Origin of the sequence: Pseudomonas sp. CCNWLW23, from assembly GCF_037095675.1 — a bacterium.
GTDB classification, from domain to species: domain Bacteria; phylum Pseudomonadota; class Gammaproteobacteria; order Pseudomonadales; family Pseudomonadaceae; genus Aquipseudomonas; species Aquipseudomonas atacamensis.
In genome coordinates, this window is record NZ_JBAWKM010000006.1 from 1 (window position 1) to 113,501 (window position 113,501).

The window sequence follows — 113,501 nt, forward strand, 5'->3', positions numbered from 1 at the left end:
GGCGGCACATTCAACATCTTCATTGCCTGACCCAATGCATTCGCGAGCAGGCTCGCTCCCACAGGTTTTCGCGGCGCCTGCAAAATCCCGGCGACATGCAAAATCCAGTGTGGGAGCGAGCCTGCTCGCGAAGACGGCGGCACATTCAACATCTTCATCGCCTGACCCAACGCCTTCGCGAGCAGGCTCGCTCCCACAGGAGATCTGTGTTGATTGGTGGGATTGGAGATCATCAGGCCATTCGAAACTCAGGCAGGACTGCTGTCCTTATCAGGCAGTTGGGCAAACCACTGCGCATACGGTGTATTGCTCACTTTGAATCGGTTGTAATCCGGGCTGCCGTCATCCCACCACACCGGCCCGCGCTCACCCAGCGCGACTTTGGCGACGTTGACGCGAGCTCTCGCTGACTTCAACGCCTGTGCATCGTCGCCACGCTTTGCCTCTTTGACCGCACGCCGCGCTGACATGAGTTCGGCTACAAATGCCTCACGCTCGGCGGCTGGCAGCGCTGGATTGCTGCAACGCCAGAGTTGCTGCTTGACCACAAAATAGCGGCCATCGGGGGTGGTGGGGTACATGGGCGATATCCTGCGTGATCCAGTCTCAGACCGGGTAGGACAACTCGCCGATGAGTTTATCCAGCGTAATCGGATAATCGCGCACCCGCACGCCGCAAGCGTTATAGATCGCATTGGCGATGGCCGCCGCGGCGCCGCTGATACCCAGCTCGCCAACGCCTTTGGCCTTCAGCGGGGTGGCATACGGGTCGACTTCATCAAGAAAGATCACTTCCTGATGGGGAATGTCGGCGTGCACCGGCACCTCGTATCCGGCCAGATCGTGATTGACGAAAAAGCCGATTCGATGATCCACCGCCAGCTCTTCCATCAATGCCGCACCAGCGCCCATGGTCATGCCGCCGATGATCTGGCTGCGCGCGGTTTTCGGGTTGAGGATGCGCCCGGCGGCGCACACGGCCAGTTGCCGACGCAGGCGAATTTCGCCGGTCGCCGCATTGACCGCGACCTCGGCGAAATGCGCGCCGAAGGTCTGCTGGGCGAAGCGCTGGGCAAGGTCACTGTATTCCATGCGGTCCTCGCCCGTCAGCTCGCCATTGGCTGCGGCCTGAGCCAAGCCAACCTGCTGCGAGCCTGCGCGAATTTGCCCGTCGACAAACTCCGCTTGCTGCGGGTCAATCCCGACGGCGCGAGCGGCGGCCTCACGCAGTTTCACGCACGCGGCGTACACGCCGGCAGTGGAGGAGGCGGCGCCCCACTGGCCGCCGGAGCCCGACGATTCCGGAAACCGCGAATCGCCCAAGTGCACCACGACACGGTCCAGCGGCACGCCCATCATTTCGGCAGCGGTCTGGGCGATGATGGTGTAACTGCCGGTGCCGATGTCGGTCATGTCGGTTTCCACGGTGATGACGCCTTGACGATCGAGTCGCACCCGCGCCGCCGAAGCGGTCGTCGGTGCGCCGCGAATCGCCGAGGCCAGCCCGATGCCGATCAGCCAACCGCCCTCACGGCGCTGACCGGGTTGAGGGTTGCGCTGACGCCAGCCGAAGCGTTCGGCCCCAGTGTTCAGGCATTCCACCAACTGCCGTTTGGAGAACGGCCGCGCCGGTTGCTCCGGATCGACCTGCGAATCGTTGAGGATGCGCAACTGCAGCGGATCCATCTGCAGCTTTTCGGCCAGTTCATCCATGGCGATTTCCAGCGCCATCATCCCCGGTGCCTCGCCCGGCGCGCGCATCGCCGAACCCTCGGCGAGATCGAGCACGGCGAGATTCAAACGGGTCATGCGATTGGCCCCGGCGTAAAGCAAGCGGGTTGACGCGGTAGCCGCTTCGGCGCGTCCGCCGCGCAGATTGCCCGACCAGCTCTCGTGGCCGATCGCCGTGATCACGCCGTCATGGTTGGCACCGATGCGCAGGCGCTGAAGCGTCGCCGGACGATGGGTCAGGTTGTTGAACATCAGCGGCCGCGGCAGCGCGACTTTCACCGGTCGCCCGGCATGTCGAGCGGCCAGGGATGCCAACACTGCGTCGCAAAGAATCGTGCCCTTACCGCCGAAACCACCGCCGATATACGGCGAGATCAGGCGCACATCTTCCTTCGCGATGCCGAGGGTTTTCGCCAGATCGCGCACGCCCCAGTTGATCTGTTGGATCGATGTCCACAAGGTCAACTGCGTGCCGCTCCAGCGGGCAATGGTTGCGTGCGGTTCCATCATCGCGTGGGCCTGGTCAGGCGTGCTGTAGTGCTGATCGATTTGCACGGGCGCAGCGTTGAAGGCGCCTTCAAAGTCACCGACGCTGGTCTGCGGCGGCGGGCCGAAACCGGCCGGTGGCGGTGGGGTAGCTGAGTCTTTCGCCGCAGCCAGATCGAAGGAACCTGGTTCGGCCACATAGCGGATGTCGAGCAAGCCGGCGGCCGCGCGGGCCTGTTCAAAGGTGTCCGCGACGACAATCGCCACGGCCTGGTGATAGTGATCGACCTGCGGCCCGGCCAACGCCTTGGCTACGTAAAACTCGCCTCTGGCCAATGCCCCGGCGTTTTCGTAAGTGACGATGGCGATTACCCCGGACGCTTCACGCGCTTGCGTCGAATCGATCGAGGCAATGCGTCCCTTGCCGATCCCGGCGCCGACGATATAGCCATAGGCGGCGTCCGGCACCGCTGCGTTTTGCTCGTAGGCGTAGGGAGCGGTGCCGGTGGTTTTCAGCTTGCCGTCGATGCGGTCGGCAGGTTGGCCGATGACGTTCAGCTGGTCGATCGGATTGGCGCCGGCCGGGGTGTCGAATTTCATCTGCAAATTCCTTTCAGACAGGCTGGCGGCGCCCACGTAGCGCGGCGCAGCCATCGATTGACGTCGGATCTCTACGAGCCTAGGCCATCGACACGCTGCTGATAATGCGCGGTTTCAGGATGGAGTGATGAATCTCGCTCACCAATCCTGATCAACATGACAAATAAGAATACGTTTCAATTACTAATGCGACCATATACCATGCGCGGCGTTTTCACTGGCGGTTTTGCCCTTCGTTCTGGCCTATTCGTAAAGGTTTTCACCTCATGCGTCGAACTCTGCTTTCCATTTGTGTGCTGCAGGCGTTGTCTTCTTCCTCGTGGGCTGAGTCAGCCGAACCGACTTCTTCAACGCTTGAGCTGGAAGCCACCGATGTGGTCGGCACAGCGGATTACGAAAGGGCAGACGGCCCGGTGCAAGGCTATCGCGCGACGCGTTCGGCCAGCGCCACGCGCACCGACACTTCGATTCATGAAACCCCGCAGTCAATCAGCGTGGTGACCAAGGATGCCGTCGAAGACCTCGGCGCCACGCGTTTGCAGGATGCGCTGGATTACGCCGGCGGCGTCGGGCGCGCGAACAACTTCGGCGGGCAGGGCCTGACCACCTTCACCGTGCGCGGTTTTACCACCGGTGAGTTCTACCGCAACGGTTTCCCGATCAACCGTGGCTACCCGAATATGCCCGACGCGAATACCATCGAGCGTCTGGAAGTGCTGCGCGGTCCGGCGACCATGCTCTATGGCCGTGGCGATCCCGGCGGTACCTTCAACGTGGTGTCGAAACAGCCGTTGCCCGAGCGCACCGTAACGTTAGGCAGCCAGTTGAACGACCAAGGCATGAAGCGCGGCACCCTCGACGCTTCCGGGCCACTCGATGAAGAAGGGCGTTTGGCCTATCGCTTGAATGTGGTGGGCGAGGGCGGTGACACCTTCCGCGATCATGTCGAGACCGAGCGCTACGGCATCACACCGGTGCTGAGCTGGCAGGCCACCGACGCGACCAAGCTGATTTTCGAAGGCGATTTCATGCGCAACAACGCGCCGCTCGATCGTGGCGTGACGCGCTACCCGGCGCAGATCGGCACTGCCTCGCGCGATACCTTCTTTGGCGAGAAGGACGTCGGCAAGCTGCACAACGACAACAACATGGCGCAACTGCGTTTCGAGCACATGCTCAACGACGACTGGACCCTGGGCGGCGGTTTCCAGTGGCTCGACGGCTCGCTCAAGGGCAATGCGATCGAGGCCAACGGCATTGCCGCTGACGGCCGCACGCTGGGACGCAACTTCAACTACCGCAAGCTGGAATGGACCGACAAGGACACCCAGCTCAACCTCACCGGGCATTTTGATACTGGCGGTCTGCAGCACACCTTGCTCACCGGCATCGAGTACGAAGATTACGACTACAAGTCGATCATCCAGCGCTCCAGCGGCGCGGTCAGTGCCTACCCGATCGACATCTTCAACCCGGTCTACGGCCAGCCACGCCCGGCGCTGACCCGCACACCGACTCACGACAAGGAAAACCTCAAGACCTACGCCGCGTTCGTGCAGGATCAGGTCGCCCTGACCGACAAACTGAAAGTGCTGGCCGGCGCACGTTTCGAGCGCTTCGAGCACGATTACGAAACATACGTGCCGGGCGGCAAGAGCTGGCAGGCCAGCGACAACGCCGTCACCCCGCGTATCGGCGTCACCTACGATTTGACCGATACCCTGGCGGTCTACGCCAACACCGCGCGCTCGTTCAAGCCCAACACCGGCGCCAGTCGCGAAGGCGGCGGTTTCGCCCCGGAGAAAGGCAAGTCCTACGAGATGGGCGTGAAGTGGGAAGCGCTGGATCAGCAGTTGAGCGTCGACGCGGCGATCTACCAGATCGAAAAACGCAACGTGCTGACCACCGACCCGGTGGATTCGACCTTCAGCGTCGCCGCCGGTGAAGTGCGCAGCCGTGGTTTCGACGTCAACGTCAGCGGCAATCTCACCCCGGAGTGGCGAGTGGTCGGCGGTTACGCTTACGTCGACGCCGAGGTGACCAAGGACAACACGCTGCGCTCCGGCACGCGCCTGCTGAACATCCCGAAGAACAGCTTCAGCCTGCTCAATATGTACGAATTCCAGGACGGCACGCTCAAAGGCCTTGGCCTTGGCACCGGCCTGAAATACGTCGACGAGCGCGCCGGGCAGACCGCCAACACCGCGTTTTCCATGGGCAGTTACACCGTGGTCGACCTGCTGAGCTTCTACAAGGTGAACGACAAAGTGCGCCTCAATCTCGATGTGAAAAACATCTTCGATCGCGACTACGAAGAAGGCGCCTTCGGCAACGTTTACGCCTACCCGGGCGCGCCGCGAACCGTGCAGGTGGGGATTTCCTACACGCTGTAAATCGCCGCAGCGGTTGCCGCCGACCCATGCTGGCCTGAGAGTGGCATGTCGAAATCAGACATCGGCATGCCGCACTCAGGCTAGTTGCGCGGCGGCCGGGCCACGTAAGGTGAAGCATCATTTCGTCGGCAAAGCGTCTGCGTCGCAGCTTTAGCCTGATGTCGACACCGGAAATGATGATCGCCTGACGCTCAGTCAGTGGCCCAAACGTCGATCATGAGAACAATAAGAACCCATGACTAGCCTGAACCCCAAGGACTCCAACGGTCAGTTGGCGCAAGGTTTCAAACCGCGTCACGTCACCATGCTTTCCATTGCCGGCATCATCGGCGCAGGACTTTTCGTTGGCTCAGGCCACGCCATCGCCGCCGCAGGACCTGCGGTGCTGCTCGCTTATCTGTTCTCCGGTCTGCTGGTCGTGCTGGTCATGCGCATGCTCGGCGAAATGGCCGTGGCGCATCCCGACACCGGCTCGTTTTCCACCTACGCCGATCAAGCCATAGGCCGCTGGGCCGGCTTCACCATTGGCTGGCTCTACTGGTGGTTCTGGGTGCTGGTGATTCCCATCGAAGCCTTGGCCGCCGGGCACGTGCTCAATCAGTGGTTTCCCCAAGTCGATGCGTGGTTGTTCGCTTTGCTGTCGATCGTGCTGCTGGTGATCACCAACCTGTTCAGCGTGTCGAAATACGGCGAGTTCGAATTCTGGTTCGCCATGGCCAAGGTCATCGCAATCATCGGTTTCATCGGTCTGGGTTTTGCGGTGCTGATGGGCTGGATTCCCGAACGCGAAGCCAGTGGCTTGAGCACGCTGATGGCCGAGCACGGCGGCTTTGCGCCCAACGGCATGTCGGCGGTGGTCGGCGCTTTCATCACCATCATGTTCAGTTTCATCGGCACCGAAGCGGTGACCATCGCCGCTGCGGAATCGAACAATCCGGCGCAGAACATCGCCAAGGCCACGCGCTCGGTGATCTGGCGCATCGGCATTTTCTATCTGCTGTCGATCTTCGTGGTGATTTCCGTGGTGCCGTGGAATGACCCGCAACTTGCCTCGGTCGGTTCCTACCAGCGCGCACTAGAACTGATGAACATCCCCAACGCTAAATTCCTCGTCGACGTGGTCGTATTGATCGCGGTGGCCAGTTGCATGAACTCGTCGATCTACATTTCCTCGCGCATGCTCTATTCGCTGGGCCGACGCGGCGATGCGCCGCCGGCATTGAAGGTGACTTCGGCGGCCGGCGTGCCACGCGCGGCGGTCATTGCCAGCACGGTGATCGGCGCAGGCGTGACGTTACTCAGCTATTTCGTGCCGGCCGGGCTGTTCCAGTTCCTGCTCGCCAGCTCCGGCGCAATCGCCTTGCTGGTGTATCTGGTGATCGCCATTTCGCAGTTGCGCATGCGCCGCCGACTGGAACGGGAAAAGGTCGAAATGACCTTGCGCATGTGGCTGTTTCCCTGGCTCACCTGGCTGGTTATCGCCTTTATCTGCGCGGCGTTGGCAGTGATGATGATCACCCCTGAACATCGCCTGGAAGTGACTTCGACCATTGGCCTGGCGCTGCTGATCTCGTTCATTGGCCTGGTCACCAGCCGCCAGCACCGGCCGGCGGGCAGGGTGGCGGCTGTTAGCAAAGCCTAAGCAAACAACGCCTTGAGCCCGCGGGAAAACCAGCCGTTCGGGCTTGAAGGCAGATGCTCACGTTGATTGAATGAGCCCGTCAACGCGCAGGTTTCACCGGCGAGTGAACCCATCAGTTGCGGCAGTAAAAAACTGCGTTCGCATTCACTGGCGGACAGTCCGGTTTTCTCTTGCGGCCAAACGACGTTGGTTTCTGCATACGGCTTCATGGCGCACCTCCTCATGATTCAAACGTCCAGCACCAGGGTTTCGCTGCCCTGCGCCGGGGCGGCGCAGCAGATCAGCACTTCGTCGTCCGCCAGGCGCATGGCCGGCGGGGTGAGGTAATGCACCTGGCCGCTGGTAAGGCGGGTTTTGCAGGTGCCGCAGGAACCGCCGCGACAGCTGAACTCCGGATTCAAGCCACGTGCCTCGGCCAGTTCCAGCAAGGTGCCGCTGCCCGGTTCCCAGCGTGCTTCCTTGCCGGACGTGGCGAACAGCACCTTGACCGGCTCTTCCGCGACCGGTACTTGTGGCGGCGCCGGGGTACTGATTTCGACATCGCGGATCAGCGTCGACGGGCCGAAGGTTTCGGCGTGGATGCGATCATCGGGAATACGCATTTTGCGCAAGCCGTCGTACAGCGCCTGAGTGAAGCTGCCCGGGCCGCACAGGTAGAAATCGTAGTCATCCAGCGGCAGCAGGCTTTTCAGCAAGGCGATGTCGATGCGCCCGGCGTGATCGTAACCCTGCGCTGTTGCGTCCAGCGGCGGCTGGCTGACCACGCGCAGCACCTTGACCTTGTCACCGGCGCGTGCAGCCAAGGCGTCGATTTCATCGCGAAAGGCCAGATCCTCGACGGTGCGACTGCTTTGCACCACCCAGGTCGGGCGCATGCGGCTGATACGTTTGCCCTGATAGACCACCTCGCGCAGCATCGACAGCAACGGCGTCACCCCAACCCCTGCGGCCAACAGCACCAGTGGCCGGCGTTCGGTGGCGTCGACGGTGAAATCGCCTTGCGGCGCGCGGGCTTCGATCAAGTCCAATGCCTGCACCCGATCATGCAGATGCGAAGACACCGAGCCATCGCGTTTGACGCTGATGCGCAGGAACTCGTCCGACGGCGCGCTGGACACGCTGTAGGTGCGGATCGACGCGGCATCCTGGCCGTCGAGCAAGACCTTGATCGGCAAGTGCTGGCCCGGTTCGAAGCGCGGCAGGCCGAAGCCGTCGTTGGCTTGCAGGTAAAAAGAACGGATCTGCGGACTCTCATCGACCACCCGCGTGACGTGCAGCGCGCGCCATTGGTTGCGCAGCGCCTCGGCCTGCAGACGCTCGCGGGTCTGTTCCCAGCTGCCGGTCATTTGCGAGTTGGGCGAATCGCCTTCCGGCTGCTCGGCCCAGCGCAGTGGCAGCGCGGCCTGACGGTAAACGATGCGCTGCGGTTTGAAGCGCCACAGGCGCTCGGCGCCCTGGAACGCGGCGATTTGCGGATCGTCGAGCAGCACTTCTGCGCTGCCGGTCATCTGCAACAGATCGCCGCTTTCGAAATCGATAAAGGTCAGCCCGGCGCGCGGGTTGAGCAGGATGTTGCCCAAGGTGTTGAAGAACAGATTGCCGGAGAAATCCGGGATGGTCAGGGTGCCGTCCTCGTCCATGTGCACGAAGCCGGATTTTCCACCGCGATGGGACACGTCGACTTGGCGCTCGCCGTCGCGCACCACGTAAGTGGCCACGTAGAACGAGTCGGCGGCGGTGATCATGTCGCGCACCAAGGGTTCGCTGATCGGCAAGTCGAGCGCGTTGTCGGTGGTCTCATCGACGAACGCGTAGTGGCGCAGATTGATGTAGCGCGGGCAGTTGCCGTAAGCCTGGGTCACGCTGATCTCGAGGCTGTTGTCCTCGCGGCGGCTGATATTGCCGTTCATGCGATTGCGCCGACGGGTGTGCAGCTCGATGCCGAGCATGCCGATCGCATCGCCGGGTTGCAGGCCTTGATTGGCCGGGTCGTTGGGCTGCGCGTCGAGTTTGATCTTCAGAACCTGTGGTGACGGCGAATCCATGAACCCCGGTTGACCGGTGCGCAGCGTTGCCCACGGATCGCCCTGGCTGTCGACGGCGCCGAGCACGACGAAGGGCAGTTGCGCATAGAACTCGCGGTGCTGGTCCGGCATCCAGTCGCGGGCCAGTTGCCGCTGGCCGACACCGACCATCATCTCCACCGCGCCGACGGCACGTTGCAGGGTCAGCTCACCTTCATGCCAGGGCGAGGGCTGCGGTTTCGACGCTGTGTCCATTTCGATTCTCCTCGGGTACAAACGGGCCGGTGAGCCGCCTGGGGCTGAAGCTCAAGTTGGGCTCATGTTCGCCCCCGGCTGGTTGCGAGGGAATGGCCAGAAACTGCAATCCACTGTTTCACTCGGTGAAATGATCCCTGCGCGCGCCTAAGGAGGCGGGTGATTATTTCACTGGCTGAAATGCTCGATTGTATTTGCTGAGGATTCCGCGATTTGCGGCAGGGGAGCAGGATGAGACCCATCGACACGATCAGCGGGTCGACCTCAAATAATCCAGGAGCACGTCATGTCTCAGTCAGCCGTCAAACTGTACCGCCATCCGTTGTCCGGCCACTCGCATCGCGTCGAGTTGATGTTGTCCCTGCTGGATGTGCCGACCGAACTGCTGTTCGTCGACCTGATGAAGGGCGCACACAAAACCCCTGAATTCCTCGCCCTCAACCGTTTCGGCCAGGTGCCGGTGATTGACGACAACGGTACGGTGCTCGCTGATTCCAACGGCATTCTGGTTTATCTGGCGAGCAAATACGGCAACGGCCAGTGGCTGCCGAGCGATCCGGTCGAACAAGCCAAGGTGCAGCGCTGGTTATCGGTGGCTGCCGGGCAGATCAGCTCCGGCCCGGCCACGGCGCGCTTGATCACGGTTTTCGGCGCCGGTTACGACGCAGCTGATGCGATCAAGCGTTCCCATGCGTTGTTGCAGGTGATGGAAGACGAGTTGGCCAACAGCGCATTCCTTGCCGGCGATAAGGCAACCGTTGCCGATGTGGCCGCCTACACTTACGTCGCCCACGCACCGGAAGGCAATGTCTCGCTGGAGGATTACCCGAATGTGCGGGCGTGGCTGGCGCGGGTCGAGGCGCTGCCGAAATTCGTCGGCATGCAGCGTACAGCGGTGGGCCTGCAAACAGCTTGATTCACAACGATGCACATATCCTGTGGGAGCGAGCCTGCTCGCGAAAGCGGTGTGTCATTCAACGGTGATGTTGACTGACAGAATGCCTTCGCGAGCAGGCTCGCTCCCACATGATTTCACTGTGTTTTCGAAGTTTTTTACAGGATCCCGTCTATGGATCGTTTTCAGGAAATGCGCATGTTCCTGGCCGTGGCCGAGGAGGGTGGCTTTGCGGCGGCGGCCCGGCGTTTGAACACCTCGCCCCCCAGCGTCACCCGCGCCATTGCCGCGCTGGAGCAACGCATCGGCACGCGCCTGTTGTCGCGCACCACGCGCAGCCTGCACCTGACCGAAGCCGGGCATCGTTATCTGGACGATTGCCGAAGAATTCTGTGCGACGTCGACGAAGCCGAAGAGGCGGCCGCCGGCAGTTATCGGGTGCCGTGCGGGCACTTGAGCGTGACCGCGTCGGTGTTGTTTGGCGAGCTGTTCATCGCGCCGTTGCTGGCGCAATACGTCGATGCGTTTCCTTCAGTGCATCTGAAGGCGTTGCTGGTCGATCGCGTGGTGAACATGGTGGAAGAGGGTATCGATGTCGCCGTACGCATCGGCCATCTGCACGAAAACAATCAGCATGCAATCAAGGTCGGCGAGGTCCGCCAAGTGATTTGCGGCACGCCGGATTACTTCGCCCGCTATGGCCGACCGCAACATCCGAACGAGCTGAGCCGCGCCAATATCGTCATGTCGTCCGCCAGTCATTTGCTCAGCGATTGGCAATTCGCCCATGCCGATGGCCCGTTGAGCTTTCGCTTCGAACCGCGTCTGGTGGTCACGGCGAATCAGGCGGCGATAAACATCGCCAGTTCCGGTTGGGGCATTACCCGGGTGCTGTCTTATCAAGTCGCCAGCCAGGTTGCGGCCGGTGAACTGGAATTGGTGTTGCAGGCATTTGAGCCGCCGGCGTTACCGGTGCAACTGGTCTATCTGAAACATCCGCGCGTACCGGCGAAGGTGCGCACGTTTGTCGATTTCCTCAGCGAACGTCTACAACATCATCCAGCGCTGAAAGCCGTGAACAGGGTTCACAGCTAAGGCTTCAAGTTTCAATTCAGCGCTGGATCACTTTGCGGCCGCAGCGGTTTCGATCAGGCTGGCGACGGCTTTCGGGTTGGACACCATCACCACGTGCGACGCGCCTTTGACCACGACGGTCTGCTTGGAGTGCGCGCGCTCGGCCATGAACGCCAGGGCTTGCGCCGGGATGTTCTTGTCCTCGTCACCGTAGACGAAGTACGACGGCACGGTTTTCCATGCAGGCTCGGTGGCGGCTTCGTTGAGCGCGGCGACGGTCACCGGGCGCTGGGTCGCGGCCATCAACTTCGCATCTGCCGGGGAAACATCGGCTGCAAACTGCTCATGGAATTTGTCCTGCTGGATGTACAAATCCTTGCCACCATCGGCCAGCTCAACCGGGGCCGACAGGGTCGGGCCAAGGGTGCTGCCGGGGAAACGCCCGGACAATTCGGCTGCGGTTTCACCCTTTTCCGGGGCGAACGCGGCGACGTACACCAGCGCTTTGACATTGGCATTGCCGTAAGCGGCTTCGCTGATCACCGGGCCACCGTAAGAGTGGCCGACCAGCACCACCGGGGTTTTCACGCTGGCCAGCACATCCGCCACCGATTGCGCATCACCCTTGACCGAGCGCAGCGGGTTGGCGGCGGCGATCACCGGGTAGCCATCCTTCTCGAGAATCTTGACCACGCCGTTCCAGCTGCTCGAATCGGCAAAGGCACCGTGCACCAGCACCACGGTAGGTTTGACCGGCGCGGCGAACGCTGCGGTGGCACCAAACATGGCGGCGGTAAGGGCGAGGGTAGCGAAGACTTTGTTCATGGTGATGTCCTGTCGATTGGTTAAGGTAGGAATGGAAGCGACAGTGGTATTTAGCGCGCTAAATGTGTCAGTTGTGTGTGCGCACGGCCGAACTTCGCATGCGTATGTATCTGTGTCCGCAAATGCTACACGCTGATACAAAGCGACCCATCCGCTCAGATCGCGCGGCGGATCTTGCCCGGGGCCTCGCCGTAGGTTTCCTTGAATTTCTTGCTGAATGCAGCTTGCGACTGGTAGCCGACCTGCACGGCAATGTCATTCAGGCCCAGATGCGAATGGCTGAGCAGACTGAACGCCAGCTCCATGCGCAACTGGGTCAGCAGCACCCACGGCGACACGCCAGCGACCCGGGCGAAGGTGCGCATGAACGTTGCACGAGACATGTTCGCGGTGTCGGCCATGGCTTCGATGGTCCACTCGTGCGCCGGGTCGGCCAGTATCGCCTGACAGGTCCGGCCGAGGCGCTGGTCGCCGAGCAGCGCCAGGGTGCTCTTGTCCTGCTCCGCACGGGCCAGGTGCGCACGCAGAATCAAGGTGAACAAGGCTTGGGACAGTGAATCGAGGAGGAACCGCGCGCCCGGCTGTTCGCTGTCGGCTTCGCTGCGCAACAGCGCAATCAGGCCGGTCAGCGGCGCATCCACCGGCAAGCCGTCGTTGGCAATCAACAGGTAATCGGGGAGGGCGGCGAACAGCATCGACGCGCGGTTGTAATGAAAGCCACCGCAGAGCATGTCCAGATCGGCGCTCGCGCCACCCAGCCGATAGATCGGCAACACCCCGCCGGGAATCAGCGTTGGCGACATCGGCGCTACGTTTTTGCCGTCACTGTGCAGCACATGTGGCGTCCCCCGTGGCAACAGCAGAATATCGCCGGCGCGCATTGCCAGGCGTTGTCCGCTGGCCAGTTCAACCCGGCATTCACCTTTAAGCACGATGTGATAGGGCGCCTTGCCCAAGGCTTCCTGTTGATGATCGCGCGCCCAGTCGCCTTGAAACTGGCAACGCAGATCGAGGCTGCCGCGCACGTTGGCCAGGCTGATGAGCTTATCGAGCGAGTTCATTGGCACCCATCACGATGGAAATCCGCAAAGTTGAGACGATTGAGCAAGACGTTGAGCATGACCGACAAAAGCGCGATTCGGTAGCACCGCAGACTGACTCCACTTTCATTGATCTGGAGAAGTCGCATGTTCACCTCAATCAACGCCGGACTACAACAGCTCGGCAAACTCGATCGCCTCGGTATCCCGCTGATGCGCGTGGCCATCGCCATCGTCTTCCTGTGGATCGGCGCGCTGAAATTCGTCCCGTACGAAGCCGACAGCATCACGCCCTTCGTCGCCAACAGCCCGGTGATGTCGTTCTTCTACGAACACCCGCAGGACTACAAGGCGCACCTGACCCATGAGGGCGAGCTGAACGCCGACAAGCGCGCCTGGCAGACCGCGAACAACACCTACGGCTTTTCCACCGGGCTTGGCGTGGTGGAAATCCTCATCGGTCTACTGGTCCTGTCCAACCCGCTTTCCCGCCGCACCGGCCTGCTCGGTGGCGCGCTGGCGTTCGCTACGCCGCTGGTGACCCTGAGCTTTCTGGTCACCACGCCTGAAGCCTGGGTCGCTGCGCTGGGCGATGGTCAGCATGGCTTTCCCTATCTGTCCGGCGCCGGACGCCTGGTGCTCAAAGACGTCCTGATGCTCGCCGGAGCGCTGCCGGTCATGGCCGATTCCGCGCGCCAATTGCTGACTGAACGTCAGGCCTGAATTCCTCATCCTTTATAGAGAGATCACTGCATGAAAACGTTTATTGCTTTGACCCTGGCCATCCTCGCCGGCAACGTGTTCGCCGCCACCGAACCTGCGCAGACCGGCGTGCCACTGGATATCGCCAAGACCATCAGCATCACCGACACCAGCGCCGCCTGCGGAATTGTTCCGGTGGAGGTCGTCTATGAAGACAGCCACGGCCAGCGGCATGTCGCCACGTACAACGTGCTCGGCAATGGCTGCGGTGGCGATTAGCTCAGGTTTGGCCCATAACTGCAGCGGACTCGATTTTCTCAGTCCGCTGCAGCGGTTCCGGAACAGCGATCAACAGCAGCAGGAATGCAGCCGCTGCAACCCCGGCGAGAGTCAGGAATGCCGCGCTGTAACCGGCGGCCTCGACGACAAAACCGGCCAGCCCATTGCTCAGCGCCGCGCCCAGACCAAACGCTGTGGTCAGCGCGCCAAGGCTGACATTGAAATGCCCGGAGCCGAGCGTGAGATCCTTGACCATCACCGGGAACAGCGCGCCGAACAGCCCGGCACCGACGCCGTCGAGCAACTGCACGGCGACCAGCCAGTACGGATCATCCGAGAAGGTGTAGAGCAAGCCACGCAGCGGCAGGATCAGAAAACCCGCCAGCAATAACGGTTTGCGCCCCCAGACATCGGCTTTCGCACCGGCCAGCAGCGCCATCGGCACCATCACCAGTTGCGCGGCGACGATACACGCCGACGTCAGCGGCGTGGCCATGTGCAAGTTGGCTTGGGCGAGTTTCTGGCTCACCAGCGGCAGCATCGCCGCGTTGGCCAAGTGGAACAGCGCGCAGCACAGGGCAAACATCAGCAACGGGCGATTGCTCAGCAGTACCTTGAACCCGGACGGCTGATGGCTTTGATCGCCAGGCTGCAAACCGCGCGCGACGTTGTGATCTATCGCTTCTGCCGAAACGAACAGCACGGCAATCACACTGGCCAGCGCCATGACCGCCATCAGATAAAACACCGCCACCGGACCGAACAGATACGCAAACAAACCGGCCAACAACGCTGCGCACGCGTTGCCGGCGTGGTTGAACGTCTCGTTGCGACCGGTACGCCGGGTGAATGCTCGCGGGCCGGTGATGCCCAGGGTGATCGCGGAAATGGCCGGGGCAAAAATAGATGCTGCCGCCGCGCTCAAGGCTTGGGTCAACGCCACCAGACTGAATGAAGTAATGAACGGCAGCACCAGGCAACTCGCCGTCACCAACAGCGCGGCGATGATGATCAGCGCCCGTTTCGCCCGGCTGCTGTCAACCAGCGCACCAGCGGGCGTCTGCGTGACCAGCGCGGCGATACCGGCGAGAGTCATGACCACACCGATGCTGGCCGGGTCCCAGTGGTGCACGGCGAGCAAGTAGATGGCGAGGTACGGCCCGAGGCCGTCGCGGACATCGGCGAGAAAGAAATTCAGACTGTCCAGCGAGCGGTTGTTGCGGCGATCGAGATGGCTGATCACGTTGGGCAGTCTCTTGAAAGTGAGGTCTGCGAAAATGTATCAACCTCGGCAAACCTAATGACCGAAGCGGCGGGGGATTAGTTGCAGAACGGCGGAGCAGTTGCTGCTCCGCAGATATTCATGAGTCAGGCGTTTGCAGTACTTCGATCCATAACGCGCCTTTGCCGGAGGCCGCTTCACCGACACGCTTCAGCGCGCCATCCTTGCTCACTGCGTACGTGCCGACCTTGGCGCTTTTCTCGCCCGTCACCAGCAGCCAGTGGCCATCGGGGGAGAAGGCGATATTTCGCGGTTGCTGTTCTTGCACCGGGTAGTTATCGAGGAACTTCAGTCCTCCGGTTGCCGGATCCACGGTAAATGCCGAAACGCTGCTGCTGGTGCGCTCACTCATCAGCAGCAGTTTTCCATCCGGCGACATGCGCAGGTCAGCGGCCCAGACGCGCGGGGTCGGGTCGTCTTTCAGGTCGTTGTTGCGCGCATCCCGAACTTCGCCGTGAGCCAGTTGCAAACGTTCGGGAATGCCATTGGCTTCAGCAATTCGGGTCAACGCGCCGCTGGCGTCGTCAATTGAAAACGCAGTCACGGTGCCGCTCATTTCGCCGACGACGTAAAGGAATTTGCCGTTCGGCGAGAACGCCAGGTGCCGGGGGCCGGTTTTATCCGGAACACTGACCGAGCCGCTGCCGATCGGGCTGAGCTCGCCAGTCTTGGCGTCCAGGCGATATTGCAGCACCTTGTCGGTGCCCAGGTTACCGGCGTAGGCAAAGCGATTGCTCGGCTCGGTGCGAATCGAATGGGCATGCAGGCCGGTCGGGTAGCGCAGGATGTTGGCGGAAGGTTGATGATCTTCGCCGATCTTTTGAACGCTGAGGGTATCGGCGCCGTAGGACGCGGCGAGCAGGTAGCGACCTTTTCGATCGGTCGACAGGTAGGCCATGCTCTCTGCCAGGGGCGCTTGGGTAAACTTTGTCAGGTGCCCGCTTTTGGAGTCGATCCGATAGCCCAGAACCTGGAAAGGGTTGACCCGCAACGCTGCAAACAGCACTTTGCCGTCCGGGGTGAGCGCCATGGGATTGACCTGGTCGCCGGCCTGGATTTGTTCAATGAGGGTGAGCGCGCCGTTGCTCTGATCAAGGCGGTATTGCGAGATCAGACCGTCGCCGGGGCTGGAGATGTAAGCGTAGGTAGCGGCGTTGGCCGTCCCGCTCAGAGCTGAAGCGAGCGCAGCGATCAAGAGGGTTCTTTTCATCATTTTCAGCCTTATTGTTGTTGTGATCAGTCATCCTATGAGTGATTGGCTGGGCCATCAATGGCTATTTCGTAGACCTGTAACGTCGCTACGCTTATTTGACGTGCTTGTTCTAGATGATTTTGATCAGCGGAAATGATCGGAGAGGATGGTCGTGATTGAGGTTTGACACATTTCTACATACTCTCCCGTTAGCGTTGTTGTACGACATCCTACCTAATGTGCGCAGTGCAACAACTCTCACAAAAACAATAACGGAGATACCCCTATGACGAGCATGGCTCCACTCGATCATCAGGCCGCCGCAAAACCGCAAAACCTGTTCCTGCGTACGCTGAAACTGCTCGGCCCCGGCATTATCGCCGTGCTGTCGTGGCTCGGTGCGGGCGATCTCATCACGTCTTCAGTGGCCGGTGCGAATTACGGCTACGCGATGATGTGGGTGCTGGCGGTCTCTTTGCTGTTGAGATACCTGATCGTCAACATCATTGCCCGTTTCCAGCTGTGCAATAACCAGGGCATGACCATTCTGCAGGGCTACGCCCAGCTCAACCCGGTGTTTGCCTGGTTCATGCTGGTTTATGCCTTGTTGATGGGGCACTTGATGAACGCCTACATGATCAAGGGGGCAGGGGAGTCGCTGGCGATGCTGTTCAAGATCGATCAGCCATTGCTGTGCTCGGTGGCGGTGGTGCTGGCGGTGTGGATGCTGGTCGGGCGCAACATCTACACGATGATCGAAGGCGTGATGAAGCTGCTGCTGGCGATCATGACCCTGGCGTTCATCGCCCTGGCGGTGATGTCCGGCCCGGATGTCAGCGGCATCATCAAAGGCACCATCGGCTTCAGCATTCCGCCGGACGAAGGCGTGCATGGCGCCTTGCTGGTGGCGGTCTCGGTGATCGGCGCGGTCGCCGGCTCGATCGCCAACTTCGTGCACCCGTATGTCATGCGCCAGAAAGGCTGGACCGGGCCGCAGCACAAGCGCATTCAACGTAACGATCTGCTGTTTGCGGTGTTCGTCGGGATCATCATCAACCTGGCGATCTGGATTGTTGGCGCGGAAATCCTGCGGCCCAACGGTATCGAGGTGAAAACCTTGGGCGATCTGGGCAAGGCGCTGGAAATCTTCTTCGGCCCGATCGGCTGGTACGTGTTCTTCATCGGCGTGTTCGCGACCTTGTTTGCCAGTATTTCAGGCAAGACCACGGCGTTTCCGATGCTGATCACCGATGCCTTCCAGCATGTTCGTCCTGAGCGTCGCGAGAAGTACGGTAAAGAGTTCCATCACGACCCGATGCACAAGTGGTTCATGCTGTTCATCCTCGTCACGCCGCTGATCTGGTCGATGCCGGGCATGCCGGATTTCGTCACCCTGACCATTGGTGTCAGCGCATTGAACATCATTGGTTTGCCGGTGATTTCCCTGGGCTTGCTGATCATGTCCAACCAGAAATCGCTGCTGGACAAGCAGTACCGCAACAACCTGTTTGAAAACATCGCGCTGATGTTTGCTACAGGTCTGGCGCTATGGGTAGCGTTCCAGTTGGGCGTTGATCTGTTTACTTGACGGGAAGCAATCGAGGGGGCAAACGCCCCCTCGAATCGCCGCTTACAACGGCACATCCATTTCGATCCGGCGCCAGGCCGCTTCGGAAAAGCTGTACACCGAAAACGCGATCAGCCCCAAGGCCATCAGCATCAACAGCACGCCGCCTGCCGGCAGATTCTGCAAAGCATCCAGCGCTTCCTTCATGCCGGGTGGATTGGTTGCCTGGTAAACCGAGCCACTGACCGCCATCAACACTGCAATCTCGATAAACACCACGCCTCGGGCGATCAAGCCAAAGCGCGACACCGGGCGCACGTAACGCATCACTTCGTCATCCGCTTCGAAGTACTTCTCGAACGAGGCCTTCCAGCCTTTGATGATGTGGGCGATACCGACACCGAGCGGGATCAGCGCGATCAGGTAGATCAACAGGTTCGAATGCTCGAATGACAGCAGCTGCGCGAGCAGATCCTTGGTCTTGCCATCGCCGGAACCGCCGGAACTCCTGAGGCCACTCACCAACAGACCCAAGGCAAAGAAGGCCAGCGCCGCGTTGACCAGACCGCCGGCGAGCAGACCTGCGCGAATGACCAGGCCTTTGAACTCGGTGCCGTGGTGGTCGACATCGCGGATCGCTTGCAGCGCACGCCAGGCGGCGAAGGCCAGCAGGCCGGCGACCACAACACCGATCAGCACGTAGCCGAAGGGCTGGCTGAGCAATGCTTCAAGGCTTTTGTGACTGTCTTTCGGTTTGGTGGAGTCGTGCGCCGCCAGCAGCGCGAAGATGCCGATGATCAGATACAGAACGCCGCGCGCGGCGTATCCGCCTCGGGCAAGCAGGACAAGTGTGTGTTGAGTGGACATGGGATTTACTTCCAGGGAATCGATGTGAAGCAGACCCGTGGACGGGGCAGGGGTTCGATAAATGCGTCGCCGGTGGGCGACGCGCGCTTTATCAGCCTGCCATTCAGCGCTCGCCTCGCTTCAGCGTCATAACGGCGTGGTCAGCGAAAATGGAATGCGCAGCTCTTCGACCGGCCCTGAATCCCGGCCGCACATTTCGTCGTGCACGCATTGCTGCACCAGCACGCAGGGAAACGCCGGCACGGTTTGCAGCAAGTCGCGCAGGTGAGTGATCGAACGCAGGTGCATTGGCTTGGCCGCGTCATCGAGCAAGGTGAATTGGCCCTGATCCACGCGAATTCTCGCCAGATAAAAACCACCTTCGAGTGACAGCAGCTCCAGTTCGCGAACTTCACTGTTGGCCGCACGTTCGGTGAGGGTTTGCAGATTCATGCTTCACTCCTTGCCTACCAGGGCAGGCGTTCTCCATCGTAGGCGAAGAAATGGCCGCTATCGGCCGGCGTCAGCGTGTCAATCAGACTCAGTAATTGCGCAGCGGCAATGTCTGCCGGGCGGGCGCTCGAGGCTCCGCGAAAAGGTTGCGACAACGGCGAGACCACCGTACCTGGGTGCAGACTGAGCAAGCGGCTCTGCGGTCGAATGCGCGAGAGTTCGATGGCGGCGGTCTTGATCAGCATGTTCAGCGCAGCCTTGGAGGCGCGATAGGCGTACCAGCCGCCCAAACGGTTGTCGCCGATGCTGCCGACTTTCGCCGACAGCATCGCCATCGCGCCTTGAGGCGCAAGCAATGGCAGAAAGTCGCGCAGCAGCAATGCCGGCCCCAGCGTGTTGACTTGAAACACGGCATGCAGCGACTCGGCTTCGATTGCGCTGTAGCTTTTTTCCGGCTTGATCCGGTCACGATGGAGCAGGCCGGCTGCGTGAATGATCAGGTGATAGGGCGCTTCGGCTGCCAGTTCGGCGGCGGCGCTGGCGATCGTTTCGGGCTGCTCGAGGTCGAGCTTCGGCACAGTTTTGCGTCCCAGCGTACGGACGCTGGCGCAGCGTGGATCCTGTTGCAGATGTTGGCAGAACGCCGTGCCGAGGGCGCCACTGGCACCGATCACCAAGGCGCGATAACCGTCGCCGAACGAGGCCAGGGTCAACCCACTGCTCATGGGTTCGCTCCAGCGTTCTGGCGCCGGAAGAACACCGTCACCTGACCGACTTCGAAACCCCACTTGGACATACGGGTGCGGTTGATCAACGTGTCTTCGTCGACCAGGTACATCCAGTCGTCCATGCTCATCTCGTAGGTCGAGTCGTCAACTGGCAGGTTCAGGCGATAACGCCAGTGGAAGGTGTTGCCTGCGATCTGGCCCCGCGCAACCCCGACCACATCGTGCGCGCGACCGCTCCACTGACCATTGCCCCCGGGAGTGAGGGTCCAGACCCGACGTTCACGAGTGCCGTCGCTGTAACGGAAGCGCTCGTCGAGGATCAGGTTTTCACCTTCACGACGGCTGGCAATATCGACCTCAAACCGCTTGACCACTTCGCCGTTGCGCTTCTGAAACATCCCCCAGGCCTTGACGGGCTGACTGAAAAACTGCTCCAGACTCAATGCCGGTTGCTGATCCGCGTAACGAGCAACATCGACACTGCCGCAGCTTGCAATGCTGAGCGCCAGTCCTAACAGCAGCAGAAATCGGGTCATCTTCCTACTCCTTGAGCTTGTACAGTTAACAGGCTGTGTATAGGTCTAGCGCCGGCCGATCAGCTGGAGAAATTCCTGCCGCGTCGTCGAGCTGTCGCGAAAGGCACCGAGCATGACCGAGGAGGTCATGATCGAATTCTGCTTCTCGACGCCGCGCATCATCATGCACATGTGCCTGGCCTCAATAACCACCGCGACACCGGCAGCATCGGTGATCTGCTGGATCGCCTGAGCAATCTGCCGAGTAAGGTTTTCCTGGATCTGCAGGCGCCGCGCGAACATGTCGACCACCCGCGCCACCTTCGAAAGCCCCAACACCCGGCCAGTGGGGATATACGCCACATGCACCTTGCCGATAAACGGCAGCATATGGTGCTCACACAGCGAATAAAGCTCGATGTCGCTGACGATCACCATTTCATCGCTCTGCGACTCGAACAGCGCACCGTTGGTGACGTCTTCCAGGCTCATCGCGTAACCGTTGCACAGGTATTGCATCGCCTTTGCGGCGCGCTGGGGCGTATCCAGCAACCCCTCGCGTTCCGGGTTTTCACCGACGCCAACGAGGATTTCACGGTAATGGCTGGCTAGTAGTGGGCTCATTCGGGTTACTCGTGGCGGTGCGGGTTAAGGACACAGTCGGGTGAAAAGGTTGTACGCATACAGGTTGGCTGTATAGGTTTTATTGAAGATAGGCTGAAAAGGATCAACTGACAACGCATCGGTGGTTTTTTTGTGCGGGTTTGGGATTTCAGGCAGGACAAACCTGGGGTCAGGTTTGGTGAGCGGCTTGCGTGGCGCCGATGTGCGGGCGTCTCAGCTCATAGCTGCCGGTGGCGGATGGCAGCTATCGGCCAGAGCGTACGCCCAGCGAACTTTTTTCAACCCAAAGCGCTCGTCATCATGTTCAAGTATTATTGCGTCGATGCTCGGACTGTTCATAGGTAGGTTGATGCATGGCCAGAAGCGTTAGGCTTCAACAGAAACTTCATTCAAAGTATCTCGTTGAGGTAGCGGGAGAGGTGGTGCTTGATGACTGCCTTGTTGAAAAGCTATGGGCGCTCAACAGAGGTGACAGGTTTGAGTTGAACTCACGCTCCATCGGTTTTGGACCTGTTCAAAAATACCGCTTGGAATACGCGATAACGAGAGGCCCCATTCCTGGGCATTGGCTCTACAAAGAATTTGACCCAAAGGAACTGACATTATTTTTCACGGCAAAAGACTTTGCCGGCATTTGCCATGGCTGGACCTTGTTTGACGAGTGACCATTCACGGTTCGCTGCCTGGGAGGCAGCTTCCGGCCAAAAACAGTCATTCAGGTATGCCGATAAAACCATAATCGGCCATACGTAGATGGATGGAAATTTATTGCCTCAGCGAGCTTGCAAGAGCGAGCCAACCAGCGAGCCTTTGACCTATCGAGTACTCGACACGCTAGCTTGTCTGGACGGGTTTCGAGGTTGTCAGAGTTCATGGGTTGCCATAATCGGATGCACGAGAATCGGCCACGCGAGTGATGAACTCACGTACCCATTTGAAGCCGGCATGCCCATCCGACCGCTCATGCCAGAACAAGCCAATCGCAAAACCTTCCACCGGCAAGGGAGGGGCTACGCACAGCAGTTGCTCGCTGCGACCGTCTACAAGACGACTTGGAACCAGGGCCACACAATCCGACTGCGCGACCAACTCCGGTACGGGAAGGAATGACGACGCTGAATGAACGACGTTACGCCGCAGCCCGCGCGCTACCAAGGCGTGATCCACCGAGGTAGAGAAGCCTCCGCCGCGCAGTGACACCACGACATGTTCCAGCTGCGCGAACTCATCCACGGTCAGGTCCGCGCGCAGGCTTGGATGCCCACGACGCCCGATCAGCACGTAACTCTCATCATAGAGGTGCTGCGAGTGCAGTGCGGGCGGAACCCCGTTCATGTTTATCACGGCCAGATCCACCTCGCCGCGGGTCATCTGCAGCTCCAGCTGTGGTACGTCCAGGATGCGCAGTGCGATGCGGACACCCGGCGCTTCGCGTCGCATGGCGACAACGAGATGTTTGATCAAAACCGCCTGCACGTAATCCGTGCAGGCGATTGATACCGTCAGGCTCGCCGTCGCGGGCTCGAAATTCAGATGAGTAGTGACGGTCGCCCTTACCTGTTCAAGTGCCTGGCGAAGCGGCACGAGCAGCTCCAAGGCTTTGACGGTGGGCGTCATTCCACGCTGCGCGGGGATCAGAAGAGGGTCGTTGAAGACGTCGCGCAGACGGCTCAACTGAGCGCTGACTGCTGGCTGGCTCAAATGCAGACGGGCGGCAGCCCGGGTCACGTTCTGCTCAATGAGAAGGGCCTCCAACGTCACAAGCAGATTTAGATCAAGGCGTCTGGTATCCATCGATCTTATGTTAGCAGCAAAATTTCGCGATTTCACAGATGGCCCGAGCCCCGCGACACTCCTTCGAAATCACAGCGGAGCCGTCCTTCATGTCGAAAAAAGTACTGATCATCTATGCCCATCCCGAGCCTTCGTCGCTAACGCGGCAACTGGTGGATGTGTCTGTTGAATGCTTGACTGCGCAAGGACACGAGGTCCTGCAATCCGATCTATACGCCATGGGCTGGAAAGCGATATTCGACGAGCACGACTTTCCTCAGCGGGCCAACCCTCAGCGGCTCTCGTTCGGAGCAGAGTCCGCCCACGCCTATCGTCATCGCAGCCAAAGCCCTGACGTGGCGGCGGAGCAAGACAAGGTTCTAGCGGCAGACGTAGTCATCTTCCAGTTTCCGCTCTGGTGGTACGGCATGCCTGCCATCATGAAGGGATGGATAGATCGCGTCTGGGCAGCCGGACTCGCCCACGGCTACAAGGACGCTGGCAACGCCTACCGCTATGGTGACGGCGCTTTCAAAGGCAAGCGGGCCATGTTGTCAGTCGCTGTCGGCGGCCCCGCAGATGACTACTCGCCGCGCGGCATCAACGGACCACTCGAGCAATTGCTGTTTCCGATCACGCACGGCTCGCTCTACTTTCCTGGGTTCGATGTGCTGCCGACGTTCGCCATATACGGCACTGGCAACTTGACCGCCGCAGATGCCGTCGCAGCCAAAGAGGCTTGGCGCACCCGACTCGAGGATTTGTTCACAGATGCGCCAATACCTTTCCGGCCCCAAAACGGTGGGGACTACACTCCCCGCAATGAGCTTAAACCGCATGTGGCCGTGGGCCAGAGCGGCATAATGGCGCACGTCGCGTATGCTGAAACAACCCAGCGCAAGCAGCTGAAAACGGAGGAGGTGTCATGAAAACCTTCGTGATTCTGACTCGCCGTGCTGATGGAGCGGCAGAAGACTTCAAGCGGCTGGCGAAACCGGAGGTAGTGCACGTTTGGCAAGGCTTCGCTGACGGTATCGTGCGCGCAGTTCATGGGCTGGCCGATGGTCCCGGTGCCGCGTTTGAACTGGAGTCCGTCACCTTCGAAGAGGCGCGTGATTACATCGAGGCGCTGCCTTACGTCAAAGGGCATCTGCTACACGTGCAGTACTGCGCGCTCAAGCCCTTCTCTGATTACGAGAGACTCGTTTCCTCCTGATGAGCGATCAGCGCAGATCAACTCCCGTTTGCACGGCGCTGCATGCTGCAGCCAGATTTTACGCGCAGCATGCAGCGTCAGGCCGGGACTCGTCTGATGCGAAGAGGGCTGGGACTGGCGGCTTCTGCCGTTTCCGGCCTGTTGCGAAGGCCTGTAATTGACTCATAGCCACGCTTTGACTCCCGCAGCCTGCCTGATTGCAGGTCAAAATTTTACGGAGAATTTACGCAGTCTTTATTGAGGGCATCCGATACTGCGCGGCGCTAATTTGGAACGGTATCGTGATGTCCCTCGCAGCAATTCGGCTTATCGGCTTCATCTTGGGTATTTTTCTGATCACCCTGGCGGTAAGCATGGCTATACCCATGATGACGCTGGTGGTCTATGAGCATAGCGACGATCTGTCGGCCTTTCTCTGGTCGAGTCTGATTACCTTCATCTGTGGTCTGCTGTTGATCGTGCGAGGGCGTCCGGAGACTGGCAATCTTCGGCCCAGGGACATGTACCTGCTGACTACCGCTAGCTGGGTTGTTGTGTGCGCCTTCGCAGCGTTACCCATGGTTTTCATCAGCGATATCAGCTACACCGATGCGTTCTTTGAAACGATGTCGGGCATCACAACCACTGGCTCGACGGTACTCACCGGTCTGGATAGCGCCTCTCCCGGCTTGTTGATCTGGCGTTCCATGCTGCACTGGCTAGGCGGCATCGGTTTTATCGGCATGGCTGTCGCGATTCTTCCGCTCTTGCGAGTCGGCGGCATGCGTCTTTTCCAGACAGAGTCCTCGGACTGGTCGGAGAAAGTGACACCACGTTCTCATGTCGCAGCCAAGTACATTCTTTTGCTCTATCTGGGCCTGACGGGTATCGGCACTTTGGCGCTCTGGCTCGCAGGAATGACCCCATTCGAAGCGATCAACCACGCAATGTCGTTGATCTCTACCGGCGGGTTCTCGACGTCGGATTCCTCCCTCGGGCATTGGGAGCAGCCAGCAATTCACTGGGTGGCGGTAGTCATCATGATTCTGGGCAGTCTGCCATTCACCTTGTACGTCGCAACCTGTCGCGGCAATCGGCGTGCGCTGATCAGGGACCACCAGGTACGCGGGTTTATTGGGTTCCTGCTGGTCACATCGTTGGCGGTAGGTACCTGGCTGTATTTTCACAGCGACTACGGATGGTGGGACGCGTTTCGTATCGTGGCGGTCAATGTGACCTCGGTCGTCACGACCACCGGAATTGCGGTTGGCGACTACACCTTGTGGGGCAGCTTCGCTGTGTTGCTGTTTTTCTATCTGACCTTCGTCGGTGGCTGCTCCGGCTCAACGGCAGGCGGGCTGAAAATCTTCCGTTTTCAGGTGGCTGCCGCGCTTCTGGTCAGCAGCTTGAAGCAGTTGATTCACCCTCGGGCCGTGATTCAGAAAAAATACAACGGCCATCCCATCGACGAGGAGATCGTCCGTTCGCTGCTGACCTTCTCGTTTTTTTTCACCATCACGATTGCCGCCATCGCTTTGGGCCTGGCACTGATCGGGCTTGATTGGATTACCGCTCTGAGCGGTGCCGCTACGGCGGTGTGTAACGTCGGCCCCGGCCTGGGCACAATCATCGGCCCGGCAGGTAATTTCTCGTCACTGCCCGATGCGGCCAAATGGCTACTCACCGTTGGCATGCTGCTAGGCAGGTTAGAGATCCTGACGGTGTTGGTGCTCGTGACCCCGGTTTTCTGGAGATATTGAGCCAGTCATTCGCTGGCAGAGACGCCGATTGTTGCCTGTTTCGGTGAATAGCAGGGCAGTCATGGCTTTACCGCGTGATCATCGTCAGTACGGGGAGCGTCCATCGGTTTCTTCTCCGGTACTGTAAAACTCACTGTCGTACTGGTGATGATCCGGTGCGTCGGGTCGGCCACTTCCAAGAGAACCTTGTGAGGACCGGGCATTAGCCCGACCAGGATAATCGGGTCTTCACTGGTGTGCGCCCACGTACCTTTCCAGTCATCGACGGTCACGTGAAGGTGACCTAAGCGTGGTGATACCTCAGCAGCCACTTTGCCAAATACCGGCATGATCCTGGCGTGCTCTGTTCGAAACTGGATGATGACCACTCCACGAGCGAGCGGCTCGGCAAGCGGCGGGTAGGCAATGAGTCTCGGCGCACTCTCGGATGCCAAGGGCAGTATCGCCGGCGGAGAATCGCTGTCTGCTGCCCCTTGTCCGAGCACGGATGTGCAAAAGAAGACACCCACAGCCAGGGCAAATAGACTTCCGGGAGCGAGTGACATGATCTGTTTCTCCGCGTGATTTCATTCAAGCGTAGATCAACCTGGGTATTGCCCGTAGTTAACGGTGCCCGCGGTAACGCGGGCACCGTTTTCCGTGTGGGGAAAACGCTGACCCGTCTGCTTACCAGTTGTAACTCAGCTTGGCGGTGATCTCGCGGCCCGGGTTGTAGAAGTTCGCGGTGCCGGAGCCGACCACGTGCTGCTCGTCCAGCAGGTTGCTGACGTTCACCGCCAGGTCGGTGCCCTTGGCGATCTTGTAGTTGAAGGCGGCGTCGAACAGGGTAGTGCCATCGCTTTTGCCGGAGTTGGCTGCATCGAAGTAATAAGCGCCGACGTAGCGGGCACCCAGGCCCACGCTGACATCGGTGGCGGGTACGTCGTAGTAACTCCAGAGCGAAGCGGAATGCTTGGGTGCCGTGGCGAACTCGTTGCCCTTCAGGGAACTGCCGTCGTACAACGAACCGCGCAGTACCTCGGACTCCATGTAGGAATAGCCACCGATCAGGCTCAGGTTCTGCGTTACCTGCGCCTTGGCCTCCAGGTCGAGGCCACGCGCGCGCGATTCACCCACTGTCTGCTGCTCGATGATGCCGCTCGGCAGCACCACGGCGATGGTGACGTTTTCCTGGGTCAGGTCATACACCGCGGCGGAGAACAGTGCGTCCATCCCCATCGGCGCATACTTCACGCCCACTTCGTACTGCCTGCCTGTCTGCGGTGTTACGCCAACCTGCGGCGGCGAGACGGATTCGACCATGCTCACGTAGGTTGATACTTCATCGTTGACGATATAGGTCAACGCACCTCGGTAGGAGGTTTCGGAGAAGTTGTCTTTCTCAGTGGATTGCAAGCCTTTGCTGGTCAGGTCCATCGAGTCGTTGCGCACGCCCCCGGTGACGATGAAGCGCTCGTAGAACGACAGGTTCTGCTGAAGGAAGACGGCCTTGGTGGTCGCGTCTCGTTTGTTGACAGCATACGGCGCGATTGAGCGTGGAACGCCAGTAAACACCGGGTTGGCAATGTCGATCGGGGTCGTCAGGGCGTAGATCGAGCTTTCCTTGGTGGTCGAATCGAGGTACTCCACGCCCACCAGGCTGCTGCTGTCGATGTTCTCGAAGCGGGCATCGTATTGCAGCATCAGATTGCCGTTGAACTGGTCAGCTTCGGTGTCGGTGCCAAACAGGTATCGATCAACGGTGGTACCGACACGCGCGGCGCTGTCGCTGAGGTACACGTAGCCGAAATCATCGGTCAACTTGCTGTAACGCAGATTGCTGCGCAGCACGAAACCGTTGTCGAAATCATGGGTGACGTTACCGCTGAGGCTGGTGCGCTCGACATCGTGGAAGTTGTAGCTGGGCTCGCCATAAAACTTGCTGCGGTCGTATTCCCGATCCAGTGGATAGCCGCCGCTGTTGGGCGAACTCTCGGTTTTCAGGTAGTCCAGAATCATCGTGGCGGACGTGTAATCCGTCGGTGCCCAGGTGAGGCCACCCATAAACAACTGGTTGTCGTCCTGCGAATGATCGTACTCGCGATCGCTGTTCTGGCCTTTGGCAGTAAAGCGGCCGGCCAAGGTTTTCTCGTCGTTCAGCGCATCGCCGACATCGATGCCTGTCTCGACATGGTCAAACGAACCGTAGGTCACATAGCCTTGGCCAAACTTCTCGAAGCGCGGCTGTTTGGTCACGAAATTTACCGAACCGCCCGGGTCCGCAGGGCCAAACAGGGTGGAGTTGGCGCCACGCAGAATCTCGATGCGCTCATAGGCGAACGGATCTTCGCGTACGCCGCGCATCGAGCTGAGGGTCAAGCCGTCACGGTAGGTGGTGGCCTGGAAGCCGCGGATCTGGAAATAGTCGTTGCGATCATCCGTACCATAAAAGTCACTGACCACGCCCGGCGTATATTGCAGCGCTTCTTCCGTGGTGCTGACGCTGCGTTGCTGCATTTCCTTGTTGGTCACCACCGACACCGATGCCGGTGTATTGAGAATGCTGGTGGCCACCTTGCCGCCCACCCAGAGCTCCTTGGCAACCACCGAGTTGGCGTCGTCGTCGGCACTGACCCGGACCTTGGCATTGATGATGAGCGGGGCGAGGCGGTAGTCCTCGACGGCCGTTGCGTCGAGTTCCAGCGGGCCGGCGGTTTTTGCTTGAGGGGTCAGCAGGTAAGCATTCGGGCCTTGCTGTTCGACCTGCAATTCGCTTCCCTGGAGCAACGATGACAGCGCTGCCGATGTATCGAGCGAGCCATTCACGCCAGCCGTGGTGCGGTTCGCCACACTCGAGGCGTCGAAGGAAAGACTGATGCCAGCCTCGCGCGCAAAGCGGTCAAGCGCTGGCGCCAGTGGCCCGGGGGCGATATTCCACTGTTTGACTTGATTGCTGTGATCAGCGCCCGAGGTTTGCGCCAGCGATGGTAATGCGTAGCTGCTCACGATCAAACCCAGGATCGCACCGTGCATGGCACGACTTAATGGATGGCGCTTTGAAACCGGGGACGAACTCATTTTCTCGCTCCAAGAAAGGACATCGGCAGACTGGCCTGTATTCCGGCCTTCCTTAGAGGTCGAACGAGAATGAGAAACCACCTCATTATTTTTCAGGTAGCAAAAAATATTTGGGTGGAGTCAGGTGGCAGCGGTTACGGTGACCCAATAACGGGTTCGGTAATCAATGTGCAGGCGCAGTGACTGCGCGATCAATGCCAGGACCCGATCGTTGTCGGCGAGCTGGAAGGTGCCGGAAACGCGTCGATCAGCGACCTCTTCGGCGCAGCGCAGGACTCCTGGGCGATAACGCGACAACTCTGCGATGAAGTCACCAAGGCGCATATGGTTCGCACTGATCACACCGTCACCCCAACCCCATAGATCAAGGCCGATGTCCCTGAACGTTCGGGCGTCACTTGAGGTGAACAGCAGTTGGTTTCCTGCCAGAACGTTGCGGCTCGCAGGCGTGTGGCTGGAGCCGGGGAAAACCGTGACTGATCCCTCCTGAGCTGCGACCAGAGTGCCGTCGTCACGCTCGCGGACCAGAAAGCGCGAGCTGTGGGCTCGCATGATCCCGTCGCGTGATTGCACCCACAACGGTCGCGCTTGCGGCGAGTGTTGATCCGCACCGACATTCACGATGATTTCACCACGGCGCAGGATGATCAGGCGCCGCTGGGCGTCGAAATCGCTGTCGACGGCGCTATCGCTATTGAGCTGGATAAGGCTGCCATCATCGAGTTGGAAACGTCGTTGCTCGCCGGTGCTGCTGCGCTGCTGTGCAAGCATGGAGGGCAGGGGGGTGTAGTCGCGGCCGAGCCAGGCTGCCGTGCCGACCGTCGCCAATACGCCCAGTAGCTTCAGGCTTTCCCGCCGGCGCATTCCCTGCTGGGCGGCCTTAAGGGTTTGTCGAGCCAGTTGAGCTGGCACGCCTTCGAATTCATCGCCAAGCGTTTCCACACGCTGCCACGCCAATCCATGCTCCGGGCGCTGCTGCAGCCAGTGCTCAAACGTGCGCTGTGTCTGTTCATCGGCTTGATTGAAGCGAAGGCGCACCAGCCATTGGATCGCCTGCTCGACAATGGCCGGATCCAGCGCCTCGGGCTCAGGCCTCGACATAACGCAAGCGATAGCAGTGTTGCAGGGCCGTGGCCAGGTCGCGCTCCACCGTCGCGCGGGAAACACCGAGCTTTTCGGCGATTTGTGCGCAGGTCAGACCGTCGAGTCGGGCAAATAAAAACGCCTGGCGTACTCTTGGTTTAAGCGAGTCAAGCAGACGGTCTATGCGCTCGAGCGCATCAAGAATCATCAGCCGGCTTTCTTCCGATGGAACCTCGTGTTGCGGCAGCAAGGTGATGCTTTCCAGGTAGGCACGTTCGAGTTCGCGACGACGATACTGATCAATCATCAGACCGCGGGCAATGCTGCTCAAATAGGCGCGTGGCTCGCGCAGAGCGCCGGACTGATGGCGGTGTTTGAGCACACGCACAAAGGTGTCCTGCGCCAGATCTGCGGCGTTATCGCGACAGCCAATGCGACGGACCAGCCAGCCCTGTAACCACGAGAAGTGGGTGCGATAGAGCAGCCCTGGATCTGCAGTACCTAGTGTTTCGTCGCTACGCATCGGCATCCCGGGACATACATGATTGATAATGAATCGCATTCTACTCAGGCGATTGATCTTAGGCAAACATGCGCAGCTCAGCGCCTGCATGCAGGCGAATGGCATGGCTGTGCAGGAACTACGAGTGGAAGATGCGTCCGGCAATTGGATCGATTTAACGCTCGCCGTCCCGAGTGGCTTGCCTTCTAAAGGGAGTGGACGTTGACCGGGCTCACATCTGCAAACCAATCGACCAGGATGTCCGTCAGCACCCGTATCTTTCGCGCAGGGTGCTGGCTTTGGGGGCGAACAATGTAAATACCCGCCGGAACAGGGGGATATCTGTGCATGACGGACACCAATGCGCCAGATTTGATGTGCTCGTCGATGACGCTGTCAGAAAGGTACCCAAGACCCAGACCTGCAACGGCTGCCGCGGCGAGCGCGACAGGATTGTCAGCCTTGAAGCGCCCTTGGGGATTAACCATGATGGACTTTTGGCCATCCATAAACCGCCAGGTTTCCGCACCTTGCATAAGAGATTCATGCGCAAGAATCTCGTGGGGAGCCTCTGGCGCTCCATGTGTACTCACATAGCCTGGGCTTGCCACGAGTTTGCCGTGAATGCTGCCCACACGCTTTGCGATGAAATTGGAGCTCTGTAAATGGCCGACCCGAATAGCACAATCGAAGCCCTCGCCAATCAGATCGACGATACGATCGCTGTAACTTGCATGAATGTGCAGGAGAGGGTGGCGTCGCCCCATTTCAGCAAGCACGGGGGCAATATGTGTCGGGCCGTACGAGATCGGTGCTGCGATCCGGAAGCGGCCTCGAAGGTCTCCATCTGGAACAATGGCGTCCCTGGCCGCGTCAAACTCAGCGACGATCCGCGCCGCATACTCTCGCAAGGCGGCTCCCGCTTCGGTGACAGCAGCACCACGGGTTGTCCTGGCCAATAGCTGCACACCCAGTTGGGTTTCCAGCTTCAGAAGCCTGCGGCTTATTATCGATTTCGCAACACCCAGTCGCCGGGCCGCCGACGAAACACCACCCGCGTCGGCTACCTCGACGAAGGTTCGAAGATCATCAATATCCAATGCTTCCTGCCTCTGCAAATGGCCATTAGTGCGTTTCAACCCCTGACCAACAGTCCATGGCAGGCGTCCACTGCAGACAGCTGCCTGAGCGTTAGTCAAGCGATCGCACCGCCGTCCACGGTCAGGATGGCGCCAGTGATCAGGCTCGCGGCAGGACTGGCCAGATAGACCACCGCACTCGCAACCTCGCGAGGCTCGCCAAAACGTCCCAAGGACGACAGGCTCCGCTGAAAGTCGCCGGCGGGGCCGTCGGCTGGATTTGCGTCGGTGTCGACCGATCCCGGCTGAACAAGATTAACGGTTATGCCGGTGGGGCCGAGTTCACGCGACAAACCCCGGGTGAATGCGAGCAACGCCGACTTGGACATTGCATAGGCTGTTACACCCGCAAAGGGCACCCGCTCTGCCAGTCCCGAGCCAATTGTGATGATTCTTCCGCCAGCGGGCAGATGCGGGATGACCGCCTTTGCGAACAGGACGGGGCCTCGCACGTTGATATCCATCAGTGCTTGATAGTCGTCTACATCAATGTCGGCGATCATTCCGTTCAAGCCGATAGCCGCGCTATTGACGAGAATATCGAGGCCGCCCAGCGTCGAGATGGCCTGCGCGACTGCGCATTCAATGGCTTGCGGGTTGGCACTGTCGGCTTGAATCGCGATAGCACGACGCCCTTTATCAGCGATGAATTTGGCCACTGCCTCAGCTTTTTCCGTCGACTGCTGGTAGGTGAACGCAACATCGGCGCCATTCTCTGCCAGTGCCACTGCGATAGCGGCGCCGATCCCGCGAGCTCCTCCCGTCACCAACGCACGTTTTCCTTCCAAATCGATCATTACTCACCTGTCTGGCATGCAGTTATTTGGCCGCGCGCATTCACCAGGGATGGTGCAAGCGTGCCGATACGGGGGCGGATATTAGGGATCCAGTTCCTTGGTTTGTAGTCTCGTGGGTTGTATTACTGTGTCGCACAAATCGGAACATCCAACCGGGTGTTGGCGTTATTCGCGAGTGAGGAATGAAACTTTGGAGAAATATTCGGGTGCGCTGATCAGGACTCGACGTATTAGCCGCGATAGCTCTGATGGATCAATAAGTAAGCCTGGTATCCATACTTTGCTTTCAGGACTCACTCGAAGGGAGCTTGCAATCGGGTCTTTCAGCTCTGTGGCGACTCAGGAATACGTGCCGCCTGGTCGCAGTATTCAAGCAGCAATTCGGTGAGCACCCTTATCTTTCGCGCAGGGTGCTGGCCTGGCGGTCGAACTACATAAGCGCCTGCTGGAGGCGGCGGATAATCCGTCATGATCGCTACAAGTGCGCCGCTCGCCAAATGCTCATGCGTGACCCAGTCAGGTAACCAGGCAATGCCGATGCCGGCCAAAGCTGCGGCCAGCAATGCGGTGCCATTGTCGGCTTCGAACGTTCCCTGCGGGCGCACCGTAACCATCGTGTCACCATCCATGAATGACCACGATTCATTGCCTTGCATCAGTGCTTGGTGGCTGACGACTTCGTCGGGTGTTTCGGGCGCTCCATGCGCCTTGATATAGACGGGGCTTGCCACCAATTGGCCAAAGATCGGTCCGATACACCGGGCGATCATGTTGGAATCGGGCAGGTAGCCCACCCGTATCGCGCAGTCATACCCCTCGGCGATGAGGTCAACGAAACGATCGGTGTAGTTCGTTTGCACATGAAGCTGTGGGTGACGCCTGGCCATCTCCGCGAGGATCGGCGCGAAATGTATTGGCCCCAAAGTCAGGGGCGCGGCGATCCGCAGGCGGCCACAAAGCTCGCCGGAAGGCAAGATCGCATCGCGTGCCGACTCGGCCTCAGCGCATATTCTGGCGGCGTAGTCGCGGAAGGTCGCCCCAGCTTCGGTAAGGGCCGCACCGCGGGTCGTACGCGCCATCAGTTGCACGCCCAGCTCTGCTTCCAGGCGGGCAAGCCGGCGACTGACGATAGATTTCGACGTGCCCAGGCGCGTTGCCGCACGGGAAATGCCGCCGGCATCGGCCACTTCTACAAAGGTTTCAAGCTCTTCTATATCCATTTCCACGTTCCTTTTTTTGTCACGCAGCTACGCACGGAATGCGACTACCAGAACGTACATCTGAACTGCACATTACGGAGTTCGCGCCTTGGCGCCAATAGCGGTTCCCGGGGACGTCCTGATCTGTGCGTACATGGGGCCACTTTTCGAGCGGCCGGCAGTGCGTGCGAGTGTCGACAAGCTGCTACAAGATGTATTGCGGGGGCGTATACGGGTTGTCATTGAACGGGCCTTTACCCTATCGCAGGCTGCTGCGCATGACTTCGCGGAGCGAAGCAAACCGCTGGGGCGCGTCGTCATGAAGCCGTGAAGCCATCGCCAGAGAATGGCAGCAAAAACCGTGGCGTTCCTCATTCCGCGACACAGTTAGTCATTCGCTGCTACTACCCGAAGGTTTGAGGGCGCTGCACAGTGCATGAGGCATCGCCGCTCATAAGGCGCGCTGCACGGAAACTGATCCCGCAAATAAACGTGCCAACCCACGGCAACAAGAGGATGGATTAATGGCTTTTCGTAACGGTCTTGCTTCGCTTCTTCGTCCAGAAGACTCCGTACTTGTGTTGATCGACCACCAGCCTTTTCAACTCACCAATCTCAATAGCCACGATCCGCACGCAGCGGTCAACTGTGCGACAGCATTGGCGAAGGCTGCGAAGGCGTTTAACGTCCCGACCATTCTGACCAGTGTGATTGCCGAGCGTGGCGGTTGGATCTTTCCGCAAATCACCGACGTTTTCCCCGGTCAGGAGGTGATTGACCGAACGCTCATCAATACTTGGGAAGACAAGAAAGTAGTGGACGCGGTCAAGGCAACAGGCCGCAAGCAATTGGTCCTGGCTGGCCTGTGGACTGAGGTCTGCGTCGCCATGCCAGCGATTCAAGCACTAGGCGAGGGCTGGGACGTTACCGTGGTCACCGACGCGTGCGGTGGCGTTTCGGTCGAAGCCCATCAAGTCGCCATCCAACGCATGGTCGGCGCCGGGGCAAATGTCATGACTTGGTTGGCAGTCATGGCTGAATGGCAACGCGACTGGGCACGCCTCGATACGGCAGGCGCTGTAACCGATGTGCTTCTCCAGCATGCTGCAGGTAGCGGCATTGCTTATCTGTGGGAGCAGCAATTGCTCGACACGCCGGTACCCGCTGAAGGTTGATCAGCACGGGAGTGAGGGGCCAGTGAAGTACCGCTTTGCCAGGGAGGCGCCCCATTCCCGCGTTCATCGACGGCCGATACTGAAGGCGTGCATTCGCAATCTGCTGGGATATTGCGAATGACCAATACCTAGTCCAACACAGCACATGGCCGGCTCGGGCCAGATCACCAACATTAAGCCTGGCTGACTTTGGCGCTTGGTAACTGCCTTCATCTGCCCGCGAAGCCCGTGCACCGTCATGTCTTTGCATCGGGAGGCCCGCTGGCTCTGCGTAGCAATGCACTAAAATCCCTTCATATCGCGATCGATTGTTTCGGTGCTTTCACTCGGCGCCACAGCTTGATCAAGACCGCTCAAAACAATAATCGAGGTCTCTCTCAATGGCTGTCAGTTACAACCCTGAGCTCCACTATTCCGGCTTTCACGACCTGAGCGACCAGGTTCGTTTTCAAAGCACGGAAGGCAAGATCTGGTTTGGCGAGCAGCGCATGTTGTTGATGCAGGTATCGGCGATGGCTAATTTTCGCCGTGAACTCATCAATAGCCTCGGCGTCGACCGCGCCAAGGGGTTCTTCTTGCGCCTTGGCTACCAGTCTGGACTCAAGGATGCGGAAATGGCCCGCAAGCTCAGACCAGATAGTCCGCAGTTGCAGATGTTTCTGGTCGGCCCGCAACTGCATTCCCTCAAAGGTATGGTCAATGCGAAACCCATTCAGTTAGAGCTGGATCAGGAGAGCGGCCATTTTTATTGCGAGCTCGAATGGATTGACTCCTTTGAGGTCGAGACTTGCCTGACTGAAGTCGGCCTGATGGAGGAACCAGTCTGTTGGTCTTTGTTGGGCTACGCCTGTGCGTACAGTTCTTCATTCATGAAACGCGAAATCATCATCCAAGAAACGACCTGTCGCGGATGCGGGGATGAGCGCTGCATCATTATTGGTAAACCTGCCGAGGAATGGGAGAACGCCGCAGAATTCAGACAGTACTTTCAAGCCGACCCAATCATCGAGGAGCTGTATGAACTGCAATCACAGATCAGCTCTCTGCGTAGAAGCCTGGAGAAGCAGGAAGCTCAATTCTATGGAGTAGGGCGCTCGCCTGCCTATTTGAAGGTATGCAAGATGATCGACAAGGCTGCCAAAGGAAAAATTTCCGTCCTGCTGCTCGGAGAAACTGGCGTCGGCAAGGAGGTCATCGCACGGAGCGTGCATCTGCGCAGTGATCGCGCCGAGCAAGCGTTTGTCGCAGTGAACTGCGCTGCCATTCCTCAGGACCTGATTGAAGCCGAATTGTTTGGTGTTGAGAAAGGCGCTTTTACCGGCGCCAATCAAACCCGCCCAGGACGCTTTGAACGGGCCAACGGAGGGACGATTTTTCTAGACGAGGTGGTGGAGCTGACGCCCAGAGCGCAGGCGACATTACTTCGGGTACTGCAAGAGGGTGAACTGGAACGGGTGGGCGATTCCCGAACCCGCAAGATCAACGTGCGAGTCATCGCTGCTACCAATGAAAGCCTCGCCGACGCCGTCGAAGCGGGCCGGTTTCGCGCCGATCTTTATTACCGCTTGAATGTGTTTCCGGTGCAGATTCCCCCACTGCGCGAGCGACTTGAAGATCTGCCACTGCTGGCCGAGCACTTTATAAGCAAATTTCACTTGCAATATCACAAGCGAACGCTGGGTTTATCAGACAAAGCTCTTGAATTGTGTCGCCGCTACGCCTGGCCGGGGAATATTCGCGAATTGGAAAATACGATTGAGCGTGGCGTCATCCTGACCGACAGCAACGAGACCATAGGCCAGGATGCACTCTTTGCAGTCTTCCCAAAAACAGACGATTCGCACGGTGATCGTCTCAACTCTGATGGCGCGTTAGTTCAGGCTGGCGGTGAAGAACCTTGTCCCGATTGGGTTACGCAGATCTTTGATAAAAACATCAGCCTGGATGCTGTGGAAGAACGGCTGATGCGCCGCGCCATGGAGCTTTCACACCAAAACGTCTCGCAAGCCGCTCGCATGCTCGGCTTGACCCGGCCGGCACTGGCCTATCGCCTGAAGAAAAGCGGCTTGTTGCATGACGAGAGTCTTGAGTGACTTTGCGTGGCCGCCTGGCGGTTCACCGTGGACCACGCTCGAGCTGGATTGATCAAATCAACAAAACCTCGCCGAGACTTCATCAAATGATCAAACAAGCCCTTCGATAAACTCCGAGCCCGATACTCGCGACATCACATTAAGTTATATGTCATTGATAAATATCGATTTATATAAGTTTTATAAAATTGGCATAGCCCTTGCTCCAGTACCAATTGTCGCTTTTCGACGCGTAGCAATTTGCAACATGGGTTGGATGACCGCGAATCGCAAAATCGTACTCATAAATGGAGAGTTCATGAATACTCGAAGCATCAAATTGATCACTGCAGCAATGGCGCTCGCCTCATGGTTAGTAACAATCACTCCAGCGTCGGCGCAGTCAGCTACTGAAGCGCAATCTGCTGCTTCACTAGCGGTTGTCGTGGAATTCCTGGCCAATACCGCACCCGATAAAGTCGAAGCCGCGGCAATGAGGTTGGCAGCTCCAGACGCCACCTATGTTTCTCTAAACTTTGACAATCCAGAACTCAGAAAAATCATGCCGTGGACCGGCACAAACAAAGGTCCCAAAGCCTTTAGCTCTTTGTTTTTGCAGGTCTCAAACTACTGGAAAATCGAAGACTTTACGATTACTACCAAAATCGCTTCCGGCGAAGATGTCGCGATTTTCGGTAAGTTCACCTACCGCTCCGTGGCGGTCGGACATCTGTTCACATCACCGTTTTCCATCCATGCGAAAGTTCAGGATGGAAAGATGACCTATTTCCAGTTCATGGAAGATACCTACGCGTCTGCCAGTTCGTTCCGGCAGTCCGGTTCATGGACCGTGAAGACATCCAAAGATGCACTTCCCTTCAAGGTGGGAGCGAATTAGCCGCAGATGATGTGCACTTGCAAAAGCAGCTTGGCAAGCGTTTTTCGGGCATTTAACTGAACCCCGCGAACGCGGCTGAACAATGCTGCATTCGTAAATTCAAGGGGCTTTTCGGCACCCCTGAACTCGTCCGGAAAGTGGCTTTTAGCCCTACCAGGACGGGTAGCGTTCTGCTTGCGCAGCCACGCATAACGCCGCTTTCGTATTGCTCTACTTACCAAAGGAAATCCGCCATGTCCAACAAGTACTTAGAAATACTGACCCCGCAAAACAGCCAAGTGATTTTCATCGACCACCAGCCCCAAATGGCCTTTGGTGTGCAGTCGATAGATCGGCAGGTGCTGAAAAATAATGTCGTGGGGTTGGCCAAGGCTGCCAAAGCGTTCGGCATACCTACCACCATCACGACTGTGGAAACCGAGGGTTTCTCTGGCAATACATACCCTGAGTTGCTAGCGGTATATCCGCAGAACAAAATCCTCGAACGTACTTCAATGAACTCCTGGGATGACCAAAACGTTCGTGATGCCCTGGCAGAGTCCGCCATTGCCGGCCGTAAGAAGATCGTCGTATCCGGCCTGTGGACCGAGGTCTGCAACACGACCTTCGCACTGTCCTGCCTGCGCGATACAGACTATGAAATCTATATGGTTGCCGACGCCTCGGGTGGCACCTCGATCGACGCGCACAACTACGCCATGGACCGCATGATTCAGGCCGGTGTCGTACCGGTTACCTGGCAGCAGGTGCTGCTCGAATGGCAGCGGGATTGGGCGCGCAAGGAGACCTATGAAGCCGTCATGGGGATCGTGCAGGAACATTCCGGCGCCTACGGGATGGGTGTGGATTATGCCTACACCATGGTGCATAAGGCGCCTGAGCGGGTGCAACACGGCGAGCACATCGGTCCAAACCCTGCTAAATAAATCCGTTATGCAAGAGCTGTCGCGCAGCGCTGACGCGATAGCTCCACCCATCGGCGTTATTGTCCAAAACACGAGGTGGAGCATGAGGATGTATGCAGTCTAAAACGTCCAGTCAGACGTGAGTAACCGGTTCTCAAGGTTCGCTATTCCCTGAAGGCCCTGGAAACGGGCTTTATATCTGTGAGGCCTCTACCTATGACATCGCGCCGAAAACTTCTCCAGGCCGCCTCCACCTTAGCGTTAGGGGGTGTCTTTGGACGCAGCGCTTTTTCCGAAACTCTAAGTAGGGAAGGGCCGAATATGACCGATTCCATTCCGGACATCATTTTCCACAATGGCGAGATCACTACACTGGATCGCGCCAACCCAGTCGCCCACGCCGTTGCAATCAAAGACGGCAAGTTTCTGGCTGTAGGGTCAGACCAGGAAGTCATGGCGCTGGCTGGCTCAGCCACAAAAGTTGTCGATCTCAAGCGCCGTTGTGTGCTCCCTGGCTTAGTCGATAACCATACCCACATGGTCCGCGGCGGCCTTAACTACAATCTGGAATTGCGCTGGGACGGTGTGCGTTCACTGGCTGACGCCATGGACATGCTCAAGCGCCAAGTGGCTAACACACCAGCACCGCAGTGGGTTCGCGTGGTAGGTGGCTTCACTGAACACCAGTTCGTTGAAAAGCGCTTGCCAACCATAGCCGAGATCAATGCGATCGCGCCCGATACACCTGTATTTCTTCTGCATCTCTATGACCGGGCCTTGCTCAATGGTGCGGCCTTGCGCGCGGTCGGCTACACCCGAGATACCCCCGAGCCACCAGGCGGGAAAATTTACCGCGATGCCAATGGTGCGCCTACGGGCCTGCTGTTGGCCACGCCCAACGCGACGATCCTTTACGCCACGTTGGCCAAGGGACCGAAGTTGCCCTTCGACTATCAGGTCAACTCCACTCGCCATTTCATGCGCGAGCTCAATCGCTTGGGTGTGACAGGGGTTATTGATGCGGGCGGCGGTTTCCAAAACTATCCCGACGATTACGCAGTGATCCAGAAGTTGGACAACGATGGGCAAATGACGGTCAGGTTGGCTTACAACCTGTTCACTCAGAAACCCAAGGAAGAGAAGGAGGACTTCCTCAAGTGGACCTCCAGCGTTAAGTACAAGCAAGGAAACGACTACTTCCGTCACAACGGCGCGGGCGAAATGTTGGTGTTTTCCGCTGCCGACTTCGAAGATTTTCGCCAGCCGCGACCGGACCTGCAGCCCGAGATGGAGGGAGAACTGGAGGAAGTTGTGCGCATCCTCGCAGAGAACCGATGGCCGTGGCGGTTGCATGCCACCTACGACGAAACCATTACCCGAGCGCTGGATGTATTTGAGAAGGTCAACGAGGACATCCCCCTCGCTGGCATCAATTGGTTCTTTGATCATGCCGAAACCATCTCGGACAAATCGATCGACCGTATCGCCGCGCTCGGCGGTGGCATCGCTGTACAACATCGTATGGCTTATCAGGGGGAGTACTTCGTCGAGCGCTACGGCGCCCGTGCGGCGCAAGCGACCCCGCCCGTAGCGCGCATACTGGAAAAAGGGGTGAAAGTGTCTGCAGGCACCGATGCCACCCGGGTTGCCTCCTACAACCCCTGGGTTTCGCTATCCTGGATGGTAACCGGTAAAACGGTGGGCGGTCTGAATCTGTACCCTCAACGAAACCTGCTTGATCGCGAAGCGGCGTTGCGGATGTGGACAGAGAATGTCGCCTGGTTTTCTAACGAAGAGGGCAAACGTGGTCGCATCCAGACCGGTCACTTTGCTGACCTGATTGTGCCAAGTAAGGACTACTTCTCTGTGCCTGAAGAGGAGATTTCATTTCTTACCGCCGATATGACCGTGGTTGGCGGGCGCGTGGTTTACGGGGCCGGCCAATTCGCCAGGTTTGACGACAACCCGCTACCGCCCGCCATGCCTGACTGGTCGCCGACGCGTACCTTTAAAGGTTATGGCGCCTGGGGAGACCCAGACGGAGCAGGCAGAAACTCGCTGGCTCCGCTGCGCGCCCAAGTCGCGGCCTCGTGCGGCTGCGCAAGCTTTTGCGGCCTGCACGGTCACGATCATGCCGGTGCATGGGGATCCAATGCTCCAGTATCGGACCCCCGAAGTTTTTTTGGTGCCTTGGGCTGCTCCTGTTGGGCCGTGTAGAAATGGGCCGGTGATCGATCAGCTATCCTATGAGGGTCATCGGCCATTACTCCTGCACTGCCAGCGCGTCAATCAATTCTTGGGTGGTCACGATTGAATGAGCGAAGGTCGGCCCGTTCAACTCGTGGGGTGCTACGTGTTTGACGCTTTTGGCTGGGAGAATGGCGGCGAGGACGTTGCGGACCATTGCGCACGCTTTTGGCCGAGTGCGCTCTAAAGAGATTACAAGGAACTATGCAGCCACAAACTCGATCACCGTCTTGCCCTTGCCGCGGCCTTCGGCGACTTGGCGAAATGCCTCGTTGACGTCTTGCGGCGCAAAGTGCTGTTGATCCACGCGGATTGTCAGTTGACCCGCATTGGCCAGCGCAGCGGCCTCGCGCAGGATAGCGCCGTGGTGTTCGCGTCCTTTGCCGGTGAGCAGTGGCGCCAGGGTGAAGACGCCCGAGTAGGTGGCACTTTTGAACGACAACGGTGCCAGGCTGTGCTGGCCCCAGCCCAGGCAGCTCAGCACGTGCCCGGTATAGGCTTTCACGGCTTTGAATGATGCATCCAGCGTGCTGCCGCCGACGGTGTCGTAGACAATGTCGAACCCTTCACCGGCGGTGTAGTGCTCGACATAATCCTCAACGCTCTGTGCCTGATAGTCGATCGCTGTAGCCCCCAGCGAGCGTATGAAGTCGAGACTGCCCGCCGAACCGGTGGCGTAGACATCGGCACCACGAGCCTTGGCCAGTTGCACAGCCACTTGGCCGACCCCACCCGCGCCGCCATGAATCAGTACTCGCTGGCCGGAGCGGACATTGGCGCGATCGACCAGACCTTCCCACGCGGTGATGAATACCAAAGGCAATGCAGCCGCCTCACGCATGCTGAGGGTGTGTGGCTTGACTGCGATCAAGCGGGCATCCACGGCAATGTACTCGGCCATGGTGCCTTGGGCAAAGCCGATCCCGCCGGGCATGCCGAAGACTTCCTGACCCGGGGTGAACCCGTCGACCGCTTCGCCCACTTCAACGACCGTACCGGCGAGATCAAGGCCGAGCACGGCCGGCAGCGTTTGACGGGCGTGAGCCCCTGCGCCGGCGGCAATTTTGGTATCGAGCGGATTGACTCCAGCGGCGTGAACCCTGACCAGGACTTGCCCCTTACCGGGAACAGGGCGATCGATGTGACGGATGGCCAGCGGGGATTGAGCGGACTCGGCGATGGCGGCAAGCATGGAATGTTTCATGACGGGAACCTGTGTTGGGATGGACGCTTACAGATTGCCGCGCTTTAATCATTCCGATAAGAAACCCAATTTGCATATGACTTATTCCCCAAAGAGAACCAATCGTCGATGGATCTGTTCGACAGCATGCATGTCTTTGTTCGCGTCGTGGAGCGCGGGTCTTTCTCGGCGGTCGCCCGTGAACTGAACATGGGGCAGCCAGCAGTGAGCAAGCAAGTGCGCGCGCTGGAGCAGTATCTGGGTGGGCCACTGTTCGCACGCAGCACTCGGCACCTGGCCCTGACCGACCAAGGTCAACGCTTCTACGACCACTGCCAGGAAATTCTCGGCCACGTCGAAACTGCTACACGGAGCTTTACCAGTGGCCAGGAGCAGATTGCCGGCCCTTTACGAGTCGCCGCGCCGGTCAGTTATGGAAGGTTATGCATTGCGCCGCTCATAGGGACTTTCCTGCAACGCCATCCTGATGTGCGGATTGACCTGCGGCTGAGTGACCACAATGAAGACCTGCTCAAGGAAAACATCGATCTGGCGATCCGCATTGGCGTAGTGAAGAGCGAGGGATTGGTGGCACTACCACTGGGCAATAGCCCACGGCGTGTCTATGCGGCGCCCGGTTATCTGGATCTACACGGCGTGCCACGTGAGCCCAGCGAACTGTCAGGACACAACTGCATCGGCTTCACGTTGCTGGAGCATTACGACCGTTGGCACTTTACGCACCTCGGCCAGGCGTTCGATGTAGGTATCCAGGGCAATGTCACCAGCAACAGCAGCGAGGCCATCCGCGAAATGGTGCTCTCCGGCCTGGGTATTTCCCTCTCACCGCAATGGCTGTTCACAGCTGACGTCGAGCAGGGCAGGGTGAGTACCGTACTCGACAACTATCAGACCAGCGCGCTGCCTGTCAGCGCCGTACTCAGCCGCGAGCGACGACGTTCAGCGCGGACGATGGCGTTCATCGATTTTCTACGCGAGCAATTGTTGTAGCAGCGCCTTGGCATACGCCGTCCGCTGCTTTCTTCTCCGGGACCCTGAAACTGTCTGATGACAGTCCCAAGTCGATTACTGCCGTATTTTTCCATCTACCGGACATTTGATGCGGCCGAGTATTGGCACGGCAGCACGTGCCGGGGAGATCAGCTCATGAGCGTACGCCTGCGGCCTGCTGCAACCGCCGCACCGCGTCCCGGGCCTGGGCGCCGAGTTCGGCCAGGTCGAAGTCAGGCAACTGGTCGTCGTGTACGGTCAACCGGCCACCGACCAGCAAGGCGCGCAACGTCGGGCGTCCTCCGCCCACCACCGGCCCGATCGCCGGGTCATGCAGGCCGAAGTATCGCGGCTGGTCCAGGCGGTAGATCGCCAGGTCGGCCGCCATGCCCACTTGCACGCTGCCCACGGCGTCCAGCCCCAGCACCCGAGCCCCGCCAGACGTACCCCAGCGCACCACGTCTTCCACCGTGGCCGCGCTGGCACCGCCTTCCTCGTCACCGCCGGCATAACGCGGGCGGGCCCGTTCGCCAAGTCTGGCCCGTTGCATCAGCCAGGCGGCGTGGGTTTCGCTGATCATGTCGCAGGCCTCGTTGGAGGCGGCGCCATCCACGCCAATCGACACCGGCATTCCCGCAGCCTCCATGGCCACCACATCGGCAATGCCACTGCCCAGGCGGCCATTGCTTTGCGGGCAATGGGCAATGCCCGTACCGCTGGCCCCGAGCATGCGGATTTCCTCGGCGTCGAGTTTCACCAGATGCGCGAACCACACGTCCGGCCCCAGCCACTCGTGCTCGGCACAGAACGCCACTGGCGACATGCCGTGGCGTTGCTGCACCTCATTTTGATATTCGACGGTTTCGCTCAGATGGCTGTGCAGGCGAATGCCCAGTCGCCGTGCGACCCGGGCGGTTTCGCGCAGGTGTTCGGCAGGCATGGAGTAGGGCGGGCTGGTAGGCGCCATCACCACCCGCCGCCAGGCATCGGCGGCCGGGTCGTGGTAGCGCCGCACCAGACGCTCGACGTCGTCCAGGTATTGCTCCAGGGTCTCCGGCCCCGCCACGGACTTGCCTTCGGCTTGCCGTGCTTGCGTGGCGCCGCCACGGCAGAGGACAAACCGCAGCCCCAGCCGTTCGGCTTCCTCGAACAGCACCTCGGCACTGTCAAAGTCCATGCCCGGCAAGTTCAGGTAATGATGGTCTGCGACGGTGGCGCAGCCGGATCGTGCCAATTCGACCAGGCCAATGCGCGCGGCGAGGCGAAAGCTGTGCTCGTCAAACGCGCCGCGATAGCGATAGGGCACGGCACCCAGCCAGGCTCCCAGACTCTGGTCGATACCTGCGGGAATGCCTTTGAGCAGCGACTGAAACAGGTGATGGTGGGTATTGACCCACGCCGGGTAGACCACACAGTCGGTGGCATCCAGCACTCGCTCGCCGGGCTGGGGTTGCAGGGCGCCGATGGCGCTGATGCGGCCGTCGACGATACGGATATCAGGCCCGGCGTGGCGCGCCGCCGCACCGGACAAGCCGGTGAGGATGGCGCTGGCGTTACGTACCAGCCAGCTATTTTGAATCTTCATGTGAGGCTCCATACGCCGCATCTGCGGCGGATTCAAAGGGTCAGCCGAGTTCGCTTTCGTGCCAGTTGCGCAGGCTCAACCGGGCCAGCAAGGCCATCAGGCTGAATAACGCGACACCGGTCAAGGCGATCAGCAGCAGGGCAGCGAACAGCCTTGGAATATTCAGTTGAAAGCCGGCCTGAAGGATCTGATACGCCAGCCCTGCACCGGTGCCCCCGGTGCCGGCAACGAACTCCGCCACCACCGCGCCGATCAACGCCAGCCCGCTGGCAATGCGCAGCCCGGCAAAAAAACACGGCAGGGCGCTGGGAATGCGCAGGCGCAACAGTACCTGCCAGCGGCTGGCGCGGTTCAGGCGGAACAGATTGAGCAGGCCGGGGTTGACGCTGCGCAAGCCGAGTACGGTGTTGGCGATGATCGGGAAAATCGCCACCAGGGTCGCGCAAATAATCAACGCCAGCGTGGTGTTGCTGCACCAGATGATGATCAGCGGCGCCACGGCCACCACCGGCGTCACCTGCAACAGGATGGCGTAGGGAAACAGGCTGGCTTCCAGCACGCGGCTCTGCACAAACACAAAGGCCGCCAGGGTGCCGATAAGCACCGCCAGGGCAAACGAGAAAAAAGTGATCTTCAAGGTCATCCACAATGCACCGAACAGCATCGGGCCATCGCTGATCAGCGTACGGCCGATATCGACCGGGGAGGGCACCAGATACACCGGCACCTTCCAGGCCACACATGCCAATTGCCACAGACCCAGCAATACCGCGCCGAGCAGCAGCGGCGAGACGATGCGCAACACCGTGGGGTGACGTAACCAGGGAGTAAAGGACGGGTTCATGATCGGGCTCTCAGTGAAGTCAGCAAGAATCGCCATTGGCCTCGGCCAGCAGCCGGGACAGGCGTGCGCACTGCGCGATAAAGGCCGGGGAGGTGCGGTAGGCCTCGTCTCGTTCCAACGGGCCGTCGATTTCGATGTCGGCGATTACTCGGCCCGGGCGCGCACCCATCACCACCACCCGCGATGACAGGTAGACGGCCTCGAAAATGCTGTGGGTGACGAACACCACGGTCAGGTCGCGGCTAGCCCACAGCTGACGCAGGTCGCTGTCGAGCTTGTTGCGGGTGAACTCATCCAGGGCGCCGAAGGGCTCGTCCATCAGCAGCAGATTGGGCTCGGTGGCCAAGGCCCGGGCGATGGACGCGCGCATTTGCATGCCGCCGGACAGTTCCCGCGGATACACCTGGCTGAAGCGGTCCAAGCCGACAAGGGCAAGGGCGGCGTCGACCTTTGGCTGGCTCTGGGCTTTGGGCACATTGGCCAGATCCAGCGGCAGGCGCACGTTATCGCTGACCTTGGCCCAAGGCATCAGGGTCGCCTCCTGGAACACCATCGCCAGGCTTTGCCCTTGGGTCGGGCTGGCCGGGCTGTCCTTGCCCCACCAGCGCACATGGCCGGCGGAGGGCTTTTCGAGGCCGGCGAACATTTTCAGCAGGGTGCTCTTGCCGCAGCCCGAAGGGCCGAGCAATGAAACGAACTCGCCGCGCTGAATGGCCAGCTTCACCCGGCTCAAGGCCTGGGTGCCGTTGCTGTAGGTTTTTTCCACCTGATTGGCGAACAGCGGTGTTTGCACGCCGACGCTGTCGCCCCGTGGCAACGCCTGTGGCAGGGCGTTGGCCCCAGTTATGGTTTGCATCAACATAGCGCTCTCCCCTTGGGTCATGAGCGTCCGGTAAAGCCCCGGCACACCGGGGCGCTGACTTCAATGGCTGAGGAACACTTCACTTTCACCATGGGCTTCGAGCAGGCCCAGCAATTGCCGGCGAATCACCAGGCCAGGCTTGTCCGACGGCATGTGCAGTTCCACTCGCCGGCGAGTATCGACACAGGCGTCGTAATCGGTGGCTTCGAGGATGTCGCGGTCTTCGGCGGTGATCGCTGCGTCCCAGTCGATCAGTTCCTGGGTCGAGCATTGCTCTTCGCTGTCATTGCGATACAACCACTGCACCAGCATCAGGCGCCCGTCTTCCATGGGCGTCGCGCAGTTGTAGATGATGTGGTGGATGCCGCTGTCCGGGTACATGCAGCCAAAGCGCCGGGAGAACGGCAGGTAATAGCGGTTGATCAGGTGGCGCTGGGTGATCGGCTCGCGGGTGCCGGTGATGCGATAGCTTTCCTCAGGATTGCGGATCGGCACCCGAGTCTCCGCCTCGAAGCCGTAGTCGGTTTCGCGAAACTCGTAGCCGGCCGGCGCGGGCTGGTCGAAAAGGCCGAAATTGGCTTTGTGGACGAAGGAAAAATGCGAGTTGTCAAAGGAGTTTTCCATGACCCGCAGCGGACTGGTTTTCCACTCTTCATAAAACTGGAAGATGCGCCGGTAGCCCGGGGCGCCATCCTCGGGAAACTCAGGGATTGGTTGCAGAGGATCGTCGAGGGCGACCCAGGCGTAACCGTATTTTTCCTGGCAGTGAAAGGCCTGGACCGAGGCGCCCGGCGGAATCATGCCAGCGGGGTTTTGCGGGATCTTCACGCAGGTGCCGGTGCAGTCGTATTCCCAGCCGTGGTATCCGCAGGCGATGTTGCCGTCCTCGCTGACAAAGCCTTTCGAGAGCTTGGCGGTGCGGTGGCAGCAACGGTCGCGCATGGCCACCGGGGTGCCGTCGGGGCGCTTCCACAGCACCAGCGCCTCACCGAGTAAAGTGAAGGGCTGCGGGCCGGCATCCAGCGAGGTCATGGGCAGCAGGGCATACCAGAAACGGCGCAATACAGGTTGTTTGGTGACCAACATAACAAGTGTCCTCACGGTATTCGTTCAGCCGGCTCTTGGGCTCGGGCTCTGGGTTCAGCAGTCTTGCAATCAGGCTCAGCGGCTGGCGGACTGTTCGGCGCCAGGCAGTACCTTCAAGTCCTGCACGAAGCGCGTGGTGTAGGCCTTCTGCCAAGGCGCATCGGCACCGAGCAGGCCGGCGTCGACCATGAAATTGCGCGTAGCCTGCCAGCGCGCATCGCTCATCACGCCGATGCCTTGGGTGGCGGCATCACCGCCGGTGACCAGGCGATATTGCTTGAGCGTCGACAAGCCCCAGGCGAGCAATTCATCGCTCATGTTCGGGTTGTCGGCCTTGATCAGGTGGTTGGCGCTCGGGTTGTCGAGGTAGCGCTTCCAGCCCTCCATCGAGGCGCGAACAAAGCGCTGGACTCGCTCAGGATGCTGATCGATCACGTCCTGGCGAGTGGCCAGGGTCGAGCCGTAGGGCGGGTAACCGGCGTCGGCAAACAGGAAGAAGTTGGCTTTCTCCCCGGCCTTCAACGCCTGGAACAACTCGGAGCTGGCATAGGCCTGCTGCGTGGTGTTGGCGTTCGCGAGGAAGGGTTGCAGGTTGAAGGTGTAGGGGCGGGCCTGGCTGTCCTTGAGCTGATATTTTTCCTTGAGCCAAGGCCACCACGTTTGCTGGCCCGAGGTGGACACCAGCACCTGTTTGTTCTGCAAGGCATCCAGGCCGCTCACATCGGCATGGGTCAGCAGACCCTGAGGATCACCTTGAAAGGGCGCGGCCACGGCCACCACCGGCAGGCCTTGCTCCACACTTTTGAGAATCTGCAAGTCGTAGTTGACGATGAAATCGGCCTGCTTGTTGAGCAGCAGCTGCATGCCATTGACCTGCGGCCCACCCATGCGGATGGTCACGTCCAGGCCTTCTTTTTCATACAGTCCATCCGCCAGGGCCTGGTAGAAACCGCCCTGTTCAGCTTGGGCATACCAGGAAGTGAGCAGCACCACCTTGTCATTGGCCAAAGCCAGTGGAGACGCGATCAGGGCGGCGGGCACAAGCGCCATGGCCAGTAGCGAGCGAAGCGGTTGACCCAAGGCAAAGCGAATTTTCATGATGTGTTCTCCACAACGATTCGAAAACCGCCGCGCGCCAATCGGCACGCCAGCGAGGGACCGATTGGAGAGAACAAGGGGAGGAGAGAGGGCGTATATGCGTAGTTACACGGCTGACACTTCTCTCTTGCCCGGGGCGCTGGCGCCGCGTTCAAGCATCCAATCGGACGTACGCCCACATGGGAGGGCGCAAGAGCAATGCCCGGTGCCATTGCTGGCACTGACCGCTTCTACTCGAAAGCAATCTTAGCCAAAAGTGTGCCAAGCCGTCGCAGGCCCGCCCTCACGGGATCCGGCGGACGAGGCAATCAGCAGGAGGTGGGCAGGCGAATCGCAACGGTGCGAATCAAAGTGAGCGCGCCTCAATCTGGTGCGCAACCGATGGCTGCAAAGTATTCAGTTTTACGCATCGATTGTGCTGAATGAGGGTTGAAGATTGTATTCGCTCAGTTGGCACAACCCCTGCTTAGTCCTCAATCGAGTAGAAGCGGTCAGCACAGAGGGCTCTCAACAGAACCCGAGGTGCAGGGCATTGCTCTGGCGGCATTACGCCGCGCACCCGGCAAGGGTCGCCCCTCGTTAATTTGAGGGCCAGAGCAGCTGCTTGATCCGCAGCTCGGGCATGCCTTGCCGGTGATATCCGCCAATCACCTGACAAGGGCAGCCCATGAACGCATCGCGTATTCCATTACTTGCACCTTCACTGCTGCGTCGCAGCCTGCCGCCGCTGTTAGCTCTGGCCAGCGCCGGCGCCGAAGCTGGCCCTCTGTTGTGGAACGACAACAGCTTGAGCTACCTCTACGGCCAGCATTTCAAAGTCGACGGCACTGGCGACGATACTCAGCACACGCTGAGCTTCGAACACGCCAGCGGCTGGACGTGGGGCGATATCTTCATGTTCGTCGACAACAAATGGTCCAGTGGACTCTCGGGTGCCGACGGCCATTCCTACTACGGTGAATTCTCCCCACGGCTGTCGCTGGGCAAAATCAGTGACCGCTCCCTGAGCTATGGCATCGTCAAGGACGTACTCATCGCCGCCACCTACGAGCGCGGTGAAAACCGCAATCGCAAATATCTGTTGGGCCCCGCTGTCGACCTCGTGCTTCCAGGCTTCGACCGCTTTTCCCTGAATACCTACTACCGCAAACCCGACGGCATCACCGGTAAGGCCTCAGGTCAATGGCAGATCAACCCGACCTGGTCCATGACCCTCCCGGTGGGTCGCTCCGACATTCTTTTCGACGGTTATCTGGAGTGGTACGTCAACGACGTCGGCAACAAAGGCACCTCCAACTATGTGGCGAGGAGCTTTCACTTCAACCCACAAGTCAAATACGACGTGGGCAAGGCGCTGGGGCAACAGCAAAAACGTTTTTATGCGGGACTTGAGTGGGATTACTGGTCGAATAAATACGGGATTGAAGACACGAGCGGATTCTCTACCGACCAGAATGCGCTGAGTCTCTTGCTCAAGATGCATTTTTGACGGGGCCGATCGCCAATTGCAGAAAGCGGCCTTGACGCACCACCTCGGCAAACTGGCGAAATCGGTGTTCATCGCCGCTACTCCTGCGCTGCCAGCGCCGCAATCAATTCCTGGGTGGTGACGATTGAGTGAGCGAAAGTCGGCCCGTTCAACTCGTGGGCGGCGTGCATCATTTCTGCACGGAATGCGGCGGTCGCATCGCGCACCAGCGTGACGTGGTAGCCCAGTTCCGAGGCGTAGCGGGCGGTCGCTTCGATGCAGGTGTTGGCGAGCAGGCCGACGATGATGACGTGGGTGATGCCTTTCTGCTTCAGGCGAAAATCAAGGTCGGTATTGGCAAAGCCGCTGGAGCCCCAATGTTCCTGCACGACAATGTCGCCGTCCTTCGGCGCGAAATCGGGATGCCATTCGCCGCCCCATTCACCACGTGCGAAGTGGTGCATGTGCATGATTTTGCACTGGGTCGGTGTTGGATGATCCCAGCCTTCGTAGTCGCCATGTTCCCAACGGTGGTGCGGCACGATGACCACCGGAATGTTCTGCGCTCGTACGGCGCGATCGAGGGCTCGCAGGTTGTCGAGCAGCCCGACCTGTTCGGCAATCGGCTTGATCAAGGGAAAGACCTTGCCGTTTTCCGAGAGAAAATCGTTGTACGGATCGACCAGCAGATAAGCGGTGCGGTTCAGCGGATAAGGGGCGTTCGACATGACGATGTACTCCACGCAAGTTGAGTGACCGATGCCGTGGGCTCGCCCGGGCATCAGTTTTTTATGACGACGAAAAAGCTCAAGTCAGTTGAAGGCGCTGCGGTAGGCAAAGAGGCCAGGCAAGCCGCCGGTCATCACAAACAGTAGATTGCTTCCTGCCGGGTAGTCGCCTTGGCGCACGGCAGCGAGCAACCCGGCGAAGGCCTTGCCACCGTAGACCGGGTCCGTCAGCAAGCCCTCAACGGAGGCCAGCAGCCGGACCGCTTCGAGCATTGATTCGGTGGGGGCGCCATAGGCGTCGCCACGTTGACTGCCATCCACAGTGATTGCGCTTTCCACAAGGGTTGCGGACGGGTCCAGGAGCTGCAAGGTTTCCCGAGTTTTGCTCAGGGTCGCCGCCGTGGCCTGCTCCTCAGTTGCCAACACCGAATAGCCGATAACTTCGGTTGATGATCGAGCGAGTGCCAGACCTGCTTGCAGTCCTGAATGGGTTCCGGCGCTGCCATTGGGGATGATGATCCGCTCGAAGTGAACGCCGAGCGCGTCCGCCTGGCGGAGAATCTCTCCCGCACAAGCGGCGTAGCCCAGACTGCCCCTGGGGCTGGAGCCGCCCAATGGTATGAGGAAGGGTTTTTTGCCTTGGCTTTTGAGCGCGCTGAGCAATTCGCCAGCGTAGCTGTCCGGCGTCAAACCCCGCGGCAGTCGATGAACCTTTGCACCAAACAGGCCATCGAGCAGTACGTTGCCGTTATGACAAAAATCGTCATCGCTGCGCACCGCCGACGGAGTCAGGATTAGCTCGCAGGCCAAGCCGTGGCGGGCCGCGACGGCGGCGGTCAACCGGGCGTGATTGGATTGAAAACCACCCCAGGTAACCAGTGTGTCGGCGCCTTCGGCCAATGCTTCGCCAAGCAGAAATTCAAGTTTGCGCAGTTTGTTGCCACCGCCGCCGAGGCCCATCAGGTCATCGCGTTTGACGTACAGGTTGCAGCCATGCAGCTCGGCTGCCCGGCTCAGGCGGGACAGCTTCTGAATCGGTGTCGGGCCTTCCAGCAGCGCCACTCGGGGGTAAGCAGCCAGCGCAGTTTCCAGTTGATTCAAGTCGTGAGGCATGACGGTTCACTTGACGTTGATGAAAGGAAGTGGGGCGGTCACTTCACCAGGCCCCGGCCAAATGGTTTATCACTGGCATTGCAGTTAAGTCGCTTTGTCAGGCTGTGGCGGGCTCTCGTGCGACTTGCCTGAGGATTTGTTCGTACTCCTTGACGGATAGCGATCCGGACACCAACTGGCGACCGTTCAGCACCATGGCCGGGACCGAGTTGATCCCGCGTTCAAGGTAGAAACCTTCAAGTTCTCGGACCTCGAGAGCGAACGCCTCGCTGGCCAAAATCTCTCGGGCGCGGGTGGTTGAAAGTCCCGCTTCACCGGCCAGGCGCACCAATGTTTCGTGGTCGCTGGGGTTCTCGCCATTGGTGAAATAGGCCTTGATCAGGATTTTCTTCAGCGCAACCTGGCGGCCTTCCTGCACGGCCCAGAGCAGAAGTCGATGGGCATCGAAGGTGTTGTAGAAATGGCTGCGCTTTTCCAGGTCGAACTGAAAACCGATGGCCTTGCCACGCGCGACAATCATTTCATTGCGCGAGGCGACTTCTTCGGCGCTGCGCCCGTATTTACGCATCATGTGCTTGATGGCGTGCTCGCCCTCGGCCGGCATGTCCGGGTTCAGTTCGAAGGGCTTGAAGGTCAGCTCCACGGCAACCTCGCCGGCAACATTAGCGATGGCTTGTTCCAGCGCAGTGGCGCCGAGTGCGCACCAGGGGCACACGACATCCGACACAAAGTCGATACTGACGGGGAAGGTCATTTCTTCGACTCCGTCAGTTGTTGGCGGTACTCGGTGGTGGTAATTCCGGCATAGCCCCAGTTGTCGGTGTCGACCTCTTCAATAACGATGTGGGTGAGGTGCGGGTCCTTGTTGAGGACGGTTTGCATCGTTTTGGTGATCTCGGCGATGACTTGAGATTTCTGTTCTTTGGTAACGCCGTCGCGAGTGATACGAACGCTGATGAAAGGCATGGGATAAGTCTCCAGTTGGCGCCCCATCGACATGATGAGGGGAGCAGTGGGATGGACTTTAGAGTGTTGCGTTCAGGGGATAAATCAGGGGCGGAGAACATCACTTATAACGCGGTGTAATCAATACAACGGGGGGCTTTGCAGAAGGTAATCGCCCTCCCTGGCTGCAGGCGCGGGGAGGGCGAATGCTACGGCGGGAGGAATCAGTTCTGCGCTTTGCTCATGCGGGTAAATAGCTCGGTGGGTACTTTCTTGCCGTTGGAAATGTACTGGTTGGTTCTGAACTTGTAGACCTCACCTTCCGAAAGAAAACCATCGTGGTTGGTGTCCATCGCTTTGAATTCTTCACCGCCCTGAGGTGCTACAGCCAGCAGTTCTTTAAGAGAGACGAGGCCATCATGGTCGGTGTCTGTGCGAGCGAAAGAGTCGTCCCCACATTTGCCTTCACCGCACTTGCCTTCGGCAGTAGCGGACTTGTCGCTGGCTTCGCTGGCCCCGCATTTGCCTTCGCCACACTTGCCTTCGCCGGTTTTATCGGCCGATGCCAGTTGGTAGCCTTGGGACAAAGGCTCAACAGCAAAAGCCGCAGACGATGCCAGGCTCATGCCACCGGCTAAGGCAATTGCGGCCAGGCCAAGACTGGTTTTGTTCGACATTGGTTTACGGTACATAGTGCTTCTCCAGATGCGTTGCGCGGCGAGGCCGCGGTTCATGCCACAGGGCGGATAGACCCTCAAGGAAGTTCGAGGCGAAAGGCGCAAGCGTCTTCCACTTCGATACAGCGTCCTTGTTCGGGTAGGCCTATTTAGCGGGAGTCATGTATCGGCGATGTATCGGCGAGCGGAGCATTTGTAAGCCAATCCCAAGACTTAGCGTTTGGGTACATAGAGATACAAAAACCGACCTCAGCCTTTGCTCGTCAGTCAGGACAACAGCTTTAAAACGGGTATCGCGGCTACGCCGACGACAGCTTGCGCATGCAGCTGGCGCAGCAGCACCAGTGCGTCAGCAACGAAGCCGGTCACGTCTGTTGCACCAGCCTGCGCAGCCAAAGCGTGCAACTGCGCTCGACCATCCATGTCAGGGAACTGCTCGATCCGCTGCAACAAACGGAACGCGAGAGGGCTGACCTGGGAGAATTGCACTTGGCCACTCGGGGCACGGCTGATCAGCAGCAACGTTGGTTTTTCTGGCGGTTCAGAAGGCAGATGACCTGGCCCGAGACGATGTACGGCCCAGGTGTAAGCCAGCGGCCAGACGAGCGGGGAGAGCCTGAGGGGACGGTCGAGTAAATGCGCCGCATCACTGGGTTTTAAAGGCGCAGCGTCCAACTGTTGCAGCGCCATCTCCACCCACTCGTAATGAGCCAATTCAGGCAAGAACGGGTACCAGGGGTGTTCGTGGCCGGGCGAGTCTTCCAGGCTCGCTACGAAGTCTACGAACTCACGGGCAATTTCTCCGAAGCGTGGTGTCTGCGCGCGGTAGTCACGCAAAAAACGCCGTACCAGCGCACGCCAGCCGGCATCACCCAGCACGGCAACCAGCACCGGAAACGTCCCACCCAGCAACCCCAACAGATTGTTCAACACCAGGTTGAGATAGACCTGCGCTCTCTCGGGATTCATCTGCGCAGGCGGCGCATAACTGTCCGGGTCACGCAGGTACCGGGTCAGCGCGAGCTGCTGACTGTGCAAACTTGAAGGGGAGTCAGCCATCGACGGTCACCCGCACCAAAGCATTGGCGTCGCGTTGCAAGCGCCTGATGGTGTTCAGCTCAGCCACCAGTTCGTCGTAGGACGGAAAGTTGAAATCGCGCTCCAGCAGGGTTGGCTTCACGCCGAAAAGGTCATAAGCCTGGCCCAGCAATGACCAGACTACCGGTTTGACCGACGCACCATGGGTGTCGATGATCAGGTCATCAGCTTCGTCATAATGGCCAGCCACATGCATGGCGACTACGCGTTCGGGTTCCAGGCCGGCGAGGAAAACCGCTGGATCGAAGCGGTGGTTCACCGAGTTGACGTACACATTGTTAACGTCGAGCAACAGGTCGCAATCGGCCTCGCGGAGCACTGCATTGGTAAAAGTGAGTTCGTCCATGTCCTGATGAGCACCGGCGTAGTAGGAGACGTTTTCTACAGCAAGACGACGACCGAGAATGTCCTGTGCACGGCGGATGCGCGCAGCAACGTGATGAACGGCCTCCTCAGTGAATGGCAACGGCAGCAGGTCGTATAAATGGCCATCGTCACTGCAGTAACTCAGGTGTTCGCTATAGAACGGCACGTTGAAGCGATCAAGAAACCCTCGTACTTGCTCAAGAAAAGATTCGTCCAGCGGCGCACTGCCACCCAGCGACAGTGACAGGCCATGGCATGACAGCGGATAGCGTTCAGCCAGCAACTGCAAAGCCTCACCATGAGCGCCGCCGATGCCGATCCAATTCTCTGGAGCAACCTCCAGAAAATCGAAATCCCCGACTGGAGCGTCACGAAGCGTGTTAAGCAGCGCACGGCGCAATCCCAGCCCGACGGTCGCCTCAAGGGGGAGCTGTGGATCTAAATGTGTTGATGATGAAGTGTTCGTTTGCATGAACTCAATACTCCGATTCGACGTCTGGAATCCCCGATCCACAGCACCTCCACGGTTACCGCTGGCAGCCAAGGGGTGTGAATCGGGTGATTGAAACCCGCCACGGTTCTGCTCAAACGAGGTTGGTCACCACGTTGATGTTGTTCCGCGTCGCTTTGGAGTACGGGCATGTCTGGTGTGCGGTGTCGATCAGCTCTTGAGCGACGTTGCGATCCAGCCCGGGAAGGGAGACGTTGAGGCGAGCCTGGAGGAAATAAGCGCCATCGGTTGTGCCTAGATCCACTTCGGCGTCGACCGCAAGGTCAACCGGGAGGGTGACTTTCAGCTTGCTCGCCGCTAGTCCCATTGCACCGATAAAACAAGCCGACCAACCAGCGGCGAACAACTGCTCTGGGTTGGTACCGGCGCCAGAAGTGCCAGGCGATGACAGCTTTATATCCAGTCGGCCGTCGTCACTGAGGGCGGTGCCATTACGACCACCCGAGGAGGTATGGACTTTGCCGGTGTACAGCACTTTATCAATATGGGTCATGGTGAAACTCCTGATTAACTAGCGGGGGTTGAGAGCGATAACCTTGGTGACGCAATAACACTCAGCGTGCATTCAAGCGCTTGAGATACCGATCGATGAATGCATCCAGGCTCAGCTTGCCGGCGCCTGTGAATACAAGTGGCAGAAGTGCGACGAGATAGATCAACGGCAGCTTGAAATTGCCGTAGCCTTTGTTGCTGATGGAGTACCCCATAGCCAGTTCGCTCAACGTCGACCACTCTGCTGGCCAGTGAACTGCGGCAGTTGCCACGACGGTGACCACTATGAGGATCAGTGCCGAAAGACGTGTTCCCAGGCCTACAAGCAAAGCAATGGAACAGAGCAGCTCTGCCCACATGGATAACTGCCAGTTGAACGTAGCCGGCAGCTGATTAAAGGGAAAAGGAAAGGCCCCTTGAATGCTTGGGAACCAGTTCTCACCGTTCCACTTTTCCCATCCCGCTTCAAAAAACTCCCAAGCCAGAAAAACGCGCAGGCTCAAAGGGGCGATCCAGTCCCCAGCGCGATCGAGATTAAGTTGCAGCCGATTCAAGACCGATAACGCGTTTGTTTGCATGGGGTTAATCCTCCGACTTGTCGTCAAGAAAGTGGAAGCCGTTCAGGTGCTCCCAATGACAGGTGTCAGGCACAGGAGCACTGCGCTGGCCGTGAGCGCAGTTCATCGTGCTGGTGTATCTCGCTTGTGTCTGAGGGGGCGGGAAGATCAATGTTGTGTAACGTGTTTGCGTCCGTACACACTTGGATACAGAGCGATACCTGTCGAAGGCGCTATTTTGGAGTTGGGATAAACGATCGGCTGCGTTCTGCCGGTGACTGGCGGGAGGATTTCGCAGGACAAACGAACGTCGCAGATGAGGGGAGGGGCGAGGGCGTGGAAAGTACTGTTGAATGAGGTGGGCACGCCAGGTGCCCACCTTATCTGTCTGGAACCGCCTAAGGTATCAAGCGCATCTCCCGCAGCCTGTCGAACACGTCGAAAAATGCCTGATCACTCGCCTGATAGGCAGTGAAGCCCATCAGGCGGCTTTTCGACATATCCGTGACCACTTCGATGGGGCGACCAAGGTCGGCATCGGTATGCCATGGAGAAATCAGGCGTCCAATGTCGGACTCTTTCAAACCGTGCTCGGCGACTATTTGCGTCCATACGGCTTGATCGTCCGCCATCTGCTTCTCTAGAGGCGAGGGTGACGCAGGGTAGTCAGCAGCAGGCAGGTCGAAGTATTCGGCAATTCGGCTCCACATCCATTTCCAGCGGAATACATCGCCATTGGTGATATTGAATGCCTGATTTGCCGCAGCCGGCGTGGTGGCCGCCCACAGTTGCTGTTTCGCCAACTGCCGCGCATCGGTCATGTCGGTGAGGCTGTCCCACTGCACCCTGGATCCGGGAAACACAAAAGGGCGATTGGTGTGTTTGCAGATCGAGGCATAGACGGCGAGGGTGGTCGCCATGTTCATCGCATTGCCCACGGCCACCCCGGTGACGGTATGCGGGCGATGAACGCTCCAAGTAAAACCGTCCTTTTCCGCAGCGGCGAAGAGTTCGTCTTCTTGGGCGTAATAGAAATTCTCGACATTCAGACGACCCTGCTCTTCGCGAAACGGCGTCTGCGGCAGGCTGCCTTTACCATAGGCTTCGAACGGGCCGAGGTAGTGCTTCAGGCCAGTAACCAGCGCTACGTGTTTGACGCTTTTGGCTGGGCGAATGGCGGCGAGGACGTTGCGCACCATGGCGGCATTGACGCGAATGTTTTCGGCCTCCGTGGCTTGCCGCGACCAGGTGGTAATGAACACATGCGTGGGTTTCACATCCCTCAGCGCCTGTTCCAGAGAAGCAGGATCCTGAAGGTCTGCCGCGACAGGAATCACGCCGTGCGCTTGCGATGGATGTCTCGACAGCGCGGCGACTTGCCACTGGTTGTCGATGAGTAACTGAGTGATGGCGCTACCGACGATGCCGCTGGCGCCCACGACTAGAGCTGTCTGGGTCATAGGTTTCTCCTGGATTTGAGTTTGGGAGTCCGTCTGAGCAACAGAGGTTCAACCTGAAAATCCGTTAGAGTGCGCGCTACTCCCCGTTAAAGCCTGTGAGAAAAATGACTCGTCCGCTGTTTGTCGCTCTGGATGGCCCCAAAGGCGTCGGCAAAACCTCGCTGTTGGAGGCCATCACTGAAGTCCTGAGGGCAGACAACCAGAAAGTCATCCGACTCTGCGAGAAAAAAAGCGACCCGTTCAGGGGCGAGACAATGCACTTGGTGAACCGGCTCGTCCGCCATCCTGACAGGAATCTGGAACTGGACGTTTGCCAACGCCTGGCTGACAGCCGCCGCTGGATTTCCCAGCACGTGCTGACCAAACAACCCGCCGACAGCATCATCCTGATCGATCGCTGGTACCCGTCCGATGCGGCGTTTCGCCGGATAGTCCCGTTTGCTGAAATCCTGCAATTGAACATTGACCGCAACGTACAGGTGCCAGACCTGCATGTCGGGGTGGTTACAGCGGCGGAGATTTCGTGGGCGAGGGCGGGGGCACGCCGGCGTGGCTTGAGCAGTACTGTGCTACGTGGGCTTGAGGAGCATGTTGCTTGTACCGAGGCGTTTGAGCTGGCCGCTGCCGATCAGGGTTGGTTTTTGTGTCGGAATGAGGGAGTGATCGAGGAGGCGACGGGGCGGGTGGTAGGGGAGATTAATCGGGTGGTGAGCCGTCTACGCGCTCACAGCATCGGTCCGCGACGCTGAGCGGCGAGTACTTGAGCAAATATCGCGGCATTTGACGACTGAGCACACGAGTTCCAGTGATTACGTTCAGGTTCACAAGCGGCAACGTTTTTGATCTTCACAATCGTTCAGCGCTGATGGACAATCCGCGCTCTGTTCCGGGGTAGTTCAGCGGTAGAACACTCGGCTCTTAACCGGGTGGGCGCTGGTTCGAATCCAGCCCCCGGACCCACAACATCGCAGGCGCGGAAGGACTCATGCCCAAGGACGATAGGGAATCGAATGCTAATGCCGGCATAGGTGCCGGCTATGCAGCTTTTCAACTGTCTCGAGCACTCGCTGCACCGGGCCTCGACAATAACGGACAGACGAGCAAGCGCATCGAGCGCTGGCGTAATGTAATCGAGCACATATTGCAGGGGTCCGCGTCGTATGGCTCACGAACGCCATTCGCGGATGTGCCTGAGTGGGTCACGCTGGAAGTCGTCACTGGAGGTATCGCCACTGGGCAGTTCATGGCCGGCGGTGCACTGACCGAGTACGAGCGACAGCTGGCTGCTTCGATTCCAGGTATCCGTCCTGGCTTCGAGCGACTCGATCTCAACACTTGGCACCTTACGGAGGAGGGGATCGAGGTGCTGCAAACGAAGCTGGCGAGCGGGGATTATCGAATCGAGGTGCCAGAAGAAGCTGCACTGCTGACGGTGGCCTGGTTGCTGGGGCAGCAACGTACAGAGAACGCATGGGATCTGGTTGAAGCGATAGCCCCTTTCTTTCAACAGCTACGATTCTTTCCGATGGCTTCTGACGGTTTGCCGCTTTCAACAGCTCAAGTGCAGGTTTTTACTGTCGGTGATGTCAGAGCCATGCTTTCAAATCGCCCGGTACAGGCGCGCGTGGCAGTGCAGAAGCATGTCGTTGAAACTCGTTTACCGCTCTACGACGCGGCGGTGTCGCTTTTCCTTTTAACGTACCAGGATGATTGGCCTTGTCGCCGATACCCTGAGGGCTGGTTTGAGCAGGCGAATATTCTGAAGCGGCAGTTCGATGCTGCTTGCCCCAGCGCTTCAGGTGCAGCTGAAAGCTCAAGGGATCGGGCAGGGAAGTTGTTTGCACTGCTGGGGGTTTGCGCCAGCGATGCGGCGTTGCTTACCGGACGACAAGTCGGACGAATTCGCAGGATCGTCGACGATTTCGTACGCAAGCATGGTCATCCCGAATCCGAATCTCATCAAAAGCACAGAGAGTCTCAACGCAGTCACGTGTCCGTACCCGGTCACCATCTATTTGCTAAAGCGGTTGCCGCACGTCTGAGCAGGTATCCCGGTTCGGACGGAGTTTCCGACTTTTCATCTCTGTTGCAACCCGTTACCTGCGAAGAAGCGACCGCATATTCGCTATTAACAGGTAGCGGCATTCCTCCTGATATTTGTCGACGCGTCGAGCGGTGTCGAAAGGGCACAATTGCCGAGTTGATCGATAAGGGATTGATTACGTCCGGGGATACCGTGGCGCGGCTGCTGCCAGCGATTACGGCTGAGATCTGCAGCGCAGGATTTCGCGATACGTCGCTGCGGATGCTCTCTGTCGCGACCTATCGCGCCTTTCGACAACGCCGATCATTGTTGCTGTTGGATCTGCAAAGTCAGGTCAGGATGAATGAATTGCCGTGGGTGGCGGCTGTTGAAGGCCAGCGAGAAACGGACGCGGTGGTCGCTGAAGCAGCGAAACAGTTCCTGATCGAATCCGCAGCAATGACTCTTTGCGCTTTTCCTCAAGCGATCCTGCCCAACAAACTCATTCAGGAATTTGCTGCGCTTGCGGCGATGGCCAAGCTGGATCTGCCTTTTGTTGAAGAAGTCGCCTCGGACATTTTCATGGGCGCTTTCTCCAACAAGTACCTAAGAGCTGCCAGGCAGGCGGCATCGTTGATAGGTGGCACGCTATACGCCAATTTCTACGATATCGACGCAGGCCAATTGGCGATGCTTCCTGAGCAACCGAAATCCAGGCGCAAAAGGTTCTCCAGGCCTGACGCTAGTTCCAGGGACGCATTGGCCAGATTGTGCGCTCAGAGGGCTGATGAGCGCTTGGGTACATGGCGGCCGGCGATTAACGGGAAAATCATCGAGCAACAACAGATCCTGACGACGCAAAACCTTGCGCTGTTGTTTGGTGAGCTTGGGTTGAAAGCGCTGTTGCAGGATCGCTTGGCTTCGATGGCCGAGGAATGCTTCAGATGGATATGCATACGCCAGCAGATGAAGTTGAGGTTTTATCACTCCAGCTTGGTGATGATCAAAAATACGGCGTACGCGTGGCGGCAGATGGTGTTTTATCTAGCGATGCTCGATGAGACAGAAAGGCGATACGCGATTGAACGTATCGAAGCGCATTTCGCGATTCAGCCTAGTGGATTTCTTGAAAGGTTCCTGCCGGCGATTAGAGGGTTGCGAGTAGCGGCTTCTGGCGCACCGTTGACCGAGGCTCGCCAAGCAAGCGAAGGTGCTCAGGTTTTTATCGGATGGACTACCGAGAGACATTGGTTGTTGAAGCTGCAAACGAATGGCGTTGCTTAGACTGAGAGGTTGAGAGTGGTGGATCTGATATCTAAAGCCTGAGGCCATTCGCATTCATCATTTAACATAATATACATTACACGTAACAAGATGTTACGGGCTTCGCATGGTTGTCGTGATTGCCACGCGTAATCGAAATCCACTGCCACGATAAATATTGCCAAACCTCTACCTCCGGTATTGCCGCAGATTTCCCCTTTCGATCATTCAACTGAAAAAAATCCCGCTACTTACCGTAACGGGATTTCTGAGCTGGTTGAAACGCTTTGTCTACACTTCTGGAAAATTTACTCGTCACTCACCGGGTTTATAGGCTCGGTCGTTTGCACATTAATAATCTTCGTAACAACACGCTGATCCGCCGGTTCGTTGATTAAATCCTTTCGGCGTGCCAGTTGCGCGGGTGTTAATTGTTTCAATTGCTCTGGAGTCAGGTTCAAGAGCTGGTCATCGCTGAACGTTGTCATGGCGTTTGCTCCTTGGAGAGAATGTGCTCATTACGCAGCGACTATCCTTTGCGCCTCAGAGCAATTCTAAAACTGTAAGAAATAACAGTTTTTTAGGCCCGTTTGCGTTATTGCTCATAACGAAAAGCCATGTTGAGTTGGGCTGAGTCATTACCTCGGCCGCTATCGCGACCAATTTTTGTTAGCTCAACTAAACGGTCATTTAGTGGAGTTAACGTATTTTCGAAGACAATCGACGCATTTAACCTGCTCCATTAGAAGTCTACCGTCGCCGACAGCAGATACGTTCGCGGCGTAGAAAGCGTCAACCCCGGCTCACTATCATCCGATGCACCCGCCGAACTCCAATAGCGTTTATCCAGCACGTTTTCGACATTGGCGCGCAAGGTGATCGTCTTCTCGTCCAGTTTGAAAGCATAGCGTGTGCCGACGTCGAACCGTTCCCATGAGTCGATTTCCTTGTCGTTCGACTGGTCCAGATACTGCGAACTCGAGTAAATACCACGGCTGGTCAAAGTCAGCCCCGGCACGCTCGGCACGTCCCACTCCGCACCAAGGTTGACGTTGTATTTCGGTGTCGCCGGTGCGCGGTTGCCGTCGAATGTGCCGTTGGTGGTGTGGGTCAGTTCGCTGTCGATGTACATCACACCGCCGAGCAATCGGAACCCGTTGAGCGGTTCGCCGAACACGCTCAGTTCTACGCCGTTGTTCTCACGCTTGCCGTTCGGGCCGAAGACTCGCGTGGTCGCATTGGTTTCGTAGGCAGGCTGTTTGATGCGGAACACCGCTGCCGTCAGCGCGTATGCACCCGCGTCGTACTTGGCGCCGACTTCGACCTGGCGGCTGATGAATGGCGGGAAGATTTCGTCTTCGTTGATAGATGTCGATGGCGCGATCTTGCCTTGGCTCAGACCTTCCATGTAGTTGGCGTACAGCGAAAGTTTGTCCGTCGCCTTGAACAGAATCCCGCCCGATGGCGAGACTTTTTCCTCATCGTAAGCCGTGTCGCCCTTGATGCCGTCGCTCCAGTCATCGACTTTGACTCGCTGCCAGCGCGCCCCCAAAGTCAGCAACAGACGATCGTCGAAGAAGCCGAGCGTGTCGGACAGCGCCACGCCGCTGAAGCGATTTTCGGTGTAGACCTTGGCGTCATTGCGGGTCGGCGTGCCGGGTCTGGCGATTTCCACCGGATCGTAGAGATTGCTGCGCCCGGCCGCGTAACGGGCGCCGCCGTTTTCGAAGTCCATATAAAAGTAGTTGGCCGCCAGGTTCACTTCATGGCTGACCGGCCCGGTCTGGAACCAGTTACGAACGCCAGCGGTAGCCGTGCGGACGTTCTCGTCGCGAGTGAAGTCGCGCGGCTGAACGCTGAAATCACCGGCGTCGTTGCTCACCGAAACTGCATGGCGCAAGAAGTCATGATTGCTTTTGCGTGCGCCGACGCCGCCATACAGCATGACCGAATCGCTGACATCGAACTCGCCGTTGACCGTGCCGAAAGTGTCTTTAGTGCGCGCCCGGCTCCAGGGTTGCGCATAGTTGTCGCGCACATCATTGGCGTTCGGCACTTTGGCATTGGCGGCGACTTGCACGCGTTCCTGCGGTGCGTCGGTGTCGCGTTCGGTGTGGCCGATATCGGTGGAAAGTCGCAAGCGTTCACCACGAAAGTCCAGACCGAGCACCGCCATGTCGCGATCGACGCTCTGGTGATCCCATTCCGTATCTCCGGACTGTTTGACACCGTTGAAGCGCAGACCGAATTGGTTTTCGTCACCAAAACGCCGTCCGACATCCACCGCGCCGCCGACTTGGTTGTTCGAGGCGTAATTGGCTGTCAGCGAGGTGATCGGCTTGTCGGTCGCGCGTTTCGGCACGACGTTGATCCCCCCTCCTACACTGCCCCGTGGCGAAATCCCGTTGATCAATTGGCTCGGGCCTTTGAGGATGTCGACGCGATCGGCCATTTCCATGTCGATGGTGTAAGTCGGCAACACACCGTAGAGGCCGTTGTAGGCAACATCACTATTGAACAGGCTGAAACCACGGATGGTGAATTGTTCATAGCGGCCACCGGCCGGGTTGGTTGCGCGTACCGAAGGGTCGCTGCCGATCAGGTCGCCGAGGGTGCGCGCCTGTTGGTTTTTCACCGTTTCGCTGGTGTAGGTGGTCATGCTGAACGGGGTTTCCATGAAATCCCTGGAGCCCAACAGCCCTTGCGACCCCCGCCGCGCGATCTGACCACCAGCAAACACGTCGGCATCCGCTGAACCGCTCGCGCCGAAAATCGATGTCGGCGCGAGCTGCAAGGTGCTGCCTTGCGCTGCGGGCACCAGCGTATAAGCCTGATCGCCGACCGGTTGCAGCTGCAAACCGGAACCCAGCAACAACCGACTAAACCCCTCCTCCACACCGAATTCGCCGGACAACCCACTGCTGTTGCGGCCGCTGACCAGCGCCGGATCCACCGAAAGATTGACTCCAGCGAGACCTGCGAAACGCGTCAGCGCGGCGCTCAGGCTACCGGCCGGCACCTGATAACTGCGGCGGCTGCCATCGTCGGCCCAGCTCGATTGGATCAACACGGGGCTGGCACTCAGGCTCAGCAAAAGGCTCAACTGCAACAACGGACGCAAACGACCTGGAAATACTGCGGGCATTGGAAGAAGCTCTCGATTTTGTTCACTTGCCTGGAATGACCAGCGAGGCGAAAAAAAGGGACAGGCTTCAGCCAGTTTTTTCTGCGCGCGGCACCAGTGACACCCAAAATCGCGTTCGCGTGTGCACATCGACGGGCAAACTGGCTGCCAGCAGTGCCAGCACTTGATCGGTATCGTCGAGGCGGAAACTGCCGGTGATGCGCAGCGATTCCAGCGCCGGATCCCAGCGCAGCACGCCCGAGCGGTAGCGACTCAGCTCGCGAAGGAAATCACCCAGCGGCTGGTTTTGCGCCATCAGCACACCGTCGCGCCAACCGGGCATCAACGCATCGAACGCCGTCACCGCCCCCGCGCCCGAAGCTTGCAGGCTGACTTGCTGGCCCTGCTGCAATACCAGCGCCGGGCCGTGCAGCGGCTGCAATTGCACCGAACCGCGCAGCACGCAGACCTGGCAATCGCGCGCATTGAGGCGCACCGAGATGTCGCTGTGATTGACGATCATCCGCCCATAAGGCGCGTTGACGATAAAGGCTGAATCGCCCGCCACGTTGAGTGCCATCTCGCCACGAATCAGTGTCAGCTGACGTGCAGGCAGATCGACATTCACCGCGCTGTCGGTGTTGAGTTGCAATGAAGAATCCTGGGCCAACTGCACTTTGCGCCGCTCGCCAGTGCTGGTGTGCAAATCGGCGCGCCAGGCCTCCAGCGGCAGCTCCCGACTGATCAACCACGCCGCCGGCACCAGCGCCGCCACGCCCAAGGCACGCTTGAGTGCCGCGCGCCGCGCCGGATCCGGCCGATCCAGGGTGGCCATGGCCAGTGTCGGCGGCAAACCTGCGAAACGCTGGCGAAGCTGCTGGATTTTCTGCCAAGCGTTCTCGTGGCGACTGTCACTGGCGCGCCAATGCTGCAATCGGGCGTGATCTTCATCACTGGCAGCGCCTGACTCGAGCAGTGCCAGCCATTGCGCCGCCGCCCGCGCCACTTCCCGCGTTTCCTCGCTGGGGGCAACGCGCATCACAGATCCACCAGCAAGCAATGCTCGTACGCTTGGGCCATGTAACGTTTCACCGTGCGCTCGGAAACCTGCAAGCGTTCGGCAATCTCGCGGTAGCCAAGGCCCTCGAGTTGGCTCCAAAGAAATGCTCGACGCACCGCACGCGGCAAGCCATCTAGCAATTCATCCAGCGCCTGCAAGGTTTCCAGCAGCAACCAGCGCTGTTCCGGCGACGGTGCGCACGCTTCCGGCAATTGCGCCAAGGCGTCGAGGTAGGCTTTTTCCAGATGGCGCCGCGTGTAGAAATTGCTCAGCAGGCGTTTGCCGACGGTGAGCAAATACGCGCGCGGCTCGCGCAACTCGGCCAGCGGCGGCGCGTTGCACAGGACGCGCAGAAAGGTGTCCTGACTGAGGTCCGCCGCATCCCACGCATTGCCCATGCGCCGGCGCAGCCAGGTTTCCAGCCAGCCGCGGTGCTCGCGATACAACTGCTGCAGGCTCTGCTCCGACGGTGACGTAGCTTCAATCATCTCAAGAGACCCTGCGCGAAGGTGGATTCAAATGAGACTGATTCTATTTAACTTCTCGAAGGACACAAAGCCTTTTTCTGCTCAGCGCTTGAGCGTTTCGCTCGGCAGCTCCTTGAACAGCGCGCGGTAACTGCTGGAAAACCGCCCCAGATGCCAGAACGACCAACGCATCGCCACTTCGGCAACGGTGGTTTCCGTGGGCCTGCGCTTGAGCAATTCACGGTGCGCACTGTTCAGCCGCCTCAGCCGTAACCAGTGGCTCGGGGTCATCCCGGTGTAGGCCTTGAAAGCCTGTTGCAGCTGGCGCAGCGGTACGCCGGCAACGTGAGAAAGTTCGAGCAGATTGACCGTGTCTTCCGGCGAATCAGCCGCCCACTCCCCTACTCTTTTGATGATTTGGCGTTCGTTGTTGCGCCGCTGCAATCCGCTGCGATCAAGGCTGGTGTGAGCGTTATCGAGGATGAACAGGCAGTCCTCAAGCAACTGTTGAGTCAGGCGATCTTTATCAAGTGGATCAGCAGCTTGCGACAACTTCGTGAGAATCGAGCTTAACCAGCCGCTGAACAAAGCGTTCTGTCCGCAGTTCAGCGGCGCCATGAACAACCCTTCGAGTTTCGCCACTTGCAAACCGTGCTCGCGGACGAAGTCCGGACCAAATACCACGGCGATTTCCCGGTAGTTCTCTGGGGTGATCCAGATGTTGCGGCTCTCTTCGTTGAGCAGGTACAGCGCGTTGTCGCTGCGATCGAAACAGAACGCCAGGGCACCGGATGGCGCACTGAAGTTCTGCTCGACCCGGGTATTCATCTGTTCTTCGTAAACCTCGACGCCCTGCAGATCGAGATAGCGAATCTGCCCGGCGAAATGTCCCGGCGACATCTGCTGGTAATGCTGGACCCAGCCCGGTGTCGCGCGGATTTGCTCGGCCACGTCGGCGGTGTTGAACGCTTGTACCTGGAGCGGATTGCACGTTGTCATGGGGTGACCTTGCGCACTCTTTTGGTGCGCTTTGGTGCTGCTGAAAGTGGATAGATGGAATCGCAAGCCGCGCCCAAGATAGTCGCCAACGCGCCACAGGGGAAGGGGCGGAAGATGAAACCCGCCCTCCCCGGCGTCTACAAAACCAATAACGAGGTCTTTATGAACGCCCCTTTCGATCAGCTGTTCACCTGGCTGAAAGATCACAAGATTACCGAAGTCGAATGCGTGGTCAGCGACCTGACCGGCATCGCCCGCGGCAAGATTGCACCGACCAACAAGTTCCTGCATGAGCGCGGCATGCGCCTGCCGGAGAGCGTGCTGCTGCAAACGGTAACCGGGGATTTTGTCGACGACGACATCTACTACGACCTGCTCGACCCGGCCGACATCGACATGGTCTGCAAGCCGGTTTCCGACGCCGTGTATGTCATCCCGTGGGCCATCGAGCCGACCGCCATCGTCATCCACGACACCTTCGACAAGTTTGGCAATCCGATCGAACTGTCGCCGCGCAACGTGCTGAAGAAAGTCCTGCAGCTCTACACCGACAAGGGCTGGAAGCCGATTGTCGCGCCGGAAATGGAGTTCTACCTGACCCAGCGCTGTGAAGATCCGGACCTGCCGCTCAAGGCACCGCTGGGCCGTTCGGGTCGTGCGGAAAGCGGGCGCCAGTCGTTCTCGATCGATGCCGCCAACGAATTCGATCCGTTGTTCGAAGACGTTTACGACTGGTGCGAACTGCAAGGCCTGGATCTTGACACGTTGATCCACGAAGACGGCCCGGCGCAGATGGAAATCAACTTCCGTCATGGCGATGCGCTGGATCTGGCCGACCAGATCACCGTGTTCAAGCGCACTCTGCGCGAAGCGGCGCTCAAGCACAACGTCACCGCGACGTTCATGGCCAAGCCGATCGGCGACGAGCCGGGCAGCGCCATGCACCTGCACCAGAGCGTCGTCGAGATCGCTACGGGTCAGCCGATCTTCGCCGATGCCGAGGGCAACATGAGCGAGCTGTTCCGTCATCACATCGGTGGCTTGCAGAAATACATCCCGAAAGTCCTGCCGATGTTCGCGCCGAACGTCAATTCGTTCCGCCGCTTCCTGCCGGACACCTCGGCGCCGGTCAACGTCGAATGGGGCGAAGAGAACCGCACGGTCGGCCTGCGAGTGCCGACATCGGGGCCGGAATCGATGCGCGTGGAGAACCGCTTGCCCGGCGCCGACGCCAACCCGTATCTGGCGATTGCCGCAAGCCTGCTGTGCGGCTACATCGGCATGGTCGAGAAGATCGAGCCGAGCGCGGCGGTCGAAGGCCGGGCCTACGAACGGCGCAATCTGCGCCTGCCCATCACCATCGAAGAAGCCCTGACGCAGATGGAAGAGTGCCCGAAGGTGGCCGAGTACCTGGGCAGTAAATTCGTCCGCGGCTACGTCGCGGTCAAACGCGCCGAGCATGAAAACTTCAAGCGCGTGATCAGCTCGTGGGAGCGGGAGTTCCTGCTGCTCAGCGTCTGACCCCGCGCCCGTCCCTGTGGGAGCGAGCCTGCTCGCGAAGACGGCCGCACAGTTGATCGTTCCCATGCTCCCGCGTGGGACCGCATCCCGGGACGCTCTGCGTCCCATCCAAAGCCGAACGCGGAGCGTCCGTTGCGGCATTCCCACGCAGAGCGTGGGAGCGATCATTACAAGAAGAGGTGTCGAAATGCGTCTATTGAAATCCGTACTCCCGGTCGCACTGAGCGTGCTGTTCAGTGCCGTAGCCCACGCCGAGCCCCAGGTCAGCGTCTACAACTGGACCGACTACATCGGCGAAACCACCCTCGCCGACTTCCAGAGCAAGACCGGGATCAAGGTGATCTACGACGTCTTCGACTCCAACGAAACCCTTGAAGGCAAACTCCTCGCCGGTCGGACCGGATATGACGTGGTAGTGCCGTCCAACCATTTCCTCGCTCGCCAGGTAAAGGCCGGCGCGTTCATGAAACTCGATCGTTCACAGTTACCAAACTGGAAGAACTTGGACCCGAAACTGCTTGAATTGCTTGAGAAAAATGATCCCGGCAATGCGCATTCGGTTCCCTATCTGTGGGGCACCAACGGCATCGGTTACAACGTCGACAAGGTCAAGCAAGTGCTCGGCATCGACCACATCGACTCCTGGGCCGTGCTGTTCGAACCCGAAAATCTGAAGAAGCTCAGCCAGTGCGGCGTGTCGATGATGGACTCCGCCGACGAAGTCTTCCCGGCCATCCTCAACTACATGGGCATGGACCCGCGCAGTGAAAACCCTGAAGACTACAAAAAGGCCGAAGCCAAGCTCCTGAGCATCCGCCCGTACATCACCTATTTCCATTCATCCAAATACGTGTCGGACCTGGCCAATGGTGACATCTGCGTCGCGTTCGGTTACTCCGGCGATGTGTTCCAGGCAGCCAACCGCGCCAAGGAAGCCAAGAACGGTGTGAATATCGCTTACGCCATCCCCAAGGAAGGCGCCAACCTGTGGTTCGATCTGCTGGCGATCCCAGCCGATGCGAGCAACGCCAAAGAGGCGCACGCCTTCATCAACTACCTGCTCGATCCGCAGGTGATCGCCAAGGTCAGCGCCACCGTCGGCTACGCCAATCCGAATCCGGCGGCCAAGCCGTTCATGGATGAGGCACTGGTCAACAACCCTGAGGTTTACCCGCCGCAGTCGGTGCTCGACAAACTCTACATTTCCTCGACCCCGCCCCAGGCGATCATGCGTCTGATGACCCGGTCGTGGAGCAAAGTGAAGTCGAACAAATGAATCAGCACAGCGCACAACACACCGGCTCTTATTACGCCGCTTCTGCGCGGGCGAGCACGCCCTACCCTGCGCTGGATGGTGATTTGCTTGCTGATGTCTGCGTAATCGGTGGCGGCTTCACTGGCGTCAATACCGCGATTGAGCTGGCGCAGCGCGGTCTGTCGGTGGTGTTGCTTGAGGCGCGACGTATCGGCTGGGGCGCCAGCGGGCGCAATGGCGGTCAGCTGATTCGCGGTATCGGCCATGAAGTCGAGGGGTTCGCTCGCTACCTTGGCCAGGACGGCGTGCGCTATCTGCAGCGCGCCGGCATCGATTCGGTGGAGCTGGTGCGCCAGCGCATCACTGACAACGCCATCGCCTGTGATCTGCGCTGGGGCTTTTGCGAACTGGCCAACACCGCCGCGCAATTCGCCGCGTTCAAGCAGGAACAGGACAGCCTCGCCGAACTCGACTATGCCCACGCAACGAGGCTGGTCGGGCCGGAACAGATCCGGCAGCAAGTGGTCGACGCTGGTGTGTACGCCGGCGGATTGATCGACATGGGTTCGGGGCACTTGCATCCGCTGGATCTGGTGCAAGGTGAGGCGCGTCTCGCGGCATCGCTGGGCGTGCGGATCTTTGAGCAGAGTCCGGTGCTGGAAATCCTCCATGGCCCGACCGTCGAGGTGCGCTGCGCCGCGGGTTCAGTGCGCGCCGGCAGCCTGGTGCTTGGCTGCAACGCGCATCTGGATGAACTGGAACCCAAGCTCAGCGGCAAAGTGCTGCCCGCCGGCAGTTACATCATCGCCACCGAGCCGTTGGACGAAAGCCGCGCCGCCCAGTTGATTCCGCAGAACCTGGCGCTGTGCGATCAAAAAGTCGGGCTGGACTATTACCGACTCTCGTCTGATCGACGGTTGCTGTTTGGCGGCGCTTGTCATTATTCCGGGCGCGATCCGGCGGACATCGCCGCCTATATGCGCCCGAAAATGCTCAAGGTGTTCCCGCAACTGGCCGATGTGCGAATCGACTACCAATGGGGCGGCAAGATCGGCATTACCGCCAATCGCTTCCCCCAGGTTGGCCGACTCAAACAGCACCCGAACGTGTTTTACGCGCAGGGTTATTCCGGCCATGGCCTCAACGTCACGCACTGGTGCGCGAAGTTGTTGGGCGAAGCCATTCATGCCGGGCACAGCCAAGGCATGGACGTGTTCAGCGGCGTGCCGCACATGACCTTCCCCGGTGGCCCGGCCTTGCGTTCGCCGCTGCTGGCGCTGGGCATGTTCTGGTATCGCTTGCGCGAAATGCTCGGCTGAGCCCGCCAAGATTCTGGCCCCTGTAGGAGCTGCCGAAGGCTGCGATCTTGGGACGCAGAGCGTCCCGGGCTGCATTCCCACGCAGAGCATGGGAACGATCAGGTCGCAGCCTTCGGCAACTCCTTGCACTGCAATCGCGTCCCACGCCAGCTATACACATTTGCTCTATCGCCAAGCACTTCTATATTGATGAGGTGCTTTTGCGTTCCTGACGCTCAGTGCCCGATAAATTGAGGAGGACATGGATGAAGTCGTCAGCCAGCGATGAGCCGCTAGCACCCGGTCAAGCGCCGATCAAAACCCGCCGTTTCGCTATTTCACTGGTATGGATCGTGCCGATTGTGGCGGTGCTGGTCGGGATTTCGCTGGTGATTCACAACATCCTTCAGGAAGGCCCGGTCATCACCGTTACCTTCAAGACCGGCGATGGTCTGACCGCGAACAAGACCGAAGTCCGGTACCGCAACGTAGTCATCGGCCATGTCTCCGACGTCGAACTGGCCAACGACCATAGACACGTCAACGCCACGATCAAACTCGCCAAGCAGGCCGAAGCCTTCACCCGCGAGGATTCGCAATTCTGGGTGGTGCGTCCACGTATCGGCGCCGGCGGGGTCTCGGGCATCGATACGCTGCTGTCGGGCGATTACATCGGCGCCGACATAGGTCAGGCCAATACCCGCTCAAAAAACTTCAAAGGTCTGGAGAACCCGCCGCCGATCACCTACGGCGAACCGGGCAAACGCTTTACGCTGCACACCGCGGACCTTGGCTCGCTGGACATCGGCTCCCCCGTTTATTACCGCAAGATTCCGGTTGGCCAGGTTGTGTCCTACGCGCTGGACCCGGACGGCAAAGGCGTCAATATCGAAGTGTTCGTGCATTCGCCCAACGATGCCTACGTCACCGAAAACACCCGCTTCTGGAACGCCAGTGGCATCGACATCAATGTCGGCGCCAACGGTTTCGCGGTGAAAACCGAATCGCTGTCGACCCTGCTGGTCGGCGGCATCGCTTTCCGCGCCCCGGACTACAGCCCCGATGATAAGCCGGCCAGCGACGACAAGAGTTTCGAGCTGTTTGCCAACCAGACCGCCGCCCTCGCCCCGCCCGACGGCAAGGCGCAATACCTGGCGCTGCGGTTTGATCAGGCCTTGCGCGGCCTCAAGGTGGATGCGCCCGTGGAGTTTCTCGGTATCGAAATCGGCCGGGTGGTGGCGGTCAATCTCGACTTCGACGAGGTCAAGCGCACCTTTCCGGTGAATGTCGGCATTGTCATTTATCCGCAGCGACTCGGCCGTGCCCACGCGAAGATTCTCAAGACCTACCATGGCGACGAAAACGACGAGGCCACCGGCGCGCGCCTGATCGGCACGTTCATTGAAAATGGCCTGCGCGCCCAGGCCCGCAATGGCAACCTGCTCACCGGTCAGTTGTATATTTCGCTGGATTTCTACCCCAAAGCGCCGAAAGTCGCGTTCGACCCCAAGGCACGGCCGGTCACCATTCCGACCGTTCCCGGCAGCCTCGAACAATTGCAGGAAAAACTCGAGGCGATGGTCAACAAGATCAACGCATTGCCGGTTGAACGCATCGCCAGCAACCTCGACGGCAATCTGGTCGAACTGCGCAAGGGCCTGAAGCAGTTCAACGCCAGGACTCTGCCGGGGGTACAGAGCACCCTCGCCGACGTCAGCAAGACCTTGCAGTCCGCCAATTCGACCCTCGCCGAGGATTCACCGCAACGCGAGCAACTCACCGAGACCCTCGACGAACTTGGGCGCATGTCGCGCTCGTTGCGAGAGCTGTCGGATTACCTCGGTCGCCACCCTGAGTCGCTGATTCGCGGGCGTCCCGACAACGCCGCGCCGCTGGACCTCAAAGGACCGCCACGCAATTGAGCACAGGAGCTGAATCCATGGCTTTACCGTTGAAGATCACCGTGCTCGCTGCCTTCGTGCTGCTGACTGCGTGCCGTAGCGACCCGATCAGCTTTCACACACTGACCCCGGCGCAACCGGGTGCCAGCCGCAACGGTGCCGACATCGCCATTGAAAGCATCAGCGTGCCGCCACAGGTCGATCGCGCGCAGATTGTGATTCGCCAGGGCAACAGCGGCGTGGCGATTCTGGAAACCGATTGGTGGAGCGCCACCCTTGCCGATGAGTTGCGCGGCGCGCTGATCGATCAATTGAGCAGCGGTGTCGGCCAGCAGCGCGCCTCCGTGCGTATCGACGTGCAGCGCTTCGATTCGATTCCCGGCCAGTACGCCTTGATCGATGTGAAATGGCGAGTGCGCCCGCTGGGTGCTGAAGACGCGGCGCTACTGACCTGTCGCTCGGTGTTGCAGACGCCTTCAGGGCCAAGCATCGACGAGCTGGTGACTGCGCAACAGAACAACGTCAAACGGCTTGCTGCACAAATCACTCAGGCTGCGACGACCGCGCGCAATTGCCCTTCATCGGGCTAATCGCGTCACAAATCGAAGCGATCCACCGCCCGCCGCCGCTCGTTGTCATCGCGCACATCGTAGTTGGCGGTCGTCTGGATATTGCTGTGATGCGCCAGTTTCTGCGCGATCGACAGGTCGTGCTCTTCGATCACCCGGGTGATGAATGAACGCCGAAAATCGTGGGGCATGATTTTTACCCCGACCTGCGTACCGCGCTGGCGGGCGATGTAGTAAATCGCGTGTTTGGTGATGCGCTCGCGGGTGATGTGGCTGCCCCGGCGAATGCGATTGAACAAAAAAGCATCGTCGCTCTCGCCTTCCTTGAGCTGTGAACGACGCAGTTCCAGCCAGGCATCGAGCTTGGCAAAGGCCCAGGCCGGCGCGTACTTGATCAGCTGTTTGTTGCCCTTGCCGGTGACGGTCAGGCTGCGCTCTTTGAAGTCGACCTGACTCAGATCCAGATCCACCGATTCCGACTTGCGCATGCCGGTGCCGTACAGCAGCGCTATCACCGCCGCATCACGCAAGCCCTGCGGGCGCGGGTCGGCAGCGCAGACTTCCATCAGTTCGTGAATCAGCGTGCGCTTGAGGTTGCGCCCTTGGGACAGCCGCGTGCCGGCTATGCCCTTGACCGAACGCATCTTCAACAGGTGATCCTGGCTGATCAGGCTCATGCGCCACGCCTCGTTCATCACCCCGCGCACGGCGTTCACGTAAAGCGACGAGGTGTTCGGTGCATAACCGTCGGCACGCAAAGCGGCGACCAGCGCCACCACGTCCTCCGGTTGCAGACCGTGCCACGGGATCTCTTCGATATCGACGTCCTCGAAACCGAGGCGGTCAGCGGCATCTTGCAGCACATAGCGCATGGTCAACTGGCTGGAAGGTGCCAGTCGTGCCAGGTAAACGGTCAGCGGATTGCTGGTGGACGGTGCAGGTTGGGTACTCGACAAATCACTCAAACGAAACGGCCTTGAAATAAAAAACGATTCAACAAAAACAATAAATGCATGAAATGAAACGCAAAAAAACGGCGTGACTCAATGACAGGGGTTGCCGCGAAAGGCCGACAACCTGCCGTTCGAGGCCGTAAAAGTCAATCGGGCATTCCCCGAACGGTCTGTTTGCTGCTTTATCAGCACGGTAGGCGAACTGAAACATCGCGCTCTTATGTTCGATGCAGGGACTGCGAACAGGAGTGCGGCATGAAGATCACGGTATTTGGCAGTGGTTATGTCGGTCTGGTGCAAGCGGCGGTGCTGGCCGAGGTCGGTCACGACGTTGTGTGCATGGATGTCGACGCGCAGAAAATCGAGCAGTTACGCCAGGGCCACGTCAGTATTTTCGAGCCGGGGCTGGCCAGTCTGGTGCGCGAGGGCCTGGATTCGCAGCGCCTGCAATTCACCACTGATGAGCGGCTTGCGGTGTTGCATGGGCGGGTGGCGTTCATTGCGGTGGGCACGCCGTCACGCGAGGACGGTTCGGCGGACCTGCGCTACGTGCTGTCGGTCGGCGACGCGATTGCCCGGCATCGCCAACAGCCGTTGATCGTCGTGGAAAAGTCCACGGTGCCGGTGGGCACGGGTGACGCTTTGCGCAGCCACATCGAAAAGGCCCTGATCAAGATTGGCCGCCTGCTGCAGTTTGATATCGTCTCCAACCCGGAATTTCTCAAGGAAGGTTCAGCGGTTGCTGATTGCCGGCGGCCGGATCGTATCGTCATCGGTTGCGAAGGCGCGGAAGTGCGCGATGTGATGCGCGATCTGTACGCGCCATTCAACCGCAACCATGACCGCATCCTGTTCATGGACCTGCGCAGCGCCGAGCTGACCAAATACGCCGCCAACTGCATGCTGGCGACCAAGATCAGTTTCATCAACCAGATCGCCGAACTCGCCGAGCACCTCGGCGCGGACATCGAATCAGTGCGCCAGGGCATCGGTGCCGATACGCGGATTGGCTATCACTTTATCTACCCGGGTTGCGGCTACGGCGGTTCGTGTTTTCCCAAAGACATGCGAGCGTTGATTCACAGTGCCGAACAGGCGCATTGCTCCAGTGATCTACTGCAAGCGGTAGAAGCGATCAACCAGCGCCAGAAACACAAACTGTTTGAACGCATCAACGCCTTCTACCGGGGAGATTTGCGCGGCAGGACCTTTGCCTTGTGGGGCCTGGCGTTCAAGCCCAACACCGACGACATGCGCGACGCGCCGAGCCGGGTTCTGCTCGAAGATTTATGGGCTGCCGGGGCCAGCGTGCGCGCGTTTGATCCGGAGGCCATGGTGGAAACCCAGAATCTCTATCCAAACGAATCAAAACTGATGCTGATGGGCACGCCGGAATCGGTACTGGGCGGCGCCGATGCGCTGATCATCTGCACCGAATGGCAACAGTTCAAGGCCCCGGATTTCGAGCTGATCAAACAGCGCCTCAATAGCCCGGTGATCTTTGACGGCCGCAACTTGTACGACGCCGAGCGTCTGGCGCGCAATGGTTTCCAGTATTTCCCGATGGGGCGCGGTGAATCGTGCAAGTTGCCGATCACCTTGCGGCAGAGGCCGGCGGCTTCGGATGTGGCTTGAACTGGCCCTGTGGGAGTCATTGCAAATTATGAGCTACACCGACCCTGTGGGAGCGAGCCTGCTCGCGAATACGGTATGTCAGCGACATCGCAGGTGACTGATCCGTCGCCTTCGCGAGCAGGCTCGCTCCCACAGGGAAATCATGTGCTCCGAGGGACGCTGGTGTATCAGCTTGACCGGTGGCAGCTGCCCAGAGAGGATGGCGTTCGCTCAGGCTTCCCGAATAAGGACATTCCCCTTCCGTGGCCATCTATTCGCCGTTCATTCGCCGGTTGATGATCAGCTCACTGACCGTGGTCATCAGCCGCGCCCTGGTCAGTCCGTTGCTGACGCTCTTCCTCAGCAACAAGCTTGGCCTCAATCCGCAGGATGTCGGCTTGCTGCTCGGCATCGCCGTGTTCAGCGCCACGCTGCTGTCGCTGTACGGTGGCTACATCATCGACAAGCTGGACAAGCGCCAGCTGCTGATTGTGGCCATGCTCTCCAGCGGTATCGGCCTGATCCTGCTGACCTTCGCGCAGAACCTGTATCTGGTCACCCTGGTGCTGATCATCAGCGAAACCGCGTCGGCGCTGTTCCTGATCGGCTCCAAGGCGATCCTCAGTGAAAACCTGCCGGTGGGCCAGCGGGTCAAGGCGTTTTCCCTCAATTACACGCTGACCAATATCGGCTACGCCGTCGGACCGATGATTGGCGTGGTGATTGCCGGGGTGCAGCCGTCCGCGCCGTTCATCGTTGCCGGTGCGATCGCCATTGGCAGTATTTTTCTGCTGCTCGGCGCGACCCGGGATGCCAGTCCGATAACTTCCGGCAGTGCGCCGCAAAGTTTCCTCAACACGCTGATGATCCTGAAAAACGACAGAACGATGGTGCTGTTCACCCTTGGCTGCCTGCTCAGCACGTTGGTGCACGGACGCTTCACCCTGTACCTGTCGCAATACCTGCTGGTCACCCACACCCAGCAACAGACCCTGGACACCATGGCCGCCCTGCTCGCCTGCAACGCAATCACAGTAATCCTGCTGCAATACCAGGTCGGTCGCTGGCTCAGCCGCGAACACCTGCGTCACTGGATTGCTGGCGGCACTGCGCTGTTCATCGTCGGGTTGATTGGCTTCAGCGTGGCGGACAGCCTGCTCGGCTGGTGCGTGGCGATGTTCATCTTCACCTTGGGCGAAATGATCATTTACCCGGCAGACTTCCTCTTCGTGGATACCCTCGCCCCGGAGGCACTGCGCGGCAGCTACTACGGCGCGCAGAACCTGGCGGCACTCGGCGGTGGGGCGAGCCCGGTGCTGTGCGGGTTTCTGCTGATGCATACACCGGCGCCGAGCATGTTCTACGCCCTGAGCGGCTTGGCGGCGCTGGGCGGTTATCTATGCTTCGTCAGCGCGCGGCGCACCCGTTCAATGCAAAAATAGTGCACTAAAACTGCATTTATATGAATTTGTCAGCATCGAGTTTGATCGGCAAACTACGCGCGTTCCTCCCCCAATGTTGGAACGCTTCGAGGGCTTTCCGGATATGCCGGACAAGTCCTTTTTTTTGCCCCGGATTTTTGTAAAGGATCAGTTCTACATGCTTGCTCGCTGGTTGCCCGCTGCCATCAATACCCGCCCCACTGAATGGAGCCGTGCCGCGATCGGCATGGCCTTGGGCACGTTGTTCAGCGTGTGGATGTGCGCGCAGGTGTTCGGCCATGACGTTGCCTTTCACCTGGTCGGCCCGCTCGGCGCTTCGGCGGTGCTGCTGTTCGCCGTGTCCTCCGGCGCCCTCGCCCAGCCATGGTCGATTCTCGGCGGCTACCTGTGTGCTGGCGTGGTCGCCTTGCTGGTCGCCCATGTGCTTGGCCGTACGCTGGGCAGCGCCTGCCTCGCCGCCGGCATGGCGGTGATTCTGATGTGCTGGCTGCGTTGCCTGCACCCACCGGCCGGCGCATTGGCGTTGACACTGGTGCTCGCCGACCCTGCAACCATCGCCATGGACTGGAAAGCCATGGAGCCGGTGATGCTCGGCGCCCTGTGCATGCTCGTCAGCGCGCTGGCCTATAACAACCTGACCCGCATCCGCTATCCGAAACGCGCTGCCGACCCGGCACCGCCAGTGGTCCCGGTCGACCGCCAGGCGATCACCGCCGAAGACCTCAAGCTTGCGCTGGCCGACATGGAAGCCTTCATCGACGTCACCCCCGAAGACCTCGAACGCCTGATCCACGCCAGCGAACTGCACGCCAAGCGCCGCAGCATCAGCGAAACCTTCCGATAACCACGCAATTTCGAGGCATGTAAAAACGCAGATTCCCCCTGCACATATCCCCGTTGTACACGACAAATTTGCACTGTTACGATCCGCTAACGCCCGCGCGCGGGCTTTTCGAATAAAGACAATAAAAAGCAGGGAGTTACAGATGACAGCTCAGGCTTCATCCCGGCGGACCCCGTCCATGGATGCCATGCAAAACGACGTGCTGGCCGAGGTGCGCAACCATATCGGCCACCTGACCCTCAACCGCCCTGCGGGCCTCAATGCAATCACCCTGGACATGGTGCGTCTGCTGCAACAGCAGCTCGATGCCTGGGCGTCTGACGCCGATGTGCACGCCGTGGTATTGCGCGGTGCCGGCGAAAAGGCTTTCTGCGCCGGCGGTGATATTCGTTCGCTGTACGACAGCTACAAGAGCGGCGACACGCTGCACGAAGATTTCTTCGTCGAGGAATACGCCCTCGACCTGACGATTCATCACTACCGCAAACCGGTGCTGGCCCTGATGGACGGTTTCGTCCTCGGCGGTGGCATGGGCCTGGTACAAGGCGCCGATCTGCGCGTGGTCACCGAGAAGAGCCGACTGGCGATGCCGGAAGTGGCCATCGGTTATTTCCCCGACGTCGGCGGCAGTTATTTCCTGCCACGCATTCCCGGTGAGCTGGGAATTTATCTGGGTGTCAGCGGCGTGCAGATTCGCGCGGCCGATGCGCTGTACTGCGGCCTCGCCGACTGGTATCTGGACAGCAGCAAACTGGCCCTGCTCGACGAAAAACTCGATCAGATGGAGTGGCAGGACACGCCGCTCAAGTCGCTGCAGAACCTGCTGGCCAAGCACGCCGTACAAACCCTGCCCGATGCGCCCCTCCAAGCATTGCGCCCGGCCATCGACCACTTCTTCGCCCTGCCCGACGTGCCGAGCATGATCGAGCAATTGCGCGCCGTCACCGTCGCCGACAGCCACGAATGGGCGGTCACCACGGCGGATCTGCTGGAAACCCGCTCGCCGCTGGCCATGGCCGTGACCCTGGACATGCTCCGTCGCGGCAGGCACCTGAGTCTGGAGAATTGCTTTGCGCTGGAGCTGCATCTGGACCGCCAGTGGTTTGCCCGTGGCGACCTGATCGAAGGCGTGCGCGCCCTGCTGATCGACAAGGACAAGTCACCGCGCTGGAACCCGCCGACCGTTGCTGAGCTGGACGCTGCGCAGGTTGCGAGCTTCTTCCATGGTTTTGATGAGAGCGGGAGCTGAGTCATGCACGATCTCGAACTGACTGAAGAACAAGTGATGATCCGCGACATGGCCCGGGATTTTGCCCGTGGCGAAATCGCGCCCCACGCCCAGGCCTGGGAAAAGGCTGGCTGGATCGACGACGCCCTGGTGGCGAAGATGGGCGAGCTGGGCCTGCTCGGCATGGTCGTGCCCGAGGAATGGGGTGGCACCTACGTCGATTACGTCGCCTATGCCCTGGCGGTTGAGGAAATCTCTGCCGGTGACGGCGCGACCGGCGCGTTCATGAGCATCCACAACTCGGTAGGCTGCGGGCCGGTGCTCAACTACGGCAGCGCCGAACAGAAACAGACCTGGCTGGCTGATCTGGCCAGTGGGCAGACCATCGGTTGTTTCTGCCTGACCGAACCCCAGGCCGGCTCCGAAGCACACAACCTGCGCACCCGCGCCGAACTGCGCGACGGCCAATGGGTGATCAACGGTGCCAAGCAATTCGTCAGCAATGGCAAACGGGCGAAACTGGCGATCGTCTTCGCGGTAACCGATCCGGATCTCGGCAAAAAAGGCCTGTCAGCGTTTCTGGTGCCCACCGACACACCGGGTTTCATCGTCGATCGCACCGAACACAAAATGGGCATCCGCGCCTCCGACACCTGCGCGGTGACGCTGAACAACTGCAGCATCCCCGAGGCCAATCTGCTCGGCGAACGCGGCAAGGGCCTGGCGATTGCCCTGTCCAACCTTGAAGGCGGACGCATCGGCATCGCCGCGCAGGCATTGGGTATCGCCCGGGCAGCGTTTGAAGCGGCGTTGGCCTACTCGAAAGACCGGGTGCAATTCGACAAGCCGATCATTGAGCACCAGAGCATCGCCAATCTGCTGGCTGACATGCACATGCAGATCAACGCCGCACGGTTGCTGATCCTCCATGCAGCGCGGCTGCGCACGGCGGGTAAACCATGCTTGTCCGAGGCCTCACAGGCCAAGCTGTTCGCGTCGGAAATGGCCGAGAAAGTGTGTTCGTCGGCGATCCAGATCCATGGCGGCTATGGCTATCTGGAGGATTACCCAGTCGAGAAGTACTACCGCGATGCGCGGATTACCCAGATCTATGAAGGGTCGAGCGAGATACAGCGGATGGTGATTGCGCGGGATTTGAAGAACTACCAGTTGTAATGGCGTTGGCCCTTCACCTCACCCCAGCCCTCTCCCCAGGGAGAGGGAGCCGACCGAGTCGGTTACGGATTCAGCGGCAACCTTTCAGGTCGGCGTAATTTGCCCATATCACGCGGTCAGTCCCCTCTCCTTGGGGAGAGGGCTAGGGTGAGGGGCTTTTGAAGGTCACACACTATTTGCCTTGGAATGCAGCCTCACGCTTGGCAATAAACGCCGCCATCCCTTCCTTCTGATCCTGCGTCGCAAACGCGGCATGGAACACCCGTCGCTCAAAGCGCACGCCTTCGCTCAGATTGACCTCGAACGCGCGGTTGACGCTCTCCTTGATCATCATCGCAATCGGCAGCGACTTGCCGGCGATCACTGCCGCGACTTTCAGCGCTTCATCAAGCAGCTCATCGCTCGGCACGATGCGCGCGACGATGCCGCAACGCTCGGCCTCCACGGCGTCGATCATGCGCCCGCTCAGGCACATTTCCATGGCTTTGGCTTTGCCCACGGCGCGGGTCAGGCGCTGGGTGCCGCCCATGCCCGGCAGCACGCCGAGGTTGATTTCCGGCTGGCCGAATCTGGCGTTGTCGCCGGCCAGGATGAAGTCGCACATCAGCGCCAGTTCACAACCTCCGCCAAGGGCAAAACCATTGACCGCCGCAATGATCGGCTTGCGCCGGTTGGCCACTCGATCGCTGTCGCTGAACAGATCGTCCATGTATATCTGCGGATAGGTCAGCTCAGCCATTTCCTTGATGTCCGCGCCGGCGGCAAAAGCTTTTTTCGAACCGGTGAGGACGATGCAGCCAATGTGCGCATCGGCTTCCAGCGTATCGAGGGCGTGGTTCACTTCGCTGACCAGTTGCGCGTTCAGCGCGTTCAGCGCCTGTGGCCGGTTGAGGGTGATCAGGCCGACGCGGTCGCGAGTTTCCAGCAGAATCGTTTCGTAAGTCATGAATAAAATTCCTTGTCAGAGATTGCGCGAAATGACCATGCGCTGAATGTCGCTGGTGCCTTCGTAGATCTGGCAGACGCGCACGTCGCGGTAGATGCGTTCCAGCGGGAAGTCGTTGAGGTAACCGTAACCGCCGAGGGTTTGCAAGGCCATGGAACAGACCTTCTCGGCCATTTCCGAGGCGAACAGCTTGGCCATCGACGCCTCGACCAGCGCCGGTTGGCCGCTGTCACGCAAGGCTGCGGCGTAATGCACCATCTGCCGGGCGACGGCAATTTGCGTGGCCATGTCCGCCAGGCGGAACGCCACGGCCTGATGCTCGATGATCGGCTTGCCGAAGGTGTCACGCTCGCGGGCGTAATCACGGGCGGCTTCGAATGCGGCGCGGGCCATGCCGACGGCTTGTGAGGCGATACCGACGCGGCCGCCTTCAAGGTTGGCCAAGGCAATCTTGTAGCCCTCGCCCTCCTCGCCAAGGCGGTTGGCCACCGGCACTTTCACATCTTCGAAGAGGATCTGGCAGGTGTCGGAGGCGTGCTGGCCGAGTTTGTCTTCGACTCGCGCGACTTTGTAGCCGGGCGAGTCGGTCGGCACGATAAACGCGCTGATCCCGCGTTTGCCGGCGCTCGGGTCAGTCACGGCAAACACGATCACGATGCCGGCGTTCTGCCCGGAGGTGATGAACTGTTTGCAGCCGTTGAGCACGTAGTGATCGCCTTCCAGTCGTGCGCGGGTTTTCAGGCTGCTGGCATCGGAACCGGCCTGCGGTTCGGTCAGCGCGAACGCACCGAGCATGGCGCCGCTGGCCAACGGTTTGAGGAAGCGTTCACGCTGGTCGTCATTGCCGAACTTGAGAATCGGCACGCAGCCGACCGAGTTGTGCACGCTCATGATCGTCGAACAGGCACCGTCGCCGGCGGCGATTTCTTCCAGGGCCATGGCGTAGGCCAGGTAGCCGGTGTCACAGCCGCCCCACTGCTCCGGCACGAGCATGCCGAAGAAGCCCAGCTCGGCCATCTCGGCGATGGCTTCCTTGGGGAAACGGTGTTCGCGATCCCACTCGGCGGCGAACGGCTTGAGCCGCTCCTCGGCAAACTGCCGGGCCATGTCGCGGATCTGGGTTTGGTCTTCGTTGGGGATCATGGTGATTCCTTCAAATCTGAGTACGACATAGAACCCTGTGGGAGCGAGCCTGCTCGCGAAAGCGGTGTCTCAGTCACGCATGTGCCGGCTGAAACGACGTCTTCGCGAGCAGGCTCGCTCCCACAGTTGATCGGCGATGCCTTCAGTAAACGCATTCCACAGCCATGGCCGTGGCTTCGCCGCCGCCAATGCAGATCGCTGCAATGCCGCGCTTGAGCTGTTTCTGCCGCAGCGCCGCGAGCAACGTCACCAGAATCCGCGCCCCCGATGCACCGATCGGATGGCCCAGCGCGCAGGCGCCGCCGTGCACGTTGAGCTTGTCGTGGGGAATCTCCAGGTGCGTCATCGCCGCCATGCCGACCACGGCAAACGCTTCGTTCACTTCAAACAGATCCACTTGATCCAGCGCCCAACCGGTCTTCTTCACCAGTTTCTTGATCGCGCCAATCGGTGCGGTGGGAAACAGCCCAGGGGTATCAGCGAACGCAGCGTGGCCATGAATCACCGCCAGCGGCTTGAGGCCCAGTTGCTGCGCGTGGGACTGGCGCATCAGCACCAGCGCGGCCGCGCCGTCGGAAATCGAGCTGGAGTTGGCCGCGGTGACCGTGCCGCCCTCGCGGAACGCCGGTTTCAGCGAGGCGACTTTGTCGAGTTTGGCTTTTGGCGGCTGTTCATCGTTGCTGATCACTACCTGCTCTTTGCCGACGGTCACCGTCAGCGGGACGATTTCGTCCTTGAAGCTGCCATCCTTGATCGCCTGTTGCGCGCGGGTGGTCGAGGCAATGGCGAAAGCGTCCTGCGCCTCGCGGCTGAAGCTGTTGGCCTCGGCGCAATCCTCGGCGAAGGTGCCCATCAGGCGGCCCTTGTCGTAGGCGTCTTCGAGGCCGTCGAGGAACATCGAATCGAGCACGCGGCCATGGCCCATGCGATAGCCGGCGCGGGCGCGATCGAGCAGGTACGGCGAGTTGGACATGCTTTCCATGCCGCCGGCGATCACCACGTCGGCACTGCCGGCAAGCAGCAAGTCGTGGGCCATGATGGTGGTCTGCATGCCCGAGCCGCACATCTTGTTGACCGTGGTGCAGCGCGTCGATTTGTCCAGCCCGGCGCCCAGCGCAGCCTGTCGTGCCGGCGCCTGGCCGAGGCCGGCAGGCAGTACGCAACCGAACAGCACTTCATCAACCGCATCACTGGCGACACCGGCGCGTTCAACCGCAGCCTTGATCGCCGCCGCGCCGAGTTGCGGTGCGCTGAGGCTTTTCAGCTCGCCCTGAAAACCGCCCATCGGTGTGCGGACGGCGCTGACGATAACAATCGGATCGTTGGCAATAGTCATGACTAATCCTCCTTACTTGGCGGCCATGCGCAAGGCGCCGTCGAGACGGATCACCTCGCCGTTGAGCATGCTGTTTTCGATGATATGGCGCACGAGCGCGGCGTATTCGGCGGGCTTGCCCAGACGCGGCGGGAATGGCACGCCGGCGGCCAGCGAGTCGCGCACTTCCGGGGTCATGCCGGCCATCATCGGCGTTTCGAAAATGCCCGGTGCGATGGTCATCACGCGGATGCCGAAGCGCGCCAGTTCGCGGGCGGCCGGCAGGGTCAGGCTGGCGATCGCGCCTTTCGAAGCCGAGTACGCAGCCTGGCCAATCTGACCGTCGAACGCTGCGACCGAGGCGGTGTTGATGATCACGCCACGCTCGCCGTCAGCATTGGCTTCGCTCTCGGCAATGGCCGCAGCGGCCAGGCGCAGCATGTTGAAACTGCCGATCAGGTTGACGTTGATCACTTGCGCAAAGCTGCTGAGCGCGTGAGGGCCATTCTTGCCGAGGATCTTCTCGCCACGCACGATGCCCGCGCAGTTGATCAGGCCGTTGAGGCTGCCAAATGCGGCAACGGTCGCCTGCACAGCGGCTTCGGCGGCAGCTTCATTGCTGATGTCGGCAACCACACTTTGCGCACCGAGGCGCTGGGCCTGCGCGGCGACGGCTTCGGCGTTCATGTCGACCAGCATGACTTTGGCGCCGGCACTGACCAGCAATTCAGCGCTGGCGGCACCGAGGCCTGAAGCGCCGCCGGTGACGATAAAAACCTTGTTCTCGATCTGCATGACGGTGTTTCCTTGGATTCAAGCTGAAACGTTGTGCGCCGCGGCCTCTTGAGCCTTGGCGATTTCCTGGTTGCGCAAGATAAAGCGCTGCAATTTGCCACTCGGGGTTTTGGGCAATTCGCTGACAAATTCGATTTCACGCGGGTACGAATGCGCGGCCAGACGCTTGCGTACGTGTTGGCGCAGTTCTTCGGCCAGCTCCGGCGCGGCGCGGTACTGCGCGCTCAGCACGACGAAGGCTTTGACCAGTTCGGTGCGTTCCGGGTCGGGCTTGCCGACGACCGCCGCTTCGACCACGGCAGGGTGTTCGATCAGGGCACTTTCCACGTCGAACGGGCCGACGCGGTAGCCCGAAGTAGTGATCACATCATCACTGCGGCCGACGAAGCTGATGCTGCCGTCCGGGTTCCACTCCACGGTGTCGCCGCTCAGGTAGTAGTTGCCGACGAAGGCCTTGGTCGGCGCGCCTTCGTAGCCGCCGAACCAGCACATCGGCGACTGCGGGCGGTCGATGGCGAGGATGCCCGGCTGACCGACGCCGAGTTCGTTGTATTGCTCATCGAGCACGACGATGCGATGGCCCGGCGAAGCGAAACCAGCGGCGCCGACATGCACCGGGTGCTCGAGGCCGTGGTGGTTGCACAGCACCATGCCCAGTTCGGTCTGGCCGTAATGATCGTGAATGACCACGCCGAGGTTGTCAGCGAACCAGCGGATCACTTCCGGGTTCAGCGGCTCACCGGCGCTGCTGACGATGCGCAGCTTGCCCTTGATCGATTTTGCGAACTCCTCTCCCCCGGCTATCAGCAAGCGATAGGCAGTGGGCGAGCCGGTGAGATTGGTAATGCCGTATTTGTTGATCACCCGGCAGGTGCTTTCGAGGGTGAACGGGCCATCGTAGAAGGTAATCGGGTGGCCCAGCGCCAACGGCCCGGTCACGCCGAAATAAATGCCGTAGGCCCAGCCCGGATCGGCGACGTTCCAGAATGCGTCTTCAGGACGCAGGTCCACCGCATCGCGGGTGTAGCTCTGGAAAGCGACGATGGCTTTGAGCGGTACTGACAGCGCTTTCGCCGGCCCCGTGGTGCCCGAGGTGAACATCAGCAGGAACGGGTCTTCGCCGGTCAGCAATACCGGCTCGCAGACATTGGAATAGTTGGCCAGCTCAGCCCAGAAACTGAAATCACCACGTACGATGCCCTGACCTTTGGCTCCACCAACGGTGACGATGGTCGGGCATGCGCTGACTTCACTGAGCTTGGGCCGATTGACCGCGTCGGTGACGACGACTTTCGCCCCGGAACTGTTCAGGCGATGTTCAAGAGCTTTCGGCCCGAATGCGGTAAACAGCGGCTGATACACCGCGCCGATGCGCCAGGTGGCGAGCACGGTGATGAGTAATTCGACGTTGCGCGGCAGCAGGCCGGCGACCTTGTCGCCCTTCTGCACGCCCTGGGCGAGGAGGAAATTGGCGAAACGCGCGGCTTTGTCTTGCAGATCAGTGAAGGTGTAAGTCGCACTTGAGCCGTCGCGACCTTCCCAGAACAACGCAATACGCCCGGGCAAGGCATGGCGGTCGCAACATTCGACGCAGGCGTTGAGCGCAGCGAGCGTGCCGCTGAGCGATGCATCGACGGTGTGCTGATAGTTGAACTGTTCGGTGGCAGACAAGTAATCGCGCATTGCCAGAATCCCTCGGTGTTTTTATTAGGCTGGGAACCGTAAACAACACAGGGATAGTCGCGCCGCGCGGGGCTCGGGGCAATGGTCAAAGTTATCAAAGTGGCTGACTGGTTTGGCCAAGCCTTTTAAGGGAATGGTCACGCGGCCCTGGGTGGGAGCGAGCCTGCTCGCAAAGGCGTCGGGTCAGACCACCTCATTGAGGATCAGCGTGCGGTAATGCCCCGGGTTCGACCCGGACCATTTGCGAAACGCCTTGTAGAACGAACTGGCATCCGCAAAGCCCAGCCGTGCAGCAATCTCGACGAAACTGATCGAGGGCTCTGCCAGCCAGGTGATTGCCAATTCCTTTCGCACGCTGTCCTTGAGACCCTGATAAGTCTGCCCTTCCTCGGCCAGACGCCGGCGTAATGTCGACGCGGACATGCACAGTTGCTGGGCCAGCGCCTCGGTTTCCGGCCAGTGCTCGGCGGGCACTTGCCGCAGATCCTGCTTGATCCGGCTGGCGAGGCTGTCGGGGTCGCGGTACTTGACCAGAATGTTCGCCGGCGCCTGGGCCAGGAAGCGCTTGAGTTCTTCGGCACTGCGCTTGATCGGCAGATCGAGACAATCGGCGGAAAAGATCATTCGTGTTCGCGGACGTTCGAAACGCAGGTTTTCCGAAAACATCACCCGATAGTCATCAGTGAAATCCGGTTCGGCGCAGCGCAGTTCAATGGCGAGAATCGGAATCCGCCGCCCGGCCAGCCAGCACGCGACGCCGTGCACGATCATCCAGTAAGTGAAATAGGTGAAGGCGCGGCGCGGTTCGGCGTCGTCTTCGAGCAGGACGATTTCCGCCAGGCTCTGCTGATGCACCAGTTGCGCCGGCAGTTTTTCCAGCATCAGCGACAGGAATGTCAGACCGGTATCCAGCGCCGCCGCCAGCGTCGGTTGCGCCATTGCGCTGCGACACAGAAACGCCAGGCTGCCGGACTTGAGCGGGCGTGGGTCCATGCCGAAGAACTCGTCATCACCGCGTCGTGCCAGCAGGCGCCAGAGTCTGGCGTATTGCGAGGCCGGCACCCTGCCCTCATCGGCCGCTAACAAAGCCGGATCGATGCCGACCTTGCTCAACGCCTCATCCGTCGCCGCGCCCGGGGCACAACTTTGCAGCAGCGCTTCGCGCACCAGTTGAATGGCAATGGTGTCTTTTTCTGCCATGGAGCGAGGTGAGCCTTGTTGTTTTTTGGGTGGTGGGCATCTTAACCCAGCTGCTGAAGTCACCGCAGGGCCAATGTGGGAGCGAGCCTGCTCGCGAACGCGGTGTGTCAGATAAACAAATGTCACAGGCATACCGCATTCGCGAGCAGGAATGACAGTTGTTCAGCTAAGGTTCAGCTAAATGTCAATGAATGCCATTTGGGAATGAGTGTCATTATGTTACAACTTAGCCTCCTATCTAAATCGCTGTGGCTCGCCAATGCTCGTTCCCTTTTTGATCATGTTGCGCGAAGGCATCGAGGCCGCGCTTATCGTCGGCATCATTGCCAGTTATTTGCAGCAGACCGGCCGTGGTCAATGGATGCCAGCGGTATGGATCGGCGTCTTCCTCGCCGCCGCCCTTGCCCTGCTGGTCGGCGGTGGCCTGGAGCTGGTCAGTGCTGAATTCCCGCAAAAGCAGCAGGAGTTGTTCGAAGGCGTGGTCGGTCTGGTCGCCGTGGGCATTCTCAGTTCGATGGTGTTCTGGATGCGCAAGGTCGCGCGGTCGATCAAGCACTCGCTGCAAGCCTCGCTGGATCAGGCGCTGACGCAATCCAGGCATCAGGTGATTGCGTTGATCGCCATGGTCTTCTTCGCCGTCGCTCGCGAAGGCCTGGAAACGGTGTTCTTCCTGCTCGCCGTGTTCCAGCAAAGCGAAGGCCCGGGCGCGCCGATTGGCGCCCTGCTCGGCCTGATCCTGGCGGTGATCGTCGGTTTCCTGATCTACAGCGGCAGCATGCGCCTCAATCTCTCGGCGTTCTTCAAGTGGACCGGATTGTTCATCCTCGTGGTCGCCGCCGGGATTCTCGCCAACTCGGTGCAGGCGCTGCATGAAGCCGGGCTGTGGAATCACCTGCAAACGGTGCTGTTCGACTTCAGCGCGACGCTGCCGATGGACGGCCCGCTGGGCTCGGTGCTGGCCGGCATGTTCGGTTATCAGGATGCGCCGACCGTCAGCACCTTGGGCGCGTACCTGATTTATCTGCTGCTGGCACTGGTGATGTTCTTCATGCCCGCGCCTCGCCAGGCGACGCCAACCACTTCCGTTTCCAGCCAATAAGGCCCTTCATGTCTACTACCCAAACCCCTCCGGCCCTGCGTTGGGCGCTGGCCGGCTCGGTGCTGCTGATGGTCGCCGCCGGCGGGCTGTTCTGGTACGCCTCGAACATGGCCGCCGCCAAGCGTCAGCACAACCATGACGAAATCGTCGTCAACATCCATCCACACAGTTGCGAGCCGAACGCACTGACGGTGCCGGCCGGCCGCGCGAGTTTCCGCATCGTCAATCGCTCCGAGCGTGCGGTCGAGTGGGAAATTCTCGACGGCGTGCTGGTGGTCGAAGAGCGGGAAAACATCGCGCCGGGCCTGAGCCAAGTGATCAACGCCAACCTGCAACCGGGCGACTATGCGATCACCTGCGGCCTGCTCAGCAACCCGCGCGGCACCTTGCACGTCACACCGACGGCCGCTTCCGATGCCGCCGCCAAGGCCAAGCCATCGATGGTGGCTTTCGTCGGGCCGCTGTCGGAATTTCGCGTGTATCTGGCCGTTCAGGGCAGCGCGTTGATCAAAGCGGCGACGGCGCTGAACCAGGCGATCGCCAGTGGTGATCTGGCGCAGGCGCAAGCGTTGTACCTGCCGGCGCGTGCCGCTTATCAGCGCCTGGCGCCGGCGGCGCAGCGCCTGGCCGAGCTCGACAATCGAATCAATGCCCGCGCCGATTACTTCGAAAAGCGCGAGCAGGATCCGGCCTTTGTCGGTTTCCATCGCCTCGAATACGCGCTGTTCCAGCAGCGCAATCTCGACGATGTCACGCCGATTGCCCAGCGCTTGCTCGCAGATGTCACCACCCTCAAGCAACAGTTGCTCGCGCAGTCACTGCCGCCGGAGCAACTGGTGGGCATCGTCGTGCGCAACCTCAACAGCCTCGCCGAGGTGCGCGCCGGCAGCGGCGAGGAAGAACGCTACAGCCACAGCGATCTCAACGGTTTCGCCGCCAACGCGCAGACCGCGCGCAAGGTCGTCGACCTGTTGCGCCCGATGCTGAGCAAATCCGCCGCTGACGTGTTGGGGAATATCGACCAGGCCATGAGTGACTTCGACAACCAGCTCAACGCGTACAAATCCGCCGATGGCTACGTCAGTTACGACGCCGTGACCGCCGCGCAACGCCAGCAGATCGCCGCCAAAGCCAAGGCTCTGGCCGCGGCAATGGATGGCATCGACCCCGCCCTCGGCCTTTCCGGCCTGTAAGCAGAAGACCACGACAGATGAACGATTCAGAACCTCTCAACCTGCAACGACGTCGCGTGCTGATGGGCATGGGCGCCGCCGGTGTCGCCCTTGCCGGATCGGCGCTGAGCTGCCCGGCCATGGCCGCGCAGCCTGCGCAAGTCACCGAAGCGCCCAGCAGCGACAAGACCGAAGACCGCCACGATTTCCACGGTCTGCACCAGGCCGGCATCGTCACCCCGCGCCCGGCCTCCGGGATGCTGGTGGCGTTCGATGTGCTGGCCAGCGATCGCGAAGACCTCGAGCGGCTGTTCCGCACCCTCAACGAACGCATCGCGTTTTTGATGAAGGGCGGCCCGGTCGCGCAGGTCGACCCGAGACTGCCACCGCTGGACTCCGGCATTCTCGGCCCGGTGGTCACCCCGGACAACCTGACCATCACCGTCTCTGTCGGCGATTCGCTGTTCGACGAGCGCTTCGGTCTGGCGGCGGCAAAGCCCAAGCGTCTGCAACGCATGGTCGGCTTTCCCAACGATGCGCTGGACGCCGATTGCTGCCATGGCGACCTCAGTCTGCAGTTCTGCGCCAACACCGCCGACACCAACATTCACGCCCTGCGCGACATCGTCAAAAACCTGCCTGACCTGCTGCTGGTGCGCTGGAAACAGGAAGGCAGCGTGCCGCCGCAAGCGCCGGCCAAACCCGGCGTACCGGCGCAGTCGGCGCGCAACTTCCTCGGTTTTCGCGATGGCTCGGCCAACCCCGATTCCAACGACGCCAAGGCCATGGAGCGGATTGTCTGGGTACAACCGGACAGTGACGAACCGGCCTGGGCTGCCCACGGCAGTTATCAAGCGGTGCGCATCATCCGCAACTTCGTCGAGCGCTGGGATCGCACGCCGTTGCAGGAGCAGGAAAGCATTCTCGGCCGGGTCAAGAGCAGCGGCGCGCCCATCGGCGGCCACAAGGAAAGCGAAGTGCCGGATTACAGCAAGGACCCCGCCGGCAAACTGACCAGGCTCGATGCGCACATTCGTCTGGCCAACCCGCGCACCGCCGCGACCCAGGCCAATCTGATCCTGCGTCGGCCGTTCAACTACTCCAACGGCGTCAACAAGAACGGCCAGCTCGACATGGGCCTGCTGTTCATCTGCTACCAGGCCGATCTGGAAAAAGGCTTTATCACCGTGCAAACCCGACTCAATGGCGAGCCGCTTGAGGAATATCTCAAACCGGTCGGCGGCGGTTATTTCTTCACCCTGCCCGGCGCTACCGGCGATGACGATTTCATCGGTCGCTCGTTACTCGCTGCCACCTCCCAAAACAAAACCGCATGACACCCAACCGACACTGGAGCCGCCCCATGAAAAAGACGCCACTCGCGTTATTGCTGACCCTTGGTTTGCTCAACACCCCGCTGGCGGCGTTTGCCGCGACTGCACCGCTGGATCTGGTGGGACCGGTGTCGGACTACAAGATTTACGTCACCGAAAAGCTCGATGAACTGGCCAGCCACACCCAGCAGTTCACTGACGCGGTGAAGAAAGGCGACTTGGCGACCGCGCAGAAGCTCTACGCGCCGACGCGGGTGTATTACGAGTCGATCGAGCCGATTGCCGAGCTGTTCAGCGATCTCGATGCGTCCATCGACTCGCGTGTCGACGATCACGAAAAAGGCGTAAAGGCCGAGGACTTCACGGGCTTTCACCGGATCGAATATTCGTTGTTCGCGGAGAAATCCACCCAAGGCCTGGACGCATTGGCGGACGGTTTGAACAAAGACGTGCAGGATCTGCAAACCCGTGTGGCCGGTCTGACCTTCCCGCCGGAGAAAGTCGTTGGCGGCGCTGCTGCGCTGTTGGAAGAAGTGGCGGCGACGAAGATTTCCGGCGAGGAAGACCGCTACAGCCACACCGATCTGTATGACTTCCAGGGCAATATCGACGGCGCCAAGAAGATCGTCGATCTGTTCCGCCCGCAGATCGAACAGCAGGACAAGACGTTCGTAGCGAAAGTCGACAAGAACTTCGCCACGGTCGACAGGATTCTGGCCAAGTACAAGACGGCGGATGGCGGGTTTGAGACCTACGACAAGGTCAAGGACAACGACCGCAAGGCGCTGGTCGGGCCGGTGAATACGCTGGCGGAGGATCTTTCGATGATGCGCGGGAAGTTGGGTCTGAATTAAATCTTCAGCGCCTCATCGCGGGCAAGCCCGCTCCCACAGGTATCTAGGTGTGCACAGGCTTTGTGAACGACATCGAACACTGTGGGAGCGGGCTTGCCCGCGATAGCGATTTCAGCAGCGCTAGAGAATCCGGTAGAGCAACCGCTCAATCCTCACCCGACTCACCCGCTTGAGAAACTTCGCCACCCCTGCCGGGTAATCTGGCAGTGTCTCCAGGGTCTGGAAACTGTCGATCCGCGTGGTATGGCGGAAGATGTTTTCCAGCTCTTTCGCCCGTGGCTCCAGCCATTCGCCTTTCGGATCGTCGATCAGCAGCGCGTTTTCCAGATCCAGGCGGAACGCCCGTGGGTTGAGGTTGTTGCCAGTCAGCAAGGTGTAGCGCTGATCGATCCACATGCCTTTGAGGTGATAGGTGTTGTCACCGTCGCGCCACAAGTGCAGGTTCAATTGGCCGCTGTCGATGCTGTGCTGATGGCGTTTGGCGAAGCGGCGCAGGCTGATCTCGTACAGATACGGCAGCGCGGCGATCACCTTGAACGGCTCGCTCGGCGGAATGTAGAAATCGTTGGCGGTCTTGTCGCCAACCACGATGTCGATCTTCACACCCCGGGCCAGCGCTCGGTTGATCTCACGGATCACGCCCAGTGGCAGGTTGAAGTACGGCGTGCAGATGGTCAGCTGCTTCTGTGCGCTGGCGATCAGTTCGAGAATCGCCCGGTTCAGCGGGTTGTTCTTGCCGACGCCGAGCAGTGGCGTGACCGATAGACCTTCTCGGCTGGTGCTGCCGGCGCCGGTGTCATAAGTCGCGTATTTCAGACGGCTGCGCAGATCGCCGATGTCGTTGCGCAGGCTGCGGGTAGTCGGCAGGTTGGGCAGGTCGAGGCGGTGCACGGCTTTCGATTCGATCAGGCCATGCTTGACCAGGTGATGCATCGAATCCGCCAGCTCGCGACTGTGCAGCACGTGGTAACGGTCGAAACGGTACTTGTCGAGTTTGTGCAGATAGACGTTGTTGAGGCTGGCGCCGCTGTAGACCACCTTGTCGTCAATCACGAAGCCTTTGAGGTGCAGCACGCCGAACAGCTCGCGGGTCTGCACCGGCACGCCGTAGATCGGCACTTCGCTCTGGTGCGTGCGGGTCATGTCCTGATACCAGGCGGCGTTGCCCGGCTGCTTGCCGGCGCCAATCAAACCGCGCTGGGCGCGCAACCAGTCGACCACCACGGCGATTTCCAGCTCGGGACGCTTGAGCTTGGCCGCGTGCAGGGCATCGAGGATTTCCTGACCGGCTTCGTCCTGCTGCAAATACAGCGCGACGATGTAGATGCGCTGGGTCGCTGCGGCGATTTGCTCGAGCAGGCAGCGTCGGAATTCGGCAGCACTGGACAGAATGCTCACCGCCTCGGCGGTCAGCGCGAAGCTGCGCAGTTTGGGCAGCAGAGAACGTTTGAAAAGCAACGGCATAAGGCTCGCAAGGTTCGATTCCGAAGAGTTTGAGAGCTTACACCATCGTCTGCGCCGGGTCTTGTCAGTGTCCGTAATGGCCCCTTCGCGAGCAGGCTCGCTCCCACCGTTGAAATGCATTTCCCTGTGGGAGCGAGCCTGCTCGCGAAAGCGTTTTCACACACGCCGAAGAAAATCGCTTGACCAAGGAGAACACTCGTTCTACTGTTAGCCACATGAACGAATCAATCAGCAATGACACACGCGACATCATTCTGGATGTCACCGAAAAGTTGATCTACAAAAGTGGCATCGCTGCCACCAGCATGGATCTTCTGGTGAAGACTGCCGGCGTCTCCAGAAAAAGCATTTATCGTTACTTTGCCGACAAAGACGCACTGGTTGTCGCGGCCCTTCAGCGGCGCGATGTTCGCTGGATGCACTGGTTCACGCATGCTGTCGATCAGGCCGAAACCCCGACCGATCGCCTGCTCAACCTGTTTACCGTGCTCAAGGGCTGGTTCGACTCGGAAGGCTTTCGCGGCTGCGCCTTTATCAACACCAGCGGCGAAACCGGTGATCCGCAGGATCCGGTGCGGCTGGTGGCCAAAGAACATAAACAGAAGCTGCTCGACTACGTGAGCAAGCTGTGTACCGAATATGGTGCCGAGGATCCGCAACTATTGGCCAGGCAGTTGCTGATCCTGATTGAAGGCGCCATTACCGTAGCGCTTGTGATGGGTGATCACAGTGCCGCCGATAATGCGCAATGCATGGCGCGAAAGTTATTGGGCCTGTAACTCTTAATAAGCCGGACTTGTTGTTCATACATTAAATGAATCAGGAGATTGAACATGTCGACTGCAGCCCAGGTACGTCCGCCATTGCCGCCATTCAACCATGCGTCAGCGATCGAGAAGGTGCGTCTGGCCGAGGATGGCTGGAACAGCCGCGATCCGGAGAAGGTGTCGCTCGCTTACACCCTCGATACCAAGTGGCGCAATCGCGCCGAGTTTGCCAACAGCCGCGAAGAGGCCAAGGCATTTCTGACGCGCAAGTGGGCGAAGGAACTCGATTATCGATTGATCAAAGAACTCTGGGCCTACTCCGATACGCGTATCGCCGTGCGTTATGCCTATGAATGGCACGACGATTCGGGCAACTGGTTCCGCTCGTACGGTAACGAGAACTGGGAGTTCGACGACAACGGCCTGATGTTCCAGCGCTATGCCTGCATCAACGACATGCCGATCAAGGAAAGCGAGCGCAAATTCCACTGGCCGCTGGGCCGCCGGCCGGATGATCATCCGGGGCTGAGTGAACTTGGCCTGTAAATTCACATAAGTCCCCTGGGAGAGCAGTTAACCTGCTAGCGATAGCGGATCGTCATTCAATGAATGTGTTGAATAACCGATCGGCATCGCCAGCAGGCATGTTCCTATCATTTCTCCTGACCGGTTACCGGTAGAGTTCCCTGTTCTCGCCTTAATATTCCGCAGTTTTTTCCTCCCAATCAAAATCCGGATCCGTCTCATACTCGTAGGTAACCGTTGCCGAGTGTGATGCCGGGTGCATCTGAACCTTCGTAATCACCAGGATTTTTCCAGCTACAGTTCGGTTTTTGATGGTTTTATCCCGAGCGTCTTGTTCGGTTTCTTTAGTTCCGTGCAGGTCAACAATGAACTCCATCACCCATTCTCCTTTAAGTACCTTTTCACTCGCACAACAGCGAGAAGGGTCAATGCTGGCCTTCTATACAAAATCTGGCACCTGTGAAACCTGACAGGTTTTTATATTGATTCGAACTAGCCACCGCTGCTAAACAGGTATTTCAATGACGCGATCCGGGTAAAGCGATAGCTCGCCGCAACACCTGGAAATGAGTAACATAACCGCCCTCCCCGCAGCCCACGTTCTGCGCCTAGCCGAATAAGCCGACTCCATGCCTTTCGAACTCAGCGTTGACCTCACCACCCTGGCCATTCTGGCTGCTGTTGCTTTCCTTGCCGGTTTCATCGATGCCATCGCTGGCGGTGGCGGTCTGTTGACCACGCCAGCGCTACTGACGGCGGGCCTGCCGCCGCATCTGGTGCTGGGCACCAACAAGCTGAGCTCGACCTTCGGTTCGGCGACCGCCAGCTTCACCTTCTACAAGCGCAAACTGTTCCACCCACGTCAGTGGACCCACGCCATTGTCGGCACCTTGGTCGGCGCGCTGACTGGCGCGGTGGTTGCGCATTACCTGCCGGCCGAGTGGCTGAACAAGATGCTGCCAGTGATCGTTTTCGCCTGTGGCCTGTATTTGCTGTTTGGCGGCACGCCGAAAGCGCCGCTGGACAGCGACGCGCCGATCAAAAAGAAATGGCAATCGACCCAAGGCTTCAGCCTCGGCTTCTACGATGGCGTGGCCGGCCCCGGCACGGGCGCGTTCTGGACAGTCAGCAGTCTGCTGCTGTACCCGATCGATCTGGTCAAGGCCAGCGGCGTGGCGCGAAGCATGAACTTTGTCAGCAACATCGCGGCGCTGTCGGTGTTCATCTTCTCCGGACAAGTCGACTGGATCATTGGCTTGTGCATGGGGCTGTCGGTGATGGTCGGGGCTTTCTTTGGCGCGCGCACCGCGATCAGCGGCGGCGCCAAATTCATTCGTCCAGTGTTCATCACCGTCGTGCTCGGGCTGACTGTGCGCTTAGCCTGGCAACACTGGTTCAGCGTGGCCTAAGCGCCGCGCCACATAGACGTCGATCAGATAACGGGCAATCGAACGCGATGCCGGCAACGGCGGCAGGTCATGCACGTTGAACCACTGGGCGTCTTCGATCTCGTCTTCCTGACAGACAATTTCGCCACCGGCATATTCGGCATGGAAGCCGAGCATCATCGAATGCGGGAACGGCCAGCACTGACTGCCGATGTACTGGATGTTCTTCACTTCAATCTGCACTTCCTCGCGGACTTCGCGAATCAGGCAATCCTCGGCCGATTCCCCCGGCTCGGCGAAGCCGGCCAGCGTGCTGTAAACCCCGGTGACGAAACGCGGCGAGCGTGCCAGAAGGATTTCGTCGCCACGGGTGATCAGCACGATCATGCTCGGTGAAATGCGCGGATAACTGCGCAGCTCGCACGGCTGGCAATACATCGCTCGTTCGCGCGGTACTTGTGTCATCGGCTGGCCACAGTTGCCGCAGAAGCGATGCTCTCGTGCCCAAGTGCCGATCTGTGCGGCATAACCGAGCACTTTGTACAGCGTGTGATCGCCTTCGAGCATGAACGCCCGCAAGCCTTTCCAGCCGCAACCGGGCACTTCGCTGACACTGCGCAACTCGAGCAGATAGACCGGTTCGCCATCCAGATGACCAATCCCATGCTCGGCGAGGACTGAAAGGTCCTGGCGCTTGAGCCATTCGCGCGGGAACAGTGCGCCATTGTCATCGAACAGAAAGCCTTCCGGGCTGCGCGCTACGGCCCAGCCGCCGGGTTGATCGGTGTCGAGTACTGCAGTGGTCCAGCGAGGGGTCATGGTTAACTCAATCCAGAAATTCGGGTTTCTGTTTGCTCATGTGGGCGGCCATGGCCACGCGCAGATCGGTGGATTGCAGCATGGCGGCGTTCCAGGTGGCAACGTATTCGAGACCATCGTCGATGCGATGGTCGCGCATGTAGCTGATCATTTCCTTGGTGCCGGTCACGGCAATCGGCGACTTCGCCGCGATGTCGCGGGCAATGCCGAACACGCCTTCGAGCAGCGTGTCCTTGTCGCTGTAGACGCGATTGACCAGGCCCATGCTGCGCGCTTCCTCGGCGCCAAAGGTGCGACCGGTGTAAGCCAGTTCACGCAGCATGCCGTCTCCGATGATTCGCGGCAACCGTTGCAGCGTACCGACGTCAGCGGCCATGCCGATGTCAATTTCCTTGATGGAAAATTGCGCGTCCTCGGCGGCATAACGCATGTCACAAGCCGAGATCAGATCGATCGCCCCGCCCAGGCAATAGCCCTGAATCGCAGCGAGTACCGGTTTGCGGCAGTTGTCGACGGCGTTAAACGAGGCTTGCAGATTAAGGATCTTGCGCCGCAACAGGCGCGCATTGCGGCCCACGTCCTTGCCAAGTTCATTGGCGACGCCGGCAAGCATCATCAGGTCGATGCCGGAGGAAAAATGCTTGCCGTTACCGCTGAGGACTACCACGCGGACTTCGTCGGTGTCGTCGATCCATTGGAATATCTCGACAATCTCGCTCCAGAACGCCGCGTTCATTGCGTTGATCTTTTCCGGGCGATTGATCTGCACATGCGCGATGTTGTCGGCCAGTTCGACGCTGACGGCGGAGTATTGAGTCATGGCAGTGATCCTTTACCGGGCTGGGAAATAAGGCCCGAACTATAACAAGGCAACGGGGCGGCGGTTCGGCCAAATGCGGGACTGACTGGCGCGGCTCATTGGGGAGCAGCCGAAGGCTGCGATCTTTTGGGACGCAGAGCGTCCCGGGCTGCGTTCCCACGCAGAGCGTGGGAACGATCGATTGGCTTATTTCAGCCCCAGCCTGTACAGCGAGCCATTTTCTTCATCCGTCAGCACATACAGATAGCCATCCGGCCCTTGGCGCACATCGCGTATGCGCTTGTTCAACTCACCCAGCAAACGCTCCTCATGGACAACTTTGTCGCCATCGAACTGCAGGCGAATCAGTTCCTGACTCACCAGTGCGCCGATAAACGCGTTGTGCTGCCACGGCGTGAAACGATCCGCGTCGTAGAACGCCATGCCGGTAACCCCGGGGGATTTTTCCCAGACATGGTGCGGCGCCACGGTGCCTTCAGCAGTTTTGCCCCTGGCCTCCGGAATCGGCTGCATCGAGTAATTGATGCCATGGGTCGCCAACGGCCAGCCATAGTTTTTGCCGCGCTCGATGATGTTCACTTCATCGCCGCCACGTGGCCCGTGTTCGTTCTCCCACAGCGTGCCGGTCCACGGATTGAGCGCCGCGCCCTGCGGGTTGCGCAGGCCATAGGACCAGATTTCAGGCCTGACACCGGATTGGCCGACGAAAGGGTTATCGTCCGGCACCTTGCCATCCGGGAAGATGCGTACGACTTTGCCTTGCAACTTGTCGAGGTCCTGCGCCGTCGGCCGATCGTTGTTTTCGCCGAGGGTGATGAACAGATACCCGTCGCGATCGAACACCAGCCGCGAACCGAAGTGGTTGCTCACTGAGAGTTTCGGTTCCTGACGGAAGATCACGTTGAAGTCCTTCAACGTCTTCAGGTCATCGGAAAGCCGTCCGCGCCCTACCGCCGTACCAGCCTTGCCGCCTTCACCGCCGCCTTCTGCGTACGACAGGTAGACCATGCGGTCCTGCTTGAAGTCCGGCGACAGCGCCACATCAAGCAACCCGCCCTGCCCTTTGGCCCAGACCTGCGGCACGCCACTGATCGGCTCCGACAGTTTGCCGTCCTTGCTGACGACGCGCAGATGACCCGGGCGTTCGGTCACCAGCATGCCCTTCTGATCAGGCAGAAACGCCAGCGCCCAAGGATGTTCGAGGCCTTGGGCAATGGTGGTGACTTCAAGAATGCCCTGTTCGCTTTTCAGCTCCTTGGGCGCGGCGGCGAATGCCGGGGCACTGATCAGCGCGGCGGCGCAGCAGGTGGCTAGAAGGGTTTTACGCAACATGCACGATTCCTTTTGTTCGTGTGAAAGGCTGACAGAACATCAGTCCTGCCGTTCAACGGTTGCTGCCGGTGCCCCGTGGGGGCGGGTTGGGAATGAAGGTTGGCGGATTGCTCGGTACCGAGCGAATTGGCTGGCCATTGCCGATGCCGCGATTTTCAACGGTCGGCTGACGTGGCACGGGAACGGTGTTCGGCCCGCGAAGGGGCGGAGCGCTGGGCTGGGTGCCCTGCATGCTGTTGGGATTGGCCCGGCGGATCGGGCTGTTGTAGGGATTGTTGCTGTTGCCGGTAGGGCTTTGCGCCAGCACGACATCGGCATGAACCAGACCGCCACTGAGGGCAAGGACGGCGATGCCAAGCAGAAACCGGTTCATGGGAAATACCTCTCGATGTGCGTGGACTAGAGCCTTGGAGCCCACGCTACGCCGTGGGTTCGGATTTGTTAACCCTCGCGCCTTAAACAACATGTAACACGGCTTGACCGTACCGCTGGACGCCGCGCAATCACTGGAAACTTTCTCACCGCGCCACGGGTCACCTGATCATCACTCGGAGGACAGGTCATGGCTCGGGCAATCTGGAAAGGCGCAATCAGTTTTGGACTGGTACACATCCCCGTGGCGCTGGTTTCAGCGACGTCGTCCCAAGGCGTGGACTTCGATTGGCTCGACAGCCGCAGCATGGACCCGGTGGGCTATAAACGCATCAACAAGGTCACCGGCAAGGAAGTCACCAAAGAGAACATCGTCAAAGGCGTGGCCTACGAAAAGGGCCGATATGTGGTGCTCAGCGAGGAAGAAATCCGCTCGGCGCACCCCGTTTCCACGCAGACCATCGACATTTTCTCGTTCGTCGATGCCGAGCAGATTCCGCTGCAGAACATCGATACGCCCTACTACCTGGCGCCAGACAAGCGCGGCGGCAAGGTCTACGCGTTGCTGCGCGAAACCCTGAGCAAAACCAACAAGGTCGCCCTCGCCCGCGTTGTCCTGCATACCCGTCAATACCTGGCTGCGTTGATGCCGCTGGAGTCGGCGCTGGTTCTGGTGAAACTGCGCTGGCCCCAGGAAGTGCGCAGCCTCGATGAGCTGGCGCTGGGTAGCGAAGTGACCGAGCCACAACTGGCCAAGGGCGAGCTGGACATGGCCAAACGTCTGGTTGAAGACATGACCTCGGAGTGGTCGCCTGAGGACTACAAGGACGAGTTCGAAGACAAGATCATGGCGCTGGTCGAGAAGAAAGCCCACGAAGGTAAGATCGAGGATGTCGAGACCGCCACTGGCGAGGAAGAACGCAAGACTGCCGATGTTATCGACTTGACCGAACTGCTCAAGCGCAGCCTCGGCGGCAAGGCACCGGCCAAGTCCAAGGCCAAATCAACCAGTAAGGCGGCGCCGGCGAAGAAGACTAGGAAGGCGTCTGGGGAGTAAGCGTTGGGCCAGATAGAGGTATGTTGGAAGTGAAACCGCCTTCGCGAGCAGGCTCGCTCCCACAGGGGAACGCATTCCAGATTGTGGGCGCGAGCCTGCTCGCGAAGAGGCCGGTACTGACGCCGCAAGCCTTCAGATCAGAATAAAGATCGCCAGCAGCGCCGCAAAAATCGTCCATTTTTCCAAGTAGTAACGCGTACGGTTGCGCTTCTTCAGCTCTTTGCCGCGCAAACGGATCTTGTAGATCTTGGTAAACAAGCGGTTGATACCACCGGTCTTGTCCCCCGCATCATTCGGCGCGCCTGCCGCTGACATCACCGTGCGGCTGAACCAGCGGTTGAACGCGGCGGCCCAGCGGTACTTCAACGGCCGCTCAATATCACAGAACAAAATGATGCGATTCTGATCCGTAGTGTTTTCGGCGTAATGAATAAACGTCTCGTCGAACATCACCGCTTCGCCATCGCGCCAGTGATAGTTCTCACCGTCGACGTTGATATAGCAGCCAGGATCGTTCGGCGTATCCAGGCCCAGGTGATAACGGTAGGAACCCGCGTACGGATCGCGATGGCGCACCAGCTTCGAACCCGGTGGCAGCTCGGCAAACATCGCCGCCTTGATCGAGCCGATGCTCTGCACCAGTTCGGTGGTGCGCGGGCACAGCTTCATCGCCGATGGATGGCTGTCGCCGTACCACTTGAGGTAGAAGCGCTTCCAGCCAGTCTTGAAGAAAGAGTTGAAGCCGACATCGTCATACTGGTTCGAGCGCTTGATCTCGCCGGCACGCAGCAGATTCTGGCCTTCCTCGCGAATCTCTTCCCAGTGCGCCTGCAACGGGCTCAGATCGGGAAAGTCTGCCGGGTTCAGATACGGCTTGTTCGGCATCCTGGAAAACAGATAGAGGAAGCAGTTGATCGGCGCGAGGAACGTCGAGTGGTCACTCAGTTGCCGCCCCAGTTTGTGGCGCACGCGCCCACGCAAGTGAACGTAAGCAATGGAGATGGCATAAACAGCGGCAATGATGAGTTTCACGGAAAAGGGTCACACGTCAAAAGTGAACAAACTGCGCGCGTGGCGACCTGAGGCCCAGCGTCTTATGCAGCGGTCTTGATGCACAGGGCGCGTCCTTGGCCCGCGCCGTTTCCGGGCGCTCGGTGAAAGGGTGGCATTTTAGCCACAGTTCGTAACCGATAGTGAACCCTCAACTGTGAAAAACTGTCTTGCGCGTTTGCGTGTGAAGCTCCAGCACACTTGAATCCATACAAACGCCCGTTGCTCATTTCGATGGAACCACGCTTGGCACGCGCTCCTCTATCGCTTACCAATAACGGAGGAACCCCCATGATCGCCCCAGAAACCGGTATGAAACCAGGTCAGCGCTATCGAATTGAAAGCGTCGAGCGCGCGCCGCAATTCTCTGGCTTTTTTCTCGATGGAAAGTATTACCTGGGACCTGAGTTGCAGACGGCCATCGGCTGGCTTGAAGGGCAAATATTCTTCTACGACCAGCTCGACCCGACCGGTGAGCCGGTTTATCCGGGCAGAATTGCCGGCACGATAGAAGGGCTGACGCTGGTGATGCCGGACGGCTTACGGCTGGAGATCGAAGAAGCGCCTTATCTGGCGGAACCTGCTGCGCCAGTGCGCGCTTCCGTCGCCGGGCGCATCGAGCGTATCTCGCGGCAGCCGATACGCCCTTCGCCGCTATTGGTAGCCGGGGCTGCGATGTTGGTAGGGGTTTGCCTGTTGACGATCTCGCGCATCAGAAATCGCTGAAGGCCACCGCGCGAGCAGTGGCCCAACTATCGGTCACTGCTCGCGGGTTACCGTCAGTGCGACCACGGCGATTCGCTCGGCGCGCTCGTATTCAGGCTTGAGCAGTTCCTCGCTGAACACATCCGGATCGAGTTCGCGATAAGTCCAGCCGAAACGCTCGCCCTTGAGCAGAGGTGCCACGGCCTCGCGGAACGGGTCCTGCCCGGCGACGATCGCCACGCCGGTGTACACCAGCAACGTGCCGCCGACTTCCAGACGCGGTAACGCCTCACGCACGATCCGCACCGACAAACCCTCACCCAGCGCCCCGCCGCCGTGGCGATAGGCGCGCTGTTGTTCGTCGTTCATGTACGGCGGATTGGCTATGATCAGATCGAACTGCCCTTCGACACTGGCGAGCAGGTCGCTGTGATACACCGACACATTGTTTGCGCCCGCCAGCTCGGCGTTAACCGCACTCATGCGCAGCGCGCGCGGATTGATGTCGACCGCCAGCACGTCGGCATCAGGACGAGCCTTGGCCATGACCACCGCACCGGCGCCACTGCCACAGCCGATGTCCACTGCGCGTCTGATCGGCGAAAAGCGTTGCTGCAATTGCGCTTCGATGGCCTGGGCGAAGCGATAAGTGTCGGGGCCGAAGAACACCGCGTCACTCGCCGTCGTCGGGAACGCCGAGTGGGCGAACAACCGGTCATTCAAGGTCGACCAGCGCACATGGCTGCGCCACACCGCGCCATCGCGTTCGACTACGCCGGCCTGCTCCAGCGTGGCCAGTTCCTCTGCGCGAAATAGCTCTGAAGGAAACGGCATCGACCAACCAAACACATCGCGCAGATCCTTGGCCAAAGGCGTGGCAAAGCGCTGCAGAAATCGTTCGTGAGTCAATGGCGTTGGGGTAATGAAGTGATAACCGCTGTCGAGCAGACGATTGCCCAGCTCGAGCAGCGCTCTGTCCGATGTTTCTTGTGCCGACATGAAGCCTCCTTGTTTCAACGCAAGCGGGCGCGCAGTTGGATGAAGCGACGCGTCGCGAAAAGTCCGGCCGGGCGCCAATGCCGCTGCGGTTGCAGCCACGGCATCAACATCGCCATTTGCTCGGCGGCAGGTTTGTCAGCCAGGGCCGCTTCCAGATTGAGCAGATCGGCGTCATCGTCAAAGTTTTCTTCGACGGCAGCTTCCCGGCGCACATAAGGCCGAGGCCGGGATGCCGGGCAATCCTGAGTGATCCAGTCGCGCAGCAGCTGTTTTTCATAGCCGTTGAACACACCGAACATCGCCGCATCGCTGCCGTCGATCAAACGCCAGAAACGACTTTCTTCCACCGCCTCGCCGCGCTTGATCCAGCTCTTGCGCTCCAGAGCTGCGAGGAATTCGCCCATTTGCCCCGGCGTGGCCAGCCATTGGTTGATGGTGCGGTTTTCGATACGGCAGTAATCGGAATGCATGTGCCGGCCAAAAACAGCTTTGCGCTCAAGCATGGCGATGACTTCATGGTCCAGATCGAACTCTGTGATCACGGCGGTGGTGCCCTTGCCGACATCATTGAGGCGATAACCAACAGCCATGCGCCGGTAGAACTCATCGCGCTCTTCTCCCAACGGCATCAGCTCGAGCATCGATTGCACAGCCTTGCGCGCGTGCCCGGTACTGGCGTTGTCGATGGTCACATGCAGGCGGAAATAGTGCGGATCGATGCCCAGCTCTGCCAATTCATAAGCACTGATCAGCAGATGCAGAGGCAGTTGTTCGTAGCCGAGATTGAAACCGATAACTTCAGGCAAAAACTGCCCGCCGAAACGTCCCAGCGCCAACTGCACCGCGCCTTGCAGAAAATACTCGTCGGCAAGACCGCTCAGATCGGAGCAGTCATGCTCGGCGAGCAGCTTGCGATAGATCACCACATGATTCTGCCGTGGCACGCCCTCGCCCAGCTCTTCCAGATAGGTATCGAGCAAATCGTCGAAACGCGGGTCCTGCCACTGCGGTAACAGCCCGGCCAGCCAGGCGCCATCGACCTCTTTGGTCGGTGCCACATGCAGAATGAAATACAACGCGTGGGATTTGTTGCGGAAATAGCGGCGCGGTGCGCCCTGCTGACGTTGCTCGAGGTAATCGGCGTACTCGGCCGCCACGCTGGCGCAGCGGGTTTCCGACCATTGCAGCAGGTCTTCGGCGCTGGCCGGCAAATCGTCAGACAGCGCAGCCGCCTTGCTCAGTTGCCGGCGCAGAAAGTCCAGTGCCGCACGATCAACCGTGGAGTCTTCCGCTAGCAATCGGTCATAGAGCCGGCGCTCGGTATCCGCCGGCGTGAATGTTTTACCCGAAGACTTCCTGGTCGGGATTTCGATCAGCGACATGACTCATTCCCCTGCGTTATTGGCATTGCCTATAAACGAAAGAGTGATTGGAGCTGAAAAAAATTCCTTTTTTGTGCGGGGCGATGCGCTCAGTGGTGTGCGCCGGTTGGCTAACCCAAAGCCGTGTCGAGAAACATCATCACGCCGAAGCCAAGCATCAGTCCGAGCGTGGCCGGTGTTTCGTGGCCGTTGCGGTGAGTTTCCGGAATCACTTCGTGGGATACCACGAAGATCATCGCACCCGCAGCCAGGCCCATCGCCACCGGGAAGCCCAGCGCGAAGCTGTTGGTGATGCCCAAACCGATGATCGCGCCCAACGGCTCCATCAATCCTGAAGCGGCGGCAATCAATGCCGCACGCACTGCGGAAATGCCGGTCACCCGCAGCGCCAACGCCACAGCCAGTCCTTCTGGAATGTCCTGAATGGCGATCGCAGTGGTCAGCGGCAAGCCGATTTTCATGTCGCCGGTGGCGAAGCTGACGCCGATCGCCATGCCTTCCGGCAGGTTGTGCAGGGTGATCGCCAGCACGAACAGCCAGACCCGATTGAAGCGCTTGGCTTCCGGGCCGCGCCGGCCGCTCTTTTCATGTTCGTGGGGAACGAAGCGGTCGAGGCCGACCATCAACGCCACGCCCAAGGCCATGCCTGCCACAACGACGGCAGCGGCGAGCATGGGACTGCTCACCGCCTCCTTCGCCGCCGCAATGCCCGGCAGGATCAATGAAAAGGAACTGGCTGCCAGCATCATCCCCGCCGCGAAACCGAGCATGGTGTCTTGAGTTCGCGAAGTAATCGCCCGCAACGCCAGGGCCAATAACGCACCGACTGCCGTGGCGGCAAAACCCGACAGCCCACCAAGTGTGGCGAGGCGCAAGGTGTCGCGGCCCGTACTGACCAAACCGGTGTAGCCACTGATCAAGAGCAACACGGTTACACCGACCAGGGTCAGCCAGAAAATGCGCCCTCCCCAGCCCGTACGCGAAAGGCTGACGAGCCATGCGCGCACGGGGGCGGCGAACGAAGATGACGGTAGCGCCATGAAAACTCCTCAATTTCAGGTGGCCGGTGCGAACGGCGTGGTTTCATCCAGCTGCGCCAGCGGAACATCGCTGCCACCCGGGGTCAGAATCACCTTGCGGCATTCTTCCTGCTTCTTATTGAAGATCTTGTAGCCCTCGGCAGCCTGCTCCAGCGACAGCCTGTGAGTGATGATCGCTTCGGGCTGCAACTTGCCGGTTTCGATGTAGCCAAGCAGCTCCGGCAGAAAACGCTGTACGTGAGTCTGGCCCATTTTGAAGGTCAGGCCCTTGTCAAAAGCATCGCCGAACATAAAACCATGGATGAACCCGGCATATACGCCCGGAACGCTGACCACGCCGCCACGGCGGACAGCGGCGATGCACTGGCGCAAGGCCTTGCCGCTGCTGCCTTCAAGCTTGAGTGTAGCCATGACCGTTTCGGTGGTGCTGCCCTTGGCTTCAAGGCCCACGGCATCGACCACGGCATCGACGCCGCGATGGCCGGGAGTCTGGCCGGTAATGGTGTCGGCCGGGTCATCGTCTTGATCGAAGTTGATCGGAATCACGCCGTAGGTGCGCTGGGCATAATCGAGGCGGTACTGGTGATGGTCGACCATGAAGATCAGCTCAGCACCGAGCATTCTCGCGCAGGCTGCGGTGAGCAACCCGACCGGGCCGGCGCCGTAAATGGCCAGACTCGAACCCTGTTTGACGCCGGCGTTGATCACGGCTTGCCAGGCAGTCGGCAGGATGTCAGAGAGAAACAGTACTTTCTCGTCCGACAGCGTGCCCGGCACCTTGAACGGGCCGGTATTGGCTTTCGGCACGCGCACCAGTTCCGCCTGGCCACCGGGAATCCCGCCATACAGACGGCTGTAGCCGAACAGCGCTGCTGGCGGCGGAATCATTTTCTTGTTCAGCGCCGCGCCAGGGCCCTCATTGGTGGTCTCGCAGGCGGCGTAAAGCTCTTGCTGGCAGAAGAAGCAATCGCCGCAGGCGATCACGAACGGAATCACCACACGGTCGCCGCGCTGCACGGCCGTGACGGCCGGGCCGGTTTCTTCGACGACGCCCATGAACTCATGGCCAAAGATATCGCCGTGCTCGACGGTGGGTATTTTGCCGCGGTACAGGTGCAGGTCCGATCCGCAGATGGCGGTGGCGGTGACGCGCAGGATGATGTCGTCGGCGGCTTCAAGTTTCGGGTCCGGTACGGTTTCGACGCGCACGTCATGGGCGCCGTGATAGGTCATTGCTCGCATGGCTTGGTCCTCACTCGTTTGAACAAAATGGCTGCTGCTCCACTTTCCGAAGTGAAAATGGTCGAGTGAGTTCATTCGGGTTTTCGAGATTTTGATCAGCGGATATCGGTCGCTTCTCGGACGAGCCGATGTGTACGCCCGTTTGCCTGCCATATAACTGCCGTCTGAGTTATGCGACAATGCGCGCCAATGTCCAACAAGAACCCCGTACTCGTCGCTCAGCAGCTTGCCTTCAACGGCCCCAGTTGCGGACGGCTTATGCGCGTTGGCTCAACTCAAGCACAGACTGGGGGGAGCTGGAAAAGCTCCAGATTGGTACGCAAGTATGTACCAGGCACCACAGACCAGCTCTAACCCATTGATAGGTAAGGTAATTGATCTCCACAGCTAACATCACGATGCAGTTTGGCGCCAAGCCGCTGTTCGAAAACGTTTCGGTCAAATTCGGCGCAGGCAATCGCTACGGCCTGATCGGTGCCAACGGTTGCGGCAAGTCGACCTTCATGAAAATCCTCGGCGGCGATCTCGATCCGTCCGGTGGCCAGGTCATGCTCGAGCCGAACGTGCGTCTGGGTAAGCTGCGCCAGGATCAGTTCGCCTACGAAGAATTCACCGTGATCGACACCGTGATCATGGGTCACGAAGAGCTGTGGAAGGTCAAGGCCGAGCGCGATCGCATCTATTCGCTGGCGGAAATGTCCGAAGAAGACGGCATGGCCGTTGCCGAGCTGGAAACCGAGTTCGCCGAGATGGACGGCTACACCGCCGAATCCCGCGCCGGCGAACTGTTGCTGGGTCTGGGCATTCCGCTGGAACAGCATTTCGGCCCGATGAGCGAAGTTTCGCCAGGCTGGAAACTGCGCGTATTGCTGGCGCAGGCACTGTTTTCCGATCCGGAAGTGCTGTTGCTCGACGAACCGACCAACCACCTGGACATCAACACCATTCGCTGGCTGGAAAACATCCTCACCCAGCGCAACAGCCTGATGATCATCATCTCCCACGACCGTCACTTCCTGAACAGCGTGTGCACGCACATGGCTGACCTGGATTACGGCGAGCTGCGTCTGTTCCCGGGCAACTACGACGAGTACATGACCGTGGCGACCCAGTCCCGCGAGCAACTGCTGTCGGACAACGCCAAGAAGAAAGCGCAGATCTCCGAGCTGCAATCGTTCGTCAGCCGCTTCTCGGCGAACGCCTCGAAAGCCAAGCAGGCCACCTCCCGCGCCAAGGCGATCGACAAGATCCAGCTGGCCGAGGTCAAGCCTTCCAGCCGCGTCAGCCCGTTCATTCGTTTCGAGCAGAACAAGAAGCTGCACCGTCAGGCGGTCATGGTCGAGAAAATGGCCAAGGGTTTCGATGGCAAGCCACTGTTCAAGGACTTCAGCTTCCAGGTTGAAGCCGGCGAGCGCGTCGCGATCATCGGCCCGAACGGTATCGGCAAGACCACCCTGCTGCGCACCCTGGTCAATGAACTGACCCCGGACGCCGGTAGCGTGAAATGGACCGACGCCGCCGAGCTGGGCTACTACGCTCAGGACCACGCTCACGACTTCGAAGACGACGTCACCCTGTTCGACTGGATGGGTCAGTGGACCCAGGGCGAACAGATGATTCGCGGTACTTTGGGCCGGATGCTGTTCTCCAACGACGAGATCCTCAAGTCGGTCAAGGTCATCTCCGGTGGTGAGCAAGGTCGCATGCTGTTCGGCAAGCTGATCCTGCAAAAGCCGAACGTGCTTATCATGGACGAACCGACCAACCACTTGGACATGGAATCGATCGAGGCGCTGAACCTGGCGCTGGAAAACTACCCGGGCACGCTGATTTTCGTCAGCCACGACCGTGAGTTCGTATCGTCCCTGGCCACCCGCATCATCGAGCTGAGCCCGAACGGCGTGACCGACTTCAGCGGCACTTATGACGACTACCTGCGTAGCCAGGGCGTCGTTTTCTAAGAGCAGCTTTTAGTTTCAAGCTGCAAGCTGCAAGTTAAAAGCCCTGTCCCTGTGACGGGGCTTTTTGCATTCGGCGTTTGGGAACTGTGGGTGCGCAGATATTCGCGAGCAGGCTCGCTCCCACATTGATCGTTCCCACGCTCCGCGTGGGAACGATCAATAAGGCGAAGTAGTTAGCCTGCTTTCTTTTATCCCGGCCCCGCGCCATGATGTCGGCAACTCTCCCACCGCCGCCCGCGAACGAGTGCTCATGTCTGCGCAGCCACTGCCACCGCAAAGCTCCCTGGCGATCACCCTGCAGATCGTCTCCATCGTTTTCTATACCTTCATTGCCTTTCTCTGTATCGGGTTGCCGATTGCGGTACTGCCCGGTTACGTCCATGAGCAACTGGGTTTCAGCGCGATCATTGCCGGCCTGGTGATCGGCTCGCAGTACCTCGCCACCCTGCTCAGCCGGCCGATGGCCGGGCGCATGTCGGACACGCTCGGCACCAAGCGGGCGATCATTTATGGCTTGTGGGGGATTGTCCTCAGTGGCGCGCTGACGTTGCTGTCGACCTTGCTGCAAAGTTTTCCGCTGACCAGCCTGTTGATCCTGATTGCCGGGCGCTTGTTGCTCGGTATTGCCCAAGGCCTGATCGGCGTCGGCACCATCAGTTGGTGCATGGGCCAGGTCGGTGTCGAGCATACGGCGAAATCCATCGGCTGGAACGGCATTGCTTCTTACGGCGCGATCGCCATTGGTGCGCCGCTAGGCGTGGTGATGGTTGCCGAATATGGTTTTGTCAGCCTTGGCCTCGCGCTGTCGGCGTTGGCGGCAGGTGCGCTGTGGTTGATCCGCAACAAGCCTTCGGTGCCGGTGATTCGTGGTGAGCGCCTGTCGTTCTGGGCGGTGTTCGGCAAGATTGCGCCGTACGGAACCAGCCTGACGCTGGCCTCGATCGGCTACGGCACGCTGACTACGTTCATCACCCTTTATTACCTCAACCGAGGCTGGACCGGCGCGGCGTACTGCCTGACTGTGTTTGGCGTGTGTTTCATTCTGTCGCGATTGCTGTTTATTTCGGCCATCGCCCGCTTTGGCGGGTTTGCCTCGGCCATCGTTTGCATGTCGGTTGAAACCGTCGGCCTGGTGATGTTGTGGCTGGCGCCCTCCACTGCGTATGCGTTGATCGGCGCAGGGCTGGCGGGGTTTGGGCTGTCTCTGGTGTACCCGGCGCTGGGGGTTGAAGCAATCAAACAGGTGCCGAGTTCCAGCCGTGGTTCAGGGTTGGGGGCTTATGCGGTGTTCTTCGATCTGGCACTGGCGATTGCCGGGCCATTGATGGGCGCGGTGGCGTTGAATCTGGGCTATTCGTGGATTTTCTTCAGCGCGGCATTGTTATCGGTGACCGGGTTGGGCCTGACCTTGTTGCTCAAGCGCCGCGCACTTTCCTGAAAGCAGACAATTCAATTTCCCGTGGGAGCGGTGTTTGAGTTATTGATCCGCCGTCTGCATCCCGGCCCGTGTCGATCTGCCCAGTGCATGAGCAAAAAATCGTCCGGCCTCGGAGATCAGGTTGCGGTGTATATCCTCGCGATCCACTCCGTCGGCATCGGTGCACAACGCCGGCATGGCGCGGATCTGCTCTTCGGTGCACGGCGCCATGAACACGAAGTGCCCTGCTCCGGCCAGCAGTTTGAAGTCCGGCGCGGTGGGCAGTTTGCGCGCCAAAGCCGCAGCGTTTTTATCGAAGGCCACCAGTTTGTCGCCGTCGCCGCTGTAGAGCAGCACCGGTACGTGCACATCGGCGAGGGTATGGCGGCCGAACTTGAGGCTCAGCGGCGCCATCAGCAATAACGCGTGTACCCGTGGATCGGCCACCGGCTGCAAGTCATCGCGATCAACAATCAGCTCGCCCTGGGTGTTGCAGGCGTCGTGATCGTCCGGACGTTCCTGGCAATAGCGGCGCAGACGATCCAGATCCGGTTGCGCCCCGGAAAGAATCAACGCGGTCTCGCCACCGGCCGAATAACCGATCACTCCGACCTGTTCAGCATTGACGAACGGCGCCAGCATGTTGTCGGCGAGGGTGGCGGTGATCGCTTGGGAAATCTGGATTGGCCGGCCGTAGAGATTGCTCAACGTGCCCAGTCGGCTGTGGTCGCGCCAGTTGTCACCGGGATGAATCACCGCAACCACGACAAACCCTTTGCGCGCTAGCGACGTCGCCAGATCATGCAAGGCCAGCGGCGTGCCGGTATTGCCGTGGGACAGCATCAACATGGGAAAGCGGCCGATCGCGACCTTGGTGTCTTCACCGGCCTCGACCGAGTAACCCTCAAGCAAACTCATGTGCTCGCGGTCACTGGACGGATAAAAAGCGATGGCGCGCATCGGTTGCAGATCGAGCGGGTCGAGAAAGGTCATCTCGTGATAACCGACGCTCCAGACAGGGTGGCGCCCCGGTGCGGCCTGCACTGAATTCAGGCTGGCCAGCAGGCAAATCAGCAACAGTGCACAAAGATGCCTCATGAATGCCCTACCCTGTCGGACCACATCGTCGGATGTGCTGAAACTGCATAACCCGGGCCAGATTATGTAACAGCCAGAAACAAAAAACTCCGTATTCGGCCCTTGCGGAACCAGAATACAGAGTTTTTGGGGGATTACCTGAACATCAGCTGTTCTTTACGCAAGCCTTATGCGGCGGCGAACAGTTGCTCGCTGATCTTCTCTTGCGCAGCGCTCATGGCGTTGTTGCGCACTTCTTCGCCATAGGCCAGACCTTCAGCGCGGACGATTTCGATATCGGTGATGCCGAGGAAGCCCAGTACCAGCTTCAGATATTCTTCATGAGCGATGCCGCTGGCCTGACCGGCGTGGATGCCACCGGAAGTCGACACGATCACCACTTTCTTGCCACCGCAGAGGCCTTCAGGGCCGGCTTCGGTGTAGCGGAACGTCTGGCCAGCGACGGCGACGCGGTCGATCCACGCTTTCAGTTGGGTTGGAACGGTGAAGTTGTACATCGGCGCGGCAATCACCACGGCGTCGGCAGCGATGAATTCGGCCAGGGTCGAAGCGCTCAGCTCGGCTTCGTGCTGTTGCGCAGCGTCGCGCAGTTCGGCGGTGGTGCCGGCGGCAACCAGTGTGGTCGACGAGAAGTGGCTGATCGCGTCGGCGGCCAGGTCGCGGTAGGTGACTACGGCGCTCGGCTCGGCGGCTTGCCAGGCGTCGACGACTTGACGGCTCAACTGACGGGAAGCCGAGTTGTCGCCGAGAATGCTCGAATCGATGTGCAACAGTTTCATGTGGGTTCTCCTGAAAGAATCGCCGGCGGCGACGGAATGGGGACAATCCTACGCAACAAACCAATGGCTGATTAGTCGCCGACAATGCGATAGTTCGTCCCATTGATAGAACGACTGGAAACGCGCATGCAGGACCTCAACGATCTCTACTATTTCGCCAAAGTGGTTGAAGCCGGCGGATTTGCCGCCGCCGGGCGCTTGCTCGGTATTCCCAAGTCACGGCTTTCGAGAAGAATTGCCGAACTGGAAGACCGACTCGGCGCACGTCTGCTGCAACGCACCACCCGCCAACTCAATCTCACCGCCGTTGGCGAACGCTATTTGCGCCACTGTCAGGCGATGTTGCTGGAAGCGGAAATGGCTGACGAAGCGGTGGCGAGCATGTCCAGCGAACCGCGCGGGCGCTTGCGGGTGTCGTGCCCGACCGGGCTTGCCCATGAAATGCTGCCGACGGTGATCAGCGACTTTCTCGGCAAGTTTCCGCAGGTGCAGCTGGAGGTCGTGCTGCTCAATCGCCGGGTCGATCTGGTCACCGAAGGCATCGATGTCGCTTTGCGTGTGCGCGATCACGGTGATGAAGACCCGTTGCTGGTCACCCGCCGCTTGCGTCAGGCCCAGGCGGTGGTGATCGCCAGCCCGGCGTTCATGCAAGGCAAGACCATCAATCATCCGCAGGACCTGAAAACCCTGCCGGTACTGGGCGCGCTGGAAGCCGATCGCATGGTGCATGTGCGCCTGCTCGATCAGCAGGGCAAGAGTGTTGATCTGAGCATGGAAGCGCGGCTGGGCATTGATGACTTCGTGGTGCGCAAGGCCTGCGTCCTGGCCGGTCAGGGTTTTACCGTGCTGCCGATGATGTTCTGCGAAACCGAATTGCGTAACGGCACGCTGGTGCAAGTGCTGCCGGAATGGTCATTGCCCGGCGGCTGGTTGCAAGCGGTGTATCCGCACCGGCGCGGGGTAATGC

Annotated in this window: 104 protein-coding genes, 1 tRNA gene and 2 pseudogenes (1 of these 107 running past the window's edge); 43 read left to right on the forward strand and 64 right to left on the reverse strand. The window is 59.6% G+C overall.

Going from position 1 to position 113,501, the window contains the following annotated elements; all coding sequences use genetic code 11:
• The 3 genes and pseudogenes from V8J63_RS10120 to paoC form a co-directional block, all read right to left on the reverse strand.
• A pseudogene (locus tag V8J63_RS10120) lies at positions 1 to 233 on the reverse strand (hypothetical protein); the annotation flags it as partial.
• Between the two features lie 15 nt (positions 234 to 248).
• Positions 249 to 581 (reverse strand): hypothetical protein, encoded by a 333-nt coding sequence (locus V8J63_RS10125; RefSeq protein WP_336463961.1) that lies wholly within the window; start codon positions 579 to 581, stop codon positions 249 to 251.
• 25 nt (positions 582 to 606) lie between these two features.
• On the reverse strand, positions 607 to 2,817 hold the full coding sequence (gene paoC, locus V8J63_RS10130) for an aldehyde oxidoreductase molybdenum-binding subunit PaoC (RefSeq protein WP_336463962.1): 2,211 nt from the start codon (positions 2,815 to 2,817) through the stop codon (positions 607 to 609).
• A 266-nt stretch (positions 2,818 to 3,083) separates the two neighbouring features.
• Here paoC and V8J63_RS10135 point away from each other — a divergent pair, with 266 nt between their 5' ends.
• Positions 3,084 to 5,210 carry a TonB-dependent siderophore receptor gene (locus V8J63_RS10135; protein WP_336463963.1) on the forward strand — a complete coding sequence of 709 codons (2,127 nt, stop codon included), beginning with the start codon at positions 3,084 to 3,086 and terminating at the stop codon, positions 5,208 to 5,210.
• 235 nt (positions 5,211 to 5,445) lie between these two features.
• Positions 5,446 to 6,852, forward strand: a complete 1,407-nt coding sequence (gene gabP, locus V8J63_RS10140; RefSeq protein WP_336463964.1) for a GABA permease — start codon at positions 5,446 to 5,448, stop codon at positions 6,850 to 6,852.
• On the opposite strand, the gene V8J63_RS10145 is transcribed toward gabP, so the two are convergent.
• Positions 6,849 to 7,061: a hypothetical protein gene (locus tag V8J63_RS10145; protein WP_130902660.1), complete on the reverse strand. Its 213-nt coding sequence runs from the start codon at positions 7,059 to 7,061 to the stop codon at positions 6,849 to 6,851. The two genes, gabP and V8J63_RS10145, sit on opposite strands and share 4 nt — an antisense overlap.
• A gap of 18 nt (positions 7,062 to 7,079) precedes the next feature.
• Positions 7,080 to 9,131, reverse strand: coding sequence for a 2Fe-2S iron-sulfur cluster-binding protein (locus V8J63_RS10150; RefSeq protein ID WP_336463965.1), 2,052 nt, complete (start codon positions 9,129 to 9,131; stop codon positions 7,080 to 7,082).
• Between the two features lie 286 nt (positions 9,132 to 9,417).
• On the opposite strand from V8J63_RS10150, the gene V8J63_RS10155 reads away from it, so the two are divergent.
• On the forward strand, positions 9,418 to 10,047 hold the full coding sequence (locus V8J63_RS10155; RefSeq protein WP_125927075.1) for a glutathione S-transferase family protein: 630 nt from the start codon (positions 9,418 to 9,420) through the stop codon (positions 10,045 to 10,047).
• Positions 10,048 to 10,200: 153 nt separating this feature from the next.
• Positions 10,201 to 11,121, forward strand: coding sequence for a LysR family transcriptional regulator (locus V8J63_RS10165; RefSeq protein ID WP_336463966.1), 921 nt, complete (start codon positions 10,201 to 10,203; stop codon positions 11,119 to 11,121).
• 27 nt (positions 11,122 to 11,148) lie between these two features.
• Here the strand turns inward: V8J63_RS10165 and V8J63_RS10170 are convergent, their stop codons facing one another.
• Together V8J63_RS10170 and V8J63_RS10175 are read right to left on the reverse strand one after the other, a co-directional pair.
• On the reverse strand, positions 11,149 to 11,925 hold the full coding sequence (locus tag V8J63_RS10170; RefSeq protein ID WP_336463967.1) for an alpha/beta fold hydrolase: 777 nt from the start codon (positions 11,923 to 11,925) through the stop codon (positions 11,149 to 11,151).
• 155 nt (positions 11,926 to 12,080) lie between these two features.
• A complete protein-coding gene (locus V8J63_RS10175) occupies positions 12,081 to 12,986 on the reverse strand; it encodes an AraC family transcriptional regulator (protein WP_313872454.1) in 906 nt (301 codons plus the stop codon).
• A 126-nt stretch (positions 12,987 to 13,112) separates the two neighbouring features.
• Between V8J63_RS10175 and rclC the strand changes: the two genes are divergently transcribed.
• Positions 13,113 to 13,688 carry a reactive chlorine resistance membrane protein RclC gene (gene rclC, locus V8J63_RS10180; RefSeq protein WP_095180050.1) on the forward strand — a complete coding sequence of 192 codons (576 nt, stop codon included), beginning with the start codon at positions 13,113 to 13,115 and terminating at the stop codon, positions 13,686 to 13,688.
• A gap of 30 nt (positions 13,689 to 13,718) precedes the next feature.
• Positions 13,719 to 13,946: a DUF2790 domain-containing protein gene (locus tag V8J63_RS10185; RefSeq protein ID WP_024013004.1), complete on the forward strand. Its 228-nt coding sequence runs from the start codon at positions 13,719 to 13,721 to the stop codon at positions 13,944 to 13,946.
• Between the two features lies 1 nt (position 13,947).
• Here the strand turns inward: V8J63_RS10185 and V8J63_RS10190 are convergent, their stop codons facing one another.
• A complete protein-coding gene (locus V8J63_RS10190; RefSeq protein ID WP_336463968.1) occupies positions 13,948 to 15,189 on the reverse strand; it encodes an MFS transporter in 1,242 nt (413 codons plus the stop codon).
• Positions 15,190 to 15,307: 118 nt separating this feature from the next.
• On the reverse strand, positions 15,308 to 16,441 hold the full coding sequence (locus V8J63_RS10195; RefSeq protein WP_336463969.1) for a lactonase family protein: 1,134 nt from the start codon (positions 16,439 to 16,441) through the stop codon (positions 15,308 to 15,310).
• Between the two features lie 274 nt (positions 16,442 to 16,715).
• On the opposite strand from V8J63_RS10195, the gene V8J63_RS10200 reads away from it, so the two are divergent.
• Positions 16,716 to 18,008 (forward strand): Nramp family divalent metal transporter, encoded by a 1,293-nt coding sequence (locus V8J63_RS10200; protein WP_371699886.1) that lies wholly within the window; start codon positions 16,716 to 16,718, stop codon positions 18,006 to 18,008.
• Positions 18,009 to 18,050: 42 nt separating this feature from the next.
• On the opposite strand, the gene V8J63_RS10205 is transcribed toward V8J63_RS10200, so the two are convergent.
• From V8J63_RS10205 to folE, 5 genes are all read right to left on the reverse strand, one after another.
• The gene (locus tag V8J63_RS10205) at positions 18,051 to 18,854 is read right to left on the reverse strand and encodes a DUF1206 domain-containing protein (protein WP_336463970.1); all 804 of its coding nucleotides are present in this window, start codon (positions 18,852 to 18,854) and stop codon (positions 18,051 to 18,053) included.
• Between the two features lie 126 nt (positions 18,855 to 18,980).
• On the reverse strand, positions 18,981 to 19,286 hold the full coding sequence (locus V8J63_RS10210; protein WP_016774774.1) for a DUF6482 family protein: 306 nt from the start codon (positions 19,284 to 19,286) through the stop codon (positions 18,981 to 18,983).
• Positions 19,287 to 19,300: 14 nt separating this feature from the next.
• Positions 19,301 to 20,011 carry an SDR family oxidoreductase gene (locus V8J63_RS10215; protein WP_336463971.1) on the reverse strand — a complete coding sequence of 237 codons (711 nt, stop codon included), beginning with the start codon at positions 20,009 to 20,011 and terminating at the stop codon, positions 19,301 to 19,303.
• The gene (locus V8J63_RS10220; protein WP_336463972.1) at positions 20,008 to 20,550 is read right to left on the reverse strand and encodes a DUF3833 domain-containing protein; all 543 of its coding nucleotides are present in this window, start codon (positions 20,548 to 20,550) and stop codon (positions 20,008 to 20,010) included. Before V8J63_RS10220 ends, V8J63_RS10215 begins: the two co-directional genes overlap by 4 nt.
• A 45-nt stretch (positions 20,551 to 20,595) precedes the next feature.
• Positions 20,596 to 21,153, reverse strand: a complete 558-nt coding sequence (folE, locus tag V8J63_RS10225; protein WP_125927068.1) for a GTP cyclohydrolase I FolE — start codon at positions 21,151 to 21,153, stop codon at positions 20,596 to 20,598.
• 353 nt (positions 21,154 to 21,506) lie between these two features.
• Here folE and V8J63_RS10230 point away from each other — a divergent pair, with 353 nt between their 5' ends.
• On the forward strand, positions 21,507 to 21,818 hold the full coding sequence (locus V8J63_RS10230; RefSeq protein ID WP_336463973.1) for a hypothetical protein: 312 nt from the start codon (positions 21,507 to 21,509) through the stop codon (positions 21,816 to 21,818).
• 205 nt (positions 21,819 to 22,023) lie between these two features.
• On the opposite strand, the gene V8J63_RS10235 is transcribed toward V8J63_RS10230, so the two are convergent.
• Complete coding sequence (locus tag V8J63_RS10235; protein ID WP_336463974.1) at positions 22,024 to 22,947, reverse strand: LysR family transcriptional regulator; 924 nt, start codon at positions 22,945 to 22,947, stop codon at positions 22,024 to 22,026.
• An 89-nt stretch (positions 22,948 to 23,036) separates the two neighbouring features.
• Here V8J63_RS10235 and V8J63_RS10240 point away from each other — a divergent pair, with 89 nt between their 5' ends.
• The 3 genes from V8J63_RS10240 (at position 23,037) to V8J63_RS10250 (ending at position 25,881) form a co-directional block, all read left to right on the forward strand.
• Entirely contained in the window at positions 23,037 to 23,855 is an 819-nt protein-coding gene (locus V8J63_RS10240) for an NAD(P)H-dependent oxidoreductase (protein ID WP_336463975.1), read from the forward strand.
• Entirely contained in the window at positions 23,852 to 24,142 is a 291-nt protein-coding gene (locus V8J63_RS10245) for a hypothetical protein (RefSeq protein ID WP_336463976.1), read from the forward strand. The genes V8J63_RS10240 and V8J63_RS10245 overlap by 4 nt, the downstream gene beginning before the upstream one ends.
• A 284-nt stretch (positions 24,143 to 24,426) precedes the next feature.
• The gene (locus tag V8J63_RS10250) at positions 24,427 to 25,881 is read left to right on the forward strand and encodes a TrkH family potassium uptake protein (protein WP_336463977.1); all 1,455 of its coding nucleotides are present in this window, start codon (positions 24,427 to 24,429) and stop codon (positions 25,879 to 25,881) included.
• 59 nt (positions 25,882 to 25,940) lie between these two features.
• On the opposite strand, the gene V8J63_RS10255 is transcribed toward V8J63_RS10250, so the two are convergent.
• From V8J63_RS10255 to V8J63_RS10285, 7 genes are all read right to left on the reverse strand, one after another.
• The gene (locus V8J63_RS10255; protein WP_197891709.1) at positions 25,941 to 26,426 is read right to left on the reverse strand and encodes a DUF6130 family protein; all 486 of its coding nucleotides are present in this window, start codon (positions 26,424 to 26,426) and stop codon (positions 25,941 to 25,943) included.
• Positions 26,427 to 26,547: 121 nt separating this feature from the next.
• A complete protein-coding gene (locus V8J63_RS10260; protein ID WP_336463978.1) occupies positions 26,548 to 28,938 on the reverse strand; it encodes a TonB-dependent siderophore receptor in 2,391 nt (796 codons plus the stop codon).
• A 120-nt stretch (positions 28,939 to 29,058) separates the two neighbouring features.
• Positions 29,059 to 30,039, reverse strand: a complete 981-nt coding sequence (locus V8J63_RS10265; RefSeq protein ID WP_336463979.1) for a FecR domain-containing protein — start codon at positions 30,037 to 30,039, stop codon at positions 29,059 to 29,061.
• Entirely contained in the window at positions 30,026 to 30,544 is a 519-nt protein-coding gene (locus V8J63_RS10270) for a sigma-70 family RNA polymerase sigma factor (protein ID WP_038862146.1), read from the reverse strand. Before V8J63_RS10270 ends, V8J63_RS10265 begins: the two co-directional genes overlap by 14 nt.
• Before the next feature lie 185 nt (positions 30,545 to 30,729).
• Positions 30,730 to 31,623, reverse strand: a complete 894-nt coding sequence (locus V8J63_RS10275; RefSeq protein ID WP_016774761.1) for a LysR family transcriptional regulator — start codon at positions 31,621 to 31,623, stop codon at positions 30,730 to 30,732.
• A gap of 95 nt (positions 31,624 to 31,718) precedes the next feature.
• Positions 31,719 to 32,459: an SDR family NAD(P)-dependent oxidoreductase gene (locus tag V8J63_RS10280; RefSeq protein WP_125927060.1), complete on the reverse strand. Its 741-nt coding sequence runs from the start codon at positions 32,457 to 32,459 to the stop codon at positions 31,719 to 31,721.
• A gap of 323 nt (positions 32,460 to 32,782) precedes the next feature.
• Positions 32,783 to 33,679 carry a LysR family transcriptional regulator gene (locus V8J63_RS10285; RefSeq protein ID WP_336463980.1) on the reverse strand — a complete coding sequence of 299 codons (897 nt, stop codon included), beginning with the start codon at positions 33,677 to 33,679 and terminating at the stop codon, positions 32,783 to 32,785.
• A gap of 503 nt (positions 33,680 to 34,182) precedes the next feature.
• Here V8J63_RS10285 and V8J63_RS10290 point away from each other — a divergent pair.
• The 5 genes from V8J63_RS10290 to V8J63_RS10310 all read left to right on the forward strand — a co-directional run bounded on the left by V8J63_RS10290 (position 34,183) and on the right by V8J63_RS10310 (position 40,925).
• On the forward strand, positions 34,183 to 34,833 hold the full coding sequence (locus V8J63_RS10290; protein WP_071172471.1) for a hydrolase: 651 nt from the start codon (positions 34,183 to 34,185) through the stop codon (positions 34,831 to 34,833).
• Positions 34,834 to 35,213: 380 nt separating this feature from the next.
• Positions 35,214 to 36,926 (forward strand): sigma-54-dependent Fis family transcriptional regulator, encoded by a 1,713-nt coding sequence (locus tag V8J63_RS10295; protein WP_071172470.1) that lies wholly within the window; start codon positions 35,214 to 35,216, stop codon positions 36,924 to 36,926.
• Positions 36,927 to 37,224: 298 nt separating this feature from the next.
• Positions 37,225 to 37,803: a nuclear transport factor 2 family protein gene (locus V8J63_RS10300; RefSeq protein WP_016774755.1), complete on the forward strand. Its 579-nt coding sequence runs from the start codon at positions 37,225 to 37,227 to the stop codon at positions 37,801 to 37,803.
• 233 nt (positions 37,804 to 38,036) lie between these two features.
• Positions 38,037 to 38,729, forward strand: a complete 693-nt coding sequence (locus V8J63_RS10305; protein WP_336463981.1) for a hydrolase — start codon at positions 38,037 to 38,039, stop codon at positions 38,727 to 38,729.
• A 195-nt stretch (positions 38,730 to 38,924) separates the two neighbouring features.
• Entirely contained in the window at positions 38,925 to 40,925 is a 2,001-nt protein-coding gene (locus V8J63_RS10310) for an amidohydrolase (protein WP_375123728.1), read from the forward strand.
• Between the two features lie 46 nt (positions 40,926 to 40,971).
• Here the strand turns inward: V8J63_RS10310 and V8J63_RS10315 are convergent.
• Positions 40,972 to 41,112 (reverse strand): annotated as a pseudogene (locus V8J63_RS10315) (cysteine hydrolase); the annotation flags it as partial.
• Positions 41,113 to 41,157: 45 nt separating this feature from the next.
• Positions 41,158 to 42,159, reverse strand: coding sequence for a zinc-dependent alcohol dehydrogenase family protein (locus tag V8J63_RS10320; RefSeq protein ID WP_336463982.1), 1,002 nt, complete (start codon positions 42,157 to 42,159; stop codon positions 41,158 to 41,160).
• A 108-nt stretch (positions 42,160 to 42,267) separates the two neighbouring features.
• Here V8J63_RS10320 and V8J63_RS10325 point away from each other — a divergent pair, with 108 nt between their 5' ends.
• Complete coding sequence (locus tag V8J63_RS10325) at positions 42,268 to 43,149, forward strand: LysR family transcriptional regulator (protein WP_336352639.1); 882 nt, start codon at positions 42,268 to 42,270, stop codon at positions 43,147 to 43,149.
• A 154-nt stretch (positions 43,150 to 43,303) separates the two neighbouring features.
• Here V8J63_RS10325 and V8J63_RS10330 read toward each other — a convergent pair whose 3' ends face one another.
• From V8J63_RS10330 to V8J63_RS10350, 5 genes are all read right to left on the reverse strand, one after another.
• Positions 43,304 to 44,734 (reverse strand): amidohydrolase family protein, encoded by a 1,431-nt coding sequence (locus tag V8J63_RS10330; protein ID WP_336463983.1) that lies wholly within the window; start codon positions 44,732 to 44,734, stop codon positions 43,304 to 43,306.
• Between the two features lie 40 nt (positions 44,735 to 44,774).
• Positions 44,775 to 45,578 (reverse strand): ABC transporter permease, encoded by an 804-nt coding sequence (locus tag V8J63_RS10335; RefSeq protein WP_336463984.1) that lies wholly within the window; start codon positions 45,576 to 45,578, stop codon positions 44,775 to 44,777.
• A 19-nt stretch (positions 45,579 to 45,597) separates the two neighbouring features.
• The gene (locus V8J63_RS10340; RefSeq protein WP_024012979.1) at positions 45,598 to 46,440 is read right to left on the reverse strand and encodes an ABC transporter ATP-binding protein; all 843 of its coding nucleotides are present in this window, start codon (positions 46,438 to 46,440) and stop codon (positions 45,598 to 45,600) included.
• A gap of 60 nt (positions 46,441 to 46,500) precedes the next feature.
• Complete coding sequence (locus V8J63_RS10345) at positions 46,501 to 47,526, reverse strand: aromatic ring-hydroxylating dioxygenase subunit alpha (protein WP_041480351.1); 1,026 nt, start codon at positions 47,524 to 47,526, stop codon at positions 46,501 to 46,503.
• Positions 47,527 to 47,601: 75 nt separating this feature from the next.
• A complete protein-coding gene (locus V8J63_RS10350) occupies positions 47,602 to 48,624 on the reverse strand; it encodes an ABC transporter substrate-binding protein (RefSeq protein ID WP_122881104.1) in 1,023 nt (340 codons plus the stop codon).
• 667 nt (positions 48,625 to 49,291) lie between these two features.
• Here V8J63_RS10350 and V8J63_RS10355 point away from each other — a divergent pair.
• The gene (locus V8J63_RS10355; protein ID WP_336463985.1) at positions 49,292 to 50,113 is read left to right on the forward strand and encodes an outer membrane protein OmpK; all 822 of its coding nucleotides are present in this window, start codon (positions 49,292 to 49,294) and stop codon (positions 50,111 to 50,113) included.
• A 77-nt stretch (positions 50,114 to 50,190) separates the two neighbouring features.
• On the opposite strand, the gene V8J63_RS10360 is transcribed toward V8J63_RS10355, so the two are convergent.
• The 10 genes from V8J63_RS10360 to V8J63_RS10405 all read right to left on the reverse strand — a co-directional run bounded on the left by V8J63_RS10360 (position 50,191) and on the right by V8J63_RS10405 (position 58,039).
• A complete protein-coding gene (locus V8J63_RS10360; protein WP_336463986.1) occupies positions 50,191 to 50,820 on the reverse strand; it encodes an isochorismatase family cysteine hydrolase in 630 nt (209 codons plus the stop codon).
• A gap of 84 nt (positions 50,821 to 50,904) precedes the next feature.
• On the reverse strand, positions 50,905 to 51,933 hold the full coding sequence (locus tag V8J63_RS10365; RefSeq protein WP_336463987.1) for a D-cysteine desulfhydrase family protein: 1,029 nt from the start codon (positions 51,931 to 51,933) through the stop codon (positions 50,905 to 50,907).
• 97 nt (positions 51,934 to 52,030) lie between these two features.
• The gene (locus V8J63_RS10370) at positions 52,031 to 52,687 is read right to left on the reverse strand and encodes a DsbA family oxidoreductase (RefSeq protein ID WP_336463988.1); all 657 of its coding nucleotides are present in this window, start codon (positions 52,685 to 52,687) and stop codon (positions 52,031 to 52,033) included.
• Positions 52,684 to 52,899, reverse strand: a complete 216-nt coding sequence (locus tag V8J63_RS10375) for a tautomerase family protein (RefSeq protein ID WP_016774741.1) — start codon at positions 52,897 to 52,899, stop codon at positions 52,684 to 52,686. Before V8J63_RS10375 ends, V8J63_RS10370 begins: the two co-directional genes overlap by 4 nt.
• 203 nt (positions 52,900 to 53,102) lie before the next feature.
• Complete coding sequence (locus tag V8J63_RS10380) at positions 53,103 to 53,570, reverse strand: HvfA family oxazolone/thioamide-modified RiPP metallophore (RefSeq protein ID WP_336463989.1); 468 nt, start codon at positions 53,568 to 53,570, stop codon at positions 53,103 to 53,105.
• A gap of 252 nt (positions 53,571 to 53,822) precedes the next feature.
• Positions 53,823 to 54,614: an HvfC family RiPP maturation protein gene (locus V8J63_RS10385; protein WP_336463990.1), complete on the reverse strand. Its 792-nt coding sequence runs from the start codon at positions 54,612 to 54,614 to the stop codon at positions 53,823 to 53,825.
• Positions 54,607 to 55,491, reverse strand: coding sequence for an HvfB family MNIO-type RiPP peptide maturase (locus V8J63_RS10390; RefSeq protein ID WP_336463991.1), 885 nt, complete (start codon positions 55,489 to 55,491; stop codon positions 54,607 to 54,609). Before V8J63_RS10390 ends, V8J63_RS10385 begins: the two co-directional genes overlap by 8 nt.
• A gap of 112 nt (positions 55,492 to 55,603) precedes the next feature.
• Positions 55,604 to 56,023, reverse strand: coding sequence for an organic hydroperoxide resistance protein (locus V8J63_RS10395; RefSeq protein WP_336463992.1), 420 nt, complete (start codon positions 56,021 to 56,023; stop codon positions 55,604 to 55,606).
• A 61-nt stretch (positions 56,024 to 56,084) separates the two neighbouring features.
• A complete protein-coding gene (locus tag V8J63_RS10400) occupies positions 56,085 to 56,600 on the reverse strand; it encodes an HvfX family Cu-binding RiPP maturation protein (protein WP_336463993.1) in 516 nt (171 codons plus the stop codon).
• Positions 56,601 to 56,977: 377 nt separating this feature from the next.
• On the reverse strand, positions 56,978 to 58,039 hold the full coding sequence (locus tag V8J63_RS10405; RefSeq protein WP_336463994.1) for an SDR family oxidoreductase: 1,062 nt from the start codon (positions 58,037 to 58,039) through the stop codon (positions 56,978 to 56,980).
• Between the two features lie 104 nt (positions 58,040 to 58,143).
• Here V8J63_RS10405 and V8J63_RS10410 point away from each other — a divergent pair, with 104 nt between their 5' ends.
• The 3 genes from V8J63_RS10410 to V8J63_RS10420 all read left to right on the forward strand — a co-directional run bounded on the left by V8J63_RS10410 (position 58,144) and on the right by V8J63_RS10420 (position 61,346).
• Positions 58,144 to 58,788: a dTMP kinase gene (locus V8J63_RS10410; RefSeq protein ID WP_336463995.1), complete on the forward strand. Its 645-nt coding sequence runs from the start codon at positions 58,144 to 58,146 to the stop codon at positions 58,786 to 58,788.
• 136 nt (positions 58,789 to 58,924) lie between these two features.
• A tRNA-Lys gene (locus V8J63_RS10415) sits at positions 58,925 to 58,999 on the forward strand.
• 25 nt (positions 59,000 to 59,024) lie between these two features.
• Positions 59,025 to 61,346: a hypothetical protein gene (locus V8J63_RS10420; protein WP_336463996.1), complete on the forward strand. Its 2,322-nt coding sequence runs from the start codon at positions 59,025 to 59,027 to the stop codon at positions 61,344 to 61,346.
• Positions 61,347 to 61,633: 287 nt separating this feature from the next.
• Here V8J63_RS10420 and V8J63_RS10425 read toward each other — a convergent pair whose 3' ends face one another.
• From V8J63_RS10425 to V8J63_RS10445, 5 genes are all read right to left on the reverse strand, one after another.
• A complete protein-coding gene (locus tag V8J63_RS10425; protein ID WP_130887266.1) occupies positions 61,634 to 61,813 on the reverse strand; it encodes a hypothetical protein in 180 nt (59 codons plus the stop codon).
• Between the two features lie 254 nt (positions 61,814 to 62,067).
• The gene (locus V8J63_RS10430; RefSeq protein WP_336463997.1) at positions 62,068 to 64,470 is read right to left on the reverse strand and encodes a TonB-dependent receptor; all 2,403 of its coding nucleotides are present in this window, start codon (positions 64,468 to 64,470) and stop codon (positions 62,068 to 62,070) included.
• 67 nt (positions 64,471 to 64,537) lie between these two features.
• Positions 64,538 to 65,488: a FecR domain-containing protein gene (locus V8J63_RS10435; RefSeq protein WP_336463998.1), complete on the reverse strand. Its 951-nt coding sequence runs from the start codon at positions 65,486 to 65,488 to the stop codon at positions 64,538 to 64,540.
• Positions 65,488 to 65,997: a sigma-70 family RNA polymerase sigma factor gene (locus V8J63_RS10440; protein WP_123442484.1), complete on the reverse strand. Its 510-nt coding sequence runs from the start codon at positions 65,995 to 65,997 to the stop codon at positions 65,488 to 65,490. The genes V8J63_RS10435 and V8J63_RS10440 overlap by 1 nt, the downstream gene beginning before the upstream one ends.
• 81 nt (positions 65,998 to 66,078) lie before the next feature.
• Positions 66,079 to 66,975 carry a helix-turn-helix domain-containing protein gene (locus tag V8J63_RS10445; RefSeq protein ID WP_122507352.1) on the reverse strand — a complete coding sequence of 299 codons (897 nt, stop codon included), beginning with the start codon at positions 66,973 to 66,975 and terminating at the stop codon, positions 66,079 to 66,081.
• A 162-nt stretch (positions 66,976 to 67,137) separates the two neighbouring features.
• Between V8J63_RS10445 and V8J63_RS10450 the strand changes: the two genes are divergently transcribed.
• From V8J63_RS10450 to V8J63_RS10470, 5 genes are all read left to right on the forward strand, one after another.
• Positions 67,138 to 68,496 (forward strand): glutamine synthetase family protein, encoded by a 1,359-nt coding sequence (locus tag V8J63_RS10450; protein ID WP_016774729.1) that lies wholly within the window; start codon positions 67,138 to 67,140, stop codon positions 68,494 to 68,496.
• Between the two features lie 187 nt (positions 68,497 to 68,683).
• Positions 68,684 to 69,772: a polyamine ABC transporter substrate-binding protein gene (locus V8J63_RS10455; RefSeq protein WP_130902550.1), complete on the forward strand. Its 1,089-nt coding sequence runs from the start codon at positions 68,684 to 68,686 to the stop codon at positions 69,770 to 69,772.
• On the forward strand, positions 69,769 to 71,070 hold the full coding sequence (locus tag V8J63_RS10460) for an NAD(P)/FAD-dependent oxidoreductase (RefSeq protein ID WP_336463999.1): 1,302 nt from the start codon (positions 69,769 to 69,771) through the stop codon (positions 71,068 to 71,070). The genes V8J63_RS10455 and V8J63_RS10460 overlap by 4 nt, the downstream gene beginning before the upstream one ends.
• A 245-nt stretch (positions 71,071 to 71,315) precedes the next feature.
• Positions 71,316 to 72,971 (forward strand): PqiB family protein, encoded by a 1,656-nt coding sequence (locus tag V8J63_RS10465; protein ID WP_071172432.1) that lies wholly within the window; start codon positions 71,316 to 71,318, stop codon positions 72,969 to 72,971.
• A gap of 17 nt (positions 72,972 to 72,988) precedes the next feature.
• Complete coding sequence (locus V8J63_RS10470) at positions 72,989 to 73,540, forward strand: PqiC family protein (RefSeq protein ID WP_136493346.1); 552 nt, start codon at positions 72,989 to 72,991, stop codon at positions 73,538 to 73,540.
• A 5-nt stretch (positions 73,541 to 73,545) separates the two neighbouring features.
• Here the strand turns inward: V8J63_RS10470 and V8J63_RS10475 are convergent, their stop codons facing one another.
• Positions 73,546 to 74,484 carry a site-specific integrase gene (locus V8J63_RS10475; protein WP_307845070.1) on the reverse strand — a complete coding sequence of 313 codons (939 nt, stop codon included), beginning with the start codon at positions 74,482 to 74,484 and terminating at the stop codon, positions 73,546 to 73,548.
• Positions 74,485 to 74,727: 243 nt separating this feature from the next.
• Here V8J63_RS10475 and V8J63_RS10480 point away from each other — a divergent pair, with 243 nt between their 5' ends.
• The 5 genes from V8J63_RS10480 (at position 74,728) to V8J63_RS10500 (ending at position 80,776) form a co-directional block, all read left to right on the forward strand.
• Positions 74,728 to 76,107, forward strand: coding sequence for a UDP-glucose 6-dehydrogenase (locus V8J63_RS10480; RefSeq protein WP_336464000.1), 1,380 nt, complete (start codon positions 74,728 to 74,730; stop codon positions 76,105 to 76,107).
• Between the two features lie 242 nt (positions 76,108 to 76,349).
• The gene (locus V8J63_RS10485; RefSeq protein WP_336464001.1) at positions 76,350 to 77,528 is read left to right on the forward strand and encodes an MFS transporter; all 1,179 of its coding nucleotides are present in this window, start codon (positions 76,350 to 76,352) and stop codon (positions 77,526 to 77,528) included.
• A gap of 157 nt (positions 77,529 to 77,685) precedes the next feature.
• Positions 77,686 to 78,372 (forward strand): HPP family protein, encoded by a 687-nt coding sequence (locus V8J63_RS10490; protein WP_024012953.1) that lies wholly within the window; start codon positions 77,686 to 77,688, stop codon positions 78,370 to 78,372.
• Between the two features lie 142 nt (positions 78,373 to 78,514).
• Complete coding sequence (locus V8J63_RS10495; RefSeq protein WP_130902545.1) at positions 78,515 to 79,621, forward strand: enoyl-CoA hydratase/isomerase family protein; 1,107 nt, start codon at positions 78,515 to 78,517, stop codon at positions 79,619 to 79,621.
• 3 nt (positions 79,622 to 79,624) lie between these two features.
• Complete coding sequence (locus V8J63_RS10500) at positions 79,625 to 80,776, forward strand: acyl-CoA dehydrogenase family protein (RefSeq protein ID WP_123442493.1); 1,152 nt, start codon at positions 79,625 to 79,627, stop codon at positions 80,774 to 80,776.
• Between the two features lie 172 nt (positions 80,777 to 80,948).
• Here V8J63_RS10500 and V8J63_RS10505 read toward each other — a convergent pair whose 3' ends face one another.
• From V8J63_RS10505 to V8J63_RS10530, 6 genes are all read right to left on the reverse strand, one after another.
• A complete protein-coding gene (locus V8J63_RS10505) occupies positions 80,949 to 81,722 on the reverse strand; it encodes an enoyl-CoA hydratase (protein ID WP_016774718.1) in 774 nt (257 codons plus the stop codon).
• Positions 81,723 to 81,737: 15 nt separating this feature from the next.
• Positions 81,738 to 82,865 carry an acyl-CoA dehydrogenase gene (locus V8J63_RS10510; RefSeq protein WP_073474453.1) on the reverse strand — a complete coding sequence of 376 codons (1,128 nt, stop codon included), beginning with the start codon at positions 82,863 to 82,865 and terminating at the stop codon, positions 81,738 to 81,740.
• Positions 82,866 to 83,007: 142 nt separating this feature from the next.
• Complete coding sequence (locus tag V8J63_RS10515) at positions 83,008 to 84,201, reverse strand: acetyl-CoA C-acyltransferase (protein ID WP_336464002.1); 1,194 nt, start codon at positions 84,199 to 84,201, stop codon at positions 83,008 to 83,010.
• Between the two features lie 12 nt (positions 84,202 to 84,213).
• Positions 84,214 to 84,975, reverse strand: coding sequence for an SDR family NAD(P)-dependent oxidoreductase (locus V8J63_RS10520; RefSeq protein ID WP_041480381.1), 762 nt, complete (start codon positions 84,973 to 84,975; stop codon positions 84,214 to 84,216).
• A gap of 18 nt (positions 84,976 to 84,993) precedes the next feature.
• Entirely contained in the window at positions 84,994 to 86,658 is a 1,665-nt protein-coding gene (locus V8J63_RS10525; RefSeq protein WP_336464003.1) for an AMP-binding protein, read from the reverse strand.
• Between the two features lie 183 nt (positions 86,659 to 86,841).
• A complete protein-coding gene (locus V8J63_RS10530) occupies positions 86,842 to 87,858 on the reverse strand; it encodes an AraC family transcriptional regulator (protein ID WP_024012945.1) in 1,017 nt (338 codons plus the stop codon).
• A 259-nt stretch (positions 87,859 to 88,117) separates the two neighbouring features.
• On the opposite strand from V8J63_RS10530, the gene efeU reads away from it, so the two are divergent.
• Genes efeU through efeO (V8J63_RS10550) form a run of 4 tightly spaced genes read left to right on the forward strand, consistent with a single transcriptional unit; the run spans position 88,118 to position 92,317 of the window.
• Entirely contained in the window at positions 88,118 to 88,957 is an 840-nt protein-coding gene (gene efeU / locus V8J63_RS10535; RefSeq protein ID WP_041480384.1) for an iron uptake transporter permease EfeU, read from the forward strand.
• Positions 88,958 to 88,965: 8 nt separating this feature from the next.
• Positions 88,966 to 90,150, forward strand: coding sequence for an iron uptake system protein EfeO (efeO, locus tag V8J63_RS10540; protein ID WP_336464004.1), 1,185 nt, complete (start codon positions 88,966 to 88,968; stop codon positions 90,148 to 90,150).
• 17 nt (positions 90,151 to 90,167) lie between these two features.
• A complete protein-coding gene (gene efeB / locus V8J63_RS10545) occupies positions 90,168 to 91,466 on the forward strand; it encodes an iron uptake transporter deferrochelatase/peroxidase subunit (RefSeq protein WP_336464005.1) in 1,299 nt (432 codons plus the stop codon).
• 26 nt (positions 91,467 to 91,492) lie between these two features.
• On the forward strand, positions 91,493 to 92,317 hold the full coding sequence (efeO, locus tag V8J63_RS10550) for an iron uptake system protein EfeO (protein WP_130901520.1): 825 nt from the start codon (positions 91,493 to 91,495) through the stop codon (positions 92,315 to 92,317).
• A 120-nt stretch (positions 92,318 to 92,437) separates the two neighbouring features.
• On the opposite strand, the gene pssA is transcribed toward efeO (V8J63_RS10550), so the two are convergent.
• The gene (pssA, locus tag V8J63_RS10555; protein WP_130887281.1) at positions 92,438 to 93,781 is read right to left on the reverse strand and encodes a CDP-diacylglycerol--serine O-phosphatidyltransferase; all 1,344 of its coding nucleotides are present in this window, start codon (positions 93,779 to 93,781) and stop codon (positions 92,438 to 92,440) included.
• Between the two features lie 215 nt (positions 93,782 to 93,996).
• Here pssA and V8J63_RS10560 point away from each other — a divergent pair, with 215 nt between their 5' ends.
• Entirely contained in the window at positions 93,997 to 94,560 is a 564-nt protein-coding gene (locus V8J63_RS10560; protein ID WP_122698296.1) for a TetR/AcrR family transcriptional regulator, read from the forward strand.
• Positions 94,561 to 94,614: 54 nt separating this feature from the next.
• Complete coding sequence (locus V8J63_RS10565) at positions 94,615 to 95,094, forward strand: nuclear transport factor 2 family protein (protein WP_197891536.1); 480 nt, start codon at positions 94,615 to 94,617, stop codon at positions 95,092 to 95,094.
• A gap of 151 nt (positions 95,095 to 95,245) precedes the next feature.
• Here V8J63_RS10565 and V8J63_RS10570 read toward each other — a convergent pair whose 3' ends face one another.
• Entirely contained in the window at positions 95,246 to 95,449 is a 204-nt protein-coding gene (locus V8J63_RS10570; RefSeq protein ID WP_125926840.1) for a hypothetical protein, read from the reverse strand.
• Positions 95,450 to 95,702: 253 nt separating this feature from the next.
• Here V8J63_RS10570 and V8J63_RS10575 point away from each other — a divergent pair, with 253 nt between their 5' ends.
• Positions 95,703 to 96,482 (forward strand): TSUP family transporter, encoded by a 780-nt coding sequence (locus V8J63_RS10575; RefSeq protein ID WP_016774706.1) that lies wholly within the window; start codon positions 95,703 to 95,705, stop codon positions 96,480 to 96,482.
• Here V8J63_RS10575 and nudC read toward each other — a convergent pair.
• The 4 genes from nudC to V8J63_RS10595 all read right to left on the reverse strand — a co-directional run bounded on the left by nudC (position 96,450) and on the right by V8J63_RS10595 (position 99,805).
• Positions 96,450 to 97,280: an NAD(+) diphosphatase gene (nudC, locus tag V8J63_RS10580; protein WP_336464006.1), complete on the reverse strand. Its 831-nt coding sequence runs from the start codon at positions 97,278 to 97,280 to the stop codon at positions 96,450 to 96,452. The genes V8J63_RS10575 and nudC overlap by 33 nt on opposite strands.
• Before the next feature lie 7 nt (positions 97,281 to 97,287).
• Positions 97,288 to 98,100 carry a crotonase/enoyl-CoA hydratase family protein gene (locus V8J63_RS10585; RefSeq protein ID WP_336464007.1) on the reverse strand — a complete coding sequence of 271 codons (813 nt, stop codon included), beginning with the start codon at positions 98,098 to 98,100 and terminating at the stop codon, positions 97,288 to 97,290.
• 186 nt (positions 98,101 to 98,286) lie between these two features.
• Positions 98,287 to 99,432, reverse strand: a complete 1,146-nt coding sequence (locus V8J63_RS10590; protein WP_336464008.1) for a PQQ-dependent sugar dehydrogenase — start codon at positions 99,430 to 99,432, stop codon at positions 98,287 to 98,289.
• A gap of 52 nt (positions 99,433 to 99,484) precedes the next feature.
• Positions 99,485 to 99,805, reverse strand: coding sequence for a hypothetical protein (locus tag V8J63_RS10595; protein WP_016774702.1), 321 nt, complete (start codon positions 99,803 to 99,805; stop codon positions 99,485 to 99,487).
• A 189-nt stretch (positions 99,806 to 99,994) separates the two neighbouring features.
• Here V8J63_RS10595 and ku point away from each other — a divergent pair, with 189 nt between their 5' ends.
• On the forward strand, positions 99,995 to 100,861 hold the full coding sequence (gene ku, locus V8J63_RS10600; RefSeq protein ID WP_125926843.1) for a non-homologous end joining protein Ku: 867 nt from the start codon (positions 99,995 to 99,997) through the stop codon (positions 100,859 to 100,861).
• 132 nt (positions 100,862 to 100,993) lie between these two features.
• Here ku and lpxO read toward each other — a convergent pair whose 3' ends face one another.
• Entirely contained in the window at positions 100,994 to 101,893 is a 900-nt protein-coding gene (lpxO, locus tag V8J63_RS10605) for a lipid A hydroxylase LpxO (RefSeq protein WP_125926844.1), read from the reverse strand.
• Between the two features lie 309 nt (positions 101,894 to 102,202).
• On the opposite strand from lpxO, the gene V8J63_RS10610 reads away from it, so the two are divergent.
• Entirely contained in the window at positions 102,203 to 102,637 is a 435-nt protein-coding gene (locus V8J63_RS10610) for a hypothetical protein (protein ID WP_024012933.1), read from the forward strand.
• A gap of 33 nt (positions 102,638 to 102,670) precedes the next feature.
• On the opposite strand, the gene V8J63_RS10615 is transcribed toward V8J63_RS10610, so the two are convergent.
• From V8J63_RS10615 to V8J63_RS10630, 4 genes are all read right to left on the reverse strand, one after another.
• Positions 102,671 to 103,615, reverse strand: a complete 945-nt coding sequence (locus V8J63_RS10615) for a methyltransferase (RefSeq protein WP_125926845.1) — start codon at positions 103,613 to 103,615, stop codon at positions 102,671 to 102,673.
• 14 nt (positions 103,616 to 103,629) lie between these two features.
• Entirely contained in the window at positions 103,630 to 104,997 is a 1,368-nt protein-coding gene (locus V8J63_RS10620) for an iron-containing redox enzyme family protein (RefSeq protein ID WP_336464009.1), read from the reverse strand.
• Between the two features lie 110 nt (positions 104,998 to 105,107).
• Entirely contained in the window at positions 105,108 to 106,037 is a 930-nt protein-coding gene (locus V8J63_RS10625) for a ZIP family metal transporter (protein ID WP_130927242.1), read from the reverse strand.
• 15 nt (positions 106,038 to 106,052) lie between these two features.
• A complete protein-coding gene (locus V8J63_RS10630; protein WP_336464010.1) occupies positions 106,053 to 107,279 on the reverse strand; it encodes a zinc-dependent alcohol dehydrogenase in 1,227 nt (408 codons plus the stop codon).
• A gap of 374 nt (positions 107,280 to 107,653) precedes the next feature.
• Here V8J63_RS10630 and V8J63_RS10635 point away from each other — a divergent pair, with 374 nt between their 5' ends.
• Positions 107,654 to 109,240 carry an ABC-F family ATPase gene (locus V8J63_RS10635; RefSeq protein ID WP_016774693.1) on the forward strand — a complete coding sequence of 529 codons (1,587 nt, stop codon included), beginning with the start codon at positions 107,654 to 107,656 and terminating at the stop codon, positions 109,238 to 109,240.
• Positions 109,241 to 109,490: 250 nt separating this feature from the next.
• The gene (locus tag V8J63_RS10640) at positions 109,491 to 110,678 is read left to right on the forward strand and encodes an MFS transporter (protein WP_123442512.1); all 1,188 of its coding nucleotides are present in this window, start codon (positions 109,491 to 109,493) and stop codon (positions 110,676 to 110,678) included.
• A 39-nt stretch (positions 110,679 to 110,717) separates the two neighbouring features.
• On the opposite strand, the gene V8J63_RS10645 is transcribed toward V8J63_RS10640, so the two are convergent.
• Both V8J63_RS10645 and V8J63_RS10650 read right to left on the reverse strand, forming a co-directional pair.
• The gene (locus V8J63_RS10645) at positions 110,718 to 111,755 is read right to left on the reverse strand and encodes an alpha/beta hydrolase family protein (protein ID WP_122507326.1); all 1,038 of its coding nucleotides are present in this window, start codon (positions 111,753 to 111,755) and stop codon (positions 110,718 to 110,720) included.
• Positions 111,756 to 111,922: 167 nt separating this feature from the next.
• Positions 111,923 to 112,534: an FMN-dependent NADH-azoreductase gene (locus V8J63_RS10650; protein WP_336464011.1), complete on the reverse strand. Its 612-nt coding sequence runs from the start codon at positions 112,532 to 112,534 to the stop codon at positions 111,923 to 111,925.
• Between the two features lie 126 nt (positions 112,535 to 112,660).
• Between V8J63_RS10650 and V8J63_RS10655 the strand changes: the two genes are divergently transcribed.
• Positions 112,661 to 113,501, forward strand: the 5' portion of a protein-coding gene (locus V8J63_RS10655) for a LysR substrate-binding domain-containing protein (protein WP_125916232.1). The gene runs 68 nt beyond the window's last position; 841 of the gene's 909 nt are visible here — the first part of the coding sequence; the start codon lies at positions 112,661 to 112,663; its stop codon lies off the right edge, out of view.

Bases quoted from the DNA above. Each gene is read 5' to 3' on its own strand.
- V8J63_RS10155 (WP_125927075.1), top strand. From the start codon at position 9,418: ATGTCTCAGTCAGCCGTCAAACTGTACCGCCATCCGTTGTCCGGCCAC.
- V8J63_RS10310 (WP_375123728.1), top strand. From the start codon at position 38,925: ATGACATCGCGCCGAAAACTTCTCCAGGCCGCCTCCACCTTAGCGTTA.
- V8J63_RS10425 (WP_130887266.1), bottom strand. From the start codon at position 61,813: ATGACAACGTTCAGCGATGACCAGCTCTTGAACCTGACTCCAGAGCAA.
- V8J63_RS10620 (WP_336464009.1), bottom strand. From the start codon at position 104,997: ATGTCGCTGATCGAAATCCCGACCAGGAAGTCTTCGGGTAAAACATTC.
- V8J63_RS10165 (WP_336463966.1), top strand. From the start codon at position 10,201: ATGGATCGTTTTCAGGAAATGCGCATGTTCCTGGCCGTGGCCGAGGAG.
- pssA (WP_130887281.1), bottom strand. From the start codon at position 93,781: ATGCCGTTGCTTTTCAAACGTTCTCTGCTGCCCAAACTGCGCAGCTTC.
- V8J63_RS10410 (WP_336463995.1), top strand. From the start codon at position 58,144: ATGACTCGTCCGCTGTTTGTCGCTCTGGATGGCCCCAAAGGCGTCGGC.
- V8J63_RS10255 (WP_197891709.1), bottom strand. From the start codon at position 26,426: ATGTCACTCGCTCCCGGAAGTCTATTTGCCCTGGCTGTGGGTGTCTTC.
- V8J63_RS10390 (WP_336463991.1), bottom strand. From the start codon at position 55,491: ATGCAAACGAACACTTCATCATCAACACATTTAGATCCACAGCTCCCC.
- rclC (WP_095180050.1), top strand. From the start codon at position 13,113: ATGTTCACCTCAATCAACGCCGGACTACAACAGCTCGGCAAACTCGAT.
- V8J63_RS10400 (WP_336463993.1), bottom strand. From the start codon at position 56,600: ATGCAAACAAACGCGTTATCGGTCTTGAATCGGCTGCAACTTAATCTC.
- V8J63_RS10430 (WP_336463997.1), bottom strand. From the start codon at position 64,470: ATGCCCGCAGTATTTCCAGGTCGTTTGCGTCCGTTGTTGCAGTTGAGC.
- V8J63_RS10560 (WP_122698296.1), top strand. From the start codon at position 93,997: ATGAACGAATCAATCAGCAATGACACACGCGACATCATTCTGGATGTC.
- V8J63_RS10525 (WP_336464003.1), bottom strand. From the start codon at position 86,658: ATGCGCGATTACTTGTCTGCCACCGAACAGTTCAACTATCAGCACACC.
- efeO (WP_336464004.1), top strand. From the start codon at position 88,966: ATGTCTACTACCCAAACCCCTCCGGCCCTGCGTTGGGCGCTGGCCGGC.
- paoC (WP_336463962.1), bottom strand. From the start codon at position 2,817: ATGAAATTCGACACCCCGGCCGGCGCCAATCCGATCGACCAGCTGAAC.
- V8J63_RS10440 (WP_123442484.1), bottom strand. From the start codon at position 65,997: ATGATTGAAGCTACGTCACCGTCGGAGCAGAGCCTGCAGCAGTTGTAT.
- V8J63_RS10300 (WP_016774755.1), top strand. From the start codon at position 37,225: ATGAATACTCGAAGCATCAAATTGATCACTGCAGCAATGGCGCTCGCC.
- V8J63_RS10355 (WP_336463985.1), top strand. From the start codon at position 49,292: ATGAACGCATCGCGTATTCCATTACTTGCACCTTCACTGCTGCGTCGC.
- V8J63_RS10305 (WP_336463981.1), top strand. From the start codon at position 38,037: ATGTCCAACAAGTACTTAGAAATACTGACCCCGCAAAACAGCCAAGTG.
- V8J63_RS10445 (WP_122507352.1), bottom strand. From the start codon at position 66,975: ATGACAACGTGCAATCCGCTCCAGGTACAAGCGTTCAACACCGCCGAC.
- V8J63_RS10530 (WP_024012945.1), bottom strand. From the start codon at position 87,858: ATGGCAGAAAAAGACACCATTGCCATTCAACTGGTGCGCGAAGCGCTG.
- V8J63_RS10345 (WP_041480351.1), bottom strand. From the start codon at position 47,526: ATGTTGGTCACCAAACAACCTGTATTGCGCCGTTTCTGGTATGCCCTG.
- V8J63_RS10615 (WP_125926845.1), bottom strand. From the start codon at position 103,615: ATGTCGGCACAAGAAACATCGGACAGAGCGCTGCTCGAGCTGGGCAAT.
- V8J63_RS10420 (WP_336463996.1), top strand. From the start codon at position 59,025: ATGCCCAAGGACGATAGGGAATCGAATGCTAATGCCGGCATAGGTGCC.
- V8J63_RS10385 (WP_336463990.1), bottom strand. From the start codon at position 54,614: ATGGCTGACTCCCCTTCAAGTTTGCACAGTCAGCAGCTCGCGCTGACC.
- V8J63_RS10625 (WP_130927242.1), bottom strand. From the start codon at position 106,037: ATGGCGCTACCGTCATCTTCGTTCGCCGCCCCCGTGCGCGCATGGCTC.
- V8J63_RS10335 (WP_336463984.1), bottom strand. From the start codon at position 45,578: ATGAACCCGTCCTTTACTCCCTGGTTACGTCACCCCACGGTGTTGCGC.
- V8J63_RS10350 (WP_122881104.1), bottom strand. From the start codon at position 48,624: ATGAAAATTCGCTTTGCCTTGGGTCAACCGCTTCGCTCGCTACTGGCC.
- V8J63_RS10340 (WP_024012979.1), bottom strand. From the start codon at position 46,440: ATGTTGATGCAAACCATAACTGGGGCCAACGCCCTGCCACAGGCGTTG.
- V8J63_RS10325 (WP_336352639.1), top strand. From the start codon at position 42,268: ATGGATCTGTTCGACAGCATGCATGTCTTTGTTCGCGTCGTGGAGCGC.
- V8J63_RS10230 (WP_336463973.1), top strand. From the start codon at position 21,507: ATGGCCAGAAGCGTTAGGCTTCAACAGAAACTTCATTCAAAGTATCTC.
- V8J63_RS10500 (WP_123442493.1), top strand. From the start codon at position 79,625: ATGCACGATCTCGAACTGACTGAAGAACAAGTGATGATCCGCGACATG.
- efeO (WP_130901520.1), top strand. From the start codon at position 91,493: ATGAAAAAGACGCCACTCGCGTTATTGCTGACCCTTGGTTTGCTCAAC.
- V8J63_RS10125 (WP_336463961.1), bottom strand. From the start codon at position 581: ATGTACCCCACCACCCCCGATGGCCGCTATTTTGTGGTCAAGCAGCAA.
- V8J63_RS10145 (WP_130902660.1), bottom strand. From the start codon at position 7,061: ATGAAGCCGTATGCAGAAACCAACGTCGTTTGGCCGCAAGAGAAAACC.
- V8J63_RS10265 (WP_336463979.1), bottom strand. From the start codon at position 30,039: ATGTCGAGGCCTGAGCCCGAGGCGCTGGATCCGGCCATTGTCGAGCAG.
- V8J63_RS10285 (WP_336463980.1), bottom strand. From the start codon at position 33,679: ATGGATATAGAAGAGCTTGAAACCTTTGTAGAAGTGGCCGATGCCGGC.
- V8J63_RS10470 (WP_136493346.1), top strand. From the start codon at position 72,989: ATGGCTTTACCGTTGAAGATCACCGTGCTCGCTGCCTTCGTGCTGCTG.
- V8J63_RS10380 (WP_336463989.1), bottom strand. From the start codon at position 53,570: ATGTACCGTAAACCAATGTCGAACAAAACCAGTCTTGGCCTGGCCGCA.
- V8J63_RS10565 (WP_197891536.1), top strand. From the start codon at position 94,615: ATGTCGACTGCAGCCCAGGTACGTCCGCCATTGCCGCCATTCAACCAT.
- V8J63_RS10480 (WP_336464000.1), top strand. From the start codon at position 74,728: ATGAAGATCACGGTATTTGGCAGTGGTTATGTCGGTCTGGTGCAAGCG.
- V8J63_RS10630 (WP_336464010.1), bottom strand. From the start codon at position 107,279: ATGCGAGCAATGACCTATCACGGCGCCCATGACGTGCGCGTCGAAACC.
- V8J63_RS10645 (WP_122507326.1), bottom strand. From the start codon at position 111,755: ATGAGGCATCTTTGTGCACTGTTGCTGATTTGCCTGCTGGCCAGCCTG.
- folE (WP_125927068.1), bottom strand. From the start codon at position 21,153: ATGAGCCCACTACTAGCCAGCCATTACCGTGAAATCCTCGTTGGCGTC.
- V8J63_RS10490 (WP_024012953.1), top strand. From the start codon at position 77,686: ATGCTTGCTCGCTGGTTGCCCGCTGCCATCAATACCCGCCCCACTGAA.
- V8J63_RS10280 (WP_125927060.1), bottom strand. From the start codon at position 32,459: ATGATCGATTTGGAAGGAAAACGTGCGTTGGTGACGGGAGGAGCTCGC.
- V8J63_RS10370 (WP_336463988.1), bottom strand. From the start codon at position 52,687: ATGACCTTCCCCGTCAGTATCGACTTTGTGTCGGATGTCGTGTGCCCC.
- V8J63_RS10170 (WP_336463967.1), bottom strand. From the start codon at position 11,925: ATGAACAAAGTCTTCGCTACCCTCGCCCTTACCGCCGCCATGTTTGGT.
- V8J63_RS10320 (WP_336463982.1), bottom strand. From the start codon at position 42,159: ATGAAACATTCCATGCTTGCCGCCATCGCCGAGTCCGCTCAATCCCCG.
- V8J63_RS10455 (WP_130902550.1), top strand. From the start codon at position 68,684: ATGCGTCTATTGAAATCCGTACTCCCGGTCGCACTGAGCGTGCTGTTC.
- V8J63_RS10260 (WP_336463978.1), bottom strand. From the start codon at position 28,938: ATGAGTTCGTCCCCGGTTTCAAAGCGCCATCCATTAAGTCGTGCCATG.
- V8J63_RS10195 (WP_336463969.1), bottom strand. From the start codon at position 16,441: ATGATGAAAAGAACCCTCTTGATCGCTGCGCTCGCTTCAGCTCTGAGC.
- V8J63_RS10575 (WP_016774706.1), top strand. From the start codon at position 95,703: ATGCCTTTCGAACTCAGCGTTGACCTCACCACCCTGGCCATTCTGGCT.
- V8J63_RS10365 (WP_336463987.1), bottom strand. From the start codon at position 51,933: ATGCCTCACGACTTGAATCAACTGGAAACTGCGCTGGCTGCTTACCCC.
- V8J63_RS10510 (WP_073474453.1), bottom strand. From the start codon at position 82,865: ATGATCCCCAACGAAGACCAAACCCAGATCCGCGACATGGCCCGGCAG.
- V8J63_RS10360 (WP_336463986.1), bottom strand. From the start codon at position 50,820: ATGTCGAACGCCCCTTATCCGCTGAACCGCACCGCTTATCTGCTGGTC.
- V8J63_RS10135 (WP_336463963.1), top strand. From the start codon at position 3,084: ATGCGTCGAACTCTGCTTTCCATTTGTGTGCTGCAGGCGTTGTCTTCT.
- V8J63_RS10205 (WP_336463970.1), bottom strand. From the start codon at position 18,854: ATGTCCACTCAACACACACTTGTCCTGCTTGCCCGAGGCGGATACGCC.
- V8J63_RS10250 (WP_336463977.1), top strand. From the start codon at position 24,427: ATGTCCCTCGCAGCAATTCGGCTTATCGGCTTCATCTTGGGTATTTTT.
- V8J63_RS10395 (WP_336463992.1), bottom strand. From the start codon at position 56,023: ATGACCCATATTGATAAAGTGCTGTACACCGGCAAAGTCCATACCTCC.
- V8J63_RS10505 (WP_016774718.1), bottom strand. From the start codon at position 81,722: ATGACTTACGAAACGATTCTGCTGGAAACTCGCGACCGCGTCGGCCTG.
- V8J63_RS10240 (WP_336463975.1), top strand. From the start codon at position 23,037: ATGTCGAAAAAAGTACTGATCATCTATGCCCATCCCGAGCCTTCGTCG.
- ku (WP_125926843.1), top strand. From the start codon at position 99,995: ATGGCTCGGGCAATCTGGAAAGGCGCAATCAGTTTTGGACTGGTACAC.
- V8J63_RS10210 (WP_016774774.1), bottom strand. From the start codon at position 19,286: ATGAATCTGCAAACCCTCACCGAACGTGCGGCCAACAGTGAAGTTCGC.
- V8J63_RS10175 (WP_313872454.1), bottom strand. From the start codon at position 12,986: ATGAACTCGCTCGATAAGCTCATCAGCCTGGCCAACGTGCGCGGCAGC.
- V8J63_RS10590 (WP_336464008.1), bottom strand. From the start codon at position 99,432: ATGTTGCGTAAAACCCTTCTAGCCACCTGCTGCGCCGCCGCGCTGATC.
- V8J63_RS10270 (WP_038862146.1), bottom strand. From the start codon at position 30,544: ATGCGTAGCGACGAAACACTAGGTACTGCAGATCCAGGGCTGCTCTAT.
- efeU (WP_041480384.1), top strand. From the start codon at position 88,118: ATGCTCGTTCCCTTTTTGATCATGTTGCGCGAAGGCATCGAGGCCGCG.
- V8J63_RS10450 (WP_016774729.1), top strand. From the start codon at position 67,138: ATGAACGCCCCTTTCGATCAGCTGTTCACCTGGCTGAAAGATCACAAG.
- V8J63_RS10290 (WP_071172471.1), top strand. From the start codon at position 34,183: ATGGCTTTTCGTAACGGTCTTGCTTCGCTTCTTCGTCCAGAAGACTCC.
- V8J63_RS10435 (WP_336463998.1), bottom strand. From the start codon at position 65,488: ATGCGCGTTGCCCCCAGCGAGGAAACGCGGGAAGTGGCGCGGGCGGCG.
- V8J63_RS10185 (WP_024013004.1), top strand. From the start codon at position 13,719: ATGAAAACGTTTATTGCTTTGACCCTGGCCATCCTCGCCGGCAACGTG.
- V8J63_RS10150 (WP_336463965.1), bottom strand. From the start codon at position 9,131: ATGGACACAGCGTCGAAACCGCAGCCCTCGCCCTGGCATGAAGGTGAG.
- V8J63_RS10465 (WP_071172432.1), top strand. From the start codon at position 71,316: ATGAAGTCGTCAGCCAGCGATGAGCCGCTAGCACCCGGTCAAGCGCCG.
- V8J63_RS10595 (WP_016774702.1), bottom strand. From the start codon at position 99,805: ATGAACCGGTTTCTGCTTGGCATCGCCGTCCTTGCCCTCAGTGGCGGT.
- V8J63_RS10650 (WP_336464011.1), bottom strand. From the start codon at position 112,534: ATGAAACTGTTGCACATCGATTCGAGCATTCTCGGCGACAACTCGGCT.
- V8J63_RS10330 (WP_336463983.1), bottom strand. From the start codon at position 44,734: ATGAAGATTCAAAATAGCTGGCTGGTACGTAACGCCAGCGCCATCCTC.
- V8J63_RS10610 (WP_024012933.1), top strand. From the start codon at position 102,203: ATGATCGCCCCAGAAACCGGTATGAAACCAGGTCAGCGCTATCGAATT.
- V8J63_RS10220 (WP_336463972.1), bottom strand. From the start codon at position 20,550: ATGACCCGATTTCTGCTGCTGTTAGGACTGGCGCTCAGCATTGCAAGC.
- V8J63_RS10520 (WP_041480381.1), bottom strand. From the start codon at position 84,975: ATGCAGATCGAGAACAAGGTTTTTATCGTCACCGGCGGCGCTTCAGGC.
- V8J63_RS10235 (WP_336463974.1), bottom strand. From the start codon at position 22,947: ATGGATACCAGACGCCTTGATCTAAATCTGCTTGTGACGTTGGAGGCC.
- V8J63_RS10215 (WP_336463971.1), bottom strand. From the start codon at position 20,011: ATGAGCAGTGGGTTGACCCTGGCCTCGTTCGGCGACGGTTATCGCGCC.
- gabP (WP_336463964.1), top strand. From the start codon at position 5,446: ATGACTAGCCTGAACCCCAAGGACTCCAACGGTCAGTTGGCGCAAGGT.
- V8J63_RS10375 (WP_016774741.1), bottom strand. From the start codon at position 52,899: ATGCCTTTCATCAGCGTTCGTATCACTCGCGACGGCGTTACCAAAGAA.
- V8J63_RS10460 (WP_336463999.1), top strand. From the start codon at position 69,769: ATGAATCAGCACAGCGCACAACACACCGGCTCTTATTACGCCGCTTCT.
- V8J63_RS10405 (WP_336463994.1), bottom strand. From the start codon at position 58,039: ATGACCCAGACAGCTCTAGTCGTGGGCGCCAGCGGCATCGTCGGTAGC.
- efeB (WP_336464005.1), top strand. From the start codon at position 90,168: ATGAACGATTCAGAACCTCTCAACCTGCAACGACGTCGCGTGCTGATG.
- V8J63_RS10515 (WP_336464002.1), bottom strand. From the start codon at position 84,201: ATGACTATTGCCAACGATCCGATTGTTATCGTCAGCGCCGTCCGCACA.
- V8J63_RS10640 (WP_123442512.1), top strand. From the start codon at position 109,491: ATGTCTGCGCAGCCACTGCCACCGCAAAGCTCCCTGGCGATCACCCTG.
- V8J63_RS10495 (WP_130902545.1), top strand. From the start codon at position 78,515: ATGACAGCTCAGGCTTCATCCCGGCGGACCCCGTCCATGGATGCCATG.
- V8J63_RS10200 (WP_371699886.1), top strand. From the start codon at position 16,716: ATGGCTCCACTCGATCATCAGGCCGCCGCAAAACCGCAAAACCTGTTC.
- V8J63_RS10570 (WP_125926840.1), bottom strand. From the start codon at position 95,449: ATGGAGTTCATTGTTGACCTGCACGGAACTAAAGAAACCGAACAAGAC.
- V8J63_RS10295 (WP_071172470.1), top strand. From the start codon at position 35,214: ATGGCTGTCAGTTACAACCCTGAGCTCCACTATTCCGGCTTTCACGAC.
- nudC (WP_336464006.1), bottom strand. From the start codon at position 97,280: ATGACCCCTCGCTGGACCACTGCAGTACTCGACACCGATCAACCCGGC.
- V8J63_RS10585 (WP_336464007.1), bottom strand. From the start codon at position 98,100: ATGACTCAATACTCCGCCGTCAGCGTCGAACTGGCCGACAACATCGCG.
- V8J63_RS10245 (WP_336463976.1), top strand. From the start codon at position 23,852: ATGAAAACCTTCGTGATTCTGACTCGCCGTGCTGATGGAGCGGCAGAA.